The sequence below is a fragment of the Streptomyces sp. NPDC057565 genome, assembly GCF_042801455.1.
Taxonomy (GTDB): domain Bacteria; phylum Actinomycetota; class Actinomycetes; order Streptomycetales; family Streptomycetaceae; genus Streptomyces; species Streptomyces yanii.
On the sequence record NZ_JBHVFU010000015.1, the window covers coordinates 1 to 111,704 of the forward strand.

110 protein-coding genes, 3 tRNA genes and 4 pseudogenes (1 of these 117 running past the window's edge) are annotated in these 111,704 nt (G+C 70.1%); 47 read left to right on the forward strand and 70 right to left on the reverse strand.

Going from position 1 to position 111,704, the window contains the following annotated elements; translation table 11 throughout:
- Window positions 1-89 precede the first annotated feature (89 nt).
- The 6 genes from ACFU8W_RS25020 to ACFU8W_RS25045 all read right to left on the reverse strand — a co-directional run bounded on the left by ACFU8W_RS25020 (window position 90) and on the right by ACFU8W_RS25045 (window position 1,871).
- Complete coding sequence (locus ACFU8W_RS25020) at window positions 90-272, reverse strand: hypothetical protein (protein WP_384041191.1); 183 nt, start codon at window positions 270-272, stop codon at window positions 90-92.
- Window positions 273-426: 154 nt separating this feature from the next.
- Entirely contained in the window at window positions 427-855 is a 429-nt protein-coding gene (locus ACFU8W_RS25025; RefSeq protein WP_345514941.1) for a MaoC family dehydratase, read from the reverse strand.
- Entirely contained in the window at window positions 855-1,307 is a 453-nt protein-coding gene (locus ACFU8W_RS25030) for a MaoC family dehydratase N-terminal domain-containing protein (RefSeq protein WP_345514940.1), read from the reverse strand. The genes ACFU8W_RS25025 and ACFU8W_RS25030 overlap by 1 nt, the downstream gene beginning before the upstream one ends.
- Before the next feature lie 117 nt (window positions 1,308-1,424).
- On the reverse strand, window positions 1,425-1,589 hold the full coding sequence (gene rpmG / locus ACFU8W_RS25035; protein ID WP_003956487.1) for a 50S ribosomal protein L33: 165 nt from the start codon (window positions 1,587-1,589) through the stop codon (window positions 1,425-1,427).
- An 89-nt stretch (window positions 1,590-1,678) separates the two neighbouring features.
- Window positions 1,679-1,751 (reverse strand) — tRNA-Met (locus ACFU8W_RS25040).
- A 47-nt stretch (window positions 1,752-1,798) separates the two neighbouring features.
- Window positions 1,799-1,871: transfer RNA gene (locus ACFU8W_RS25045), tRNA-Thr, on the reverse strand.
- A gap of 371 nt (window positions 1,872-2,242) precedes the next feature.
- Here ACFU8W_RS25045 and ACFU8W_RS25050 point away from each other — a divergent pair.
- Together ACFU8W_RS25050 and ACFU8W_RS25055 are read left to right on the forward strand one after the other, a co-directional pair.
- Complete coding sequence (locus ACFU8W_RS25050) at window positions 2,243-3,511, forward strand: amidohydrolase family protein (protein ID WP_384041196.1); 1,269 nt, start codon at window positions 2,243-2,245, stop codon at window positions 3,509-3,511.
- A gap of 34 nt (window positions 3,512-3,545) precedes the next feature.
- On the forward strand, window positions 3,546-4,202 hold the full coding sequence (locus ACFU8W_RS25055; protein WP_384041199.1) for an SDR family oxidoreductase: 657 nt from the start codon (window positions 3,546-3,548) through the stop codon (window positions 4,200-4,202).
- Window positions 4,203-4,467: 265 nt separating this feature from the next.
- On the opposite strand, the gene ACFU8W_RS25060 is transcribed toward ACFU8W_RS25055, so the two are convergent.
- A complete protein-coding gene (locus tag ACFU8W_RS25060) occupies window positions 4,468-6,462 on the reverse strand; it encodes an NAD(P)-binding protein (protein WP_384041202.1) in 1,995 nt (664 codons plus the stop codon).
- Between the two features lie 523 nt (window positions 6,463-6,985).
- On the opposite strand from ACFU8W_RS25060, the gene ACFU8W_RS25065 reads away from it, so the two are divergent.
- Window positions 6,986-7,216 (forward strand): hypothetical protein, encoded by a 231-nt coding sequence (locus ACFU8W_RS25065; protein WP_384041205.1) that lies wholly within the window; start codon window positions 6,986-6,988, stop codon window positions 7,214-7,216.
- Window positions 7,217-7,640, forward strand: a pseudogene (locus ACFU8W_RS25070) (hypothetical protein); the annotation flags it as partial.
- A 75-nt stretch (window positions 7,641-7,715) separates the two neighbouring features.
- Here the strand turns inward: ACFU8W_RS25070 and ACFU8W_RS25075 are convergent.
- Window positions 7,716-7,797: transfer RNA gene (locus ACFU8W_RS25075), tRNA-Tyr, on the reverse strand.
- A gap of 169 nt (window positions 7,798-7,966) precedes the next feature.
- Between ACFU8W_RS25075 and ACFU8W_RS25080 the strand changes: the two genes are divergently transcribed.
- The 3 genes from ACFU8W_RS25080 to ACFU8W_RS25090 all read left to right on the forward strand — a co-directional run bounded on the left by ACFU8W_RS25080 (window position 7,967) and on the right by ACFU8W_RS25090 (window position 9,876).
- Entirely contained in the window at window positions 7,967-8,455 is a 489-nt protein-coding gene (locus ACFU8W_RS25080) for a YajQ family cyclic di-GMP-binding protein (RefSeq protein ID WP_030926258.1), read from the forward strand.
- Window positions 8,456-8,645: 190 nt separating this feature from the next.
- The gene (locus ACFU8W_RS25085) at window positions 8,646-9,155 is read left to right on the forward strand and encodes a methylated-DNA--[protein]-cysteine S-methyltransferase (protein ID WP_384041208.1); all 510 of its coding nucleotides are present in this window, start codon (window positions 8,646-8,648) and stop codon (window positions 9,153-9,155) included.
- 61 nt (window positions 9,156-9,216) lie between these two features.
- Window positions 9,217-9,876 (forward strand): alpha-ketoglutarate-dependent dioxygenase AlkB family protein, encoded by a 660-nt coding sequence (locus ACFU8W_RS25090; RefSeq protein ID WP_384041566.1) that lies wholly within the window; start codon window positions 9,217-9,219, stop codon window positions 9,874-9,876.
- Between the two features lie 16 nt (window positions 9,877-9,892).
- Here ACFU8W_RS25090 and ACFU8W_RS25095 read toward each other — a convergent pair whose 3' ends face one another.
- From ACFU8W_RS25095 to ACFU8W_RS25165, 15 genes are all read right to left on the reverse strand, one after another.
- On the reverse strand, window positions 9,893-10,165 hold the full coding sequence (locus ACFU8W_RS25095) for a GlsB/YeaQ/YmgE family stress response membrane protein (RefSeq protein WP_384041211.1): 273 nt from the start codon (window positions 10,163-10,165) through the stop codon (window positions 9,893-9,895).
- A 99-nt stretch (window positions 10,166-10,264) separates the two neighbouring features.
- Window positions 10,265-10,603 carry a hypothetical protein gene (locus ACFU8W_RS25100; protein ID WP_384041214.1) on the reverse strand — a complete coding sequence of 113 codons (339 nt, stop codon included), beginning with the start codon at window positions 10,601-10,603 and terminating at the stop codon, window positions 10,265-10,267.
- Window positions 10,604-10,726: 123 nt separating this feature from the next.
- Window positions 10,727-11,119: a YccF domain-containing protein gene (locus tag ACFU8W_RS25105; protein ID WP_266982651.1), complete on the reverse strand. Its 393-nt coding sequence runs from the start codon at window positions 11,117-11,119 to the stop codon at window positions 10,727-10,729.
- Window positions 11,116-11,979, reverse strand: a complete 864-nt coding sequence (htpX, locus tag ACFU8W_RS25110) for a zinc metalloprotease HtpX (RefSeq protein WP_345514931.1) — start codon at window positions 11,977-11,979, stop codon at window positions 11,116-11,118. Before htpX (ACFU8W_RS25110) ends, ACFU8W_RS25105 begins: the two co-directional genes overlap by 4 nt.
- 205 nt (window positions 11,980-12,184) lie before the next feature.
- The gene (gene mscL / locus ACFU8W_RS25115) at window positions 12,185-12,646 is read right to left on the reverse strand and encodes a large conductance mechanosensitive channel protein MscL (protein WP_345514930.1); all 462 of its coding nucleotides are present in this window, start codon (window positions 12,644-12,646) and stop codon (window positions 12,185-12,187) included.
- Between the two features lie 104 nt (window positions 12,647-12,750).
- The gene (locus ACFU8W_RS25120; protein WP_384041219.1) at window positions 12,751-14,301 is read right to left on the reverse strand and encodes an NADH-quinone oxidoreductase subunit N; all 1,551 of its coding nucleotides are present in this window, start codon (window positions 14,299-14,301) and stop codon (window positions 12,751-12,753) included.
- A complete protein-coding gene (locus tag ACFU8W_RS25125) occupies window positions 14,298-15,848 on the reverse strand; it encodes a NuoM family protein (RefSeq protein ID WP_384041569.1) in 1,551 nt (516 codons plus the stop codon). The genes ACFU8W_RS25120 and ACFU8W_RS25125 overlap by 4 nt, the downstream gene beginning before the upstream one ends.
- 27 nt (window positions 15,849-15,875) lie before the next feature.
- The gene (locus tag ACFU8W_RS25130) at window positions 15,876-17,876 is read right to left on the reverse strand and encodes an NADH-quinone oxidoreductase subunit L (RefSeq protein ID WP_345514928.1); all 2,001 of its coding nucleotides are present in this window, start codon (window positions 17,874-17,876) and stop codon (window positions 15,876-15,878) included.
- Entirely contained in the window at window positions 17,873-18,283 is a 411-nt protein-coding gene (gene nuoK, locus ACFU8W_RS25135) for an NADH-quinone oxidoreductase subunit NuoK (RefSeq protein ID WP_266982661.1), read from the reverse strand. Before nuoK (ACFU8W_RS25135) ends, ACFU8W_RS25130 begins: the two co-directional genes overlap by 4 nt.
- Entirely contained in the window at window positions 18,283-18,837 is a 555-nt protein-coding gene (locus ACFU8W_RS25140) for an NADH-quinone oxidoreductase subunit J (protein WP_384041223.1), read from the reverse strand. Before ACFU8W_RS25140 ends, nuoK (ACFU8W_RS25135) begins: the two co-directional genes overlap by 1 nt.
- Complete coding sequence (locus ACFU8W_RS25145; RefSeq protein WP_384041227.1) at window positions 18,834-19,412, reverse strand: NuoI/complex I 23 kDa subunit family protein; 579 nt, start codon at window positions 19,410-19,412, stop codon at window positions 18,834-18,836. The genes ACFU8W_RS25140 and ACFU8W_RS25145 overlap by 4 nt, the downstream gene beginning before the upstream one ends.
- On the reverse strand, window positions 19,412-20,380 hold the full coding sequence (locus ACFU8W_RS25150; RefSeq protein WP_376340296.1) for an NADH-quinone oxidoreductase subunit H: 969 nt from the start codon (window positions 20,378-20,380) through the stop codon (window positions 19,412-19,414). The genes ACFU8W_RS25145 and ACFU8W_RS25150 overlap by 1 nt, the downstream gene beginning before the upstream one ends.
- On the reverse strand, window positions 20,377-21,642 hold the full coding sequence (locus ACFU8W_RS25155; protein ID WP_384041231.1) for an NADH-quinone oxidoreductase subunit C: 1,266 nt from the start codon (window positions 21,640-21,642) through the stop codon (window positions 20,377-20,379). The genes ACFU8W_RS25150 and ACFU8W_RS25155 overlap by 4 nt, the downstream gene beginning before the upstream one ends.
- Window positions 21,639-22,268 (reverse strand): NADH-quinone oxidoreductase subunit B family protein, encoded by a 630-nt coding sequence (locus ACFU8W_RS25160; protein WP_323135876.1) that lies wholly within the window; start codon window positions 22,266-22,268, stop codon window positions 21,639-21,641. The genes ACFU8W_RS25155 and ACFU8W_RS25160 overlap by 4 nt, the downstream gene beginning before the upstream one ends.
- Entirely contained in the window at window positions 22,259-22,660 is a 402-nt protein-coding gene (locus ACFU8W_RS25165; protein WP_384041572.1) for an NADH-quinone oxidoreductase subunit A, read from the reverse strand. Before ACFU8W_RS25165 ends, ACFU8W_RS25160 begins: the two co-directional genes overlap by 10 nt.
- 178 nt (window positions 22,661-22,838) lie before the next feature.
- Here ACFU8W_RS25165 and ACFU8W_RS25170 point away from each other — a divergent pair, with 178 nt between their 5' ends.
- From ACFU8W_RS25170 to ACFU8W_RS25195, 6 genes are all read left to right on the forward strand, one after another.
- Window positions 22,839-24,038 (forward strand): sensor histidine kinase, encoded by a 1,200-nt coding sequence (locus ACFU8W_RS25170; protein WP_384041234.1) that lies wholly within the window; start codon window positions 22,839-22,841, stop codon window positions 24,036-24,038.
- A 247-nt stretch (window positions 24,039-24,285) separates the two neighbouring features.
- Window positions 24,286-25,641, forward strand: a complete 1,356-nt coding sequence (locus ACFU8W_RS25175) for a sensor histidine kinase (RefSeq protein WP_384041237.1) — start codon at window positions 24,286-24,288, stop codon at window positions 25,639-25,641.
- A gap of 205 nt (window positions 25,642-25,846) precedes the next feature.
- Window positions 25,847-26,506, forward strand: a complete 660-nt coding sequence (locus tag ACFU8W_RS25180) for a LuxR C-terminal-related transcriptional regulator (RefSeq protein WP_384041575.1) — start codon at window positions 25,847-25,849, stop codon at window positions 26,504-26,506.
- 262 nt (window positions 26,507-26,768) lie between these two features.
- Window positions 26,769-28,742, forward strand: a complete 1,974-nt coding sequence (locus tag ACFU8W_RS25185; protein WP_384041240.1) for a 2-oxoacid:acceptor oxidoreductase subunit alpha — start codon at window positions 26,769-26,771, stop codon at window positions 28,740-28,742.
- Window positions 28,735-29,814, forward strand: coding sequence for a 2-oxoacid:ferredoxin oxidoreductase subunit beta (locus ACFU8W_RS25190; protein ID WP_345514918.1), 1,080 nt, complete (start codon window positions 28,735-28,737; stop codon window positions 29,812-29,814). The genes ACFU8W_RS25185 and ACFU8W_RS25190 overlap by 8 nt, the downstream gene beginning before the upstream one ends.
- Window positions 29,815-29,968: 154 nt before the next feature.
- Window positions 29,969-31,924, forward strand: coding sequence for an APC family permease (locus ACFU8W_RS25195; RefSeq protein WP_384041243.1), 1,956 nt, complete (start codon window positions 29,969-29,971; stop codon window positions 31,922-31,924).
- Here ACFU8W_RS25195 and ACFU8W_RS25200 read toward each other — a convergent pair.
- Window positions 31,912-32,295, reverse strand: coding sequence for a winged helix-turn-helix transcriptional regulator (locus ACFU8W_RS25200; RefSeq protein WP_384041246.1), 384 nt, complete (start codon window positions 32,293-32,295; stop codon window positions 31,912-31,914). The two genes, ACFU8W_RS25195 and ACFU8W_RS25200, sit on opposite strands and share 13 nt — an antisense overlap.
- Window positions 32,296-32,405: 110 nt before the next feature.
- On the opposite strand from ACFU8W_RS25200, the gene ACFU8W_RS25205 reads away from it, so the two are divergent.
- On the forward strand, window positions 32,406-33,266 hold the full coding sequence (locus ACFU8W_RS25205; RefSeq protein WP_384041249.1) for an SDR family oxidoreductase: 861 nt from the start codon (window positions 32,406-32,408) through the stop codon (window positions 33,264-33,266).
- Window positions 33,267-33,395: 129 nt separating this feature from the next.
- The gene (gene rarD, locus ACFU8W_RS25210; protein WP_384041252.1) at window positions 33,396-34,379 is read left to right on the forward strand and encodes an EamA family transporter RarD; all 984 of its coding nucleotides are present in this window, start codon (window positions 33,396-33,398) and stop codon (window positions 34,377-34,379) included.
- On the opposite strand, the pseudogene ACFU8W_RS25215 reads toward rarD, so the two are convergent.
- Window positions 34,261-35,718, reverse strand: a pseudogene (locus ACFU8W_RS25215) (MFS transporter); the annotation flags it as partial. The gene rarD and the pseudogene ACFU8W_RS25215 sit on opposite strands and share 119 nt — an antisense overlap.
- A gap of 104 nt (window positions 35,719-35,822) precedes the next feature.
- Here ACFU8W_RS25215 and ACFU8W_RS25220 point away from each other — a divergent pair.
- The 6 genes from ACFU8W_RS25220 to ACFU8W_RS25245 all read left to right on the forward strand — a co-directional run bounded on the left by ACFU8W_RS25220 (window position 35,823) and on the right by ACFU8W_RS25245 (window position 41,099).
- Window positions 35,823-36,272 (forward strand): winged helix-turn-helix transcriptional regulator, encoded by a 450-nt coding sequence (locus ACFU8W_RS25220; protein WP_384041254.1) that lies wholly within the window; start codon window positions 35,823-35,825, stop codon window positions 36,270-36,272.
- Between the two features lie 72 nt (window positions 36,273-36,344).
- Entirely contained in the window at window positions 36,345-37,904 is a 1,560-nt protein-coding gene (locus tag ACFU8W_RS25225) for an FAD-dependent monooxygenase (RefSeq protein WP_384041257.1), read from the forward strand.
- A 674-nt stretch (window positions 37,905-38,578) separates the two neighbouring features.
- Window positions 38,579-39,028: a VOC family protein gene (locus tag ACFU8W_RS25230; RefSeq protein WP_384041260.1), complete on the forward strand. Its 450-nt coding sequence runs from the start codon at window positions 38,579-38,581 to the stop codon at window positions 39,026-39,028.
- 223 nt (window positions 39,029-39,251) lie between these two features.
- Entirely contained in the window at window positions 39,252-39,494 is a 243-nt protein-coding gene (locus tag ACFU8W_RS25235; protein ID WP_384041263.1) for a hypothetical protein, read from the forward strand.
- A 105-nt stretch (window positions 39,495-39,599) separates the two neighbouring features.
- Window positions 39,600-40,406, forward strand: coding sequence for an HAD family hydrolase (locus tag ACFU8W_RS25240; protein WP_384041266.1), 807 nt, complete (start codon window positions 39,600-39,602; stop codon window positions 40,404-40,406).
- A 138-nt stretch (window positions 40,407-40,544) separates the two neighbouring features.
- On the forward strand, window positions 40,545-41,099 hold the full coding sequence (locus ACFU8W_RS25245) for an NAD(P)H-dependent oxidoreductase (RefSeq protein ID WP_345514906.1): 555 nt from the start codon (window positions 40,545-40,547) through the stop codon (window positions 41,097-41,099).
- Between the two features lie 85 nt (window positions 41,100-41,184).
- On the opposite strand, the gene ACFU8W_RS25250 is transcribed toward ACFU8W_RS25245, so the two are convergent.
- The 8 genes and pseudogenes from ACFU8W_RS25250 to ACFU8W_RS25285 all read right to left on the reverse strand — a co-directional run bounded on the left by ACFU8W_RS25250 (window position 41,185) and on the right by ACFU8W_RS25285 (window position 48,212).
- The gene (locus tag ACFU8W_RS25250) at window positions 41,185-41,808 is read right to left on the reverse strand and encodes a TetR/AcrR family transcriptional regulator (RefSeq protein WP_384041270.1); all 624 of its coding nucleotides are present in this window, start codon (window positions 41,806-41,808) and stop codon (window positions 41,185-41,187) included.
- Between the two features lie 203 nt (window positions 41,809-42,011).
- Window positions 42,012-42,896 (reverse strand): ABC transporter permease, encoded by an 885-nt coding sequence (locus ACFU8W_RS25255; RefSeq protein WP_384041273.1) that lies wholly within the window; start codon window positions 42,894-42,896, stop codon window positions 42,012-42,014.
- On the reverse strand, window positions 42,883-43,869 hold the full coding sequence (locus tag ACFU8W_RS25260; RefSeq protein WP_384041276.1) for an ATP-binding cassette domain-containing protein: 987 nt from the start codon (window positions 43,867-43,869) through the stop codon (window positions 42,883-42,885). The genes ACFU8W_RS25255 and ACFU8W_RS25260 overlap by 14 nt, the downstream gene beginning before the upstream one ends.
- An 89-nt stretch (window positions 43,870-43,958) precedes the next feature.
- Window positions 43,959-45,197 (reverse strand): outer membrane lipoprotein carrier protein LolA, encoded by a 1,239-nt coding sequence (locus ACFU8W_RS25265; protein WP_384041278.1) that lies wholly within the window; start codon window positions 45,195-45,197, stop codon window positions 43,959-43,961.
- Between the two features lie 296 nt (window positions 45,198-45,493).
- Complete coding sequence (locus tag ACFU8W_RS25270; protein ID WP_384041281.1) at window positions 45,494-46,042, reverse strand: DUF1062 domain-containing protein; 549 nt, start codon at window positions 46,040-46,042, stop codon at window positions 45,494-45,496.
- A gap of 211 nt (window positions 46,043-46,253) precedes the next feature.
- Window positions 46,254-46,701 (reverse strand): annotated as a pseudogene (locus tag ACFU8W_RS25275) (hypothetical protein).
- Between the two features lie 92 nt (window positions 46,702-46,793).
- Window positions 46,794-47,804 carry a polyprenyl synthetase family protein gene (locus ACFU8W_RS25280; RefSeq protein ID WP_384041284.1) on the reverse strand — a complete coding sequence of 337 codons (1,011 nt, stop codon included), beginning with the start codon at window positions 47,802-47,804 and terminating at the stop codon, window positions 46,794-46,796.
- Window positions 47,805-48,032: 228 nt separating this feature from the next.
- A complete protein-coding gene (locus tag ACFU8W_RS25285; protein WP_384041287.1) occupies window positions 48,033-48,212 on the reverse strand; it encodes a hypothetical protein in 180 nt (59 codons plus the stop codon).
- Window positions 48,213-48,240: 28 nt separating this feature from the next.
- Between ACFU8W_RS25285 and ACFU8W_RS25290 the strand changes: the two genes are divergently transcribed.
- The 4 genes from ACFU8W_RS25290 to ACFU8W_RS25305 all read left to right on the forward strand — a co-directional run bounded on the left by ACFU8W_RS25290 (window position 48,241) and on the right by ACFU8W_RS25305 (window position 52,944).
- Window positions 48,241-50,127, forward strand: a complete 1,887-nt coding sequence (locus tag ACFU8W_RS25290; protein ID WP_384041290.1) for a CocE/NonD family hydrolase — start codon at window positions 48,241-48,243, stop codon at window positions 50,125-50,127.
- A gap of 137 nt (window positions 50,128-50,264) precedes the next feature.
- Entirely contained in the window at window positions 50,265-51,494 is a 1,230-nt protein-coding gene (gene fahA, locus ACFU8W_RS25295) for a fumarylacetoacetase (RefSeq protein WP_384041293.1), read from the forward strand.
- Entirely contained in the window at window positions 51,491-52,171 is a 681-nt protein-coding gene (locus tag ACFU8W_RS25300; protein ID WP_384041296.1) for a GPP34 family phosphoprotein, read from the forward strand. The genes fahA and ACFU8W_RS25300 overlap by 4 nt, the downstream gene beginning before the upstream one ends.
- Window positions 52,172-52,335: 164 nt before the next feature.
- Entirely contained in the window at window positions 52,336-52,944 is a 609-nt protein-coding gene (locus ACFU8W_RS25305; protein ID WP_384041299.1) for a Uma2 family endonuclease, read from the forward strand.
- A gap of 28 nt (window positions 52,945-52,972) precedes the next feature.
- Here ACFU8W_RS25305 and recQ read toward each other — a convergent pair whose 3' ends face one another.
- The 15 genes from recQ to ACFU8W_RS25380 form a co-directional block, all read right to left on the reverse strand.
- Entirely contained in the window at window positions 52,973-54,970 is a 1,998-nt protein-coding gene (recQ, locus tag ACFU8W_RS25310; protein WP_384041302.1) for a DNA helicase RecQ, read from the reverse strand.
- Between the two features lie 204 nt (window positions 54,971-55,174).
- Entirely contained in the window at window positions 55,175-56,839 is a 1,665-nt protein-coding gene (gene nuoN / locus ACFU8W_RS25315) for an NADH-quinone oxidoreductase subunit NuoN (RefSeq protein ID WP_384041305.1), read from the reverse strand.
- Window positions 56,836-58,407, reverse strand: coding sequence for an NADH-quinone oxidoreductase subunit M (locus ACFU8W_RS25320; RefSeq protein ID WP_384041308.1), 1,572 nt, complete (start codon window positions 58,405-58,407; stop codon window positions 56,836-56,838). The genes nuoN and ACFU8W_RS25320 overlap by 4 nt, the downstream gene beginning before the upstream one ends.
- Window positions 58,408-58,412: 5 nt before the next feature.
- Window positions 58,413-60,308 (reverse strand): NADH-quinone oxidoreductase subunit L, encoded by a 1,896-nt coding sequence (nuoL, locus tag ACFU8W_RS25325; protein ID WP_345514890.1) that lies wholly within the window; start codon window positions 60,306-60,308, stop codon window positions 58,413-58,415.
- A gap of 14 nt (window positions 60,309-60,322) precedes the next feature.
- Window positions 60,323-60,622, reverse strand: a complete 300-nt coding sequence (gene nuoK / locus ACFU8W_RS25330; protein ID WP_037693122.1) for an NADH-quinone oxidoreductase subunit NuoK — start codon at window positions 60,620-60,622, stop codon at window positions 60,323-60,325.
- Complete coding sequence (locus ACFU8W_RS25335; RefSeq protein ID WP_266982719.1) at window positions 60,619-61,446, reverse strand: NADH-quinone oxidoreductase subunit J; 828 nt, start codon at window positions 61,444-61,446, stop codon at window positions 60,619-60,621. Before ACFU8W_RS25335 ends, nuoK (ACFU8W_RS25330) begins: the two co-directional genes overlap by 4 nt.
- Window positions 61,443-62,042, reverse strand: a complete 600-nt coding sequence (nuoI, locus tag ACFU8W_RS25340) for an NADH-quinone oxidoreductase subunit NuoI (protein WP_384041313.1) — start codon at window positions 62,040-62,042, stop codon at window positions 61,443-61,445. Before nuoI ends, ACFU8W_RS25335 begins: the two co-directional genes overlap by 4 nt.
- Complete coding sequence (gene nuoH / locus ACFU8W_RS25345) at window positions 62,035-63,453, reverse strand: NADH-quinone oxidoreductase subunit NuoH (RefSeq protein WP_384041316.1); 1,419 nt, start codon at window positions 63,451-63,453, stop codon at window positions 62,035-62,037. Before nuoH ends, nuoI begins: the two co-directional genes overlap by 8 nt.
- Window positions 63,450-65,957, reverse strand: a complete 2,508-nt coding sequence (locus tag ACFU8W_RS25350; protein ID WP_384041320.1) for an NADH-quinone oxidoreductase subunit G — start codon at window positions 65,955-65,957, stop codon at window positions 63,450-63,452. Before ACFU8W_RS25350 ends, nuoH begins: the two co-directional genes overlap by 4 nt.
- On the reverse strand, window positions 65,954-67,336 hold the full coding sequence (gene nuoF, locus ACFU8W_RS25355) for an NADH-quinone oxidoreductase subunit NuoF (RefSeq protein ID WP_384041323.1): 1,383 nt from the start codon (window positions 67,334-67,336) through the stop codon (window positions 65,954-65,956). The genes ACFU8W_RS25350 and nuoF overlap by 4 nt, the downstream gene beginning before the upstream one ends.
- Complete coding sequence (gene nuoE, locus ACFU8W_RS25360; protein WP_345515346.1) at window positions 67,333-68,109, reverse strand: NADH-quinone oxidoreductase subunit NuoE; 777 nt, start codon at window positions 68,107-68,109, stop codon at window positions 67,333-67,335. Before nuoE ends, nuoF begins: the two co-directional genes overlap by 4 nt.
- 29 nt (window positions 68,110-68,138) lie before the next feature.
- Window positions 68,139-69,461 carry an NADH-quinone oxidoreductase subunit D gene (locus ACFU8W_RS25365; RefSeq protein ID WP_345514884.1) on the reverse strand — a complete coding sequence of 441 codons (1,323 nt, stop codon included), beginning with the start codon at window positions 69,459-69,461 and terminating at the stop codon, window positions 68,139-68,141.
- Window positions 69,461-70,171 (reverse strand): NADH-quinone oxidoreductase subunit C, encoded by a 711-nt coding sequence (locus ACFU8W_RS25370; RefSeq protein WP_384041327.1) that lies wholly within the window; start codon window positions 70,169-70,171, stop codon window positions 69,461-69,463. The genes ACFU8W_RS25365 and ACFU8W_RS25370 overlap by 1 nt, the downstream gene beginning before the upstream one ends.
- Window positions 70,168-70,722 carry an NADH-quinone oxidoreductase subunit B family protein gene (locus ACFU8W_RS25375; RefSeq protein ID WP_030926341.1) on the reverse strand — a complete coding sequence of 185 codons (555 nt, stop codon included), beginning with the start codon at window positions 70,720-70,722 and terminating at the stop codon, window positions 70,168-70,170. The genes ACFU8W_RS25370 and ACFU8W_RS25375 overlap by 4 nt, the downstream gene beginning before the upstream one ends.
- A gap of 18 nt (window positions 70,723-70,740) precedes the next feature.
- Window positions 70,741-71,100, reverse strand: coding sequence for an NADH-quinone oxidoreductase subunit A (locus tag ACFU8W_RS25380; RefSeq protein ID WP_003992243.1), 360 nt, complete (start codon window positions 71,098-71,100; stop codon window positions 70,741-70,743).
- Window positions 71,101-71,895: 795 nt separating this feature from the next.
- On the opposite strand from ACFU8W_RS25380, the gene ACFU8W_RS25385 reads away from it, so the two are divergent.
- Both ACFU8W_RS25385 and ACFU8W_RS25390 read left to right on the forward strand, forming a co-directional pair.
- Window positions 71,896-72,705, forward strand: a complete 810-nt coding sequence (locus ACFU8W_RS25385) for a C40 family peptidase (RefSeq protein ID WP_345514881.1) — start codon at window positions 71,896-71,898, stop codon at window positions 72,703-72,705.
- 165 nt (window positions 72,706-72,870) lie between these two features.
- A complete protein-coding gene (locus ACFU8W_RS25390; RefSeq protein ID WP_345514880.1) occupies window positions 72,871-73,383 on the forward strand; it encodes a DinB family protein in 513 nt (170 codons plus the stop codon).
- A gap of 128 nt (window positions 73,384-73,511) precedes the next feature.
- Here the strand turns inward: ACFU8W_RS25390 and ACFU8W_RS25395 are convergent, their stop codons facing one another.
- Complete coding sequence (locus ACFU8W_RS25395) at window positions 73,512-74,795, reverse strand: geranylgeranyl reductase family protein (protein WP_345514879.1); 1,284 nt, start codon at window positions 74,793-74,795, stop codon at window positions 73,512-73,514.
- A gap of 43 nt (window positions 74,796-74,838) precedes the next feature.
- On the opposite strand from ACFU8W_RS25395, the gene ACFU8W_RS25400 reads away from it, so the two are divergent.
- Complete coding sequence (locus tag ACFU8W_RS25400; RefSeq protein ID WP_384041332.1) at window positions 74,839-75,417, forward strand: GNAT family N-acetyltransferase; 579 nt, start codon at window positions 74,839-74,841, stop codon at window positions 75,415-75,417.
- A gap of 12 nt (window positions 75,418-75,429) precedes the next feature.
- On the opposite strand, the gene ACFU8W_RS25405 is transcribed toward ACFU8W_RS25400, so the two are convergent.
- The 7 genes and pseudogenes from ACFU8W_RS25405 to ACFU8W_RS25435 all read right to left on the reverse strand — a co-directional run bounded on the left by ACFU8W_RS25405 (window position 75,430) and on the right by ACFU8W_RS25435 (window position 83,747).
- Window positions 75,430-77,673, reverse strand: coding sequence for a hypothetical protein (locus ACFU8W_RS25405; protein WP_384041593.1), 2,244 nt, complete (start codon window positions 77,671-77,673; stop codon window positions 75,430-75,432).
- Window positions 77,674-77,760: 87 nt separating this feature from the next.
- Window positions 77,761-77,907 (reverse strand): annotated as a pseudogene (locus ACFU8W_RS25410) (zinc-ribbon domain-containing protein); the annotation flags it as partial.
- 87 nt (window positions 77,908-77,994) lie between these two features.
- Window positions 77,995-78,687, reverse strand: a complete 693-nt coding sequence (locus ACFU8W_RS25415; protein ID WP_384041335.1) for a demethylmenaquinone methyltransferase — start codon at window positions 78,685-78,687, stop codon at window positions 77,995-77,997.
- Between the two features lie 149 nt (window positions 78,688-78,836).
- Complete coding sequence (locus tag ACFU8W_RS25420; protein ID WP_384041338.1) at window positions 78,837-79,490, reverse strand: hypothetical protein; 654 nt, start codon at window positions 79,488-79,490, stop codon at window positions 78,837-78,839.
- A 7-nt stretch (window positions 79,491-79,497) separates the two neighbouring features.
- A complete protein-coding gene (gene mqnC, locus ACFU8W_RS25425; protein WP_384041341.1) occupies window positions 79,498-80,697 on the reverse strand; it encodes a cyclic dehypoxanthinyl futalosine synthase in 1,200 nt (399 codons plus the stop codon).
- A gap of 72 nt (window positions 80,698-80,769) precedes the next feature.
- Window positions 80,770-82,497 carry a serine/threonine-protein kinase gene (locus tag ACFU8W_RS25430; RefSeq protein ID WP_384041344.1) on the reverse strand — a complete coding sequence of 576 codons (1,728 nt, stop codon included), beginning with the start codon at window positions 82,495-82,497 and terminating at the stop codon, window positions 80,770-80,772.
- 371 nt (window positions 82,498-82,868) lie between these two features.
- On the reverse strand, window positions 82,869-83,747 hold the full coding sequence (locus ACFU8W_RS25435; protein ID WP_345514873.1) for a menaquinone biosynthesis protein: 879 nt from the start codon (window positions 83,745-83,747) through the stop codon (window positions 82,869-82,871).
- Between the two features lie 376 nt (window positions 83,748-84,123).
- On the opposite strand from ACFU8W_RS25435, the gene ACFU8W_RS25440 reads away from it, so the two are divergent.
- Entirely contained in the window at window positions 84,124-84,327 is a 204-nt protein-coding gene (locus tag ACFU8W_RS25440) for a cold-shock protein (RefSeq protein ID WP_037693088.1), read from the forward strand.
- Window positions 84,328-84,496: 169 nt separating this feature from the next.
- Window positions 84,497-85,324, forward strand: a complete 828-nt coding sequence (locus tag ACFU8W_RS25445; protein ID WP_266982745.1) for a MerR family transcriptional regulator — start codon at window positions 84,497-84,499, stop codon at window positions 85,322-85,324.
- 67 nt (window positions 85,325-85,391) lie between these two features.
- Here the strand turns inward: ACFU8W_RS25445 and ACFU8W_RS25450 are convergent, their stop codons facing one another.
- Complete coding sequence (locus tag ACFU8W_RS25450; protein ID WP_384041349.1) at window positions 85,392-86,612, reverse strand: amidohydrolase family protein; 1,221 nt, start codon at window positions 86,610-86,612, stop codon at window positions 85,392-85,394.
- 166 nt (window positions 86,613-86,778) lie between these two features.
- On the reverse strand, window positions 86,779-86,907 hold the full coding sequence (locus ACFU8W_RS25455) for a hypothetical protein (protein ID WP_345514870.1): 129 nt from the start codon (window positions 86,905-86,907) through the stop codon (window positions 86,779-86,781).
- 2 nt (window positions 86,908-86,909) lie between these two features.
- On the opposite strand from ACFU8W_RS25455, the gene ACFU8W_RS25460 reads away from it, so the two are divergent.
- The 3 genes from ACFU8W_RS25460 (at window position 86,910) to ACFU8W_RS25470 (ending at window position 90,572) form a co-directional block, all read left to right on the forward strand.
- Window positions 86,910-89,882, forward strand: a complete 2,973-nt coding sequence (locus ACFU8W_RS25460; RefSeq protein ID WP_384041352.1) for a BTAD domain-containing putative transcriptional regulator — start codon at window positions 86,910-86,912, stop codon at window positions 89,880-89,882.
- Between the two features lie 196 nt (window positions 89,883-90,078).
- Complete coding sequence (locus ACFU8W_RS25465) at window positions 90,079-90,252, forward strand: hypothetical protein (protein WP_384041355.1); 174 nt, start codon at window positions 90,079-90,081, stop codon at window positions 90,250-90,252.
- A gap of 191 nt (window positions 90,253-90,443) precedes the next feature.
- Entirely contained in the window at window positions 90,444-90,572 is a 129-nt protein-coding gene (locus tag ACFU8W_RS25470) for a hypothetical protein (RefSeq protein WP_384041358.1), read from the forward strand.
- Between the two features lie 56 nt (window positions 90,573-90,628).
- Here the strand turns inward: ACFU8W_RS25470 and ACFU8W_RS25475 are convergent, their stop codons facing one another.
- Together ACFU8W_RS25475 and ACFU8W_RS25480 are read right to left on the reverse strand one after the other, a co-directional pair.
- Window positions 90,629-90,844 (reverse strand): hypothetical protein, encoded by a 216-nt coding sequence (locus ACFU8W_RS25475; protein WP_384041361.1) that lies wholly within the window; start codon window positions 90,842-90,844, stop codon window positions 90,629-90,631.
- A 175-nt stretch (window positions 90,845-91,019) separates the two neighbouring features.
- Window positions 91,020-91,298, reverse strand: coding sequence for a hypothetical protein (locus tag ACFU8W_RS25480; protein ID WP_384041364.1), 279 nt, complete (start codon window positions 91,296-91,298; stop codon window positions 91,020-91,022).
- A gap of 121 nt (window positions 91,299-91,419) precedes the next feature.
- Here ACFU8W_RS25480 and ACFU8W_RS25485 point away from each other — a divergent pair, with 121 nt between their 5' ends.
- Both ACFU8W_RS25485 and ACFU8W_RS25490 read left to right on the forward strand, forming a co-directional pair.
- Window positions 91,420-91,779, forward strand: coding sequence for a hypothetical protein (locus ACFU8W_RS25485; RefSeq protein ID WP_384041367.1), 360 nt, complete (start codon window positions 91,420-91,422; stop codon window positions 91,777-91,779).
- Window positions 91,772-92,044 carry a hypothetical protein gene (locus ACFU8W_RS25490; RefSeq protein WP_384041370.1) on the forward strand — a complete coding sequence of 91 codons (273 nt, stop codon included), beginning with the start codon at window positions 91,772-91,774 and terminating at the stop codon, window positions 92,042-92,044. Before ACFU8W_RS25485 ends, ACFU8W_RS25490 begins: the two co-directional genes overlap by 8 nt.
- 12 nt (window positions 92,045-92,056) lie before the next feature.
- Here ACFU8W_RS25490 and ACFU8W_RS25495 read toward each other — a convergent pair whose 3' ends face one another.
- Window positions 92,057-93,613: a FadD3 family acyl-CoA ligase gene (locus tag ACFU8W_RS25495; RefSeq protein ID WP_384041373.1), complete on the reverse strand. Its 1,557-nt coding sequence runs from the start codon at window positions 93,611-93,613 to the stop codon at window positions 92,057-92,059.
- A 97-nt stretch (window positions 93,614-93,710) separates the two neighbouring features.
- Between ACFU8W_RS25495 and ACFU8W_RS25500 the strand changes: the two genes are divergently transcribed.
- The 3 genes from ACFU8W_RS25500 to ACFU8W_RS25510 are packed head-to-tail and all read left to right on the forward strand — an operon-like array spanning window position 93,711 to window position 96,097.
- Entirely contained in the window at window positions 93,711-94,859 is a 1,149-nt protein-coding gene (locus ACFU8W_RS25500; protein WP_384041376.1) for a lipid-transfer protein, read from the forward strand.
- Window positions 94,860-94,866: 7 nt separating this feature from the next.
- Window positions 94,867-95,307: a Zn-ribbon domain-containing OB-fold protein gene (locus ACFU8W_RS25505; protein WP_384041379.1), complete on the forward strand. Its 441-nt coding sequence runs from the start codon at window positions 94,867-94,869 to the stop codon at window positions 95,305-95,307.
- A 10-nt stretch (window positions 95,308-95,317) separates the two neighbouring features.
- Window positions 95,318-96,097 carry an enoyl-CoA hydratase/isomerase family protein gene (locus ACFU8W_RS25510; RefSeq protein WP_384041382.1) on the forward strand — a complete coding sequence of 260 codons (780 nt, stop codon included), beginning with the start codon at window positions 95,318-95,320 and terminating at the stop codon, window positions 96,095-96,097.
- Window positions 96,098-96,143: 46 nt separating this feature from the next.
- Here the strand turns inward: ACFU8W_RS25510 and ACFU8W_RS25515 are convergent, their stop codons facing one another.
- Window positions 96,144-96,698, reverse strand: coding sequence for a hypothetical protein (locus ACFU8W_RS25515; RefSeq protein WP_384041385.1), 555 nt, complete (start codon window positions 96,696-96,698; stop codon window positions 96,144-96,146).
- Window positions 96,699-96,890: 192 nt separating this feature from the next.
- On the opposite strand from ACFU8W_RS25515, the gene ACFU8W_RS25520 reads away from it, so the two are divergent.
- The gene (locus ACFU8W_RS25520) at window positions 96,891-97,511 is read left to right on the forward strand and encodes a hypothetical protein (protein WP_384041578.1); all 621 of its coding nucleotides are present in this window, start codon (window positions 96,891-96,893) and stop codon (window positions 97,509-97,511) included.
- Between the two features lie 35 nt (window positions 97,512-97,546).
- On the opposite strand, the gene ACFU8W_RS25525 is transcribed toward ACFU8W_RS25520, so the two are convergent.
- Both ACFU8W_RS25525 and ACFU8W_RS25530 read right to left on the reverse strand, forming a co-directional pair.
- On the reverse strand, window positions 97,547-99,946 hold the full coding sequence (locus tag ACFU8W_RS25525; RefSeq protein WP_384041388.1) for a PQQ-binding-like beta-propeller repeat protein: 2,400 nt from the start codon (window positions 99,944-99,946) through the stop codon (window positions 97,547-97,549).
- Between the two features lie 172 nt (window positions 99,947-100,118).
- Window positions 100,119-101,054 (reverse strand): VOC family protein, encoded by a 936-nt coding sequence (locus ACFU8W_RS25530; RefSeq protein WP_384041391.1) that lies wholly within the window; start codon window positions 101,052-101,054, stop codon window positions 100,119-100,121.
- Window positions 101,055-101,352: 298 nt separating this feature from the next.
- On the opposite strand from ACFU8W_RS25530, the gene ACFU8W_RS25535 reads away from it, so the two are divergent.
- A complete protein-coding gene (locus tag ACFU8W_RS25535) occupies window positions 101,353-102,000 on the forward strand; it encodes a TetR family transcriptional regulator (RefSeq protein ID WP_384041394.1) in 648 nt (215 codons plus the stop codon).
- A gap of 148 nt (window positions 102,001-102,148) precedes the next feature.
- On the opposite strand, the gene ACFU8W_RS25540 is transcribed toward ACFU8W_RS25535, so the two are convergent.
- Window positions 102,149-102,649 carry a nitroreductase family deazaflavin-dependent oxidoreductase gene (locus ACFU8W_RS25540; RefSeq protein ID WP_384041397.1) on the reverse strand — a complete coding sequence of 167 codons (501 nt, stop codon included), beginning with the start codon at window positions 102,647-102,649 and terminating at the stop codon, window positions 102,149-102,151.
- On the reverse strand, window positions 102,649-103,857 hold the full coding sequence (locus ACFU8W_RS25545) for an acyl-CoA dehydrogenase family protein (protein ID WP_384041400.1): 1,209 nt from the start codon (window positions 103,855-103,857) through the stop codon (window positions 102,649-102,651). The genes ACFU8W_RS25540 and ACFU8W_RS25545 overlap by 1 nt, the downstream gene beginning before the upstream one ends.
- A gap of 162 nt (window positions 103,858-104,019) precedes the next feature.
- Here ACFU8W_RS25545 and ACFU8W_RS25550 point away from each other — a divergent pair, with 162 nt between their 5' ends.
- The 4 genes from ACFU8W_RS25550 (at window position 104,020) to ACFU8W_RS25565 (ending at window position 107,509) form a co-directional block, all read left to right on the forward strand.
- On the forward strand, window positions 104,020-105,201 hold the full coding sequence (locus ACFU8W_RS25550; RefSeq protein WP_384041403.1) for an acetyl-CoA acetyltransferase: 1,182 nt from the start codon (window positions 104,020-104,022) through the stop codon (window positions 105,199-105,201).
- A 57-nt stretch (window positions 105,202-105,258) separates the two neighbouring features.
- Window positions 105,259-105,936: a pyridoxal 5'-phosphate synthase gene (locus ACFU8W_RS25555; RefSeq protein ID WP_384041406.1), complete on the forward strand. Its 678-nt coding sequence runs from the start codon at window positions 105,259-105,261 to the stop codon at window positions 105,934-105,936.
- Between the two features lie 66 nt (window positions 105,937-106,002).
- Complete coding sequence (gene htpX, locus ACFU8W_RS25560) at window positions 106,003-106,914, forward strand: zinc metalloprotease HtpX (protein ID WP_384041409.1); 912 nt, start codon at window positions 106,003-106,005, stop codon at window positions 106,912-106,914.
- A gap of 10 nt (window positions 106,915-106,924) precedes the next feature.
- Window positions 106,925-107,509 (forward strand): hypothetical protein, encoded by a 585-nt coding sequence (locus ACFU8W_RS25565; protein ID WP_384041412.1) that lies wholly within the window; start codon window positions 106,925-106,927, stop codon window positions 107,507-107,509.
- A gap of 3 nt (window positions 107,510-107,512) precedes the next feature.
- On the opposite strand, the gene ACFU8W_RS25570 is transcribed toward ACFU8W_RS25565, so the two are convergent.
- Together ACFU8W_RS25570 and ACFU8W_RS25575 are read right to left on the reverse strand one after the other, a co-directional pair.
- A complete protein-coding gene (locus ACFU8W_RS25570) occupies window positions 107,513-107,728 on the reverse strand; it encodes a DUF397 domain-containing protein (protein ID WP_384041415.1) in 216 nt (71 codons plus the stop codon).
- Window positions 107,725-108,501 carry a Scr1 family TA system antitoxin-like transcriptional regulator gene (locus ACFU8W_RS25575; protein ID WP_384041418.1) on the reverse strand — a complete coding sequence of 259 codons (777 nt, stop codon included), beginning with the start codon at window positions 108,499-108,501 and terminating at the stop codon, window positions 107,725-107,727. The genes ACFU8W_RS25570 and ACFU8W_RS25575 overlap by 4 nt, the downstream gene beginning before the upstream one ends.
- 122 nt (window positions 108,502-108,623) lie before the next feature.
- Between ACFU8W_RS25575 and ACFU8W_RS25580 the strand changes: the two genes are divergently transcribed.
- Both ACFU8W_RS25580 and ACFU8W_RS25585 read left to right on the forward strand, forming a co-directional pair.
- Window positions 108,624-109,031: a hypothetical protein gene (locus tag ACFU8W_RS25580; protein WP_384041421.1), complete on the forward strand. Its 408-nt coding sequence runs from the start codon at window positions 108,624-108,626 to the stop codon at window positions 109,029-109,031.
- A gap of 22 nt (window positions 109,032-109,053) precedes the next feature.
- The gene (locus tag ACFU8W_RS25585) at window positions 109,054-109,644 is read left to right on the forward strand and encodes a DUF1707 domain-containing protein (RefSeq protein WP_384041424.1); all 591 of its coding nucleotides are present in this window, start codon (window positions 109,054-109,056) and stop codon (window positions 109,642-109,644) included.
- Window positions 109,645-109,654: 10 nt separating this feature from the next.
- On the opposite strand, the gene ACFU8W_RS25590 is transcribed toward ACFU8W_RS25585, so the two are convergent.
- A complete protein-coding gene (locus ACFU8W_RS25590; protein ID WP_384041427.1) occupies window positions 109,655-110,077 on the reverse strand; it encodes a Zn-ribbon domain-containing OB-fold protein in 423 nt (140 codons plus the stop codon).
- Window positions 110,074-110,526, reverse strand: coding sequence for a DoxX family membrane protein (locus ACFU8W_RS25595; RefSeq protein ID WP_384041430.1), 453 nt, complete (start codon window positions 110,524-110,526; stop codon window positions 110,074-110,076). Before ACFU8W_RS25595 ends, ACFU8W_RS25590 begins: the two co-directional genes overlap by 4 nt.
- Window positions 110,527-110,727: 201 nt before the next feature.
- On the opposite strand from ACFU8W_RS25595, the gene ACFU8W_RS25600 reads away from it, so the two are divergent.
- A protein-coding gene (locus ACFU8W_RS25600; RefSeq protein ID WP_384041433.1) for a flavin-containing monooxygenase crosses the window boundary here: on the forward strand, window positions 110,728-111,704 show its 5' portion. The gene runs 217 nt beyond the window's last position; the window shows 977 of its 1,194 coding nt (coding positions 1-977); it begins with the start codon at window positions 110,728-110,730; its stop codon lies off the right edge, out of view.

A 111,704-nucleotide genomic window follows, 5' to 3' on the forward strand; every position in this document is an offset into this window, starting at 1 on the left:
TCTGATCCCAGAACTCGAAGTTCCGGCAACGAAAGTGCTCACCTGCTGGCGGCTACGGAACCGAGCATTCCCCGGTTCCGTAGCTCCCATTAGGCGGCGACGGCGGCCCGCTCCACGGCCGGCTCCGGCTCCGCCGCCGGCGCGAGGAGGCGGCCCGGGATCAGCAGTGCCACGAGCGCGGCGAAACCGGCCCCGATCCAGACCGCCGGGACGGTCCCGTCCGTGAAGGACTGCGCGGAGCCGCCCTGCGCGGAGAAGACCGAGGCGAGCACCGCGACCCATGGCGAAGAGGGCCGGCCCGTGGACGATGCCGAAGAGACCTCCGCCGACGAGGAGCGTGCCGTGACGCGAGGGCCGCGCGAGCACGGGTGAGGGGCACTCCCGGCAGGGAGTGCCCCTCACTCATGAACGTGGCTCGACAACGGCTCAGGCGAGCCGCACAACGGCGCGGGACATCCCCAGCACCTTCTTGCCCTCGCTCATCGCCGTCAGGTCCACCCGCACCTGGTTGTCGTCCAGCAGGGCCGCCACCTTGGCACTGACCTCGATCAGCGCACCCTTGTCGTCGTTCGGCACGACGACCGGCTTGGTGAACCGCACCCCGTACTCGACGACCGCACCCGGGTCACCGGTCCAGTCGGTGACCACCCGGACCGCCTCGGCCATGGTGAACATGCCGTGCGCGATCACATCCGGCAGCCCGACCTCGAGGGCGAACTTCTCGTTCCAGTGGATCGGGTTGAAGTCACCGGAGGCGCCCGCGTACTGCACGAGCGTCGCGCGGGTCACCCGGAAGGACTGCGCCGGCAACTCCGTACCGACCTCGACCGATGCGTAACTCACCTTCGCCGTCATCACGCCTCCTCGGCGGCGCGCGCCACCAGCTTCGTCCACGCGGTCACGACATGCTCGCCGGCCTCGTCATGGACCTCACCACGGATGTCGAGAATGTCGTTGCCCGCCATGGACTTGACGCTCTCGATCGTCGAAGTGACCGTCAGCCGGTCCCCCGCCCGCACCGGACGCACATATACGAACTTCTGGTCACCATGCACCACACGGCTGTAGTCCAGGCCCAGCTGCGGGTCCTGCACCACCTGCCCCGCAGCCTTGAAAGTGATCGAGAAGACGAAAGTGGGCGGCGCGATCACATCGGAATGTCCGAGCGCCCGGGCGGCCGCCGGATCGACGTACGCGGGATTGGTGTCCCCCACCGCCTCGGCGAACTCACGGATCTTCTCCCGGCCGACCTCGTACGGCGCGGTGGGCGGATAGGTCCGCCCGACGAAGGACTGGTCGAGCGCCATGGGCTCGCTACCTCCTGATGAAAGACGAAAAGGCCGATGAACAACCCTGTACGGGACAGTCCTATACAACGACACGAGGCCGCCCCCAGTGGGGACGGCCTCGTGTACGAGCCTGATTCAGCGCGTTTCGCGGTGCGCAGTGTGCGAGTTGCAGCGCGGGCAGTGCTTCTTCATCTCAAGACGGTCCGGGTTGTTACGCCGGTTCTTCTTGGTGATGTAGTTCCGCTCCTTGCACTCCACGCAGGCCAGCGTGATCTTCGGGCGGACGTCGGTGGCAGCCACGTGAGTGCTCCTTGGACGGACGGATGAACGGATGAACGCAAAAAAGAGTAGCCGATCGAAGGACCGACCCCACAATCGGCTACCGTAAGTAGCGGTGACCGGACTTGAACCGGTGACACAGCGATTATGAGCCGCTTGCTCTACCGACTGAGCTACACCGCTTTGATGACGGATCCCCCCGCCGTGAGGCGGGGTTCTCCGATCACCAGAGCCCCAATACGGAATCGAACCGTAGACCTTCTCCTTACCATGGAGACGCTCTACCGACTGAGCTATTGGGGCGAGCGATGAAGACATTACACGGTCCTCCGCCGATCGCCCAAATCCGTTTCGGAGCCCCCCGCCCCAGCCATGACCGGCCCCGCCCCGAACCCCCGACCGACCGCCGATCCACGACTGGCAGCCGACCCGGCCGGGAGCCCGACCGGCGGCCGGAACCGCCGCCTGATCAGCAAGGTGACCGGCAACCCGACCAGCAAGGTGAGCCACGGCCGGCCGGCCCAGGAACAGCCACCGCACCGGCTCCTCCCACCCGCCGCGCACAGCTCACGAGGCCACGCCGGTACGACTATTTCCCTCCTCCTCGAACCGGGACGAACACGCCCCTAGGCTCGACTCACTCTGCGTGATCTTGTACCCCTCCCAGGAGCGCGATGCCCGACAGCCGGCCGCGGCAGCCCGACGACCACGCCGCCGACGCCGCCGAAGCCAACGCCCTGATCCTGTGCGGCGCCCGGCTCACCGACGGCCGCATCGTCGACGTACGGCTCGGCCGCGGCCGCATCGAGGCCGTCGGCACCACGGGCAGCCTGACCGCCCCCGGCCCCCGCATCGACCTGCGCGGCTACCTCCTGCTCCCCGCCCCCGCAGAACCCCACGCCCACAGCGACACCGCACTCACCGCGGACAGCACCGGCCCCGACAGCTCCGGACCCGCCTCGCACCACCCCGAGGACATCCAGCGCCGCGCCACCGAAGCCGCCCTGCTGCAACTCGGCCACGGCGCCACCGCCCTGCGCTCACACGTACGGATCGGGGACGTCACCGGACTCGCCGGCCTCGAAGCAGTACTCCAGGCGCGCCGCTCCCTGCGCGGACTCACCGAACTGACCCCGGTCGCCGTACCCCGCCTGCTCACCGGAATCGCAGGCGCCGACAGCCTCGCCATGCTGCGCGACGCGGTGAAAACAGGGGCCGGCGTGATCGGCGGCTGCCCCGAGCTCGACCCCGACCCGGCCGGATACACCGAAGCCGTCCTGGAGATCGCCGCCGAACACCACTGCCCCGTCGACCTGCACATGGACGGCGACGATCCCGCCCGCCTCGCCCGGCTCGCCGCCATGGCCGCCGGACACCGGCCCGGCGTCTCCATAGGCCCGTGCGCCGGCCTCGACCGGCTCCCCCCGGAAACCGCGACCCGCACCGCCGACCGGCTCGCCGCCGCCGACGTGACCGTGATCTGCCTCCCCCAGGGCGGCTGCTGCGGCGCCGAACGCAGGGGCACCGCCCCCGTACGACTGCTGCGCGCCGCCGGCGTGTGCGTAGCGGCAGGCAGCGGGGCACTGCGCGACGTCGCGAACCCCGTGGGCCGCGGAGACCCGCTGGAGGCCGCCTACCTGCTCGCCTCACAGAGCGGCCTCCGCCCCGAGGACGCATACGACGCCGTCTCCACGGCCGCCAGAAAGGCCATGGGACTGCCCGAGATCCGCGTCGAGGCAGGCTTCCCCGCCGAACTCCTCGCCGTTCGGGGCGAACAGCTCTCCGGCGCGCTCTCACTCGCGTACAGCCGGATCGTCGTGCACCGCGGACGCGTGGTGGCCCGCACCAGCGCGGTCCGTGAGTACTGCGATTCCGAGACCGTCGTCGCACTCGATCTGCCCCGCCAGACCCGCCCCGACCCCGGGCCGGGCGGCGGGTCCTGAGCGGGGCGGCGCGCCGCGGCGTACGGTCGTGACTATGCGCATTGTCATCGCAGGTGGACATGGTCAGATCGCGCTGCGGCTGGAGCGGCTGCTCGCTGCGCGCGGAGATGAAGCGGTCGGCATCATCCGCAACCCGGAACAGGGCGAGGACCTCCGGTCGGCGGGCGCCGAACCGGTCGTCCTGGACCTCGAATCGGCCTCCGTGGAGGACGTGGCCGAGGTGCTGCGCGGCGCCGACGCGATGGTCTTCGCGGCCGGCGCGGGCCCGAACAGCGGTACGGCCCGCAAGGACACGGTGGACCGCGGCGCGGCAGTGCTGTTCGCGGACGCGGCGGAACGGGCGGGCGTAGGGCGCTACATCGTGGTCTCCTCCATGGGCGCCGATCCGGACCACCCGGGTGACGAGGTCTTCGACGTGTACCTGCGGGCCAAGGGCGCCGCCGACGCCTACGTGCGCTCCAGGACCGCACTCGACTGGACGATCCTGCGCCCCGGAATGCTGACCAACGACGCGGGCAACGGACAGGTTCTGCTGGCAGCCTCGACGGGGCGCGGAACGGTACCGCGCGACGACGTGGCGGCGACGCTGGTCGAACTGCTGGACACCCCGGCGACAGCGGGACTGACCCTGGAACTGATCTCGGGGCACGTGCCGCTGACGGTGGCGATCAAGGACGTCGCGGGCAACTGAGCGGGCGCCGACTCACGCAACGGGTGGGCCGGCTGAGCAGCCTCGTCGCCGACATCGGACGGGCGACGATCGACGCCCACCGGGACCGGACGTCACTGACGGCGCTCACCGCGGACGAGCCCCCGGCGGAAGACAACTTTCCGCCCAGGGCTGCACCGCCTGCCGTCAACTGCGGGGCCCGGCCGCGCTTCCCCCGCACACGTCGAGATGCTCAGGCTCGAATGGCCCACAGACGTGTGACGTCGGCGGGCCGGTTCGGGCTCCGTCAGAAAGCGATGCCGTCGACACCGCGGGAGACGATGTCGCTGGGCTTGCCCGCCAGGTCGCGGACCGCCCGCCAGGCCATGTCCATCGCCGAGTCGACGTAGGCACGAGGGGCCGAGTCGGTGTTCGCGATCGCAACCCGCCCCCATGTCTGGCGGGCGACGTGGCTCGGCAGCTCGCCGTAGGGCCAGAACGTGTCCCAGGGACGGCCGTACTCGTAGGCGTAGGCGTGGGCCCAGCGGTTGACCGTGATGCCCTTGATGTCGCGCGCCGGGTCGAAGCCACCCGGGCCGAGGGCGCGGGCCAGCTGGTCGCGAAGATTGCGCTCCATCTCCGCGAAGCTCGTCCTGATCAGCTCGCCCCGGCCCGCCGCGCCCTGCCGGCGGGGCGGGAGACCGGGCCGGCACGCCGCGCGAGAGACATGCAGGATTGCCGACTCGCTCGGCTTGTCGGGGAAGTGGTAGCCACCCATGCTGACCGGGAAGTCCAGTTCGGCGCCCGTCCAGTAGCCGGTCGGGAACCGAACGCCGGAAATCTTGAGGTTGTCCAAGGCCTTCCAGTTGCGGACCAGAACGCTGGTGTACACGAGGGCAAGACGCGGGCTGTCCTTGAGGGCGTCCCGCTGCCGCTGGGAGATCTCGCTGGTCAGGAACGGGATGATCTGGTTGTTGCAGGCGAGAACGACGTGCTCGGCGCGGACGGTCTCCAAGCGGTCCTTGCGCACGTAGGAGACCTGCACCTGGCGGGCGGAATCCGGGTCGCCCTCGTGTACGACGCGCACCGCCGGCGAGTTCAGCCGGATCCGCACGTTGTTGCGGCGCCGATCGAGCTCGCCGTACTGGATCCGGCTGGTCGGGATGGTCTCCATCCCCTGACCCGGCATGGCATGCGGGATCAACTTCCGCACGAGCGAGTAGACGACCCCTGCGTTGCCCTCGGGGAAGTGGTAGATGTAGTCGTCCTCCGAGGTCCACACCTTGTGGCCGGTGGGTGCGATCCGCGGATCAGGGCCACCGTCCCAGTCGAGGCCGAGCCCGTCGAATCCGGCGAACTCGATCGACGCGTCGAGCGCGCCGACGGCGTCGGCGCCATAGCCCCAGTTGCCGTTCGGCGTGGTCTGCAGGAACTTCTGGGCGTCGGGGTGTGCCTTGACGTAGTCGCGCAGGTAGTCGAGGTAGGTGATGTCGGCGAGCTTGTCCTTCTTCTGCTGGTCGGAGAGCCCGGGCATCCAGTCCCGGGGGGCGTCGTAGATGGCGGCGAGGTCGGCCTTGGCTTGGGCCGCCATCGGCGCGCCCTCGAGGATCGTCGAGTACGGCGTGCCGCCCTGCCAGGTGACCAGGTGGTCCTTGCCCCAGGACTCCTTGTCGAAGAACAGGCCACGCCCCAGGCCGTGGCGCGCGTCGAAGCCGGAGTCGAAGTACTTCTCGAACCGCTCGACGCGGATCCCGATGTCGGTGAGCAGTTGTCGGGCGGGCGGCGCGTACGTCGAGGGCGACTCCAGCGATTGCGACCCGCCGTAGCTCAGCAGTGTTCGAGCGGTGGTGCGGAACTCGTTGCGCCGCGCGTGCCCGCCGATGTCGTCCATCGCATCGAGCACGAGGATTTTGCAGTTCTTGCCGAACTCCATCTGGTAGTAGCGCGCAGCCGAGAGCCCGCTGATGCCGCCGCCCACGACGACGAGGTCGTACTTCTCATGGGTGTCGCGGGGCTCCGGCGCGTCGTCCCAGAAGGTTCCGTCTCGCAGGGCGTGCGGCACCTTCATGGCGGCGTCGGTGTACCCGCGCAGGCCTTGCCAAGTCGGCGGGTAGTAGCGTGCATCGGCCCTCGGGGCCTCGGCGGCCGAGGCCGGCCCCGCCGCCGCGCTGCCCGCGATGCCCCCCGCCACCAGCGCGCCCACGCCCAGGGCGACGCCGTCCAGGAAGTCGCGACGGCGGATCTTCCGGTTCATGCCCAGCTCGTCGTCGGTGAAGTCGCTCAACTGGCTCGCCCCCAACACCCTCGGAGAATGTGCGGATCCAAGCGTCATGCGGGTCGTTCGCAACTGAATCCGCACAGCAACGGGCCTGATGCTATGGATCTGCTCGTCGGCGGTCAATGGCGCGGTCAATAGTGCTCGGGTCGCCGGAAGGCCCCAACGGACCGTGTCCGGCGCCGTAGTTCGTCGCGCAAGACATCCAGGACCAGCCGCCCGGCGGGCGAGGAGGAGCGTGACGTGTGCGGGAAGGTCCATCGCCGGGCACCCGCAGGGGGCACCGACAGGGCCTGGCCATGACCCACTGCGTCCCCGACGAACAGCACGTCGTGACCCGCCCGCCGTTCACCCGACCGCCTGTCGCCCCCGCCACCACGATCACTCTCTGCCTGCGGTCCGTGTCCACGGCGCGTCCTGAGCGCTGCTTGGGATGCGGAAGCGTCCGCCGGGATGGCCTGGTCCGCCTGAATTCCTTGTAGCTGTACAGGTGTTGGGGTAGAACTCTCCCGTCTCGCGCTTCCTCTCAGGAGGGACCATCGCTGCGGCAGTGGACGAACACCCCGATCTCCAGGACGAACACGCACCCCGCGAACCGAACCGCCGCGCTGTACTGGGAGCGGGGGCCGCGGCCGCGATCGCCGCCGCGTACGGTGCTACGCAACTGCTGGGAGCGCAGGAAGCGGTCGCCGTGCGAGGGGGCCGGTACGGCGACTGGAGCGGCCAGGGGCGTTCCGAAGTCCTGGCCCGTAACGGCGCCGTGGCCACCAGCAGCCGCTGACACATCGTCGCCTACGGAGTGGCCCCCGACGGTCGGCTCTTTCCGCACCCAGCGCGGCGGGCTGATCCAGGACACCGGGTACGGCGAGGTATGGGCAGAAGCCCGCTTGCGGGCCCTGACGCCTGCCCAGCGGAGTTCCTCGCCGGCCAAGCGCCCCTATGACCTGCGTCACGCGGCAGTCTCGACCTGGCTCAGTTCCGGCGTGGAACCTCTGGTGGTAGCGCAGCGCGCCGGCCACAGCGTGGCCGTACTGTTCCGCGTCTGCGCCACGTGTCCGGATGATGCCGCGGCGACGGCGAACGACCGGATCGAAGCGACGCTGCGGGGCGGAAGGCAGCCCGCTGAACGCTGCCCCACGCCTGCCCCACACAAGCTGGTCACCACGCGAGATCTGACGCGACAAGGTGAGACAAAGGCCCCATAACGAGCTTTCGAGCCCACCCAAAGTGAAAGGGTCTGTGACCAGCGTTTCCGCTGGCCACAGACCCTTTCGTTCGTGTGGCGGCGCCAGGGTTCGAACCTGGGTAGGCTGAGCCGGCAGATTTACAGTCTGCTCCCTTTGGCCACTCGGGCACACCGCCTCGAACGACGCGTTGGAACTCCGTTGAGCGGGGCTCCTTGGCGACGACGTAAACGATACCTGATGACGTGGGGTGCTCCGCCACCTGATTGATCAGTGCTCGTGGCGGTGGGCGATGGCTAGGCTTTACGTCGTACCCCACAAGCATTCGACGCAAGGAGCCACACGTCATGGCCGACTCCAGTTTCGACATCGTCTCGAAGGTCGAGCGGCAGGAGGTCGACAACGCCCTCAACCAGGCCGCCAAGGAGATCTCGCAGCGCTACGACTTCAAGGGCACGGGCGCCTCGATCTCCTGGTCCGGCGAGAAGATCCTGATGGAGGCGAACGGCGAGGAGCGGGTCAAGGCGATCCTCGACATCTTCCAGTCCAAGCTGATCAAGCGGGGCATCTCGCTCAAGTCGCTGGACGCGGGCGAGCCGCAGCTGTCCGGCAAGGAGTACAAGATCTTCGCCACGATCGAGGAAGGCATCTCCCAGGAGAACGCCAAGAAGGTGGCGAAGATCATTCGCGATGAGGGTCCGAAGGGCGTCAAGGCGCAGGTCCAGGGCGACGAGCTGCGGGTCAGCTCGAAGAGCCGGGACGATCTGCAGGCCGTCCAGGCGCTGCTGAAGGGCCAGGACTTCGACTTCGCGGTGCAGTTCGTGAACTACCGGTAGGTCCGTCTTTCGGTCGTCCGTCCGGGCGCGGGTGGGGCAGGCCGGGAGGTATGCACCGGCCCGCCTCGCACCTACCGGACGTGATGTCCGAATACCGCCGGTCGCAAGTGGCGGGCGGTCGCAGACTTGTCCGTATGGAGCGGCGATTCGGGTGATTCGTCGCCCTGTACGGAGAAGAGAGGGACCGGCCATGACCATGTACGCGACCGTCGACAGCCCGCTGGGTGAGCTGCTGCTGGTCGGCGAGGAATCATCAGCCGCCGCCGGCGGTGTGGCGCTCGCCTCGCTCTCCCTGCCGGGCCAGAAGGGCGCCGAGGTCGTCCAGGACGGGTGGATCCACGCGCCGGGGGCCTTCGCCGGGATCGCCGCACAGCTGAGGGCGTATTTCGAGGGGCGGCTGACCCGCTTCGACATCGCGTACGCGGAGGGTCGGGGCACGGAGTTCCAGCGGCGGGTGTGGAACGCGCTGGACACCGTCCCGTACGGGGAGACGGTGTCCTACGGGCAGATCGCCGAACGGATCGGCGCACCCGGGGCGGGTGTGCGGGCCGTGGGGACCGCGATCGGCCGCAATCCGCTGCTGATCGTGCGCCCGTGCCACCGGGTGATCGGGGCGGACGGGGCCCTGCGGGGTTACGCGGGCGGGCTGGAGCGCAAGGAGCACCTTCTGGGGCTGGAAGGCGCTCTGGCGGCGCGCTGAGCGGCCTGCGTGCGGGGCGGTTGCACGCTGAGCGGCTGTGTACGGATGGGCGGTGGGCGAAATGGCGGGTCTCTTCCCGAGGCCGCGGGCTGTCGTGGCGCCGGGTGCCGTGCATGTGCCGGAGTGGCTGCCGGTGGAGCGCCAGCGGGCGCTGGTCGAAGCCTGCCGGGAGTGGGCGCGGGGGCCGGTGCCGCTGCGGCACACGGTGTTGCCGGGCGGCGGGGTGATGTCCGTCCGGACGGTCTGTGTGGGGTGGCACTGGCAGCCGTACCGGTATTCGCGGACCGCGGATGATGTGAACGGGGCGCGGGTCGCCGATTTCCCGGACTGGCTGGCGGAGTTGGGGCGGGCGGCGCTGGTCGAGGCGTACGGGGAGGAGAGTCCGGTCGGGACGTACGCGCCGGACACCGCGCTGATCAATTTTTATGACGGCGCGGCGAGGATGGGCATGCACCAGGACAAGGAGGAGCGGTCCGGTGCGCCGGTGGTCTCGCTCAGCATCGGCGATACGTGTGTCTTCCGCTTCGGCAACACGGAGAACCGTGGACGGCCTTATACGGATGTGGAGTTGGCTTCCGGTGACCTGTTCGTCTTCGGTGGGGAGTCACGTTTCGCGTTCCACGGTGTGCCGAAGGTCTGTCCGGGGACGGCCGATCCCGCGACGGGCATGAGCAGAGGCCGGCTCAATCTGACCCTGCGCGAGACCGGGTGGGGCGTCTGAGGCGCGGACGGGGATGTCAGTGGCGGTCCCGGGAGTTCCCGAAGAGCAGCCGGTAGACGATGAGCAGGACCAGTGAGCCGCCGATGGCCGCGATCCATGTCCCGGTGTCGTAGAAGTCCTTGGATATGGGGTGGTCGAGGAAGCGTGAGGAGATCCAGCCACCGATGAAGGCGCCGGCGACTCCGATGAGGGTGGTGCCGACCAGCCCGCCGGGGTCGCGGCCCGGGAGCAGCACCTTGGCAATGACTCCGGCAAGCAGTCCGAGAATGATCCAACCGATAATGGTCATGCTGCCGAACCTACCCTTCGCTTGGTTGTGGAACCCAAGACGTCGGGTGGGCCTGGACGGTTGCCGGTTGAGCGGGATGAGCGGCAGGTCACAGCCTGTTCATATGCGGATGTTGTAGTCCGGCCAGGGCTGCAGATGGTCCATTGCTTCGTCGTCGGCGTCCTCCCCGTACCAGCCCGCTCCGTCCAGCCATGTGCGCAGCCAGGTGGCGAGATCGGGCTGGTCGATGTACCAGGCGTGCTGCGGTTCGTCGGCGTTCGGTTCGAGGAGCAGGACGGTGGTGCGCTCGGTGCGGCAGTCCACTGCGAAGCCGAGGGTCGCTTCCGCCTGGGCGATGTCCTGGGTGGACAGAGCTGCCGGGAGGGGGTACTTCTCCCGGCGTGGGGTGGTGTGCGCTGTCTTCTCCACGGCTGCCGGCAACTGCTCGGTGTCGTTCATGGGTTCATGGTGGAGGACGGCACTGACAATCGGTGGTGGGCGGCCCGATGCCGTCTGCGTGACGTGGCCGTTTCGGCGGATGCGCTGCCCGGCTCCCCGTCGCCTCCCGGTCGTGCTGTCGTCCTACCGGGTGGCGAACGGCTGGTCCGTGCGGACGATTTCCTTGCCGAAGGGCATGAGGGAGACCGGGAGCATCTTGAAGTTCGCGATGCCGAGCGGGATGCCGATGATCGTGAGGCAGAGGGCGATTCCGGTGGTGATGTGGCCGAGGGCCAGCCACCAGCCGGCGAGGATCAGCCAGAGGACGTTGCCCACGCAGGAGGGTGCGCCGGCGTCGCGGCGGTCGACGACGGTGTAGCCGAAGGGCCACAGTGCGTAGATGCCGATGCGGAAGGCCGCGAGGCCGAAGGGGATGCCGATGATGGTGATGCACAGCAGGACGCCGGCGACCAGGTAGCCGAGGAACATCCAGAATCCGCACAGGACCAGCCATATGACGTTCAGGATTGTCTTCATGGGCGATGACCTGCCATCTGCTCAAGTCGGGCAATGCGCTCCGCCATCGGTGGGTGCGTGGAGAACATCTTGGACATGCCCTGGCCGGGGCGGAAGGGGTTCGCGATCATCATGTGACTCGCGGTCTCGATCTTCGGCTCGGGGGGCAGGGGCAGCTGTTTTGTTCCGGCGTCCAGTTTGCGCAGGGCGCTGGCGAGGGCCAGGGGGTCGCCGGTCAGTTGGGCGCCCGAGGCGTCCGCCTCGTATTCGCGGGAGCGGCTGACGGCGAGTTGGATGACGCTGGCGGCGAGCGGGCCGAGGATCATGATCAGCAGCATGCCGAGGATGCCGGGGCCTTCGTCGTCGTTGGACCGGCCGACCGGGATCAGCCATGCGAAGTTGACCAGGAACATGACGACGGAGGCGAGTGCTCCGGCGACTGACGAGATCAGGATGTCGCGGTTGTAGACATGGCTGAGTTCGTGGCCGAGGACGCCTCGCAGTTCGCGTTCGTCCAGGATCTGCAGGATGCCTTCGGTGCAGCACACTGCTGCGTTGCGCGGGTTGCGGCCGGTGGCGAAGGCGTTGGGTGCCTGGGTCGGGGAGATGTAGAGCCGTGGCATGGGCTGGCGGGCCGTGGTGGAGAGTTCGCGGACCATGCGGTAGAGCTGTGGCGCCTCGAATTCGCTGACCGGGCGGGCCCGCATGGCCCGTAGTGCGAGTTTGTCGCTGTTCCAGTAGGCGTAGGCGTTGGTGCCGACGGCTACGAGGAGCGCGACGATCAGGCCTGTACGTCCGAAGAAACTGCCGATGACGATGATGAGTGCGGACAGGCCCCCGAGGAGTACGGCGGTTCTCAGCCCGTTGTGCCGGCGGTGCACGGTACGCCCTCCAAGTGGTGCAGCAGGGGAACCCTTGCTGGGTGGTGCTCCACTCCCCAGTGGAGCCTCCCGTACTGGTCAACGCCAGGCGAGAAGAGCTAGTTCCCTTGTGCGTGCGGCCGGAGGGCAGGGCCTGTCCGGCTGTTCGTGCCGGAGCAGGCACTGGGCCGTACGGGTGTCGGTGAGGGCGGTCGCCAGGATTGGGTCAGCGCTGGGCGGGGAGTCCGGCGAGTGCGAGGGCCTCGGGGTCGGGCTTGATCTCGCTGGTGCAGTGGGCGCAGCGGGAGGCGATGGCCGGGATGGCCGTGTAACAGCGGGGGCAGTCGCGCAGGGCGGCCTTGATGTCGACCTTCTCCTCGACCTTGGCCGTGAAGCGGTTCTGGACCTTCGTCATGGGGACGACGACGCAGAAGTAGAGAACGGCGGCGGTGATCAGGAAGGCGATGGAGGCGCTGACGAACAGTCCGTAGGGGAACTTCACGCCCTCGACCTGGAAGGTGGCCCTGCTGAAGTCTCCGGTGCCTCGGGTGATGACTCCGATCAGCGGCACGATGAATGCGTTGCTGAATCCTGTGACGACTGCGGTGAACGCGGCTCCGACGGCGAGCCCGATCGCCATGGAGATCACGTTTCCGCGCAGGATGAAGTCCTTGAACCCGTTGAGCACTGCCCTGGCTCCTCTTTTGTGTGTACGTATGCGTGGTGTGCGGGCATGACCCTGCCCTGTGCGGCCCGGCCGGGGCAAGCCGATCTTGGGCGGTCGGTGCGTGGTCAGAAGAGATTGACCGCGGCGAACCTGAGCACCAGCTGCGGGGCTCCGGAGAGCACGATGCCGACGGCGGCGGTGAGGGCGATCGCGGCGGTGAGGGACGTCGGTGCGGTCACGCGCAGGGTGGGTGTCGTGCCCGCTTCGCCTGCCGGGGCCGCCGCGGCCTCGGGCTCTTCCGGTCCGCGGAAGAGCGCCGCCGTCCACTGGAGGTAGTAGTAGAGCGCGATCACGACGTTGACGGCCATGACGACCGCGAGCCAGCCGAGGCCTGCGTCGACGGCGGCGGAGAAGACCGTGACCTTGGCGAAGAGGCCGACGATGCCGGGCGGCAGTCCGGCGAGGCAGAGCAGGAAGAAGGCCATGGCGAGGGCGGCGAGGGGGCGGGTGGCGTACAGGCCGCGGTAGTCGGAGAGACGGTTGTCCGGGCTTGTGCGGGAGACGAGGGCGGCCACCGCGAAGGCGCCGAGGTTCACGACGGCGTACATGAGGGCGTACGCGACGGTGGAGCCGATCTGGTCGTCGCCGGAGTACGCGGCGGAGGCGATCGGCACCAGGAGGTAGCCGGCCTGGGCGACGGACGACCAGGCGAGCAGGCGTACGGCGCTGCGGGCGCGGGTGGCGGTCTGGCGGAGCGCGGCGACATTGCCGATGGTCATGGTGAGTGCGGCGACGACGGCGAGTGCGGGGCCCCAGACGTCGGCGTACGACGGGAATCCGATCACGGTGACGAGGATGAGCCCGGAGAAGCCGACTGCTTTGCCGACGACCGAGAGGTAGGCGGCGACGGGGAGCGGGGCGCCGACGTAGGTGTCGGGGACCCAGAAGTGGAAGGGTGCGGCGGCTGTCTTGAAGGCGAAGCCGACGAGGGTGAGGGCGACGCCCGCCTGGGCGAGGGTGTCGAGCCGGCCGGGGACGTCGTCGAGGCGGGTGGCGAGTTCCGTGAGGTGGAGGGTGCCGGTTGCGGCGTACACGAAGCTGACGCCGAGGAGCGTGACGGCGGTGGCGACGACTGAGGAGAGGAAGAACTTCAGGGCTGCCTCGGAGGAGCGCCGGTCGCCGCGCTTGATGCCGACGAGGGCGAAGGCGGGCAGCGAGGCGACTTCGAGGGCGACGACGAGGGTGGCGAGGTCGCGGGCGGCGGGCAGGAGTGCGGCGCCGGCCGCGGAGGACAGCAGCAGGAACCAGAACTCGCCCGCGGGCAGCTTGCGGGTGTCGCCGAGGGAGAGCAGCGCGGTGAGAAGGGCGCCGCCGAGGACGAGGAACTGGATGACCAGGGCGAAGTGGTCGGCTGTGTAGCTGCAGGCCGTGGTGGTGCCGGTGCTGGTGGTGAGGCAGAAGGTGGAGTGGTCGCCGTCGCGCAGCGGGACGAGGAAGGCGAGCGCGGCGACGAGTCCGGCGACGGTCGCCCAGCCGAGCAGCGGCTTGCGCTCCCGGGGGAGGAAGAGGTCGGCGACCAGGATGATCAGGGCGACCGTCGCGACGATGACGGGGGGCGCGATGGCGAGCCAGTCGACGGACTGGACGAGGCTGGTGGTCTCGGCCGCTGTGGTCACGACTTGCCTCCTGCGAGGAGCTTCTGCACGGCCGGGTCGGTGAGGCCGAGGAGGACGGCGGGCCACAGGCCGGCGAGGACGGTGAGGGCCGCGAGCGGGGTCCAGGCGGCGAATTCGTACGTCTGGATGTCGGCCATGCGGTGCGGTTCCTCGCGCTTCTCGCCCATGCAGACGCGGCGTACGACGATGAGCATGTACGCGGCGGTGAGCAGGGTGCCGAACGCGCCGATCGACATGAAGGTGAGGAAGGCGGGGCGGCTGAGGCCGTCGGCCGGGTCGAAGGCGCCGAACAGGGCGAGCATCTCGCCCCAGAATCCGGCGAGGCCGGGCAGGCCGAGCGAGGCGACGGCGGCGAAGGCGAGGAGACCGCCGAGGCGGGGGGCACGGCCGTAGAGGGCGGCCCCGGTGGCGCCGGAGAGGGTGTCGAGGTCGGCGGTGCCGTAGCGGTCCTTGACTGCGCCGACCAGGAAGAACAGCAGGCCGGTGATGAGGCCGTGGGCGATGTTGGCGAAGAGCGCGCCGTTGACACCGGTGGGGGTCATGCTCGCGATGCCGAGGAGTACGAAGCCCATGTGGCCGACGGAGGAGTACGCGATCAGGCGCTTGAGGTCGCCCTTGGAGCCGGGGCGGGCGAGCGCGAGGCAGGCGAGCGATCCGTAGATGATGCCGACGACGGCGAAAGCGGCGAGGTAGGGCGCGAAGGTCTGCATCCCGTCGGGGGTGATGGGGAGCAGGATGCGGACGAATCCGTACGTGCCCATCTTCAGCAGGACGCCCGCGAGGAGCACCGAGCCGACGGTCGGGGCGGCGGTGTGGGCGTCCGGGAGCCAACTGTGCAGCGGCCACATCGGGGTCTTGACGGCGAGTCCGACACCGATGGCGAGAACGGCGATGACCTGCACGGACGAGGTGAGCCCACGGCCGTTGTCAGTGGCGAGTGCCACCATGTCGAAGGTGCCGCTCCGCAGTCCGATGAGGAGCAGGCCCAACAGCATGATCACTGAGCCGAGCAGTGTGTAGAGGATGAACTTCCAGGCGGCGGCCTGCTTCTGTGCGCCACCCCAGCGGGCGATGAGGAAGTACATCGGGATGAGGACCATCTCGAATGCCAGGAAGAACAGCAGCAGGTCGAGGACGGCGAAGGTCGCGAGGGTGCCCGACTCGAGGACGAGGACGAGTGCGACGAAGGCCTTCGGGGAGGGGCCCTCGGGCATTTTGAAGTAGCTGTAGAGCGCGCAGAGGAAGGTCAGCAGCGCGGTCAGTACGAGGAGGGGGAGCGAGATGCCGTCGATGCCGAGGTGGATGCGGACGTCGAGCGCCGGAATCCAGCTGATGTCGGTGGTGGCCTGCATTTTCGACGGGTGGTCGTGGTCGAAGCCAAGGGCCAGGACGATCGCTGCGATGAGGATCGCGCCGGTGACGGTCACGCCGTGGCGGAGCACGGCCTGGTCGGGGCTCTTTCCCTTCAGCCCGGGCGGGGCGGGCAGGAGAGCGGCGACGGCGCCGATGAGCGGGCCGACGACGATGAACGCGAGAAGGAACTGCATCACGGATTCGCTGATATCGATCACGGCTCACGACCCGGCGTTGACGTTGGCAAAAACGACGGCGGCGATCGCCAGGACAAGGGAACCGGCGAGCAGGGCGCTGAGGTAGGTCTGCACGTTGCCGGTCTGGGCGCGGCGGACGGCGGTGCCGAGCCAGCGTGCGCCGGTGCCGGAGCCGCGTACGTACGTGTCGACGACCTCACGGTCCAGGAAGCGGACGAGGCTCGCTGCGGCCTGGACGGGGCGGACGAACAGCGTCGCGTAGAGGGCGTCCAGGTGGAAGCCGGTGGCGGCGTGGCGGTGGAGCGGGCCGAGCAGGAGCCGTCCGGGGTCGGCCGGGTCGGGGGTGCCCGGGGTGTCGCCGTATCCGGCGGTGTGGTGGGTCATGGCCTCGGCCTCGATGAGTGCGGGTTCGGCCTCGGGGTGGGCGACGACGGCACCGGCGGGGGTGCGGGCGGCGAGGGCCGTGGTGTGGCGCCAGGCGCCGTAGGTGACGAGGCCGCCGACGAGACCGACGCCGGTGGAGAGGACGGCGGTGGTCACGGACGGGGTGAGGCTGTGGCCGTCGAACCAGTCGGTGATCACGCCGACGGTGAGTCCGAAGCCGATGGTGGGGATGGCGAGGACCCAGAGGACGGTGGTCATCGCGGCGGGCTGCCTGCCGTGGTCGGGGGCCTCGGCGCCGCGGCCGCGGAAGGCGAGGAGCCAGAGGCGGGTGGCATACGCGGCGGTGAGGACGGCGGCGAGCAGTCCGGCGACGAGGACGGTCCAGCCGGCGGCGGCCGGAGCGACGTGGCGCTCGCCCAGGGCGGTGTGTTCGGCGGCGACGAGGATGGCTTCCTTGGAGAAGAAGCCGGCGAACGGCGGGATGGCGGCGAGCGCGAGGAGGGCGACGGTCATCGTCCAGTAGGCGTCCGGGATGCGCTTGGCCAGGCCGCCCATGCGCGACATGGCGGTGAGCGAGTTGGTCCCGGCGGCGTGGATGACCACGCCGGCCGCGAGGAAGAGGACCGCTTTGAACGCTCCGTGCGAGAGGAGGTGGAAGACGGCGGCCCCGCGGTCGCCGACGGCCAGGGCGCCGGACATGTAGCCGAGCTGGCCGATGGTCGAGTAGGCGAGGACGCGCTTGATGTCGTCCTGGGCGAGCGCGGCGAGTCCCGATCCGATCATCGTGACCGCCGCCATGACGGCGAGGACGACGAGGGCGGCGCCGGATTCGGCGAAGACGGGGAGGAGCCGGGCCACGAAGTAGATGCCGGCGGCGACCATCGTCGCGGCGTGGATCAGCGCGGAGACGGGGGTCGGGCCGGCCATCGCGTCGGGCAGCCAGGTGTGCAGGGGGAACTGCGCGGACTTGCCCGCGACGCCGGCGAGGAGCAGCAGGGCGATGAGAGTGGGGTGGTCGAGCCCGCCGTTCGCGACGGCGCCGAGGATGCCGGTGATCCGGAATGTGCCGGTGTCGGCGGCAAGCGCGAACAGGCCGATCAGGAAGGGGACGTCGCCGAGCTTGGTGACCAGGAATGCCTTGAGGGAGGCGGCGCGGGCTTCGGGTGTCTCCCAGTAGTGACCGACGAGGAAGTACGAGCAGATGCCCATGACTTCCCAGCCGACCAGCAGCACCATCACGTCGCCGGAGTAGACGACGAGCAGCATCGCGGAGGTGAAGAGGGAGACGAGCGCCGCGTACGAGGGGTAGCGGGGGTCGTGACGCAGGTAGGCGGTCGAGTAGATCTGCACGCAGGTCGCGACGAGGCCGACCAGGACGGCGACGAGGACCGCGAAGCCGTCGAGGTGGAGGGCGAGGTCGATCGGGACCGAGCCGGTGGGTGTGAGCCGGGTCGACGCGTCGATGGCCGGGCCGCCGCCCTGGCGTGCGGCGACGACGACGGCGATCACGGCCGCGGCGAAGGTGGGAAGGATCGCGAGGGGGCGCACGTAACCGGGGGCGGTGCGGCCGAGGAGCAGGCCGGCGGCGGCGCCCAGGAACGGAAGGAGGGGGACGAGGACGGCGAGGGTCGTGGTGGTCACGCGGTGGCCTCTGCCTTCTTTGCCTTCCCTGCCGGAGCAGTGGCCTGGTCTTCGGTGCCGGTGGTGTCGTCCTCGTCGCCGGGGAGGGATTCAGCGGCGTCGGTCTCTGCGGTGTCGCGGAGGCGGTCCACGTCCGAGCTGCCGCGGTTGCGGTGGACGGCGAGGACGATCGCGAGGCCGATGCCGATCTCGGCTGCCGCGATGGCGATGGTGAAGAGGGTGAGCGCCTGGCCGGAGTGCAGGGCGTCGCGGAGCCAGACGTCGAAGGCGACCAGGTTGAGGTTGACGGCGTTGAGCATCAGCTCGACGGACATCAGGACCAGGATCGCGTTGCGGCGTGCGAGTACTCCGTACAGCCCGGTGCAGAAGAGGAGGGCGGCGAGCACGGCGGGATAGGCGAGGTGCATCAGCTCTGCTCCTTACCGCGCTTGCGGGACAGGACGATCGCGCCGACGAGGGCGGCGAGCAGCAGGACGGAGAGTGCTTCGAAGGGCAGTACCCAGTGCCGGAAGAGAAAGGCGCCGGTGGCCTCGGTGGATCCGTGGGCCGGTCCGTCCAGGTCGATCCAGGTGGTGCGGAAGGCGTCCACGACGACCCAGACGAGGGCGGCCGCGGCGGCGACCGCGACGCCGAGGGCGGCCCAGCGGTTTTCGGAGTCGGCGTCCGGGGAGCGGCCGATGGGAGCCTTGGTGAGCATCAGCCCGAAAAGAAGGAGGACGACGACGGAACCGACGTAGATCAGTACCTGTACCCAGGCGATGAACTCCGCGGTCAGCAGGAGGTACTCGACGGCGAGGCCGCCGAGCGCCACGACCAGCCAGAGGGCGGCGTGCACCAACTGCTTGGTCGTGACGGTGATGAGGGCTGCGCCGATGGTGGCGACGCCGACCAGGACGAAGGCGATCTCGATGCCGGTCGGGGAGAGGAAACCGGGGTGGGCCGCGGCGGCTGCGAGGGTCACTCCTTTCCTTCCTCTTCTTCCTGCTGCTGGGCTTGCTGGGCTTCTTGGGCGCGCTGGGCTTCGAGCTTCTCCGCCGTCTTGCGGGCGGCGGCGATCTCCTTCGGTTCCTCCGCACCCGGGTCGAGTGCGGGCGGCTCGGGCACCGTCCACATCCATTCGCGGAGCTTGTCCCGCTCATGGGTGAGTTCGAGGATGTCGGTCTCGGCGTACTCGAACTCCGGCGACCAGAACAGCGCGTCGAAAGGACAGACCTCGATGCAGATGCCGCAGTACATGCAGAGGGAGAAGTCGATGGCGAAGCGGTCGAGGACGTTGCGGCTGCGTTCGCGGCCGCCCGGTGCGGCGGCGGGCACCGTCTCCTTGTGGGAGTCGATGTAGATGCACCAGTCCGGGCACTCACGGGCGCAGAGCATGCAGACCGTGCAGTTCTCCTCGAACAGCCCGATGACGCCGCGGGAGCGCGGCGGGAGTTCGGGCTGGACGTCGGGGTACTGGGCGGTGACCGACTTCTTCGTCATCGTCCGCAGGGTGACGGCCAGGCCCTTGGCAAGGCCGGAGCCGGGGATCGGAGGCATCAGCTGATCGCCACCTTCACGATGCCGGTGAGCGCGATCTGCGCGAGAGCGAGCGGGATGAGCGTGGTCCAGGCGAGCCTCTGCAGCTGGTCCTCGCGGAGGCGGGGGTAGCTCACCCGCAGCCAGATGACGACGAAGGCGAGGACCGCGATCTTGAGGAGCGTCCAGACCCAGCCGAGTCCGTCGGCGCCGAGCGGGCCGTGCCAGCCGCCGAGGAAGAGGACGGTGGTCAGTCCGCACAGGACGACGATGCCCGCGTACTCGGCGAGCAGGAACAGGGCGAAGCGGAGGCCGGTGTACTCGGTGTACGCGCCGAAGATGATCTCCGAGTCGGCGACCGGCATGTCGAACGGCGGGCGCTGCAGTTCAGCGAGTCCGGCCACGAAGAAGACCAGGCCGCCGACGATCTGCCAGGGCAGCCACCACCACTCGAAGGCGTTGACGATGCCGGGAAGGGAGACGGTGCCTGCGGCCATCGCGACTGAGGCGGCGGCGAGCAGCATCGGAAGTTCGTACGCGAGGAGCTGGGCGGCGGTGCGGAGGCCGCCGAGGAGGGAGAACTTGTTGGCCGATGCCCAGCCCGCCATCAGCGAGCCGAGGACTCCCACGCCCATGACGGCGAGGACGAAGAAGATGCCCGCGTCGACGACCTGACCGACCGCGCCCTCGCTCGGGCCGATCGGAATGGCGACGAGTACGAGGAGGTACGGAAGGAGGGCGACGGCGGGGGCGAGCTGGAAGATGCGGCGGTCGGCCTCGGCCGGGACGATGTCTTCCTTCTGCGCGAATTTCACGCCGTCGGCGACGAGCTGGGCCCAGCCGTGGAAACCGCCCGCGTACATGGGGCCCAGGCGGCCCTGCATGTGGGCCATCACCTTGTGTTCGGTCTGGCCCACGACGAGGGGGACGACCATGAACACCGCGAAGACGATGATGAGCCGGAGGGCGACGTCGAGTACGTCGTTCACGCGGTATCGCCTCCGGCGAGGTGGTCGGGGGTTTCGGGGTTCTCGGGGGTTTCGGGGTTCTCAGGGGTGGCCTCGGGTTCGGTGTCTTCGGGGGTGGGGCCGCTGCGCGGGGCCTCTCCCCCGTCCGCTCCTTCCCGAACCGGGGGCTCCGCCCCCGGGCCGTCGCTCCTCGGGCGCCGGGTGGGCTGGGAGGTGTCCTGATCGGGGGTCGGGTCGAAGGCGGGGCGGGCGTGGTGCCAGGGCGCGTCCGCGCCGCGGGGCTTGGCCTGCTCCGGGGCTGCCGCCTCGGGCGTCGGTCCGGGGGGCTCGGCCTCCGAGGACGCCGTCCCCGGCGCTGCCTCCTTCGGCGCTGCAGACGGGGAGGTCGTCGAGTGCGGCGCCGCAGTGCCCGGCACGTCGGACTTCGGCGTGGCCGCCGGTTCCGTCGCTGCCGACGTCTGCTCCACCGGCGCCGCCTGCTGGCTCACCGAGCCCTGGGACGCGCTGCGGGTGCGGCGCGGAGTCGCGGTCGGGGTGGCGGCCGGCGGTGTGGTCCCGGTACCTGCGGACGCCGGGGCTGCCGGCTCGGGCTGCTGGCTTGCCGAGCCCTCGCTCACGCTGCGGGCCCGGCGCACGGGGCGGTCGCCCGCGGGGCGGGCTGCTCGGGCCGGGCGGGCCGGGGCAGGTGGGAGCTGGCCCTTGAGGGGGCCCCATTCGTTCGGGTCGGGCACGCCCGGCGGCAGCATCGTGCGCCGCTTGGGACCGCCATGCTCGGATTCGCCCGGCTCCTTGGCTCCCGGCCATGCTTTGGCGACCCTCGCCGCCAGGACGAAGTCCTTGCGCAGCGGGTGGCCCTCGAAGCCTTCCGGGAGGAGGAGGGGGACCAGGTGCGGGTGGCCCTCGAAGCCGATGCCGAACATTTCGTGGGTCTCGCGCTCGTGCCAGGCGGCGCCCGCGTAGACGCCGATGGCGGTCGGCAGGACCGGGGCGTCGTGCGGAACGGTCGTACGGAGCAGGAGCCGGCGGACCTTGCCCGCCGCCGGGGCGGCGACATGGGCGCAGACTCGGAAGCCGGTGCCGGGTTCGTCGACTGCGCTCAGCCAGTCGAAATAGGTGCAGCCCAGCAGGGAGCGGGCCGTTTCGAGGGCGGTGGTCCAGGCGGCCGGCGGGACGTCGACGGTCAGCAGGCCGTAGGCGTGCTCCGCCGTGGCGTCCTCGCCGAAGAGTTCGGTGACGGCTTCCGGCAGGCGGTCGTAGGCCTGCGCCGTTTCCGGATCGGTCACTTCTGCTCCTCCCCCGGGGCCGGCGGGGCGGCGACCAGGCCGCTGCGGAGTGCGGCGGTGGAGGGGCGGCTGCCGCCGGTCGCGTACCGCTCGCCCAGCGACTCGCGGGCGATCTTCTCCTGGAGCTTGAGGATGCCCTGGAGCAGGGCTTCCGGGCGCGGCGGGCAGCCCGGTACGTACACGTCGACGGGGATGATCTGGTCGACGCCCTTGGTCACGGAGTACGAGTCCCAGTATGGGCCGCCGCAGTTGGAACAGGCGCCGAAGGAGATGACGTACTTGGGCTCGGGCATCTGCTCGTACAGCCGCTTGACGGCCGGGGCCATCTTGTCCGTCACCGTGCCGGAAACGATCATGAGATCGGCCTGGCGGGGTCCCGGTGCGAACGGGATCACGCCGAGGCGGATGAAGTCGTGCCGGGCCATGGAGGCGGCGATGAATTCGATGGCGCAGCAGGCGAGCCCGAAGTTGAAGACCCAGAGGCTGTACCGGCGGCCCCAGTTCAGGACCACCTTCATGGGCTCGGGTGCGAGCCGGGAGAGCACGCCGAGCCGTTTCGGTTCGGGCAGCAGCGTCGGTTCGGGCCGGTGCTGCGGCTCGGGGGTCTGCGGGCTCGTCACGTCCATTCGAGGACGCCCTTCTTCCATGCGTAGAGCAGTCCCACGGCGAGGAATCCGAGGAAGATGAACATTTCCACCAGGGTGGTCGCACCGTATCCGGGTGCTGCAAATACGGTCGCCCAGGGGAACAAGAAGATCGAGTCGACAGCGAAGATCACATAGAGGAATGCGTAGACGTAGTAGCGGACCTGGGTGTGTGCCCAGCCCTCGCCGACGGGGTCCACGCCGCATTCGTAGGTGAGGAGCTTCTCCGGTGTCGGCACCACGGGGCGCAGCAGCCGGCCTGCTCCGAAGGCGACGGCGACGAAGAGCACGCCGATCAGGGCGAGCAGTCCCACGACCGAGTAGCTCTGGAAGTAGTCCGACGCGAGAACGGTCGATTCCGGCAGGTCCGCCATGTAGGCCACGTCCGCCCCTCCGCTCCCTCATGCATGTTCGACGTCTGTACGCACGGGAGTCTAGGCCCTGTTAAAGAGGCGGTAAGCAGCCGCGTCGGGCAAAGGGTGGGGTTATCCCTACTTCGCCCCGCCCATGAACCCCATGGCGTGCGCAGGCCCGGCCCGGCAGGCTGGGCGCATGACCTCGAGCTCCCCGGCGCCCGACAACGACCGGCCGCCGCCCGCCCGCTTCGCACTGGATCCGTGGACGTGGAAGGAGATCTCTTATCTCCTGTCCAACCTGCCGGTGGCGGTTGCCGGGTTTGTTTACACAGTTTTCATGATCGCTGTCGGTGTGGGGCTTTCCCTCACGGTGGTGGGTCTGCCGCTTCTCGCCGGCGGGCTGCAGGGGGCGCGGCTGCTCGGCAGGGCGGAGCGGGGCCGGGCCCGTGCGCTGCTCGGGGTGCGGATCGACGAGCCGAGCGCGACCGCGCTGGGCCGCCGTGACCGCGGCGTCCTTCCGTGGCTGTGGTCGAGTCTCAAGGATCCGGTGGCCTGGCGGGCGGTGCTGTATTCCTTCATGCGGCTGCCCTGGGGCGTGCTCACGTTCACGGTGACGTTGCTGAGTCTGTTCGTCCTGTGGCCCGTGCTGCCCTTCACGGCGCGGCTGCTGACCAACGCGGACCGGGCCATGGCGCGGGGGCTGCTCTCGCCCTCGGACGAGCTGGAGCGCAGGATCGCCGAGCTGGAGTCGGACCGGGGTGTGGTCGTGGACACCGCCGCCGCCGACCTGCGGCGCATCGAACGCGATCTGCACGACGGCGCGCAGGCCCGGCTCGTCGCCCTCGCCATGGATCTGGGTCTGGCGAAGGAGAAGCTGGCGCAGGACCCCGAGGCCGCCGCCCGCATGGTCGACGAGGCGCACGGCGAGGTGAAGGTCGCCCTGCAGGAGCTCCGCGACCTCGCCCGGGGGATCCATCCCGCCGTCCTCACCGACCGCGGCCTGGACGCCGCGCTCTCCGCCATCGCCTCCCGCTGCACCGTCCCGGTCACGGTGGGCGTGGATCTGCAGTCGCGCCCCGCGGAGGCGATCGAGGGGATTGCGTACTTCACCGTGTCCGAGCTGCTGCAGAACGTCAGCAAGCACAGTGGTGCGGGTTCGGCGTCCGTCGAGGTGTGGCGGTCGGGGGAACGGCTGCTGATCCAGGTCAGTGACGACGGCCGGGGCGGGGCGCGGATGGACGGCGGTACGGGGATGTCCGGGCTGGCGGAGCGGCTGGGGGCGGTGGACGGGCTGTTCGTCCTGACGTCGCCGGTCGGCGGGCCGACGACGGTCGTGGCCGAGCTGCCCTGGCGGGACCGGGGCGGGGACGGCGCGGGCGTCGCGAAACGGCCGTAGCGCCTTTCCTCCGGATCGTGCCGGGCTCGCGGGGTGCGGGTACGCGTCGGACCCGGCTCCCTGCTCCGGTCCGAATTCCGCAGGAGGGGGCCCAGGCCGCAGTCGGGGGTGGGGAAAACCCCCGGTCGAAAAGGGATACCGGCCTCATGGTGAGGAGTCCCGCCGCACAGCACTCTTGAGGTGGCGGCCTGTACGGGCCGCCGAAGAGGAACCACTCCACCCGCCGAGCAGAGAAACGGACGGCACCATGGCCACGGCATACGGACCGGACACTCGCGACCCTCAGCGGTCCGGTTCCGGCCCCGAGGACCACCCCTCGGTGAAGCACGTCGTTCCCGCGGTGCTGCGCGCGCCGTTCGAGGCGAGGACCTGGCGCGAGTTCGGCTATCTGTTGCTGAGTCTGCCCATCAGTGTGGTGCTGTTCGGCCTCGCGGTCACTCTGACCTCCGCCAGTGCGGGTCTGCTGATCACGTTCGTCGGCATTCCGCTCCTTGCCGGCACCCTGGCCATGTGCCGCGGTTTCGGTGCCATGGAGCGGGTCCGGGCGCGGGGGCTGCTGCGGCTCCGGGTGGCGGATCCGGCGCCGGTGCGCGGCAGGACCGGCGGGCCGATGTCCTGGGTCGGTGCGGTGCTGAAGAGCGGGGCGTCCTGGCGGCATCTTCTCTACGCGCTGCTGCACTTCCCGTGGGCGGTCTTCGCGTTCACCGTCTCGTTGACGTTCTGGGCGTACGGATGGGCGGCCCTCACGTATCCGTTGTGGCAGTGGGTCTTCCCTGCGTACGCGGGGATCGACGGCATCCAGCTGTACGGCGACGCCACGCACGACGTCTATCTCGACTCTCCCTTCGAGCTGGCCGTGACCAGTGCGTTCGGTCTGATACTCGTGCTGGTCACCCCGTGGATCATCCGTGGTCTGACGTCCGTGGACCGGGTGATGGTGTACGGGCTGCTCGGGCCGTCCCGGCTGGCGTCGCGCGTTTCGGAGCTGGAGTCGGACCGGGGTGTGGTCGTGGACACCGCCGCCGCCGACCTGCGGCGCATCGAACGCGATCTGCACGACGGCGCGCAGGCCCGGCTCGTCGCCCTCGCCATGGATCTGGGTCTGGCGAAGGAGAAGCTGGCGCAGGACCCCGAGGCCGCCGCCCGCATGGTCGACGAGGCGCACGGCGAGGTGAAGGTCGCCCTGCAGGAGCTCCGCGACCTCGCCCGGGGGATCCATCCCGCCGTCCTCACCGACCGCGGCCTGGACGCCGCGCTCTCCGCCATCGCCTCCCGCTGCACCGTCCCGGTCACGGTCGAGGTGGACCTGGCGTCGCGCCCCGCGCAGGCGATCGAGGGAATTGCGTACTTCACCGTGTCCGAGCTGCTGCAGAACGTCAGCAAGCATGCGTACGCGACGCGTGCGACGGTTGATGTGTGGCGTACGGCCGACCGGCTGATGCTGCAGGTCACGGACAACGGGCGGGGTGGCGCGGACCTGTCGGCGGGCAGCGGTCTGGCCGGTCTGACCGAGCGGCTGGACGCGGTGGACGGCGTCCTCGTCGTCGACTCCCCGGTGGGCGGGCCGACGCGGGTCACGGCCGAGCTCCCGTGGCGCGGCTGAGGCGGACCCGCCCGGCCCGCTGCGGGTGTCCCCTCTCACCCCCCTCACGGGCGTTTCCTCGCCCCGTCCGTGCCCTCGAGCATGCGGCACAGTCCCCATCGGCGGGCCGATGCTGGGATGCTGGAGGGGCCAGGGGACGGATTTCCGTCGGCCGCGGGCCGGCGGACCAGTGCAGTGGGGAAAAAGCGTCGTGGTGGAGGACAGGGTGCGGGTGGTCATCGCCGAGGATTCGGTACTGCTTCGGGAGGGACTCACCCGGCTGCTGACCGATCTCGGGCATGACGTCGTTGCCGGGGTGGGGGACGCCGAGACGCTGATCAAGACCGTGAGCGATCTCGCCGCACAGGACGAGCTGCCGGATGTGGTCGTCGCCGATGTGCGGATGCCGCCGACCCACACCGATGAGGGCGTACGGGCGGCGGTGCGGCTGCGCAAGGAGTATCCCGGCATCGGGGTCCTGGTCCTTTCGCAGTACGTCGAGGAGCAGTACGCGACCGAGCTGCTGGCCGGCAGCAGCCGGGGGGTGGGGTATCTGCTGAAGGACCGGGTCGCCGAGGTCCGTGAGTTCGTCGACGCCGTGGTCCGAGTGGCACAGGGCGGTACGGCGCTGGACCCTGAGGTGGTGGCGCAGCTGCTGGGCCGGAGCCGTAAGCAGGACGTCCTGGCCGGGCTGACGCCGCGCGAGCGCGAGGTTCTCGGTCTGATGGCGGAGGGGCGGACGAACTCCGCGGTCGCCCGGCAGCTGGTGGTGAGCGACGGCGCGGTGGAGAAGCACGTCAGCAATATTTTTCTGAAGCTCGGGCTCTCGCCCAGTGACGGGGATCACCGTCGCGTGCTGGCCGTTCTGACCTATCTCAAATCCTGAGAATCTGACACCCTGCCAGGTCATCTGAGGCCTGTCGGGGGCCTGGGACCAAAGGATGAGCGCCGAGAAGCAGCGAGCGACGTCGACCGACAGCCCAGGGGGGTTCACGGAATATGGCAAACTGGTACAAGAATGCGTCTCATAGTGGCGTCCATCATGTGACCGTTCCAGGGAAGGCGACCCTTACCGACGTAGGGTGGGCTTGGGGACCACCGGCGGGCCGGACGGTCCCGAGCCGCCGCCCCGAGGGAGGTCCAGTTCAGTGACCAGCCAGGTCAGTAGCCCAGCCGGACAGGCCGACGAGACCAACGACGCCGATCAGGCCGGCGAGACTGTTCTCGGGGGGCAACGCGCCCCCCATTCCGAAAAAGCGGGCGTCGGCGAGAAGGAGATCCGCCGCCTGGACAGGGTGATCATCCGTTTCGCGGGTGACTCCGGAGACGGCATGCAGCTCACGGGTGACCGGTTCACCTCGGAGACGGCGTCGTTCGGGAACGACCTGTCGACGCTGCCGAACTTCCCGGCCGAGATCCGGGCCCCCGCAGGTACCCTGCCGGGCGTCTCGTCGTTCCAGTTGCACTTCGCCGACCATGACATCCTCACGCCGGGCGACGCCCCGAACGTGCTGGTCGCGATGAACCCCGCCGCGCTGAGGGCGAACATCGATGATGTGCCGCGCGGCGCCGAAATCATCGTCAACACCGACGAGTTCACCAAACGCCCGATGGCGAAGGTGGGCTACGAGACCAGCCCGCTGGAGGACGGCTCGCTGCAGGCGTACAACGTCCACCCGGTGCCCCTGACGACTCTGACGATCGAGGCGCTGAAGGAGTTCGGGCTCTCCCGCAAGGAGGCCGAGCGCTCGAAGAACATGTTCGCGCTCGGGCTGCTCTCCTGGATGTACCACCGGCCGACCGACGGCACCGAGGCATTCCTGCGGGCGAAGTTCGCCAAGAAACCGCAGATCGCCGAGGCGAACGTGGCGGCGTTCCGGGCGGGCTGGAATTTCGGTGAGACCACCGAGGACTTCGCCGTCAGCTACGAGGTGGCGCCCGCGACGCAGACGTTCCCCACCGGTACGTACCGGAACATCTCCGGGAACCTGGCCCTGTCGTACGGGCTGATCGCGGCGGCCCGGCAGGCGGACCTGCCGCTCTACCTGGGCTCGTACCCGATCACCCCGGCCTCCGACATCCTGCACGAGCTCAGCAAGCACAAGAACTTCGGCGTCCGCACCTTCCAGGCGGAGGACGAGATCGCGGGCATCGGCGCGGCGCTCGGTGCGGCGTTCGGCGGTTCGCTCGGGGTGACGACGACGTCCGGTCCGGGTGTGGCGCTGAAGTCGGAGACCATCGGCCTGGCCGTCTCGCTCGAACTGCCGCTGCTCATCATCGACATCCAGCGCGGCGGCCCGTCGACCGGTCTGCCGACCAAGACCGAGCAGGCGGACCTGCTGCAGGCGATGTTCGGGCGCAACGGCGAGGCCCCGGTGCCGATCGTGGCGCCGAAGACGCCGGCGGACTGCTTCGACGCCGCGCTCGACGCCGCCCGGATCGCACTGACGTACCGCACACCGGTGTTCCTGCTCTCGGACGGTTACCTCGCCAACGGCTCCGAGCCGTGGCGGATCCCCGAGGTCGACGAACTCCCCGACCTGCGCGTGCAGTTCGCCTCCGGACCCAACCATGAGCTGGCCGACGGCACCGAGGTCTTCTGGCCGTACAAACGCGATCCGCAGACCCTGGCCCGCCCGTGGGCCGTCCCCGGCACTCCCGGTCTCGAACACCGCATCGGCGGCATCGAGAAGCAGGACGGCACCGGCAACATCTCGTACGACCCCGCGAACCACGACTTCATGGTCCGCACCCGCCAGGCGAAGGTCGACGGCATCGAGGTCCCCGACCTGGAGGTCGACGACCCCTCCGACGCCCGGACCCTGGTGCTCGGCTGGGGCTCCACGTACGGCCCCATCACCGCCGCCGTCCGCCGGCTGCGGGCGGAGGGGCAGTCGATCGCGCAGGCCCATCTGCGCCACCTCAACCCCTTCCCACGGAATCTGGGCGAGGTGCTGGAGCGTTACGACAAGGTGGTGGTCCCGGAGATGAACCTCGGCCAGCTCGCCACGCTGATCCGGGCGAAGTACCTGGTCGACGCCCACAGTTACAACCAGGTCAACGGAATGCCGTTCAAGGCCGAGCAGCTCGCCACAGCTCTCAAGGAGGCCATCGATGCCTAACACCGACCAGGCACTCCCCACCGGGCTCCCGGCACTGCAGCTGGTGCCCAAGGCCGAGGCCAAGCAGTCCATGAAGGACTTCAAGTCCGATCAGGAAGTGCGCTGGTGCCCCGGTTGCGGTGACTATGCGGTCCTCGCCGCCGTGCAGGGGTTCATGCCCGAGCTCGGTCTGGCGAAGGAGAACATCGTCTTCGTCTCCGGCATCGGCTGCTCGTCCCGGTTCCCGTACTACATGAACACGTACGGGATGCACTCGATCCACGGCCGGGCCCCGGCCATCGCGACCGGGCTGGCGTCCTCGCGGCGCGACCTGTCCGTCTGGGTCGTCACGGGCGACGGCGACGCGCTGTCCATCGGCGGCAACCACCTCATCCACGCGCTGCGGCGCAATGTGAACCTGAAGATCCTGCTGTTCAACAACCGGATCTACGGGCTCACCAAGGGGCAGTACTCCCCCACGTCCGAGGTCGGCAAGATCACCAAGTCGACGCCGATGGGCTCGCTCGACGCCCCGTTCAACCCGGTGTCGCTGGCCCTCGGCGCGGAGGCGTCGTTCGTCGCCCGCACCGTGGACTCCGACCGCAAGCACCTCACCGGCGTGCTGCGCGAGGCGGCCGCCCACCCGGGCACGGCGCTGGTGGAGATCTACCAGAACTGCAACATCTTCAACGACGGCGCTTTCGAGGTCCTCAAGGACAAGGACAAGGCCGAGAACGCGGTGATCCGGCTGGAGCACGGGCAGCCGATCCGCTTCGGCACGGGACAGTCCAAGGGCGTGGTGCGCGACCCGGCCACCGGCGAGCTCAAGGTCGTCGAGGTCACCGCGGAGAACGAGTCGCAGGTCCTGGTCCACGACGCGCACGCCGACAGCCCCACCACGGCGTTCGCGCTGTCCCGGCTCGCCGACCCCGACACGCTGCACCAGACCCCGATCGGGGTCCTGCGCAGCGTCGAGCGGCCGGTGTACGACACGCAGATGGCCGAGCAGCTGGACACCGCGGTCGAGCAGAACGGCAAGGGCGATCTGGCCGCGCTGCTCGCGGGCAACGACAACTGGACGGTCGTCGGCTGAGGGGTGTCCCGGCGGATCGGGGTCGGACCGTTCCACTCGTCGCGGCCCCGGCTGATCCGCCGGACACCCTCTGGGACGTCGTGAGGCGCACCGTACGGGTGCCCGGCCGGGGAGTCTTCACCGCTCCCGGCCCGGCACCCGTTCTCATGTGCCCATGGCCCTGGACCGTCCCGCGTACCGCATCAAACGACACCTGCTCGGCAAACCCCTCACCACCGAGCGCATCAGTGACGAGAAACTGAACAACCGGACGGCGCTCGGGGTGCTCGCCTCGGACTGCATCAGTTCGTCCGCGTACGGCTCCGAGGAGATGCTCCGGGTCCTCGTGCCCGTCGTCGGGGCGGCTGCCTTCACCCTCCTCATGCCGGTGACCGGCGCGATCCTGCTGGTCCTGCTGCTTCTGACGCTCTGCTACAGCGATGTCGTCATGATCTACACGCGGGCGGGCGGCTCGTATGTGGTCGCCCGGGAGAACTTCGGGCCGAACGTCGCGCAGATCGCCGCCGTGGCGCTGCTCGTCGACTACATCGTGACCGTCGCCGTCCAGGTGTCGGCCGGCACGAACGCCCTCATCTCCCTCGCCCATCTGGCCGGGGGCGGCTGGACCGGCCTGGACCATCTCCAGCTGCCGGTCTCCGTCGCGGTGATCGTGCTGCTCGCGTACGGGAATCTGCGCGGCATCCGCGAGGCGGGCCGGACCTTCGCGCTGCCCGCCTATCTGTTCATGGCCGCGGTCGGTCTGGTGCTGCTCGTCGCCGCGGTACGCGGGCTGACGGGCGAGCTGCCGAAGGCCGATCTGCATGCCGCCGGGGTGGTTCCGCAGGGCACGCCGGGCAGCGGCTGGGCATACGGCGCATCGCTCTTCATCGTGCTGCGCTCCTTCGCCAACGGCGGCTCGTCGCTCACCGGACTCGAAGCGATCTCCAACGGCATCTCCGCGTTCCGCGAACCGCAGGGCCGCAATGCCCGCCGCACCCTCATCGCGATGAGCTGTGTACTCGGCATCCTCGTCCTCGGCGTCTCCACGCTGGCGCACTTCACGCATGCCGTCCCGTACATCGACGGCACGCCGACCGTCATCGCGCAGGAGGCTCACCTCGCCTTCGGTGCTGGCCCGCTCGGGACGGCCGGGCTGGTCTTCGTCCAGCTGGCGACGGCACTGGTCCTCTACACGGGTGCCAACACGCCCTTCACCGGCTTCCCGTTCCTCGCCAGTTTTGTCGCCGAGGACCGTTTCCTGCCGCGGGTGCTGACCCGCCGCGGGCACCGGCTGGCCTTCTCCAACGGGATCATCGCGCTCACCGTCGTCTCGCTGGCGCTGCTGCTCGTCACGGGCGCCAGTGTGGACAAGCTGGTGGCGCTCTACGCGATCGGCGTGTTCACCGCGTTCACCATGGCCGGGTCCGGGCTCACCGCGTACCACCTGCGCCGCCGCGAGCGGTACCGCCGGCTGAAGATCGCGGTCAATGGGCTGGCCGCGGTCAGCTCGGCGGCCGTGGTGCTGATCTTCGCGGTCACCAAGTTCACCGAGGGCGCCTGGCTGGTCGTGATCGTCTTCCCGCTCGGCGTGTGGGCGTTGATGCGGATCAACCGCGAGTACCGGCGCGAGGCCGCCGCACTGCACAGCCTCCAGGCACCGGGCGCGGACCGGCCGCGGGTCCGGCGTCATCTGGTGTTCGTCCTCGTGGAGACGCTGGACCTGGCGACGCTGAAGGCACTGCGGTACGCCCATGAGCTGCGCCCGGACGAGATCCGGGCGGTGCACTTCGCGATCGACGAGGCGCACGGCAGGCGGCTGGCCGCCCGCTGGGAGGCGACGGCCGCGACCTCCGTGCCGCTGGAGCTGGTGGCCTGCCCCGACCGGCGGCTGCGCCATGCGATGCGGGAGCTCGCGACCCGCACCACGGCGGACGGGGAGACGTCGCTGACGGTCCTGGTGCCACGGCGGCTGTACCGGAACGCGCTCGGCAAGATGCTGCACCGGGGCACCGGCGAGGCGATGTCGAAGGCGCTGGCGCAGCTGCCGCACGTGGCGGTGACGATCCTGCCGTTCGATGTCTCGCGGGCGCTGCGGGAGCTGGAGGAGGGGCGGGCGCCTCAGCCGGACTGATCCTGCTTCCGGGCGTCGTACGCCTCGTGGGCGGCGTGCACGGCGTCGACACGCCGCTCCGTCCAGCGCGCCAGCCCCCACACCTGCTCGGCGGCCTCCTTGCCCAGCTCGGTGAGCGTGTAGTCCACCCGCGGCGGGATCACCGGCTTGGCATCCCGGTGCACGAAGCCGTCGCGCTCCAGCGTCTGCAGGGTCTGGGCCAGCATCTTCTCGCTGACGCCGCCGACCTCGCGGCGCAGTTCGCTGAAGCGGTAGGAGCGCTCCAGCAGGGCGGCCAGGACGAGGACGCCCCAGCGGCTGGTGACGTGTTCGAGCACCAGGCGGGAGGGGCACATCTGCCGGTTCACATCGGGCACCTTGCTTACGCTCATACCAGTACCTTACTTCAAAGTGGGTACTTTCTCATGGTTAGTGCATCCCGTAGGGTGAGCGACAGAGAGCACGAACAAGGACCAGAGCAGCCAAAGAGGAGAAACCCCCCATGAGCATCGTCGTCACCGGAGCCACCGGAGAGCTCGGCAGTCTCGTCGTCGACCGACTGCTGGAGACCGTGCCCGCGAGCGGGATCGCCGCCGTCGTCCGCAACAAGGAGAAGGCCGCCGGCCTCGCCGCCCGCGGTGTCGAGCTCCGGGTCGCCGACTACGACCGCCCGGAGACCCTCACCGGCGCCTTCAAGGCCGGGGACCGCGTCCTGCTCATCTCCGGCAGCGAGGTGGGCAAGCGCGTGCCGCAGCACACGGCGGTCATCGACGCGGCGAAGGCGGCGGGCGTCGCGCAGCTCGCGTACACCGGAGTGCTGGGCGGCCCGGACGCCGACTTCCAGCTGGCCGCCGAGCACAAGGTCACCGAGCAGCTGATCCTCGACTCCGGCCTGCCGTACACCTTCCTGCGCAACGGCTGGTACACGGAGAACTACACGGCGAACCTCGCCCCGGTCCTGGAACACGGCGCCGTCGTCTCCAACGCGGGCGACGGCCGGGTCGCCTCCGCCACTCGCGCCGACTACGCGGCCGCTGCGGCCGCCGTACTGACCGGCGAGGACCACCTCGGCAAGGCCTACGAGCTGAGCGGCGACGTCGCCTGGTCGTTCGCCGAGTACGCGGCCGAGGTCTCGAAGGCCACCGGCAAGGAGATCGCGTACAACAACGTCCCGGCCGCCGTGCACCAGGAGATCCTCGTCGGCGCCGGTCTGCCCGAGGGCTTCGCCGCGATCCTCGTCGACGTCGACGAGGCGATCGCGCGCGGCCTGCTCGCCGGTACGAGCGGTGACCTGGCCCGCCTGATCGGCCGCCCGACGACGCCGATGGCCGAGACGGTGGCCGCCGCGGTCGCCGCCGCCTGAGCCCTCGCCCCGGACCGGAAGGGCCCGGTGTCATGACCGTATTGCGATACGGCTATGACACCGGGCCCTCCCGGCGATACCGTCGTGCAGTCGACGGAGCAGTCGACGCGAGGGACGCCGGGAGGGCCCGTGAAGGGGACAAATGAACAGCGGGCGGGCTTGTTGTCCGGCATCGGCGCCTATGGCCTGTGGGGGATCGTCCCGCTCTTCTGGCCGCTGCTGAAGCCGTCCGGCGCCATCGAGATCCTGGCCCACCGCATGGTCTGGTCGCTCGCCGTCGTCGGCATCGCGCTGCTCGCGCTGCGCCGCTGGGCGTGGATCGGCGAGCTGATACGCCAGCCGAAGAAGCTGGGGCTGATCACGGTCGCCGCAGCGGTGATCACCGTCAACTGGGGTCTGTACATCTGGGCCGTGAACAACGGCCAAGTCGTCGAGGCGTCGCTCGGCTACTTCATCAACCCCCTGGTCACCATCGCCATGGGCGTCCTGCTCCTCGGTGAGCGGCTGCGCCCCGCGCAGTGGGTGGCGGTCGGCACGGGCGTCGCGGCCGTGCTCGTGCTGGCGATCGGTTACGGGCGTCCGCCGTGGATCTCGTTGACGCTGGCGTTCTCCTTCGCGACGTACGGCCTGGTGAAGAAGAAGGTCAACATGGGCGGCCTGGAGTCGCTCACCGCCGAGACCGCGGTGCTGTTCGTCCCCGCGCTCGGCTATCTGCTGTGGCTCGGTGCGCAGGGCGACGCGACGTTCGTCTCCGGTGGCGCCGGCCATGCGGCGCTGCTCGCCGCGACGGGTGTCGTGACGGCCACGCCGCTGGTCCTCTTCGGCGCGGCGGCGATCCGCGTCCCCCTCTCGACGCTGGGCCTGCTGCAGTACCTGGCACCGGTCTTCCAGTTCATCCTCGGCATCCTCTACTTCCACGAGGCGATGCCGCCGGAGCGGTGGGCCGGCTTCGCGCTGGTGTGGCTGGCGCTCACGCTTCTGACGTGGGACGCGTTCCGGACGGCGCGGCGGACGAGGGCGCAGGCCGCGCGGCTTGCGGCGACACCGACGACGCCGGAGCGGACGTCTCCGGCAACCGGCGCGGACTCCTCGTACGCAGCCCGAGAGCACTGACCAGCGCGCCCAGCGTCACCATCGCCACCGGCACGACGAGCGCCGCACGGAAGGCGTCCAGGGTGGCCCCGGGCGTGCCGTCCGTGCCCGCCGAGGCGAGCCCGTACACCGCCGTCACCGCGGAGATGCCGACCGCTGAACCGAACTGGGTCGAGGTGTGCAGCAGCCCGCCCGCCAGCCCCTGCTCGCTGTCGGGTACGCCGTCGGTCGCCGCGATCGTCAGCGGACCGTAGGCCAGGGCGAAGGCGGTGCCGGTGAGGAGCAGCGTCGGGAACATCGCCGCATACGACCAGTTGGGCCCGACCTGCAGGAAGAGTCCGTACGAGACGATGGCGACGACGAATCCGCCGAGGATGACCCGCGCATTGCCGTAACGGTTCACCAGCCGAGGGGTGAGCGTCGGCGCGATGACCGCGTCGGCGCCCATCACCACCAGGGCGAGGGCGGTCTGCAGTGCGGACCAGCCACGCAGCTCCTGGAGATACAGCGTCACCACGAACTGGAACCCGAAGAAGGACCCCACGAAGAGCAGGGCGCCGAGGTCGGCCCGGACCATCGAGGCCCTCCGCAGCAGGGAGAGCCGGACCAGCGGGGCGGGCGAGCGGCGTTCGATCAGGACGAAGACGGCTGTCAGAAGAAGCCCCGCCGCGAAGGCTCCGGCGGTCCACGCCCAGTCCGTCGTACCGTGTTCCAGGCGCACGATCCCGTACGCGAGCAGCAGCATCGCCCCGGCGGCAGCGGCGGCACCCGGCAGGTCGAAGCCGACGGAGCGGGCCGGGCGCGCCTCCGCGGGGACGGTGCGGAGCGCGGCGATCAGGATCCCGCCGGCCAGCAGGACGGGCGCGAAGAACACCCAGCGCCAGCCGAGCTGGGTGAGCAGCCCGCCGATGACGAGCCCGAGCGAGAAGCCGCCCGCCGCGGTGCCCGCGAAGACCAGCAGCGCCTTGTTGCGCTGCGGCCCCTCCTCGTACGAGGTGGTGATGAGCGCCATGGCGGCGGGCGTCATGAACGCGGCGGCCACCCCGGTGACGAAGCGGGCGACGATCAGTATCCAGCCCCGGTCGGCGAAGCCTCCGAGCCCGGAGAAGACCAGGAAGACGGAGAGCCAGACGAGGAACATCCGGCGCCTGCCGAACAGGTCGGCGGCGCGCCCGCCGAGCAGGGTGAACCCGGCATAGCCGAGGACGTAGGCACTCATCACCCAGGCGGTGGCACTGGTCGGCAGGGAGAGATCGGATCTGATCGAGGGGACCGCGACGGCGAGCATGGCGACGTCGATACCCTCCAGAAAGATCGTGCCGCACAGGACGAGGAGCAGGGCCCGGGCGCGCGAGGGCATGGTGGACACAGGTGTCTCCTTGATGGGGCGGGCATGGGGAGTTACTCGGAAGCGGGTCGGTTCCCTCTTGTAACCACTGGCATCGTGCGCCAGCATCAACGGTCATGGAAGAAGGCACTTCGAAGTCACCGAGTCACCTCGGAGGCACCGTTGACGACGCGACCCTCGTCGGCGACCCCGACCCGTTCCAGTGGGACACCCGCGAGGGCTGCGAGGTACGGCAGATCCTGGACCGGGTCGCCGACAAGTGGTCGCTCCTCGTCATCGCCCTGCTCGACCGCCGCAAGCTCCGCTTCACCCAGTTGCGCCGCGAGATCGACGGCATCAGCCAGCGGATGCTGACCGTCACACTGCGCCAGCTGGAACGCGACGGCCTCGTCGAACGGACGGTCCATGCCGTGGTGCCACCCCGCGTGGAGTACGAGCTGACGCCGCTCGGCGGCACACTGCACACCACGATCCGGGCACTCGTCACCTGGACCGAGGAGCACCAGGGTGAGATCGCGGCGGCGCGCGCCGACTACGACGCCCGCGAGGCCGCGGACACATATTGATCTTTACTCGGTTGCTTTCTTAACTCAGTTACGCTTTCCTGGGGGCAGTGGAACCGCACCCGAGGAGCAGGCATGACCGACGTACTGATCGTGGGAGCAGGGCCGACCGGACTGACCCTGGCGTGCGATCTCGCCCGACGTGACATCGCCGTACGGATCGTCGACAAGTCCCTTGATTTCCCGCGCAGTTCGCGGGCGAAGGGCCCCAATCCCCGCTCCCTCGAGGTGCTTGAGGACCTCGGCGTGGTCGACGAGGTCCTGGCGGCGGGCTCGACGCCGCCGCCGATGCGCAAGTACCGGGGCGGAGTGGCGATCGCCGACGCCGACCCGTTCGAGGGGTCGGGGCCGACGCCGGACGCCCCGTACGACCGCTCGTGGCTCATCGCGCAGTGGCGGCTGGAGGAGATCCTGCGGGCCCGGCTCGCGGAGTACGGGGTACGCGTCGAACTGGGCGCCGAGGTGACGGGGCTGGTGGAGGCGGACGCCTCGGTGACCGTCGCCTTCGCCGACGGCAGCGAGACCGGCACGGCCTACGTGGTGGGCTGCGACGGCGCCCACAGTGCGGTGCGCAAGCTGCTCGGGGTGCCGTTCGAGGGGCGGACGACGCAGGAGCAGATGATGGTCTGCGGCGATGTCGAGGTGGAGGGTCTCGACCGCGGGATCTGGCACCAGTGGTTCGACGAGGACGGCGCCGTGATGCTGTGCCCGATCCCGGGCACCCGGTCGGGCTGGTGGTTCCAGGCCGGGCCCGAGACGGACGCCGCAGGGGCCCCCGTACCGCCCTCGCAGGAAAGCTTCCGGCGGCTCTTCGCCAAGCATTCCGGCCTCCCGGGCACCCGTCTGTCGAACGCCACCCTGCTGTCGACGTACCGGGTCAACGAGCGCATGACCGGCCGCTACCGGGTGGGCCGCGTCCTCCTCGCGGGCGACGCCGCGCATGTGCACGCGATCGCGGGCGGGCTGGGCATGAACACCGGCATCCAGGACGCGTTCAACCTGGGCTGGAAGCTCGCCCTCGTGGTGACCGGACGGGCGGGTACGGGCCTGCTCGACACCTACGAGGAGGAGCGACTGCCCGTCGCCGCCCGGACCCTCGACCTCGCCTCCGACCGGCTGCGGGAGACCCTGGAGGCGATCAAGAAGCCGGGCGGCGGACTCGATGCGGCGAACGCCGCGGAGACCATGGGACTGGACGGGAACTACCGCTGGAGCTCGCTCGCCCGGGACGGGGCGGCCGACGGTCCCCGCGCCCGGCTGCGGGCGGGCGACCGCGCCCCGGACGCCCCGTGTCGCGACGCGGGGACAGGGACGCGGGTCCGCCTGTTCGAGACGTTCGCCGGGCCGCACTTCACGCTGCTGGGCTTCGGTGCGGGCGCGGCGCAGGCGCTGCGGGAGGTGGCGGCGGAGTACGGCGGCCTGGTGCGCGTGCATGCGGTGGACGGCGGCGGCCACGGGGGCCTCACCGACGACGAGGGGCACGCCCGCTCGGCGTACGGGATCACCGAGGACGCCCTCGTCCTGGTCCGCCCCGACAACTACGTGGCGCTGATCGCGCGCGCCACGGACCACGGAGCCGTCGCGGATCACCTGGACCGTACGGCATTGGGGCGATCGCGGCGCGTGTCCCGGTGAGTAAGCGCAGTCATGCCGTCTGCTTATATTTCTCTAACACTTATGACCCGAACCCGGCATTTCGAGAGACACTCCCGCACGCTCTGGGGCGTGGCGACCGCCACCGTGGCCGTCTCCGCCGTCATCTGCGCAGCCACACCCACCGCACGCGCCGACACCGCGCAGATGGTGCACACTTCCGGACTCGGCCCGGCCGACCCCCGGTACCACCTCCGGAGCCATCCCGGCAGCGCTGACCTGACTCCGGGGGGTCAGGAAATCGCCCGGCCGACGTCCACCCGGGCAACATCCCGATGAGCCACGCCGGTGACGGCTCCCCGCGGCCGGGCTCAGCCCGTCGCGGCGGCCACCCGGTCCTTCACGCGCCGCCGCTGCGCGCGCCGCCGCGCTCGCCATGCGTTCCCGGTGGAACTCGCCATGCGTTCCCGGTGGAAGCGGAGCACGTCCTCTCCCCTGCCCCGCCCGCCCCGGCTCCGGAGACCCGAACCGTCGTACGCCCACGGGCGTGCCGGATCCGGTCGCCGGGCCGGTAGCCGCGGATCTCCCGGTGGGCAGCAGCGTCGGGCACAGCGCGCCGGGGGTCGAATCGGCACGGCCGCCCCTGCGCGGCGTGCAGGACCGGCCCAGGCGCGCCCCTTGCCGACTCACGGATGTCACCGCTAGGAACGGTTTCCATGACCCTGCACTGGAAGCTCGTCATCGACGCCACCGACCCGCACGCCCAGGCCGACTTCTGGGCCGAGACCCTCGGCTATCTCGTGGAGGACAACAGTCCGCTGATCGAGCGGCTGCTGGCACTCGGAGCCGTACCGGAATCGATGACGGTCGAGTCGCACGGCCGCCGGGCCTGGCGGGATCTCGCGGCGGCGCGTCACCCGGACGATCCGCACGAGGACGAGAGCGGCACGGGACTCGGGCGACGGCTGCTGTTCCAGCGCGTACCGGAGCCGAAGACGGGGAAGAACCGGCTCCACCTGGACGTGCACGCCGGCCCGGAGCGCCGCGACGCCGAAGTGGCGCGGCTGGAGGGCCTGGGCGCGATCCGGCTGCGCAAGGTGGAGGAGCCGGGTGGCACATGGTGGGTGCTCGCCGATCCGGAAGGCAACGAGTTCTGCGTGCAGTGAGCGTGAGGGAGGCTCAGGAAATCTCCCTTGCGGTCGCCCGGGCCACGGCGGGAATCTGTCCCGAAGGTTGATCGCTTGTTCGCGGATGCCGGTCTCGCCGCACTGTACGACCCCATGAACCCGTCCGACCGGAGGGCGGACTACGGCTTCTACTTCCCTCTGGTGATGGCGGCGCCGTCCGTGCTGGACGTCGGCTGCGGTACGGGGTCGCCGCCCGGTGCGGATGGTGCGCGAGGTCGAGATGCCGGTGACCGGGGACACGGTGTCGTTCAGCCATATGTTCACCGGGCCGGGCCGGACCGGGCCGCGGATCAGCCGCAGCACCCTGCGCTTCCTCGGCGCGGACGCACTGTCCTCGTTCCTGTCCGACGCCGGGCTGGTCATCGAGGAGCAGTACGGGGACCGGGACCGCAGCCCGCTCACCGGCGCGAGCCCGGAGATCATCACGATCGCTCGCTCTGCGTAATTCCTGCGCATATGCCCCTGACGGGCTGTCCACCGCACCCGAATCCCGACCGTCCGCGCAGGTCAGGGCCGTACGCCCGGAAGCGGATCTCCCTAGGGTTGTGGCATGCCCACCCCACCCAAATATGCCCTCGTCGCCACGGACCTGGACGGCACCCTGCTACGCCGCGACGACACCGTGAGCCCCCGCTCCCGTGCCGCGCTCGCCCGGGCCGCCGCGTCGGGGGCCCGGCACATCGTGGTCACCGGACGGCCGGTTCCCGGCATACGGGACCTGCTCGCGCGGCTGGAGTACCGGGGTCCGGTGGTCTGTGGGCAGGGCACGCAACTGTACGACGCCGGGGCCGGGCAGATCATTCGCGCGGCCACCCTGGACCGGGACCTGGCCGACACCGCGCTCGGCAAGATCGAGGCCCAGGTCGGGCCGGTGTTCGCGGCCGTGGACCAGGGCGGAACCGACGGGCGGACGCTGATCGAGCCGGGGTACCTGATGCCCCACCCCGCATTGCCCGCCGTGCGGGTCGGCCACCGCGAGGAACTGTGGGAGGCGCCGATCGTCAAGGTCCTCGTCCGCCACCCCGACCTGACGGACGACGCACTCGCGGACGCGGCCCGCGCGGTCGTCGGTGACCTGGCGACCGTCACCCTCTCCGGCCCCGGCACCGTCGAACTCCAGCCCTACGGCGTCGACAAGGGCACCGGGCTGGCCCTGGCGGCCGAGACTCTGGGGGTGGATCCGGCGGCCACGATCGCCTTCGGCGACATGCCCAACGACCTGCCGATGTTCCGCCGGTCCGGGCACGGCGTCGCGATGGCCAACGCCCACCCCGAGCTGAAGGCGGCAGCCGACGAGGTGACGCTGACGAACGAGGCGGACGGGGTCGCGGTGGTGCTGGAGCGGCTGTTCGGCTGATCCCGGCTGTGCGCATGGTCCCGGCGACCGTGCTCCCGGGCAGCGCCCCGTTCCCAATTTTCATGCACATACATATAGTGCAGACACGCACAGTCGTTGCGCGCAATGCATTCGATGCGTCCACGGGGAGAAGTCGCCATGACCACCACTCGTTCGTTCCTGTTCCTGCTCGGCAGCAGCCGTACCGACGGCAACACCGAGGAACTCGCCCGGCTCGCCGCCGAGCAGCTGCCACCCGAGACCGAGCAGCGCTGGCTGAGCCTGAACGAGCTGACGCTCCCCGACTTCGAGGACCTGCGGCACGAGGGCGACGGCAGCTACCGCGCACCCACCGGGAACGCCGCCACCCTGCTGGACGCGACGCTCGGCGCGACCGATCTGGTACTGGCGTCACCGCTGTACTGGTACGCCATGTCCACCTCCACCAAGCGGTACCTGGACCACTGGTCGGGGTGGATGCGGGTGCCCGGCGTCGACTTCAAGGAGCGAATGGCCGGACGGACGCTGTGGGGCGTCACCGCGCTCGCGACGGCCGATCCGAGCGTGGCCGAGCCGGCTACCGGGACGCTGCGCACCATCGCTTCGTACATGCGGATGGAGTGGGGCGGGATGCTGCTGGGGCTCGGCAACCGGCCCGGTGACGTGCTGAACGACACGGCCGCCGCCATCCGCGCCAAGACCTTCTTCGGCTGACCCCGGGGCGCCGGCCGTCAGGTGCCGGGCCCGCGCCGGTACCGCCGCACCAGGAACACGACCACCGGCGCGGAGACACCGGTGATCATCCCGTGATCGGTTCCCGCATCCGACCGGCGCCCGTCGCGGAAGCCCGCAGCGAGCACAGCACATGCGCGACCAGTGCGGCGATCGTCGCCTCGTCCTGGACCGGCTTGCGCAGCACATGGCGGTAGTAGACCGGCCCGTAGAGCATCTCCACGGCCAGCGGCAGATTCGCGTCCGGCGGGATCTGGCCCTGTTCCTGGGCTCGGCGCAGCCGGTCGACCGCCTGGGCGAAGCGGGGTTCGATCAGTTGTGTCCGGACCGTTTCGGCGAGTTCGTCGTCGTGGTGGACCTCGGAGAGGATCCCGGCGTACGCGGGGCCGAACGGCGCGGTGGCGAGCAGATTCACCGCGCCCGACACATGGGTGCGCAGGTCGGCGGCGATGTCGCCGGTGTCGACGAACGGGGTGGCGTCCACCAGCGCCTCCGTGAACGCCTCCAGGATCACCGCACTCTTCGACGGCCACCAGCGGTAGATCGTCTTCTTGCTGACGCCGGCCCTGGCCGCGATCGCCTCGATGGTGACGCGGCCGTACCCCTTCTCCGTGCACAGGGCGAGCGCGGCCTCCAGGGTCGCCCGTCGCGATCGCTCGCTGCGGCGCAGGGAACTCGACGATGTGATCATTCCGTGAGCATAGGCGTGTTTGACCTGATCCTTGTTGACAGTTCGTCGCCAAAAGTCGAACAATGTTCAAGCGGAAACGGAACGTGCCGTGTCGGTCCGTTCCAGCTGTTCGCACCGTTCGTGCCGTACGTGCCGCGACGAGCCGATCGGGGGACGGCTCGCCCGGCCGACGGCGCGGGCGGACCCGACGAAGGCCCGCCCGCTCAGGCCGTGATGTCCTTCGCCGTGAAGCGCGCCCAGGCCGCCGAGCCGAACACCGCCGCGTACATCCCCTGCAGCCCCAGGTTCTTGACGATCTCGTCCCAGTAGACGGGATCGCGCAGCAGGTCCGCGAAGGACAACCAGTAGTGCGGGAAGAGATACGGGTGGATGCCGCTCAACTGCGGGATCGTGTCCAGGATCTGTACGGTGATCAGCACCCCGACCGTCGCGGCCATCGCCGCGATCCCGCTGCCGGCGAGCGTCGAGATGAACAGCCCGAGCGCCGCGAACCCGATGAGTGACGCCGCCACCGTCACCGCGATCAGGCCGGCCCGCAGCAGCCCCTCGCCGACGCCGATCCGGGTCCCGGAGATCGTCGTGACCTCGCCGACCGGGAAGAGCAGCGCCCCGACGACGAGCGCCGACACCGCCACGACGAGGGTCGCGGTCAGGCAGAACGCGAGGGTGGCGGTGTACTTGGTCAGCAGCAGCCGGGTCCGGCCCGCGGGTGCGACCAGCAAATAGCGCAGGGTGCCCGCACTGGCCTCGCCCGCGATCGCGTCGCCCGCGACCACGCCGACGGTCAGCGGCAGGAAGACCGGAAGCGTCACCGCGAGGGCGGCGAAGACCAGGAACAGGCCGTTGTTGGTCACCTGGGAGAGGAACGCCGGGCCCCCGCCGTTGGGCGGCCCGGCGGGCGAGCCGTCGCTCGTCTGGATCCTCACCGCGATCCCGATCAGCACGGGGACGGCGGCCAGCACCCCGAGCAGCGCGAGCGTGCGCCCGCGACGCAGGGTCGTGGCCAGTTCGGAGCGGAGGATGCCGAACGTCCACAGCGGGCTGCGGGAGCGGCCCGCCCGCACGGGTGCGACTTCAGCCTGCGACATCGAAACCCTCTCCGGTGAGTGCGACGAAGGCGTCCTCCAGCGAGGCCCGCTCGACGCCGAAGGAACGTACGCGTACACCGCCGTGGACCAGCGCCCCGCTCAGGTCGGCTAGCTCGACCTCGCGCGGTGGGGGTTCGGCGGTGACCCGGTCGCCGTCGACGGTGACGCCGGTGAGGCCGTGTTCCTTGAGGATGCGGGCGGCGTCGGCGGGATCGGGAGTGGTGACGGCGAGCCTGCCGCGGGTGCCGGCCGCGAGGTCGGCGACCGGCCCCTGGGTGATCAGCCGCCCCCGGGCCATGACCGCTGCGTGCGTGCAGACCTGTTCGATCTCGTCGAGGAGGTGGGAGGAGAGGAAGACGGTGGTGCCGTCCGCCGCCAGTTCCCGGACCAGGGTGCGGATCTCACGCATGCCCTGCGGGTCGAGTCCGTTGGTCGGCTCGTCCAGGACGAGGAGGCGGCGCGGCTGCAGCAGGGCGGCGGCGAGCCCGAGGCGCTGCTTCATGCCCAGCGAGTACGCCTTCGCCTTCTTGCCCGCCGCGGCGGCGAGCCCCACCCGGTCCAGGGCGGCGGCGACCCGGGCGTGGCGGGTGCGCGGATCGGCGGTCGGGTCGGCGGAGTCGTACCGTACGAGGTTGTCCCGGCCGGTCAGGAACGCGTACAGCGCGGGTCCTTCGATCAGCGTTCCGACCTGCGGGAGCACGGTGCGGGCGGCGCCCGGCATGGGGTCGCCGAGGACCCGGGCGGTACCGGACGTCGGAGCGATCAGCCCCATCAGCATCCGGATCGTGGTGGTCTTCCCGGAGCCGTTGGGCCCGAGGAAGCCGAAGACGCTGCCGTCGGGGACGCTGAGGTCGAGTCCGTCGACGGCGAGTTGGCCGCCGCGGTACCGCTTGGTGAGACCCCGGGTCTCGATCACGGCCGTTCCGGTCCGGGGCACCACCAAGGACTCGGTCACGGCACCGGGCTCTGTCATGCGCAACTCCCCACGGTTCGGGTAACGGAACGCCCCGCCGTACGGAGGGTACGGCGGGGCGGTGGTGCGGTGCGGGAAGGACGGGAACGTCAGTTGGCGGCGCTGTCGGCCGCGTTGACGAGCGCGTCCTTGGTGACCGCACCGACGTAGACCTTGCCGTCGTCCGTCATCAGGGCGTTGACCAGGCGGGTCTTGAAGACCGTGCCGGAGCCGAACTTTCCGGTGACCTTGTCGCCGAACGAGTCCAGGAACTGCTGGGCCGCGGGCGGAACATCCGCATTCTTCTCCGACGAGGGGAGTCCCTCGCCGGCCGGTGCCTCGATCGCGTAGATCGCGCCCCAGCCCTCGCCGATGACCTTCGCGCCTCCGCCGCCGGCGATCTTGTCCAGACCGGTCAGGCCCTCCGGCCCCTTCTCGACGTCCTTCTCCGCCTTCGCCTCGTCCGCCTCGGTCACTTTGGTGCCCTTGGGCGGGGTGAACGTGAACGAGGACGCGGCGGGCCTGGCGAAGTCGACGCTGGTGAACCCGGCGTCGATCACCGCCTTGCCACCGCTGCTCGGGGAGAGGGTGAACTTCAGCGGTACGCCGTTCTTCGCGTCGACTGCGACGGTGATCGCGCCGATCGTCGAACCGCTCTGCTTGGGCTTGATGACCAGCTTGTACGCATCACGCCCGGCGACCTGCGCCGTGCCGTCGACCGTGACGGAGGTGGTGGAGTCCGCCGCCTTCAGCGCCTGCTCGGCCAGCGCCTTCGGTGTGGTCGGCACGCCCTCCGGGGCCGTGCGCCCCTCGTGCTTCCCGGCGTCCGGGGCCTTGTCGGTGGTCGCGTGGTACGCCTCGTCGGACTTGCTGTCGTATGCCCAGAGCTGGTCCCCGTTGCGGATCACGCTGTACTCGGCGGCGCTGTCCAGAATGGAGACGCGCTGCTTGTCGGGGCCGTCGGCGGCCACCCGCAGCGTGTGCGTGCCGGAGGCGAGCTCCGTCAGCCTGTCCTTCGGGGCGGCGCTCGAACCACCCTGCTCGCCGCCGGCGCTTTGGGCGAACGACTCGGCCAGACCACCCAGCGACGGGATGCCGAGGTCGCTGCTGACCCGTACCGTGCCGGAGAGCTGCTGGGTGTCCGACGCCGCGATCTTCTCGATGAGCTTCTGTGCGCTGATCTTCGGCAGCTCGGGGTCACCGGAGTCCGCGAGCGCCGGGACCAGACCGATCGTCGCGGCCGCCACTCCCGCCACCGCGACCGGGACAACGTAGCGGGCCGCCTTTCTGCGGGCGACCGTGGTGCTCGTGGCGCTGCCGGTGGTCTCTGCGCTGTCGTTCGGTGCCATGTGTGCCCTACCTCCGTGGTCGGCGGCTTCCGTCCGGATGCACTCGTCCACTCCGTGCCGCCGTTCTCACCCGATGTGGTCAGGAGTGGTTGTTCTCCATCTGACCAAAATCACCGGGCGGAATCATCAACCCGCGGAAGCAACTGCGCATACCTCTTCGGTATGACACCACGCGGTCGTCCCTCCCCCGACCCGTAGGGGTAGGGGCCGACGAACGCCCCTGAAGCTTCCGCACGAGAGGCCCCCGGGCCTGTCCGGCGGATCACGCCGGACAGGCCCGAGGTCCCGAGGAGGGCTCAGCTCTTGAGCGTGAAGGTGAAGTTGCCGGAGAACCTGCCGCTCAGCCGGACCGCCGAAACGAGTTTCCCCTCCGTGATCAGTCGCTCGACCTCGGCCCGCGAAAGACCGCAACCGTCAGCGATCAGTCGCACCGGCCGGACAGGGATCCGCGCCGCAAAGCGGACCGAGACGTCGATCACCTCGCGGTCCAGGTGATCCGATCCGCCGGTGTCGAGGCGCCAGGCGTTGTCCCAGTCGAGGGCGATGCGATTACGGCGCCGCACGACCGGATCCTGGAGCAGCTCAGCTGCCAGGCCGGGGTCGTTGTCATGCAGCCGGTCCAGCAGCTCAGGTCGTACGGAGCGCACGTGTATCCGCTCCAGGACCGTGAGCTTTGCCGTGTCCCCGCAAGCGGTGCAGAGCACGAGGAGCCAGGCGTCGAGGAGCTTGTGGTTTGCGTTGACGCGAAATTTGCCGTTTGCCCGGAAGCGCTCGGACGCGCACGCGTGGCAACGGCGGAGAACGGTCGGCAGACAGGTGGGCGTGACCACCCAGGTTTTGAGCACAGAAGTACACCGGTTCCAGTGAGAAGTCCGCAGCAAAAAGGAGCGCGGCGCACATGCGCGACGCGCGACACATCAGCTCTCGGGAGGTCTCACAGGGTGTACAACGGCACGTCCTTGCCTGGACAACTTGGTTCGGCAGCACGGTAAGGCAGCGCAGCGGCGCTGCTCCACCGGTTTTCGAGCGCCTCACCGCCAGGTTCCGTCCGGCGGGTCATGGACGAAGCCGGAGCCGGTTCGCGGCGACGGTGACGGTGCCGTGGAAGACGTAGACCCGCTTGTCGTACCTCGTGGCCACGGCCCGGAAGTTCGGATGTGGCGTCTGCGCAGGTAGCGGATTGCGGCGGGAGCTGTACGCCTTGTCGCCGCCAAGGCGATCGGGGCGGGTGCGAGGATGCCCGCCGCCCGGACGGGCGACGCGGAGGCCTTCCATGACCGGAACGAGCTGCGGTGCGTCGCCCCACTGCCCTGGTGTGATCACGAATGCCAGCGGACGGCACCACCTTCACCGGCCGGATGGATCTTGCAGGTCGGTCCGCCCCGGGAGCGTCCGCGTCCCTCGTCGGGACGGTGCTGCCGGGGCGTGCTTCATGTCCCGGCACCCTGCGGTGGCTACTCCAACGCCCGCCCCACCGGCCTGCCTTGGGCACATGTGGCTTCAGCCGGGCCCACTCGTCGTTCGCCGGATCTCCCCGTCCCGCGACGGGCGCGACGACCCCGGCCCGACCCCGTCACGTGATCCGCCGGAGGGGCACTAGCCCGCGCGGTGCACCACGGCGTCGCACAGCTCTTCCAGTGCGGCCTTCGCGTAGCACTCGGGAAGCGGCTTCAGGGTCGCCCGCGCCTCCTCCGCGTACCGGACGGTGTCGCGCCGGGCCTGCTCCAGCGCCGGGTGCGCCCGCAGTCGGCCGAGCGCCTCGGCCAGCCGGTCGTCGTCGCTCAGGTCGCCGTCCAGCAGCTCAAGGAGCTCCAGGTCGTCCGGCTTGCCGGCGGCCGCCGCCTGCGCCCGCAGGTGCAGGACGGGAAGCGTCGGGATTCCTTCGCGCAGATCGGTGCCGGGGGTCTTGCCGGACTCGTGACTGTCGGAGGTGATGTCGAGCACGTCGTCGGCGAGCTGGAAGGCGACGCCGAGCCGTTCACCGTACTGGGTGAGGATGTCGACGGCGGACTCGTCGGCGCCGGCCATCATCGCCCCGAACCGGCACGCCACGGCGATCAGCGAGCCGGTCTTGCCGCGCATCACGTCGAGGTAGTGGTCGACCGGGTCGCGGCCGTCGCGCGGGCCGGCGGTCTCCAGGATCTGTCCGGTGACCAGGCGTTCGAACGCCTCGGCCTGGATGCGTACGGCCTCCGGGCCGAGGTCGGCCAGGATGTGCGAGGCGCGCGCGAAGAGGAAGTCGCCGGTCAGCACGGCCACCGAGTTGCCCCAGCGGGTGTTGGCGCTGTCGACGCCGCGGCGTACGTCCGCCTCGTCCATCACGTCGTCGTGGTAGAGCGTCGCGAGATGCGTCAGCTCGACGACCACGGCGGACGGCACGACGCCCGGCGCGTCCGCGTCGCCGAACTGGGACGCCAGCATCGCCAGCAGTGGCCGGAAACGCTTGCCCCCGGCCCGTACGAGATGCTGCGCGGCTTCCGTGATGAACGGGACGTCGCTCTTGGTGGCATCCAGCAGCCCCGCCTCGACAGCGGCCAAACCGGTCTGGACATCGGCCTCAAGAGCCTGGTCCCGCACGCTCAGTCCGAACGGCCCGACGACGGTCACGAGGGGATCTCCTGTCTGCTGACGATCACACGGAATGTCGATGTGTCGCTGTCATCACTCAACTCAGCGTATCCGGTCCCGTTTGGATCACCGTGGGCGCCTTCCCGCCACCGCCGGTATGTTCGTGATCAGCTCATACGATCAGGAGTAGGCCCTTTGTCCCACAGCGCTGCCGCCCTCGACGAGACAGAGCCGCCAACCGCCGACGACCTCGCCCGTTCCGGCCGGTCACGGGGGCTGATCGCCCTGTCCTGCCCGGAGGTCCGGAAGCGGCTCTCGTTCCTCGGCACGCAGGCCGTCCCGGTCCTCCATTTCGCCGACACGGTGGCGACCCGACACGGTGGCGAACGGCACCGCGGTGCGGGCCGGTCCGGCCGTCGTCGCGGCCGGCCCCTGGCTCAGGCGCATCGTGCGCCCCGTCCACCGAGGTACCGCCATGCACATCCGGACCAGGTTCCCGTACGACACCACCCATGAGGACGTCCGCATCCCGCTGCCGGACGGCACCCGGTTGTACGCGCGGATCTGGCGGCCGGTCACCGACGAACCCGTACCGGCGCTCCTGGAGTACCTGCCGTACCGGCTGAGCGACTGGACGGCGCCGCGCGACTGGCAGCGCCACCCCTGGTACGCGGGCCACGGCTACGCCTCCGTCCGCGTGGACGTCCGCGGGCACGGCAACAGCGAGGGGATGCCGGGCGACGAGTACGACGCGACCGAGCTCGCCGACGGGGTCGCCGTCATCCACTGGCTGGCCGAGCAGGAGTGGTGCTCCGGCCGGGTCGGCATGTTCGGCATCTCCTGGGGCGGCTCGGTCCTCGCCGTCGACATGCACGCCCGGGCGGCCACCATGCTCGCCTTCGTGTGCCGACCCCCGGACCCGGCGCACGTCGGCGAGGGCTGGAAGGACATGTGGTGCGACCGGCTCGAAGCGGTCGAACCGTTCATCCACGCCTGGCTGGCGCACCGGACCCGCGACGACTACTGGAAGCACGGAAGCGTCTGCGAGGACTACTCCGCCGTCCGGGCGAACGTGCTCGCGGTCGGCGGCTGGCACGACCCGTACCGAGACACCGTGCTGCGGCTCGTCGAGCACCTCGACCCGGCGAAGGTGCGCGGGCTGATCGGCCCGTGGTCGCACCAGTACCCGGACCGCGGCCTGCCGCCGGGACCCTCGATCGGCTTCCTCCAGGAGACGCTGCGCTGGTGGGACCAGCACCTCAAGGACAGGGACACCGGCGTCATGTCCGAGCCGCTGCTGCGGTCCTGGATCAGCGAGTCGCACCGGCCAGCGACGGTGTACGAGACGCTGCCCGGACGGTGGGTCGGTGACACCGGCCGGCCTTCGGAGAACATCACGCCGGTCACGTACGCCCTCCGGGGCGGACCGCAGACCGTCGATTCGCCGCAGCACACCGGGCTGGACGCCGGGCGGTTCCTCCCGTTCGGCAACGACGCCGATCTGCCACCCGACCAGCGCGACGAGGACGCCAAGTCGGTCTTCTTCGAATTCCCGGTCGAGGACTCCCCCATCGAGATCCTGGGCCGCCCGAGGGTGAGGCTCCGGATCCGCATGGACGTGCCGCGCGGCCAGGCGATCGCCCGGCTCTGCGACGTCGCCCCGGACGGCGCGTCCACACTCGTCACCCGCGGCGTCCTCAACCTGTCGGCCCGGCACGGCCGCGACCGGTCCGACGACTGGCCGGCCGGTGCGACCGAGGACGTCGTCTTCGAGCTGAACGGCATCGGGCACACTTTCCCGCCCGGCCACCGGATCAGGCTCGCCGTCTCCTCCTCCTACTGGCCGTGGATCTGGCCGCAGGCCGGTTCGGCCGGCTTCACGCTGGACGCGGACGGCAGTTTCGTCGAACTGCCGGTGCGCCGCCGCACCGAGGACCCCTCGATCAGGTTCGAGCAGGCGGAGCAGTCGGAGCCGCTCGGCGTCGTCCACCCGGTGACGCTCGACGAGCCCCGCCCGGAGCGGCTGGTGGTCCGCGACGTCGCCAAGGGCGAATGGCGGCTGGAGGTCGACCCGCGCTACGGCGGCACCCGCGTCCACCCGGACGGCCTCGAATTCACCGAGGACGCGGTGGAGACGTACACGATCCAGGAGAACGACCCGCTGTCGGCGCGCACCCGCTCCGACTGGACGATCCGGCTGCACCGGCCGGAGACGGCCTGGGACGCGCGGATCGAGACGCGGTCCGAGATCAGTGCGGACGCGACCGACTTCATCACGTCGGACGAGGTGGTGTGCAAGGACGGCGACGAGATCGTCTTCCACCGGACCTGGGAGAGGCGGATCCCGCGCACAGCGGGCTGAAAAGACCGCCGTACCCCTGCTCACCTGGGGGTATGCCGGAACTTTCCGGTCATTGCGCGTAGTTGCGACACTGCCGCGGGGTAGCAACACCGACGTAACGTGTCCCCCAATCGACCTGGAAAGCGAGGCAGCAACAGATGCCCGAGCAGAACAGCCCGCTCGATCTGGCCGTGGGCGACCCCTTCGGTCCGCACAACCTTCCGTACGGGGTGTTCTCCACCCACGACCACCCCGAGGACCGCCGGGTCGGCGTCCGCATCGGCGGCCACGTACTGGACGCCGGAGCCGCGGCGCACACGCTCGGCTCGCCCTACGCCCAGCTTCTCGCCCAGCCGGACCTGACCGCGCTGCTGTCGGCGGGCCGCACGGCATGGCGGGACGTCCGGCGGGCGTTGACCGCGTGGGTGACGGTTCCGGCGCACCGCCCGGACATCGAGCCACTGCTGCATCCGATCGAGTCGGTGACGCTCCATATGCCGTACGCGGTCGCGGACTACGTCGACTTCTACGCCAGCGAGAACCACGCCACCAATGTCGGAAAGATCTTCCGGCCGGACGGCGCCGCACTGACGCCGAACTGGAAGCACCTCCCGATCGGTTACCACGGCCGGTCCGGCACCGTCGTCGTCTCCGGCACGGATGTGGTGCGCCCCTCCGGCCAGCGCAAGGCCCCCTCCGACGCCGCCCCGGTCTTCGGCCCCTCGGTCAAGCTGGACATCGAGGCCGAGGTCGGCTTCGTGGTGGGTGTCCCCTCGGAGCAGGGACGGCCGGTCCCGCTCGGCGCGTTCCGCGACCATGTCTTCGGACTCTCGCTGCTCAACGACTGGTCGGCGCGGGACCTCCAGGCATGGGAGTACGTCCCGCTGGGCCCGTTCCTCGGCAAGTCCTTCGCCACGTCCGTATCGCCGTGGGTGACGCCGCTCGAAGCCCTGGAAGCGGCCCGGATCGCCCCGCCCGCCCGGGACTTCCCGCTGCTCCCCTACCTCGACGACACGGGCGAGGAGGAACCCGGCGGCCTCGACCTGCGGATCGCGGTCGCGATCAACGGGCAGGTGGTCGCCGAGCCGCCGTTCGCCACCATGTACTGGACGGCGGCCCAGATGCTGGCCCACATGACGGTGAACGGCGCCTCGCTGCGCACCGGCGACCTGTACGGCTCCGGCACGGTCAGCGGCGCCGAGCCCGGACAGCGCGGCTCGCTCCTGGAGCTCACCTGGAACGGCAGGGAACCGCTGGAACTCCCCGAGGGCAAGCGGACCTTCCTGGAGGACGGCGACATCGTGACGATGACGGCCTGGGCACCGGGACCGGACGGCACACGGGTCGGCCTCGGCGAGGTCACGGGACGGATCGTGCCCACGTCGTGAACCCCACTCCCCCGGAGCTCACGCTCCCCGAGGAACTGCTCCTGCTCGCCCTGGACCCGCGGCGCGGCACGCCGTACTGCCGAAACCGTTTCCTGGAGTACGCGGTGGCGGGCGCGGTCCTCGCGGAGCTGGAGCTCCACGGCCGGATCGCCGAACGGCTCGGCCGGATACGGGTGATCAGTCCGCTCGCTCCCCAGGACCCGCTCCTCGCACAGGTCCTGGGGAGCCTGCCGGCCCCGGACGAGGCCGGGCTCGCGGGCGGCGTCAGCGCGAAGCGGTGGATCCGGCGGACCGGCCGGTACGTCGAGGAGCTGTGCCTGGAGCATCTGGTGGGCCGCTCGATCCTGCGCAGGGAGACCCACCGGCTCCTCGGTCTGCTCCCCTACCACCGCCACCCGGCGGCGGACCCGGCCGGACCGGCCGCGGTCCGGGAACGCTTCGCGGCCGCCGAGGCAGCCGGCTTCCCGGACCGGCGGAGCCGCACCCTGGCCGCGCTGGTCTCGGCGACCGGCCTGTCGGGCGCCGTGGCACAGGGCGGCTGGAGAAGCCGTTCGACGATGCGCGACCTGGTGCACGACGAGTGGACCGCGTACGCGGTGCGCCAGAACGTACGCCAGGACACGGCCGACCGGAGCGGCACGAGTTCGGGGGGCGGCGGAGGCGGCGGGGACGACTGACCCGGGCAAGGTGGCCGGGGACAGGCGCCTGACCGGGACAGAGGCCGGCCGGGACTCCCGACGGTCAACGGTGCGCGGGGCGATCACACGTTCGGGGGAGCCCTATCCCATTCCCGGCGGATACGCTGGAAAGTCCCGCGAGACTCCGACGCATGGGAGCACTGATGAGCGTCGAACCCGAGGCCCCCGAGCCGCGGTGGGCGGTTCCGCCCGTGGGCGGCTGGACCGCCGATGACCTGGACACACTCCCGAATCTGCCTCCGCACACGGAGCTGATCGACGGGAGCCTTGTTTTCGTGAGTCCGCAGACCCTCTTCCATTCGCGGGCGGTCAGCTTCTTCGAGTGGCAGCTGCAGTCGCTGGTGCCTCCCGAGCTGGAGGTCGTGCGCGAGTTCACCATCGACATCGACCGCTACAACCGGCCCGAACCCGACGTGATCGTCGTCGACGGCGAGGTCATTCAGGACCCGGACCAGACCCGCTTCCCCGCGGAGTCGGTGCAGCTGGCCATCGAGGTCGTGTCTCCTGAGTCGCGGTCGCGGGACCGGGAGACCAAGCCGGTGAAGTACGCCCGGGTCAGGATCCCGCACTTCTGGCGGGTGGAGAACCAGGACGGCCGAGCCGTGGTCTACGTCTTCGAGCTGGAACCCGCCACCGGCGCCTACATCTCCACCGGCATCTTCCACGACCGGATGAAGGTCTCCGTGCCCTTCCCGATCGATCTCGATCTCACCGCGATCACCCCGCGCCGCCGGGTGGCGGACCCGGAGTAGTCCGGCCCCCGCCGCACCGCCCCGGCGCTCACTCGTACTCGGGTGGTTCCTCGTCCCAGCCGAACTCCGGGTCCGCGTCCGGGGCCACCGGCGGTCCCGGAACGTGGTGCGGGACCGGTGCGGGTCCCGGGTCCGGCGCCTCGGGCCCTGCGTCCCCGAACGACCCCAGCACCTCCAGCACACCTTCGCCGTACGTCGCCAGCTTCTTCTCCCCCAGGCCGCCGATGCCGCCCAGCTCGCCCAGGGAAGCCGGCCGCACCGTCGCGATCTCGCGCAGCGTCGCGTCGTGGAAGATGACGTACGCCGGGACGCCCTGCTCCTTCGCCCGGACGCCACGCCAGGCCCGCAGCGCCTCGAAGACCGGTACGGCCTCCGGGGCCAGTTCGGCGACGGCCGCCGAGGTCTTCGCCTTGCGTTCGCCCTTCGAGGAGCGCGACGCGGGCTTCGCCGCCTCCTTGCGCAGCCGTACCTCGCGCTCGCGGCCGAGCACCGAGCCGCTGTCCTCCGTCAGCACCAGCGTGCCGTACTCGCCCTCGACCTCCAGCAGGCCCTGGGCCAGCAACTGCCGGACCACGCCCCGCCATTCCGCCTCGGACAGCTCCTCGCCGATACCGAAGACCGACAGCTGGTCGTGGTCGAACTGGATGACCTTCGCGGTCTTGCGGCCCAGCAGGATGTCGACTATCTGGCCGGCGCCGAACTTCTGGCCGCGCTCCCGCTTCAGCCGGACCACGGTGGACAGCAGCTTCTGCGCGGCCACCGTGCCGTCCCAGGTCTCGGGCGGGGTGAGGCAGGTGTCGCAGTTGCCGCAGGCCGCGGTCTGCGGCTCCTGGCCGAAGTATGTGAGCAGCCGGGCGCGCCGGCAGTCGGCGGTCTCGCACAGGGCGAGCATCGCGTCGAGGTGGGCGGCCGCGCGGCGGCGGAACGCCTCGTCGCCCTCGCCGCCCTGGATCAGCTTGCGCTGCTGGACGACGTCCTGGAGGCCGTACGCCATCCAGGCCGTGGACGGCAGCCCGTCACGGCCCGCGCGGCCGGTCTCCTGGTAGTAGCCCTCGACCGACTTCGGCAGGTCGAGGTGGGCGACGAACCGTACGTCCGGCTTGTCGATTCCCATGCCGAACGCGATCGTCGCCACGACGACCAGACCGTCCTCGCGCAGGAACCGTGCCTGATGGCGCGCACGCGTCCCGGCGTCCAGACCCGCGTGGTACGGAACCGCCTCGATGCCGTTGCGGCAGAGATACTCGGCGGTCTTCTCCGTCGAATTGCGCGACAGGCAGTAGACGATGCCGACGTCCCCGGCGTGCTCCTCCTTCAGGAAGGAGAGCAGCTGCTTCTTCGGGTCGGCCTTCGGCACGATCCGGTACTGGATGTTGGGCCGGTCGAAGCTGGCGACGAAGTGCTTCGCGTCGGGCATGCCCAGACGCTGGGTGATCTCCTGGTGTGTGGCGTTCGTCGCCGTGGCCGTCAGGGCGATCCGGGGCACGTCGGGCCAGCGCTCGCCGAGCACGGACAGGGCCAGATAGTCCGGCCGGAAGTCGTGGCCCCACTGGGCGACGCAGTGCGCCTCGTCGATGGCGAAGACGGAGATCTTTCCGCGGGCGAGCAGCTGGAGGGTGGAGTCCAGACGGAGCCGCTCCGGCGCCAGGTACAGCAGGTCGAGCTCGCCGGCGAGGAATTCCGCCTCCGTGACCCGACGCTCGTCGAAGTCCTGCGTGGAGTTGATGAACCCGGCGCGCACACCGAGCGCCCGCAGCGCGTCGACCTGGTCCTGCATGAGCGCGATCAGCGGTGAGACGACGACGCCCGTACCTGGTCTGACCAGGGCCGGGATCTGGTAGCAGAGGGACTTTCCGCCACCTGTGGGCATGAGGACGACGGCGTCACCGCCCGCCACCACATGGTCGACGACCGCTTCCTGTTCGCCGCGGAACGTCTCGTACCCGAACACCCGGTGCAGCGTCTGCTGCGCTTCGCTCTCGGCGCTCTCGGTCACATCCACCATGGTCCCGCCCGTCCCGCTCATCGCTCTGTCCCCCGGGGTCCGTCCCGTTCTGTTCTGCGCCGTCCCCTGCCACGATAAGCGCCGCCGGTGACAATGCCCGCCACGCTTGACAAGCCCGCGCTGTCTGCCGCTCCCGGAAAGCCGATCGCCGGGCAGGCTCGGAATGGAGCCCGCCCGGCGATCGGGAGCGGAACGGCAACCGGGACACCGGTCGGCCGCTCCGCGTCACCTCACGAACACTCCCGCCTGGCTCGCCAGGTCGAGGAAGTACTGCGGGGCCAGGCCCAGCACCAGCGTGACGGCGACACCGACCGCGATCGTCGTCATCGTCAGCGGGGACGGGACGGCGACCGTCGGGCCGTCCGCCTTCGGCTCACTGAAGAACATGAGCACGATGACCCGGATGTAGAAGAACGCGGCAATGGCGGACGCGATCACACCGATCACGACCAGGCCGCCCGCGCCGCCCTCCGCCGCCGCCTTGAAGACCGCGAACTTTCCGGCGAAGCCGGAGGTCAGCGGGATACCGGCGAAGGCCAGCAGATACACCGCGAAGACTGCGGCGACCAGGGGCGAGCGCCGTCCGAGCCCCGCCCACTTCGACAGGTGGGTCGCCTCGCCGCCCGCGTCGCGCACCAGCGTGACGACGGCGAACGCGCCGACCGTCACGAAGGAGTACGCACCCAGGTAGAAGAGCACCGAGGAGATGCCGCTGGGGGTCGTCGCGATGACACCGGCGAGGATGAATCCGGCGTGCGCGATGGACGAGTAGGCCAGCAGCCGCTTGATGTCGGTCTGGGTGATGGCGACGACCGCACCGCCCAGCATCGTGACGATCGCGACGGCCCACAGGACCGGCCGCCAGTCCCAGCTGAGGCCCGGCAGCACCACGTACAGCAGGCGCAGCAGCGCACCGAACGCGGCGACCTTCGTGGCCGCGGCCATGAAGCCGGTGACCGGGGTCGGGGCGCCTTGGTAGACGTCCGGGGTCCACATGTGGAACGGGACGGCGCCGACCTTGAAGAGCAGCCCGGTCAGGATCATCGCGCCGCCGATCAGCAGCAGCACGTCGTTGCCCATGGTGGCGGCGAGCGCCGGGTCGATCTGGGTGACGGAGCCGTCGACCACGTTGGCGATGGCCGCGTACGAGACGGAGCCCGCGTACCCGTACAGCAGGGCGATCCCGAAGAGCAGGAACGCCGACGAGAAGGCGCCGAGCAGGAAGTACTTCACCGCCGCCTCCTGCGACATCAGCCGCTTGCGGCGGGCGACGGCGCACAGCAGGTAGAGCGGGAGGGAGAAGACTTCCAGGGCCACGAAGAGCGTCAGCAGATCGTTGGCCGCCGGGAAGACCAGCATGCCCGCCACCGAGAAGAGGAGCAGCGGGAAGACCTCGGTGGTGGTGAAGCCCGCCTTGACCGCGGCCTGCTCGCTCTCGCTGCCGGGCACCGAGGCGGCCTGTGCGGCGAACGAGTCGACGCGGTTGCCGTGCGCCACGGGGTCGAGCCGCCGCTCGGCGAAGGTGAAGACGGCGACCAGCGACGTCAGCAGGATGGTGCCCTGCAGGAACAGGGCGGGTCCGTCGACGGCGATGGCACCCATCGCGGCGATGTGCGCCTTCGTCGTGCCGTACCCCCCGGCCGCGAGGCCGATGACCGCGGCGAACGCGGCGGCGAGGGCGACGACGGTCAGGAAGACCTGGGTGTAGTAGCGCGCCCGGCGCGGCACGAAGGCCTCGACGAGTACGCCGACGACGGCGACACCGATCACGATGAGGACCGGGGTCAGCTGGGCGTACTCGATGACCGGCGCCTTGAACTTCTCGTCCGGGGCGGCCGCTGTCACCCCGCCCGCCATTGTCCACAGGCTGTGGACAGCTGTTGCGCTCACTTGGCGGCCTCCACCTCAGGCTGGGGGTCCTTCTTGTGTACGTCCGACATGGTGTGCTGCACCGCCGGGTTGACGATCTCCGTGAGCGGCTTCGGATAGACGCCCAGGAAGATCAGGAGCGCGACGAGCGGGAGAACCACCACCAGCTCCCGGACCTTCAGGTCGGCCATGCCCTGCACCTCGGCCTTCACCGGGCCCGTCATCGTCCGCTGGTAGAGGACGAGGACATAGAGCGCGGCGAGCACGATACCGGTGGTGGCGATGATGCCGGCCGCCGGATATGCGCTGAACGTGCCGACCAGGACGAGGAATTCGCTGACGAACGGGGAGAGGCCGGGGAGCGACAGAGTAGCGAGCCCGCCGATCAGGAACGTGCCGGCCAGGACCGGCGCCACCTTCTGCACCCCGCCGTAGTCGGCGATGAGCCTCGAACCGCGCCGGGTGATCAGGAAGCCCGCCACCAGCATCAGCGCGGCCGTCGAGATCCCGTGGTTGACCATGTAGAGCGTGGCGCCCGACTGGCCCTGGCTGGTCATCGCGAAGATGCCCAGGATGATGAAGCCGAAGTGCGAGATCGACGCGTAGGCGATCAGGCGCTTGATGTCGCGCTGGCCGACGGCGAGCAGCGCACCGTACACGATGCTGATCAGCGCGAGGACCAGGATCACCGGCGTCGCCCACTTGCTGGCATCGGGGAACAGCTGGAGGCAGAAGCGGAGCATCGCGAAGGTGCCGACCTTGTCGACGACCGCGGTGATCAGGACGGCGACCGGGGAGGTCGCCTCGCCCATGGCGTTGGGCAGCCAGGTGTGCAGCGGCCAGAGCGGGGCCTTCACCGCGAAGGCGAAGAAGAACCCGAGGAACAGCCAGCGTTCGGTGCCGGTCGCCATGGAGAGCGAGCCGTTGGCACGGGCCTCGGCGATCTCGGAGAGCGAGAAGGTGCCCGCGACGACGTACAGGCCGATGACGGCGGCCAGCATGATGAGCCCGCCGGCCAGGTTGTAGAGGAGGAACTTGACCGCGGCGTACGAACGTTGCGCCGCGGCGTTCTCGTCGCTGCCGGAGTGCGCCCGGTCCCCGAAGCCGCCGATGAGGAAGTACATCGGGATGAGCATGGCTTCGAAGAGGATGTAGAAGAGGAAGACGTCGGTGGCCTCGAAGGAGAGGATCACCATCGCTTCGACCATCAGGATCAGGGCGAAGAAGCCCTGGGTGGGACGCCAGCGCGAGGACTTCGTCTCCAGGGGATCGGCGTCGTGCCAGCCGGCCAGGATGACGAACGGGATCAGCAGGGCGGTGAGCGCCAGGAGCGCCACCCCGATGCCGTCCACACCCAGTTCGTACCGGACGCCGAAGTCCTTGATCCAGGCGTGCGATTCGGTGAGCTGGTAGCGGGCGCCGCCGGGCTCGAAGCGGGCGAGCACGATGCCCGCCAGCACGAGGGTGGCCAGCGAGAAGAGCAGCGCCAGCCATTTGGCCGCGGTGCGCCGGGCGGCCGGGACGGCGGCGGTGGCGATCGCGCCGATCGCCGGGAGCACCGCCGTCGCTGTCAGGAGGGGAAAGGACATGGTGATCAGACCGCCCTCATCAGCAGGGTCGCGGCGATGACGACCGCCGTACCGCCGAACATCGAGACCGCGTAGGAGCGGGCGTAGCCGTTCTGCAGCTTGCGCAGCCGGCCGGAGAGCCCGCCCATCGTTGCAGCCGTGCCGTTGACCACACCGTCGACCAGCGTGTGGTCGACGTACACCAGGGAGCGGGTGAGGTGCTCGCCGCCGCGGACCAGGACCACGTGGTTGAAGTCGTCCTGGAGGAGATCGCGGCGGGCGGCCCGGGTGAGCAGCGAGCCGCGCGGGGCGACGACCGGGACGGGTCCGCGGCCGTACATCGCCCAGGCGATGGCGACGCCGATGACGAGCACCACCATGGTGGCGGCGGTGACCGTCATGGCGCTGACGGGAGAGTCTCCGTGGCTGTGTCCGGTGACCGGCTCCAGCCAGTTCAGGAAGCGGTCACCGATGGAGAAGAACCCTCCGGCGAAGACCGAACCGAACGCGAGGACGATCATGGGGATGGTCATCGACTTCGGGGACTCGTGCGGGTGCGGATCGTGCCCCTCGGCGTCGGGTTGCCAGCGCTTCTCGCCGAAGAACGTCAGCAGCATCACGCGCGTCATGTAGAACGCGGTGATCGCGGCGCCCAGCAGCGTCACGGCGCCGAGGATCCAGCCCTCGGTGCCGCCCTTGGCGAACGCCGCCTCGATGATCTTGTCCTTGGAGAAGAACCCGGACAGGCCGGGGAAACCGATGATCGCCAGGTAGCCGAGGCCGAAGGTGATGAAGGTGACCGGCATGTACCTGCGCAGGCCGCCGAACTTCCGCATGTCGACCTCGTCGTTCATGCCGTGCATGACCGAACCTGCGCCGAGGAAGAGCCCGGCCTTGAAGAAGCCGTGCGTCACCAGGTGCATGATCGCGAAGACATAGCCGATCGGGCCGAGCCCGGCGGCCAGGATCATGTAGCCGATCTGCGACATCGTCGACCCGGCGAGGGCCTTCTTGATGTCGTCCTTCGCGCAACCGACGATCGCACCGAAGAGCAGCGTGACCCCACCGACGACCACGACGACCAGCTGCGCGTCCGGGGCGGCGTTGAAGATCGCGCCCGAGCGGACGATCAGGTAGACGCCCGCGGTCACCATGGTGGCGGCGTGGATGAGGGCCGAGACCGGGGTCGGGCCCTCCATCGCGTCACCGAGCCAGGACTGCAGCGGCACCTGGGCCGACTTGCCGCAGGCGGCGAGCAGCAGCATCAGGCCGATCGCCGTCAGCTTGCCCTCGCTCGTCTCCCCGGTCGAGGCCAGGACGGGGCCGAAGGCGAAGGTGCCGAATGTGGTGAACATCAGCATGATCGCGATCGACAGGCCCATGTCGCCGACCCGGTTGACCAGGAACGCCTTCTTGGCGGCGGTGGCCGCGCTGGGCTTGTGCTGCCAGAAGCCGATCAGCAGGTACGACGCCAGACCGACGCCCTCCCACCCGACGTACAGCAGCAGGTAGTTGTCCGCGATGACCAGCAGGAGCATCGCGGCGAGGAACAGGTTCAGATAGCCGAAGAATCGGCGCCGGCGCTCGTCGTGCTCCATGTAGCCGATCGAGTAGATGTGGATCAGGGTGCCCACACCGGTGATCAGCAGCACGAACGTCATCGACAGCTGGTCGAGCTGGAAGGCCACATCGGCCCGGAAACCCTCGACCGGGATCCAGCTGAACAGGTACTGGTGCAGAGCCCGTTGGTCGGCGCCCTTCCCCAGCATGTCCACGAAGAGCACCGCACCGACGACGAACGACGCGGCGGCGAGCAGCGTGCCGATCCAGTGTCCGAAGCGGTCCAGCCGTCGACCGCCGCAGAGCAGCACGGCCGCTCCGAGCAGGGGCGCCGCGACGAGCAGCGCAATGAGGTTGTCCACGATTCAGCGTCCCCTTACAGCTTCATCAGGCTGGCGTCGTCGACCGAGGCCGAGTGGCGGGAACGGAACAGCGACACGATGATCGCGAGCCCGACCACGACCTCGGCGGCGGCGACGACCATCGTGAAGAAGGCGATGATCTGGCCGTCGAGGTTGCCGTGCATCCGGGAGAAGGTGACGAACGCGAGGTTGCAGGCGTTGAGCATCAGCTCCACGCACATGAACACCACGATCGCGTTCCGCCTGATCAGCACCCCGGACGCGCCGATGGTGAACAACAGGGCGGAGAGATAGAGGTAGTTGACCGGATTCACTTGGTGACCTCCTCTTCGTCCTGGTCACGGCCGAGCCGCTCCTCGGAGCGCTGCTCCAGCGCCTTGAGGTCGGCCAGCGACTCGTTCGACACGTCGCGGATCTGGCCGCGCTGCCGCAGTGTCTGCATGACGGTGAGCTCGGACGCGGTGCCGTCGGGGAGCAGACCGGCGATGTCCACGGCGTTGTGCCGGGCGTAGACACCCGGGGCGGGCAGCGGCGGCAGGTGCTTGCCGCGTACGCGCTCCTGCGACATCTCCCGCTGGGTCTTGGCCCGTTCGGTGCGCTCCCGGTGGGTGAGCACCATCGCGCCGACCGTCGCCGTGATCAGCAGGGCGCCGGTGATCTCGAAGGCGAAGACGTACTTGGTGAAGATGAGGCTGGCCAGCCCCTCGACGTTTCCGCCGTGCGCGGCGTTCGCGGTGCCGAGTCCGTTGAAGCTGTTCAGCGAGGCGTTGCCGATGCCCGCGATCAGCAGGACGCCGAAGCCGAGCCCGCATCCCGCGGCCAGCCAGCGCTGGCCCTTGAGGGTCTCCTTCAGCGAGTCCGCCGCCGTGACGCCGACGAGCATGACCACGAAGAGGAACAGCATCATGATCGCGCCGGTGTAGACGACGATCTGGACGACGCCGAGGAAGTAGGCGCCGTTGGCCAGGTAGAACACCGCCAGGACGATCATGGTCCCGGCGAGGCTCAGCGCGCTGTGCACGGCTTTCTTCATCAGCACGGTGGACAGCGCGCCGATCACGGCGACCGTGCCGAGCACCCAGAACTGGAAGGCCTCGCCGGTCGATGTGGTGGAGGCCGCTGCGGCCAGGCCGGTCATGCGTCCACCTCCTCGTCCTTGGACTCCCCCTTGGAGACCGCGACCTGACGCTCCGTGCCGGGCGCCGCCTCGGTGACCAGCCCCCGGTAGTAGTCCTGCTCGTCCATGCCCGGGAAGATCGCGTGCGGAGTGTCGACCATGCCCTCCTCCAGGCCCGCGAGCAGCTCGTCCTTGGTGTAGATGAGGCTCTCGCGGGTGGTGTTGGCGAGCTCGAACTCATTGGTCATCGTGAGCGCCCGGGTCGGGCACGCCTCGATGCACAGTCCGCAGAGAATGCAGCGCGCGTAGTTGATCTGGTAGACGCGGCCGTAGCGCTCACCCGGGGAGTAGCGCTCCTCGTCGGTGTTGTCCGCGCCCTCCACATAGATGGCATCAGCGGGACAGGCCCAGGCGCACAGCTCGCAGCCGACGCACTTCTCCAGGCCGTCCGGGTGACGGTTGAGCTGGTGCCTGCCGTGGAAGCGCGGCGCCGTCACCTTCTGCTGTTCGGGGTACTGCTCGGTCAGCCGCTTCTTGAACATGGCCTTGAAGGTCACGCCGAAGCCGGCCACAGGATTCTGGAACTTGTCCCCAGTGGACTCCGATGGCTCAGACACCGTCAGCCTCCTTTCCGTCACTCGGACTCCCACCAATCTGACTGCCGTCACTCTGAGTATCCAGCCCGCCACTGACAACGAGCTCCCGCTCGTGCCGTGGCCTGCGGCGCGGTACCGGCGGCAGGGTCTGTCCGGGCAGCGGCGGCACCGGGAATCCGCCCGCCATCGGGTCGAACTCCGGCCGGGGTCCGGCTTCCGTCCCGGCCGCCTTGGCCGAGCGGTCCCGGAAGATGTCGACGACGAAGGAGATCAGCAGGATCGCGATCACGGCCCCGGCCACGTACAGCACGATCTTCGAGAAGTCGTAGCCCTCGTTGCGCAGCGCCCGCACGGTCGCGACCAGCATCAGCCAGACCACGGAGACCGGGATCAGAACCTTCCAGCCGAGCTTCATCAGCTGGTCGTAGCGGACGCGGGGCAGCGTGCCGCGCAGCCAGATGAAGAAGAACAGCAGCAGCTGGACCTTGAGGACGAACCAGAGCATCGGCCACCAGCCGTGGTTCGCGCCCTCCCAGAAGGTGCTGATCGGCCACGGGGCCCGCCAGCCGCCCAGGAACAGCGTCGTGGAGACGGCGGAGACGGTGACCATGTTGACGTACTCGGCGAGCATGAACATCGCGAACTTGATCGACGAGTACTCGGTGTTGAAGCCGCCGACGAGGTCGCCCTCGGACTCCGGCATGTCGAACGGGGCGCGGTTGGTCTCACCGACCATGGTGACGATGTAGATGATGAACGAGACCGGCAGCAGGATGATGAACCAGCGGTCCTGCTGCGCCTCCACGATCTTCGAGGTCGACATCGACCCGGAGTAGAGGAAGACGGAGGCGAACGCGGCGCCCATCGCGATCTCGTACGAGATCATCTGCGCGCAGGAGCGCAATCCGCCGAGCAGCGGGTACGTCGATCCGGAGGACCAGCCGGCCAGCACGATGCCGTAGATCCCGACCGACGCGACCGCGAGGACGTAGAGCATCGCGATCGGCAGGTCGGTGAGCTGCATCGCCGTACGGTGGCCGAAGATCGAGACCTCGTTGCCGGACGGCCCGAACGGGATCACGGCGATCGCCATGAACGCCGGTACGGCGGCGACGATCGGCGCGAGGACATAGACGACCTTGTCCGCCCGCTTGACGATGACGTCTTCCTTCAGCATCAGCTTGATGCCGTCGGCGAGCGACTGGAGCATGCCCCAGGGGCCGTGCCGGTTGGGGCCGATGCGCAGCTGCATCCAGGCGACGACCTTGCGCTCCCACACGATGGAGAAGAGCACGGTCACCATCAGGAACGCGAAGCAGAACACCGCCTTGATGACGACGAGCCACCAGGGGTCGGTGCCGAACATCGACAGATCCTCGGCGGCGAGTACGGCACGGTCGGGCGCCGAGGCCAGTTGAGCGAGGGCAGTCACGCTCGCACCTCCGGTGTGACGTCGGGAGTACCCGGTGCGGCGGGGCCGATCCGGACCAGACCGCCGGGGTGGGCGCCGGTGTCGGCCGGTACGCCCCGCCCGACGGAGTTCAGCGGCACCCAGACCACCCGGTCCGGCATGTCGGTGACCTGCAGCGGGAGTTCGACGCTGCCGGACGGTCCGGTGACGGCCAGCAGATCGCCGTCCTTCACACCCGTCTCGGCGGCGGTGACGGCGGAGAGCCGGGCGACCGCCGCGTGGCGGGTGCCGGCCAGCGCCGCGTCGCCCTCCTGGAGCCGCCCCTGGTCGAGCAGCAGCCGGTGGCCCGCGAGGACCGCCTCGCCGTCGCCGGGCCGGGGCAGCGGCTGCGCCGACTCGTGCGGGTCGGCGGCGCGCGTACCGGTCCAGCCGCCGAGCCGGTCCAGCTCACGGCGTACGGACCTCAGATCCGGCAGCGCGAAGTGGACGTCGAGCGCGTCGGCGAGCATGTGCAGCACCCGGGCATCGGTCGGCGCGAGTCTCCGCGTCATCTGCTCGGGCTTCAGCGCCGCCTCGAACATCCGGGCCCTGCCTTCCCAGTTGAGGAAGGTGCCGGGCTTCTCGGCCACCGCGGCGACCGGGAAGACGACGTCGGCCCGCTCGGTGATCTCGCTGGGCCTCAGCTCCAGCGAGACGAGGAAGCCGATCCGGTCCAGCGCCTCCAGGGCGCGGGCCGGGTCCGGCAGGTCGGCGGTCTCCACCCCGGCGACGAGCAGCGCGCCCAGTTCGCCGGTGGCGGCGGCCTCGACGATCTGGCCGGTGTCGCGGCCGAACCGGGAGGGGAGTTCGGCGACGCCCCATACGGCCGCCACCTCGTCCCTGGCACGCGGGTCGGTGGCCGGGCGGCCGCCGGGCAGCAGCGACGGGAGCGCGCCCGCCTCCACCGCACCGCGCTCGCCGGCCCGGCGCGGGATCCACACCAGGCGGGATCCGGTCGCGGTGGCCGCCCGTACCGCGGCGGTCAGCCCGCCCGGTACGCCGGCCAGACGTTCGCCCACCACGATCACGGCGCCCTCGCCGCGCAGCGCCTCGGCCGCCGCGGCTCCGTCGCCCTCGAGTCCGACGGCGCCCGCGATCGCGTCCAGCCACTCGGTCTCGGTGCCGGGCGCGGCGGGCAGCAGCGTGCCGCCCGCCTTCTCCAGACCGCGGGTGGCGTGCGAGGCGATGGCGAAGGTGCGCTGGCCGTGCTTGCGGTGGGCCTTGCGCAGCCGCAGGAAGACGCCGGGCGCCTCCTCCTCGGACTCGAAGCCGACCAGCAGGACGGTCGGAGCCTTCTCCAGCGAGGTGTAGGTGATCCCGCTGCCGTCCAGGTCGCGTCCGCGCCCGGCGACGCGGGCGGCCAGGAAGTCGGCCTCCTCGCTGCTGTGCACCCGGGCCCGGAAGTCGATGTCGTTCGTATCGAGGGCGATCCGGGCGAACTTGCTGTACGCGTAGGCGTCCTCGACGGTCAGCCGGCCGCCGGTGAGGACGCCGGTCCTGCCGCGTGCGGCGGCGAGCCCGGCGGCCGCGGCAGCCAGTGCCTCGGGCCAGCTCGCCGGTTCGAGGACACCGTCCGCGTTCCGTACCAGCGGCGTGGTGAGCCGGTCCCGCTGCTGCGCGTAGCGGAAGCCGAAGCGGCCCTTGTCGCAGACCCACTCCTCGTTGACCTCGGGGTCGTTGGCGGCGAGCCGCCGCATGACCTTGCCGCGCCGGTGATCGGTGCGGGTCGCGCAGCCGCCCGCGCAGTGTTCGCACACCGACGGCGACGACACCAGGTCGAAGGGGCGGGAGCGGAACCGGTACGCCGCCGAGGTGAGCGCGCCGACCGGGCAGATCTGGATGGTGTTGCCGGAGAAGTACGACTCGAACGGGTCGCCCTCGCCCGTGCCGACCTGCTGGAGCGCGCCGCGCTCGATCAGCTCGATCATCGGGTCGCCCGCCACCTGGTTGGAGAACCGGGTGCAGCGCGCGCAGAGCACACACCGCTCACGGTCCAGCAGCACCTGGGTGGAGATCGGAACGGGCTTCTCGTACGTCCGCTTCTTTCCGTCGAACCGGGAGTCCGGGTCGCCGTGCGACATCGCCTGGTTCTGCAGCGGGCACTCGCCGCCCTTGTCGCAGACCGGGCAGTCCAGCGGGTGGTTGATGAGCAGCAGCTCCATCACACCGCGCTGCGCCTTGTCGGCGACCGGCGAGGTGAGCTGCGACTTGACCACCATGCCGTCGGTGCACGTGATGGTGCAGGACGCCATCGGCTTGCGCTGGCCCTCGACCTCGACGATGCACTGGCGGCAGGCGCCGGCCGGGTCGAGGAGCGGGTGGTCGCAGAAGCGCGGGATCTCGATGCCGAGGAGTTCGGCGGCGCGGATGACCAGGGTGCCCTTGGGCACGCTGATCTCGATGCCGTCGATCGTCAGCGTGACAAGGTCCTCGGGCGGGACCGCCGCCTCGCCGCCCCCGGAGGGCGCACTTGTGGTGACTGTCATGCGTTCACCCCCTGGTGAGCGTTCTTGTCGTCGGCCCAGGCGGTCGACTTGGCGGGATCGAAGGGGCAGCCCCGGCCGGTGATGTGCCGCTCGTACTCCTCGCGGAAGTACTTCAGCGAGGAGAAGATCGGCGAGGCGGCGCCGTCGCCGAGGGCGCAGAAGGACTTGCCGTTGATGTTGTCGGCGATGTCGTTCAGCTTGTCGAGGTCGGCCATCTGTCCCTTGCCGGCCTCGATGTCGCGGAGCAACTGGACGAGCCAGTAGGTGCCTTCGCGGCATGGCGTGCACTTGCCGCAGGACTCATGGGCGTAGAACTCGGTCCAGCGGGTGACGGCCCGCACGACGCAGGTCGTCTCGTCGAAGCACTGGAGCGCCTTGGTGCCGAGCATGGAACCGGCGGCGCCGACGCCCTCGTAGTCGAGGGGCACATCGAGGTGCTCGTCGGTGAACATCGGGGTGGAGGAGCCGCCCGGGGTCCAGAACTTCAGCCGGTGGCCGGCGCGCATGCCGCCGCTCATGTCGAGCAGCTGGCGCAGCGTGATGCCGAGCGGGGCCTCGTACTGTCCGGGGCTGGCGACGTGGCCGCTGAGCGAGTACAGCGTGAAGCCCGGGGACTTCTCGCTGCCCATCGACTTGAACCACTCCTTGCCCTTGTTCAGGATCGCGGGAACCGAGGCGATGGACTCGACGTTGTTCACCACGGTGGGGCAGGCGTACAGACCGGCGACCGCGGGGAAGGGGGGCCGCAGCCGGGGCTGGCCGCGTCGCCCTTCGAGCGAGTCGAGCAGTGCGGTCTCCTCACCACAGATGTACGCGCCCGCGCCCGCGTGCACGGTGAGTTCCAGGTCGAGCCCCGAGCCCAGGATGCTCGTCCCGAGGTAGCCCGCTTCGTACGCCTCGCGCACGGCTTCGTGCAGGCGCCGCAGTACGGGGACGACTTCACCGCGCAGATAGATGAAGGCATGCGAGGAGCGGATCGCGTAGCAGGCGATCACGATGCCTTCGATGAGGCTGTGCGGGTTGGCGAAGAGGAGCGGGATGTCCTTGCAGGTCCCGGGCTCCGACTCGTCGGCGTTGACCACCAGGTAGTGCGGCTTGCCGTCGCCCTGCGGGATGAACTGCCACTTCATGCCGGTGGGGAAGCCCGCGCCGCCGCGGCCGCGCAGTCCGGAGTCCTTGACGTACGCGATGAGGTCGTCCGGGGACATGGCGAGGGCCTTGCGCAGCCCCTCGTAGCCGCCGTGCCGCTTGTAGGTGTCCAGGGTCCAGGACTCGGGCTCGTCCCAGAAGGCGGAGAGCACGGGTGAGAGCAGCTTCTCGAGGCTGGCCCCGCTGTTGTTGCCGCCCCCGTCGTTGATTTCGGCTGCCAACGTCATCACTCTCCCTCCTCTGCTGCGGGACCGGCCGGGTGGTCCGGGTCGGATGCGGAGGTCTGCTGCGGAGCGTCGTCGCGGGCCTGCTCGCCGCGCGGGGCGACGACCTTCGGGTGCGGTTCCTCGCCCTTCGCCAGCCGGAGGCCGACCAGCGAGGCGGGGCCCGCCCCGCCGGTCGCCTCGACGGCGCCGGGGCGCTGGTCGGGGAAGCCGGCCAGGATCCGCGCGGTCTCCTTGTACGAGCAGAGCGGGGCACCGCGGGTGGGCTCGACGGTGCGCCCGGCGATCAGGTCGTCGACGAGCTGCGTCGCGCTCTCGGGCGTCTGGTTGTCGAAGAACTCCCAGTTGACCATCACCACGGGTGCGAAGTCGCAGGCCGCGTTGCACTCGATGTGTTCGAGGGTGACCTTGCCGTCCTCGGTCGTCTCGTTGTTGCCGACGCCGAGATGCTGCTTCAGCCGGTCGAAGATGGCGTCGCCGCCCATCACCGCACACAGCGTGTTGGTGCAGACCCCCACCTGGTAGTCGCCGCTGGGCTTGCGCCGGTACATCGTGTAGAAGGTGGCGACCGCGGTGACCTCGGCGGTGGTGAGGCCGAGCAGCTCGGCGCAGAGCGCCATGCCCGTGCGGGAGACGTATCCCTCCTCTGACTGCACCAGGTGCAGCAGCGGCAGCAGCGCGGAGCGGCTGTCGGGGTAGCGGTCGATCACCTCCTTCGCGTCCGCTTCGAGCCTGGCACGCACCTCGGCCGGGTAGGCGGGGGCGGGGAGCTGCGGCATCCCCAGACTGACTTCCTGACGTGCTTCGGTCACCGGTCGACGCCTCCCATCACGGGGTCGATGGACGCGACGGCGACGATGACGTCGGCGACCTGGCCGCCCTCGCACATCGCCGCCATGGCCTGCAGATTGGTGAAGGACGGGTCGCGGAAGTGGACCCGGTAGGGGCGGGTTCCGCCGTCCGAGACGACATGCACGCCGAGCTCGCCCTTGGGCGATTCGACGGCGGTGTACGCCTGTCCGGCCGGGACTCTGAAGCCCTCGGTCACCAGCTTGAAGTGGTGGATCAGGGCCTCCATGGAGGTCCCCATGATCTTCTTGATGTGGTCGAGCGAGTTGCCGAGCCCGTCGGGTCCCAGCGCGAGCTGGGCGGGCCAGGCGATCTTCTTGTCGGCGACCATGACCGGTCCGGGGGCGAGCCGGTCGATGCACTGCTCGATGATCCGCAGCGACTGCCGCATCTCTTCCAGACGGATGAGGAAGCGGCCGTAGGCGTCGCAGCTGTCGGCGGTGGGGACATCGAATTCGTAGGTCTCGTAGCCGCAGTAGGGATCGGTCTTGCGCAGATCGTGCGGGAGTCCGGCGGAGCGCAGGATCGGGCCGGTGGCGCCGAGCGCCATGCAGCCGGTCAGGTCGAGATAGCCGACGTCCTGCATGCGGGCCTTGAAGATGGGGTTGCCGGTGGCGAGCTTGTCGTACTCCGGCAGGTTCTTCTTCATGGTCTTCACGAACTCGCGCAGCTGGTCGAGCGCGCCCGGCGGCAGGTCCTGGGCGAGTCCGCCGGGCCGGACGAACGCGTGATTCATCCTGAGCCCGGTGATCAGCTCGAACAGATCGAGAACGAGTTCACGATCACGGAACCCGTAGATCATGATCGTGGTGGCGCCGAGCTCCATGCCACCGGTGGCGATGCACACCAGGTGCGAGGAGATCCGGTTGAGCTCCATCAGGAGCACGCGCAGGACCGTCGCCCGGTCGGGGATCTGGTCCTCGATACCGAGGAGCTTCTCGACGCCCAGGCAGTACGCCGTCTCGTTGAAGAACGGCGTCAGGTAATCCATGCGCGTGACGAACGTGGTGCCCTGCGTCCAGTTCCGGAATTCGAGGTTCTTCTCGATGCCGGTGTGGAGGTAGCCGATGCCGCAGCGGGCCTCCGTGACGGTCTCGCCGTCGATCTCCAGGATCAGCCGCAGCACGCCGTGCGTGGACGGGTGCTGGGGACCCATGTTGACGATGATGCGCTCGTCGTCGGACTTGACCGCCGACTCGACGACCTCGTCCCAGTCGCCGCCGGTGACTGTATATACAGTCCCCTCGGTCGTGGCGCGAGGCGTTGCATGGGGAGTAGTCATCAGGAGTACGACCTCCGCTGGTCCGGAGCCGGGATCTGGGCGCCCTTGTACTCGACGGCGATGCCACCGAGCGGGTAGTCCTTGCGCTGCGGGAAGCCCTGCCAGTCGTCCGGCATCATGATCCGGGTGAGGGCCGGGTGCCCGTCGAAGATGAGCCCGAAGAAGTCGTAGGTCTCGCGCTCGTGCCAGTCGTTGGTCGGATAGACCGCGACGAGCGACGGGATGTGCGGGTCGCTGTCCGGGGCCGAGACCTCCAGCCGGATCAGCCGGCCGTGGGTGATCGACCGCAGATGGTAGACGGCGTGCAGTTCGCGGCCCTTGTCGCCGAGGAAGTGGACACCGCTCACCCCGGTACAGAGCTCGAAGCGCAGGGCCGGGTCGTCGCGCAGGGTTCGAGCCACGGTGAGCAGGTGCTCGCGGGCGATGTGGAAGGTGAGTTCACCGCGGTCGACGACGGTCTTCTCGATGGCGTTGTCGGGAAGCAGATCCTGCTCCTCCAGGGCCCCTTCGAGCTCGTCGGCCACCTCGTCGAACCAGCCGCCGTACGGCCGGGACGTGGCGCCCGGCAGCGTCACCGTGCGGACGAGACCGCCGTAGCCGGTGGTGTCGCCGCCGTTGTTGGCGCCGAACATGCCCTTGCGTACGCCGATGACCTCGCCGGTCTCGTCGCGCGGCGCGGGTACACCGTTGTTGTTCTGCTCGTCGCTCACCGCAGCAGCCCCTTCATCTCGATCAGGGGAAGCGCCTTGAGTGCCGCGTCCTCCGCCTCGCGGGCGGCCTCCTCCGCGTTGACCCCGAGCTTGGACCCCTGGATCTTCTGGTGGAGCTTGAGAATGGCGTCCATCAGCATCTCGGGGCGCGGCGGACAACCCGGCAAATAGATATCGACCGGGACAATGTGATCAACACCTTGCACAATGGCGTAATTGTTGAACATCCCACCCGATGATGCACAAACCCCCATGGAGATAACCCACTTGGGGTTCGGCATCTGGTCGTAGACCTGCCGCAGGACGGGCGCCATCTTCTGGCTGACCCGCCCCGCCACGATCATCAGATCCGCCTGCCGCGGCGATCCGCGGAAGACCTCCATCCCGAACCGGGCCAGGTCGTAGCGCCCGGCTCCGGTCGTCATCATCTCGATGGCGCAGCAGGCGAGACCGAACGTCGCGGGGAAGACGGAGGATTTCCGCACCCAGCCGGCGGCCTGCTCGACAGTGGTCAGCACGAAGCCGCTGGGCAGCTTCTCTTCGAGTCCCATGGTGTGCCCCTCAGCCCCTCAGTCCCATTCCAGGCCGCCGCGACGCCATACATACGCATAGGCGACGAAGACGGTGAGCACGAAGAGCAGCATCTCGACGAGCCCGAAGATCCCCAGGGCGTCGAACGTGACCGCCCAGGGATAGAGGAAGACGATCTCGATGTCGAAGACGATGAAGAGCATCGCCGTCAGGTAGTACTTGATGGGGAAGCGGCCGCCTCCGGCTGGAGTGGGGGTGGGTTCAATACCGCACTCGTACGCTTCGAGCTTTGCTCGGTTGTACCGCTTTGGGCCGATAAGCGTGGCCATGACCACGGAGAAGATCGCAAACCCTGCCCCGAGGGCGCCGAGCACGAGGATGGGCGCGTAGGCATTCACGCTCCTCGCTCCTTCCAGTCGTCCTTGACCGTTGGACCGCATCGGGCGACCGGCTCGCCACCTCACCAAGATCGTGCACATGTGAGGCAGTTCACAAGCCCGACTGCCCCGCATCCTATGCCTGCCGTCCTGTGATCTGCGACACGGGGTACTACACCGACTTTGTGATCTCCACCACCCGGCGAAGGATCATGAAGCCGGATGAGGAGTGATCTTCGTACGCAAAGCGGCCGCGCGATCACGAGACGTGACATCTGGTGTTGTTATTGCTGGTCAAGGCGATGCTCCTCTAACAATCAGACGCCTCGACTAGCAAATTGGCAATGGACGGCTGGGTGGTGATAAGAGGATCCGTCCCACTCCGGGTCACCCGCGCGAGGGGCTCGCGGGGAGCGATGTGGACGCGTGCACACATTCGCGATCTTCCGGATGAAACGCCGACCGCCGCGCCCGCCGCCGCGCCGCCCACCGCGCCGGCCACCCCGCCGTCGACGCCATCGCGCGCGCCGACCGCCCGTATGCCCACCACGCGACAGTCACGCTGTGACCTGCGTCACTCCGCAAGGCCTTCAATAAAAGCGGGCTTGGCCATCGGCGTGAACGGATGGTAAGCGACGGGCAATTCGGGCGAATTACTGAAAGCCCATGATCACAGCGGTGATCATGCATGCCCGGTTTGCCCGTTACGGCGTCAATAAAGGCTGCCAGAAAGCGGATTCACAGATTCCGAACGTAACTGTGTCGCAACACACGTTTCTTGAAGGGAACCCAGGGGCCCTGATAGCGCTAGTACTCATGTCCCACACCGCTCACATACCCAGCCACCGGAAGCCCCGTCGAAGCGCCCCGAGAACGGCGCTGAGGGCCGGAGTTGCCGGTGGCGTCCTCAGCACCATCGCGGTCGCAGCCGCTGCCGGTCCGGCCCAGGCCGAGCCGGTGACCCAGACCATCGAGATGCCCACCCTCACCTCCGGGCTCTCCACCTCCGTCGCCGCGTCCGCCGAGGCCACGCAGCAGGTCGCCCTGGACCTGGAGACGCAGGCCCACGAGGACGCCGCAGCCACCAGCGCGGCCAAGGCCGCCACGAAGGCCAAGGCCGAGGCGGTCCGCAAGGCGGAGGCCAAGAAGAAGGCAGAGGCGGCCGCCAAGGCCAAGGCGGAGGCCGCCCTGCGCGCCTCCCGCTCCGAGGCCCGCACGACGCTCAGCGCGTCCGGCTCCACCGCCGTGGCCCCCTCCTCGTCGAGCGCCACCGGCTCCGCCGCGTCCGTCATCGCGTTCGTCAAGGCGCAGGTCGGCGACGCATACGTGTCCGGCGGCACCGGCCCCAACTCCTGGGACTGCTCCGGCCTGGTCCAGGCCGCGTTCCGCACGGTGGGTGTCGACCTCCCGCGCGTCTCGCAGGCCCAGTCGACCGCCGGCACCCAGGTCTCGCTGAGCAACCTCCAGCCCGGCGACATCCTCTACTGGGGCGGCGCGGGCTCCGCGTACCACGTCGGCGTCTACGTGGGCGGCGGCCAGTTCGTCGGTGCGCAGAACTCCAGCACCGGTGTGGTGCAGCGCCCGCTGAGCTACGACCCGCCGTCGGGCGCGGTCCGCGTTCTCTGATTCACAAGCGCGCGAACACGGCGAAGGGCCGTCACTCCCCCGCTCGGGAGCGACGGCCCTTCGTCGTGGAGCGGTGATTCCGGTGCTGTCGCTGCCGCCCCGGTGCCTTGTCCGTTCCCGGATCCGCCTGCGCACACGGTCCCGGTCGGGGTAGCTTCAACTCCCATGACCCGCCCGCGTATACGCCCTCCGTACGAAGCCGACGAGCGGACCCAGTTGCTCGGCTGGTTCGACATGCAGCGGGCGGTCGTCCACTGGAAGTGCGAGGGGCTGTCCGAGACCGATGCGCACCGGGCCGTGCTCCCCGCCTCGCCGCATCTGTCGGCCGCGGGGATCGTCTCGCATCTGCGCTGGGTCGAGAATTGCTGGTTCGAGGTGATGTTCCTCGGCCGGCCCGCCGTGGGGCCGCGGTTCGACCCGGACACCGAGGATGCCGACATGCGGGTCGACGGCATTCCGCTCGCACAGCTCCTCAAGGAGTACGAGCAGCAGTGCGCCGTCACCGACGAGATCGTCGCGGCCCACGCCCTGGAGGACGTGGGCCGCCATCCCGACTTCGAGATCGCCTCCGCGAATCTGCGGTGGATGCTGTTCCACATGATCGAGGAGACGGCCCGGCACGCCGGTCATCTCGATGCCGTACGGGAGATCATCGACGGCGAGAAGGGCTACTACTGACCCGGCCGGGGGCGCCGCCCACCCCCGAATCCGTGCAGCGGGACAGCGGGCTCACTGCCCGACACGCATCACGGAGATCGCCGGCGCCTCGCTCGTGGACCGAGCGAGGACGCGGACGGGAATGACGGTCAGGCCTTCGGGGCCACCTTGGAAAGGCCGTTGATGATGCGGTCCATCGCATCGCCGCCCGTCGGGTCGGTGAGGTTGGCGAGCATCTTCAGCGTGAACTTCATCAGCAGCGGGTGCGTCAGACCGCGCTGGGTGGCGATCTTCATGACCTTCGGGTTGCCGATCAGCTTCACGAAGGCGCGGCCCATCGTGTAGTAGCCGCCGTAGGTCTCCTTGAGGATCTTCGGGTAGTTGTGCAGCGCCAGCTCGCGCTGGGCGGGGGTCGCGCGGGCATGCGCCTGGACGATGACGTCCGCGGCGATCTGTCCCGACTCCATGGCGTACGCGATGCCTTCGCCGTTGAACGGGTTGACCATGCCCCCCGCGTCACCGACGAGCAGCAGCCCCTTGGTGTAGTGCGGCTGGCGGTTGAACGCCATGGGGAGCGCGGCGCCGCGGATCGGCATCGTCATGTTCTCCGGGGTGAAGCCCCAGTCCTCCGGCATGGACGCGCACCACGCCTTGAGGATCTCGCGCCAGTCCAGCTCCTTGAAGGCGGACGACGAGTTGAGGATGCCGAGGCCGACGTTGGACGTACCGTCGCCCATGCCGAAGATCCAGCCGTAGCCGGGCAGCAGTCGGTCCTGGGGGCCGCGCCGGTCCCACAGCTCCAGCCAGGACTCCAGGTAGTCGTCGTCGTGGCGCGGGGAGGTGAAGTACGTACGGACCGCGACACCCATCGGGCGGTCCTCGCGGCGGTGCAGGCCCATGGCGAGCGACAGCCGGGTGGAGTTGCCGTCGGCGGCGACGACGAGCGGGGCGTGGAAGGTGACCGGGGTCTTCTCCTCGCCGAGCTTCGCGTTCACACCGGTGATGCGGCCGGTGCGCTCGTCGGTGATCGGAGCGCCGACATTGCACCGCTCGTACAGCCGGGCGCCCGCCTTCTGCGCCTGACGGGCCAGCTGCTCGTCGAAGTCGTCGCGCTTGCGGACCAGTCCGTAGTCCGGGTACGAGGCGAGGTCCGGCCAGTCCAGCTGCAGCCGGACGCCGCCGCCGATGATGCGCAGACCCTTGTTGCGCAGCCAGCCGGCCTCTTCGGAGATGTCGATGCCCATGGCGACGAGCTGCTTGGTGGCGCGCGGGGTGAGACCGTCGCCGCAGACCTTCTCGCGCGGGAAGGCGGTCTTCTCCAGCAGGAGAACGTCGAGTCCGGCCTTGGCAAGGTAGTACGCGGTCGTGGAGCCGGCTGGGCCTGCCCCCACGACGATCACATCCGCGCTGTGTTCGGACAGGGGCTCGGTCACGGTCGGATCTCCCGAAGACTCGAAATCGCGTGCCGCGCGGCACATGTCCCGTGCAGTCTATGGGTGCCTGCTCACCAACCTTCCGAAGGGCTCCCCGTTGTCGACCGTGCACTCCCCCGGCCCCTCCGTGCAGCTGCGTGTCCCGACCGACGAGGACGCCGTTGCCTGGCACCGGGCGTTCGACGACCCGGAGGTGATGGAGTTCTTCGGCGGCACATCGGCGGAACTCTCGCTGTACGAGGAGTGGACCGCGCGCCGGTGCAGATACGACGCGGAGCTCGGCTTCTGCCTGTGGACCGTGCTCGACGAGGACGGCGAGGTCCTCGGCTTCACCGGTGCGCAGCCGTGGCCGCAGACCGCGTACGGCCCGGTCGGCGAGATCGAGATCGGCTGGCGGCTCGGTCGGGCCGCCTGGGGCCGGGGTTATGCCACCGCCGCCGCGCGCCTCACCCTGGAGCGGGTGCGCGCGGCGGGGGTGGACCGGGTGGTGGCGACGATCGACGCGCGCAACGAACGGTCGATCGCCGTCGCCCGGCGGCTGGGGATGCAGCGCGCGGAGAGCTTCACGACCCCGCACCCCGGGCAGGAGGTCTGCTGTTTCCGGCTGGGGCTGGAGGCGTGAGGCGGCGGTCGGTCAGTCGACGTCGTTGAGGGTCCAGGTGGACAGGGCGGTGTCGAAGATCTGCCGGGCTTCCGGCCAGTAGCTGTCGCGTTCGGTGGTGTAGATCGCGTACTCGGTGCCGTCGTCGGCGATGTAGCTCTGGTCGATCGCGTGGATCGTCTCGCCGCTCTGCTTGTCCTCGTACGTGTACTCCCAGATCGCGCCCGGGAGCCCCTGGAAGGTGTTGGCACCGAGTCGCAGCCGCCGGTAGTTCTTCTGGTTGGCGTCGGCGGTCTCCTCCAGATTCTGGAAGTTCTCGTACGAGCTGTACGGGGCGTTGCGGATGACGCCGACCTTGAGCTCGGCCCGGCCGGTGGAGCCCGCGTACGTGATCTGGTGGTTCTTCTCGCTCTCGCGGTCCCATGGGATCGGGACGGCGAAGGAGAAGCCGGCGCTGTCGGAGACCATGCGGTAGCCGTCGGGGACGGTGGGGGCGGCCGGTGCGGAGGGGGATGTGACGGGGTCTGCGGGCGGGGCGGCGGGTTCGGTGGTCGATGGGGTCCCGGACGGCTTGCTGTCCGAGCTCCGGGAGGCGGCGGGCTTGTCGTCCGTGGCGGCCGCGGGCGGGTGCTGGTTGCCGTTCTTCAGGAACAGGGCTCCGGCGGTGATGCCGCCGCCGAGCACGACGGCCGCGACGAGGGTGGCGCCCCAGACGAGGACCGTGCGCTTGCCTGCGGCGGCAGCGGAGGGGTCGCCGGGCACCGGAGGCTGAAGGGTGGGCGCGGGGCCGAGATGGACGGTCTGCGGGTCGTACGGGGTCGGCGTGGGCGGGACCGCGGGTGCCACCGGCGCCTGCTGCTGGGGCTGGTTCCGGGGCTGAGGCAGGCTCGGGAGCTGGTTCCGGGACTGCGGGTTCCAGGCGGGAGGTGGTCCCGGCTGGAAGGGCTGCTGCATCGCCCGGCCCGGCTGAACTGCGTGTCCCTGTTGCCCCGCCAGACGCAGCAGATGCGGCGCGACCAGCACCGCGCCCGCCACCCACAGCAGTCCGAACAGCAGCGCGTCGGCCACGGCCGGTGCGAGCTCCGCCGTGCCCCGGCCTCCCGCGTCGGCGACCCCGCCCGCAATCTCCGTGGACACCCCGCTGAACGCGGTGAGCAGCACATACAGGGTGAGGAACAGACCGCCTGCGATGACCTGTTCGCGCCGGTCCGCCGAGCGGCGGGCGGCCGACACCCCGACGTACAGCGCACAGACGACACCGGTCAGCACGGCGCCGGCCACCGCCCAGCCGTTCACCGCGTCGCCCAGTTCGAAGAGCCCGAAGCCGCCGTGTTCCGTCCCCGAGCCGAACCAGTTGACATGCCCCTGCACGTCGTACTCGACCGGGGCGCCCCAGCTCACTCCCAGCACCGTCAGGCCGATGTTGGGCAGCACCGGCAGGGTGAGCAGCATCGCCGTGCCGTCCACCTCGTCGATGTTGGCGTAGGCGATGAACCCGATCAGCGCGCAGAGCAGGGTGACGGCTCCGAGCGCCCGTACCGCCGTGCCCGTCGCGCGGACCACGGACTGCGCGACGGGCCGTTGCGCCAGCCAGTGGGCCAGATCGTCGCGCTGCAGGACGCCACCGGTGACGAGCAGCGAGATGACGAGTGCGCCGAGCGCCGCGAGGAACGGCGAGGACGAGACCGAGACACCCGCGACGTCCGGCTGGGCGAACAGCCCGAAAACCAGGATCGCGCCGGTGACCAGCGCGCTGATCCGTACCGCGGCCTCCATGCCGCCGCCCTGCTTGCGGACCGCGCGGGCGGCGAGCAGCAGCGCACCGACCCAGAGCACGGTGACGGTGAGCGGTACGAGGGAGAGCGTGGCGCCGCCCTGGCCGGACGTCCCGAAGGAATCTCCGAACCCGCCCGAGCCGCCGGCTCCGACACAACAAGATCCGTAGTCGCCGAACCCGCTGCCGGTGAGGCCGCTGCCCGGCCCGCCCGATGCGTCCGCCCGGACCTCGAAGCCGCCGCCGAACGCCTGGAGCAGCATGGCGAGCGCGATCCGCAGCCGGTCGCTCCAGCCGACGACGACCTCGTCGTCCTGTCCGTACGAGGGGATGGCCAGCGCCACCGCGAGCGCCAGGATCAGCCCGGTCGGCCACGCGGCCGCCTTCGCCGAGCCCAGCCAGTCGCCGCGCACGGCCCGGCCGAAGAACTCCCCGACGGGCGACGGCTGCACGGGCGGCGGCGCCACCGGGGCGTAACCGGGCGGCGGGGGCTGCGGCGTCACGGACGGTATCGCGGGTTGGTGCAGCGGCGGCGCCGGCTCCACTGGCGGCGCCGGCTCCGGCGCGCCCACTGCAAGCGGCTGTTCCCGCCCGCACTTCATACAGAAGCGCGCCTCTTCGGGCACGGCGGTTCCACAGTGCGGGCAGTAGGACGACGGCATGGGAGACTCCGGCGCGGCAACGGGGACGGTGACACACGGGAACGGAGAAAATGCGTGCCGTATCAACGGACACATCTTCCCGCCCACCGGTTCCCGCGTTCACCGGAATCCCGACAACTGCCGTCCGGTGCGGGGCTCATCGCTGCCGGGCGGCGGTCTGCGTCAGGGACGTACGCCCCGGTGCAGCGCCACCACACCACCGGTCAGATTGCGCCAGGCCACCTTCGACCAGCCCGCCTTCTGCAGCAGCTGCGCGAGCCCTGCCTGATCGGGCCAGGCGCGGATGGACTCGGCGAGATAGACGTACGCGTCGGGGTTGGACGACACCGCGCGCGCGACCGGCGGCAGTGCCCGCATCAGGTACTCGGTGTAGACCGTGCGGAACGGCGCCCAGGTCGGCTGCGAGAACTCGCAGATGACCACGCGGCCGCCCGGCTTGGTCACCCGGTACAGCTCGCGCAGTGCCTCATCCGTGTCCTGGACGTTGCGCAGCCCGAAGGAGATCGTCACCGCGTCGAACGTCTCGTCGCGGAACGGCAGCTTCGTGGCGTCCCCCGCGGTGAACGGCAGCCAGGGATGACGCTTCTTGCCGACCTGCAGCATGCCGACGGAGAAGTCGCACGGCACGACGTACGCGCCGGTCGCGGCGAACGGCAGCGAGGACGTCGCCGTGCCCGCGGCCAGGTCGAGGACCTTCTCCGCGGGGCGGGCGTGCACCGCCTTCGCGACCTCCTTGCGCCACAGCCGCGCCTGGCCGAGCGACAGCACATCGTTGGTGAGGTCGTAGTTCGCCGCCACGTCGTCGAACATCGAGGCGACTTCGTGCGGCTGCTTGTCCAGGGATGCTCGGGTCACCCACCCATTCAAGCAGCCCGGCCTCGAAGGTCTCGCGCCGGTCGTGCGTCGGCGCCCGGAGCCGCTCGGAAGCCGGCTTCGACCCTCTGGGCGCGACGGCGCTCGGTACAGGGGTGGGAGACCACCGAGAATGACGGGCTCCGGAGCGCCTACCGCCGCCGGTACACCAGCCGCCCGCCGAGCACCGTGGCGATGCACGCCCCGGCGCCGGCCGCGCAGAGCGCGTCCTCGTCCGGTACGTCGAAGACGGCGAGGTCGGCTCGGCCGCCGACGGCGAGCGGGCCGTGCACGGAGCCGGGCAGGTCGTGGCCCTCCGCGAACGGGTCCAGGCTCGGTTCACCGACCAGGATGCCGGGGGCGGCGACAGCCGAGACCTCGGTCAGCCCCGCTCGGTGCACGGCGGTGCGGACGACCGGGTCGTGGAACCGGCCCGCGAGGTGCGTGGTGCCGTGCCGCAGCATCTGCTGCAGCCCGCGCCGCACGCTGCCCGCCCGCCGCGCCGCGTCCATCTCCCCGGCCAGCCGTTCGAACGCCTCGCCCCACAGCGGCCGGTCGCCGAGCCGGTCCGCCTCGCGCGGGTCGGGGTGGTAGCAGCGGGTCAGCAGCCAGACGGCATGCCACTGCCGCAGACCGGGCGTCAGGACGCCCGGCCACTGGCGGACCCGGGCCGCCGGGTGGGCGGCGACGACCTCGTCGTACGGTCCGACGGCGACGATCCGGTCGCCGTCCACGGCGACCGCGCCCTGCGCGACGGCCGCCGCGCCGACCGGAAGAACCAGCGGCGCGGCGTGAACGGTCAGCAAAGCAGCCTCAGTTGGCGCTGAGGAGCTTGAGCTCCGGGTGTGCGGTGCCGCCCTCGATCGCGGTGGACGAGATGTGCGAGACGACGCGCTCGTCGACCGGGTCGTTCGCCGGGTCGTCGTGGACGACGAGGTGCTCGTACGTCGTGGCGCGCTGCGCCGGGACACGGCCCGCCTTGCGGATCAGGTCGATGATCTCCAGGCGGTTGGAGCGGTGCTTGGCACCGGCGGAGGAGACGACGTTCTCCTCCAGCATGATCGAGCCGAGGTCGTCGGCGCCGTAGTGCAGCGACAGCTGGCCGACCTCCTTGCCGGTGGTCAGCCAGGAGCCCTGGATGTGGGCGACGTTGTCGAGGAAGAGCCGGGCGATGGCGATCATCCGCAGGTACTCGAAGAGCGTGGCCTGCGTCCGGCCCTTCAGGTGGTTGTTCTCCGGCTGGTACGTGTACGGGATGAAGGCGCGGAAGCCACCGGTCCGGTCCTGTACGTCGCGGATCATCCGCAGGTGCTCGATGCGCTCGGCGTTGGTCTCGCCGGTGCCCATCAGCATCGTGGAGGTGGACTCGACGCCGAGTCGGTGCGCCGCCTCCATGATCTCCAGCCAGCGCTCGCCGGACTCCTTGAGCGGGGCGATCGCCTTGCGCGGCCGGGCCGGCAGCAGCTCGGCGCCGGCTCCCGCGAAGGAGTCGAGACCGGCGGCGTGGATCCGCTGGATGGCCTCCCCCACGGAGACCTTGGAGATCCGGGCCATGTGCTCGATCTCGGAGGCGCCCAGCGAGTGGATGACCAGCTGGGGGAACGCCTTCTTGATCGCGGAGAAGTGCTCCTCGTAGTACTCGACGCCGTAGTCCGGGTGGTGTCCGCCCTGGAACATGATCTGCGTGCCGCCGAGTTCGACGGTCTCCGCGCAGCGGCGCAGGATGTCGTCGAGGTCGCGGGACCAGCCCTTGGCGGTGTCCTTCGGTGCGGCGTAGAAGGCGCAGAACTTGCAGGCCGTGACGCACACGTTGGTGTAGTTGATGTTGCGCTCGATGATGTACGTCGCGATGTGCTCCGTACCGGCGTAGCGGCGTCGGCGCACGGCGTCGGCGGCCGCGCCCAGCGCGTGCAGGGGCGCCGACCGGTAGAGGTCGAGGGCCTCCTCCGGAGTGATCCGGCCGCCTTCGGCGGCTCGGTCGAGGATGGGCTGGAGGTCGGCCTTCTCGGTCACCGGGCTGTCACCTTTCGGCGGTTTTTCAATGGATCTACGGACCGGTTCAGCCTACGCCAGCCCCTCCCCGGGTCAGCTGCCGGACCGGGCGAGTGTGCCGTACGGAAGTCCCGCGCCGCGCTCCTCGGACCGGAAGCGGAGTGTGCCGTCCTCGGCGAGGGTGAAGGCGACGTCGGTCGTGGTGTCCGTGCAGAGCCCGGCGGTGCCGGGCCGGTCCGGGTCGGCGCGCTCCCGGAGCGTCAGTTCCTCGGCGGTGCCTGAGGAGAGCTTCGCGATGCTGTTGCAGCTGACGGTCACTCCGAGGGTGGAGAAGGTGGTGTTCATACGGACGACGTCCGTGCCCTTCTTCCCCTCGGTGAACACCGCGGTGAGGGTGCCGTGCGGCTGTCCGGTCGTCTTCTCGGTCAGCGGCCCCTTCCACGTACCGACGAACGTCTTGGGCAGCGCGGTGACCTGGCCCGCACCGGGGTAGCCGTCCGCCGGGTTCGGCGACGCGCTGGAGGACGCGGCAGGGGGTCGGGCGACCCCGCCGTGCTCGGTGTCGCCGCCACCGCTGCCCGGCAGCAGGTCGAACAGGAGGGCGCTGCCGACGGTCACGGCGGCGAGCGCGCCCGCCACGGCGAGGGCGACGGTGCAGCTGAGCCTGCGGCCGCGGTTCCGGTCGGGGAGGCCGGGTTCGGAGTCGGCGCCGACGGTGACGGAGAACCGGGAGTCGGGGGTACGGGGGCCGGGGAGCCCGCCCGAGTTGTGGTCCCCGGCCTCGGCCGACGGGAACGTCCGGGGCGGGCGGGCCGGCTCGACCGGCGGTCCGAACACTCCGAGCGCGCCGTTGTTGTCGGCCGAGCCGTGGGCGGTGAGGGAGGCGTTGCTGAACGGCACCGGTCCCGACTGCACGGGCCCGTCCTGCGGCTCCAGGTCCAGCAGTGCCACTGCCGAGCGACTGACCTCGCGCACCAGCGGTCCGGGCAGCCAGCCCGCCGCCACCGCCGCCGCCGCCCCGCCGGGTGCCAGCTGCCGGGCGAGCTCCGTCGGGGTGGGCCGACGCGCCGGGTCCTTCGCCAGGCACGTGGCGATCACGTCCCGCAGCTCGCCCTCGATCTCACCCAGCTCCGGCTCCTCGTGCACCACCTTGTAGAGGAGCACCGCCGAGGAGTCGCCGAGGAAGGGGGCGTCGCCCGTCGCCGCGTACGCGAGCACCGCGCCGAGCGAGAAGACATCGGCGGCGCCCGAGATCTCCAGACCCCGGATCTGCTCCGGTGCCATGTAGCCGGGCGAGCCGACCGAGACCCCGGTGGAGGTGAGCGAGGCAGTGGCGTCGATCGCGCGGGCGATGCCGAAGTCGATGAGACGGGGGCCGTCGAGGGCGAGCAGGACGTTGGACGGCTTCACGTCGCGGTGGATGAGCCCCTGCCCGTGCACGGCGGCCAGTGCCTCCGCGAGTCCGGCGCCCAGGGTTCGTACCGCCTGCTCGGGCAGTGGCCCGTGCTCGGTGACCGCGGCCGACAGCGGGGGTCCGGCGACATAGCCGGTGGCGACCCACGGCACGGGTGCGTCCGGGTCGGCGTCCAGGACGGGCGCCGTCCACTGGGCGCCGATCCGCCGCGCCGCGTCGACCTCGCGCCGGAACCGGGCACGGAACTGTTCGTCGAGCGCGAAGTGCGGATGAACGACCTTGACCGCGACGGTGCGTCCGCCCGCGCTGCGTCCCAGATACACCCGGCCCATGCCGCCCGCACCGAGTCTGCCGAGCAACCGGTAGGCACCGATGGTGAGCGGTTCGCCGGCTTCCAGCGGCTGCATATGGACTCCCCCTGTGGACCGGCCGGACCTCCGACCGAAGCCTAGGGGTCGGAGGTCGTGCGATCACAGAGAAACCATCGGCCGATTTCGCCCCTATGGGAACGAACCACGGTTTTCGACACGGTAAAAGGCGCGAATGAGTCGTTCACCCGATCGAATCCGGGACGCGACCCGGACTCACCCCGTACGCAGTCCTCTATTCGGGATAGGACGCACGCGCTGTCCGGCCGGCCGCATTCGCGGCATTCGCCGGAAAGGAATCCGCGGGGCAGTGCGATAAACAGCCCGGGAGGGAACGGGGAAGCCAGAAGAAGGTGCAGCATTCACCTATTGCCCGGGCCCATTCCCCCCGCGCAACGGCCGGCGCCGGATCAGTGGTCGAGCAGCTCGACGTTCACGTCCACCGGGAAACCGGTCGTCGCCCCGGTCCGGCGGGCGAACTCACGTACACCCGAGAGCTGGTCCGGACCGAAGCGGAAGTCCAGCGTCGTGAAGTACCGCTCCAGCAGCTCCGCGTCGAAGACCTCCCACCGCGCCGCCGTCTCGGCGACCTTGGTGACCTCTTCCAGCGACAGGTCCCGCGAGGCGAGGAACGCCCGGTGCACCTCCTCCACCACGGCCGGGTGCGCCGCCAGATAGTCCTTGCGGGCCGCCCAGACCGCGAAGACGAACGGCAGCCCCGTCCACTCCTTCCACATCTGCCCCAGGTCATGGACCTGCAGACCGAGACGCGGCGCATCGTGCAGCGAGGCGCGCAGCGCGGCGTCGCCGATCAGCACGGCGGCGTCCGCCTCCTGCATCATCAGGCCGAGGTCGGGCGGGCAGGTGTAGTAGTCGGGCGACACCTCGTACCGCTCGGCGAGCAGCAGCTGAGCGAGGCGTACGGAGGTGCGCGAGGTCGAACCGAGTGCCACCCGGGCCCCGTCGAGCTGCTCCAGGGGCAGCTGCGACACGATCACGCACGACATGACGGGCCCGTCGCAGCCGACCGCGATGTCGGGGAAGGCGACGAGCTGATCGGCGTTGCGCAGGTACTCGACGAGGGTGATGGGGCCGATGTCGAGGTCACCGTGCACCAGCTGCTCGCTGAGCTTCTCCGGGGTGTCCTTCGACAGCTCCAGGTCGAGCAGGGTTCCGGTCCGTGCCAGACCCCAGTAGAGAGGAAGGCAGTTCAGGAACTGGATGTGGCCGACGCGCGGCCTGCTGCGACGGTCGTCGCCTGCTGCGGGGGAGACGGTTGAATTGTCCACATCGCGAGGCTAGACCCGTGCGGGCATCCCGCCGCCACCGGGGCTCGGGGGCGCGCCCGGCCCCACCCCTGCGTGCCTGCCGGTCCCGCGCGCCGGCGTTCCTGCGCGGCCGCCTCCGCGCCACCCGAACGACACCCCCGAGCCGCCTTCCGACCGCTATCCCCGTCAGCCTCTCGGCAGGGCAATCAAACATCCGGGTGAAGTGATCTTTCCCTCTACCGTTCCGCACACGCTGCGTGCTAGGCTCGACGCAAGTTGCAGTTTGGTTTCCCTTGCAGTACAGAGCCTGCGGAGCATGTAACCCGCAGGCTTTTGTAGTTTTCAGACTTCTTTGCAGGTTCTGGAGCAGGGCAACCCTTTGGCCCAAGGAGGGCTTATGGCTACCGGAACCGTCAAGTGGTTCAACGCTGAAAAGGGCTTCGGCTTCATCGCCCAGGACGGCGGCGGCCCGGATGTCTTCGTTCACTACTCCGCGATCAACGCGTCCGGGTTCCGCTCCCTCGAGGAGAACCAGGTCGTGAACTTCGACGTCACTCAGGGGCCGAAGGGCCCGCAGGCTGAGAACGTCAGCCCGGCCTAGTTGCCCGGGTCGGCCGATCGCGGCCGGCATGCAGTACCCAAGGAGCCCCGCTCCCCCGCCTCGGCGGAGGAGCGGGGCTCCTGCCTTGTGGTGGCCCGCCCGGCCCCGGCGCTGCCACGGACGGGAGCTTGACCTTGACACCGTGTGAGGGCGTGCACTGGGAGACATCATGTTCACCATCGGAGATTTCGCCAGGTACGGACGGGTGTCGGCCCGGATGCTGCGTCACTACGACGCCATCGGACTGCTGCCTCCCGACCGCACCGACCCCGCGACCGGCTACCGCTTCTACGGTGCCGCTCAGCTCGCCCGCCTCAACCGCATCATCGCTCTCAAGGATCTCGGCTTCACGCTCCAGCAGGTGCAGGCCGTCCTCGACGAACAGGTCGGACCCGAGGAGCTCCGCGGAATGCTCCGCCTGCGGCAGGCGGAGCTGGAGGCGGCCATGGCCGCAGCGGCGGCGCGGCTGGCGCAGGTCGAGGCGAGGCTCCGGTCGATCGAGAGCGAGGGGCACATGCCCACGGACGACGTTGTGATCAAGAATGTTCCCGCGGTACGGGTGGCGGAGCTGACGGGGACCGCGGCCGGGTACGAGCCGCAGGCCATCACTCCGGTGATCGGACCGCTGTACGACCGGCTGTTCCCGCTGCTGGAGGCGGCCGGAATCAGTCCCACCGGCCCGGGCATCGCGCGTTACGAGGACGCCCCGGCGGGCGACGGCGCGATCACCGTGCACGCGGGGGTGACGGTCTCCGCCCCGGTCGGCCCGGTCGGTGACACCGGCGTCACGGTGGTCGACCTGCCCGCGTTCGAGGCGGCGACCATCGTCCACCGCGGTTCGATGGACGGGGTCCTCACCACCGAGCAGACGCTGGCCCGCTGGCTGGACACCAACGGGTACCGGTCACTGGGTTACACCCGGGAGATCAACCTGGAGTGCCCGGAGGACAAGGACAAGTGGGTCACGGAGCTCCAGGAGCCGGTGACCAGGGCCTGACCACGTCCAGCGGGGCCCGCCGGCGGCGGGCCCCGCGCCGCACCACCCGCCGGCGACGCCCATGCGCTCACGCCCCCGCCCACAGCCCCTCGTCCGTGAGCCCCAGCAGATCGATGGCGTTGCGGCGCACGATCCGGTCCACCACGTCCGGGTCCAGGTGCCCCATCTGCGCCTCGCCGACCTCGCGCGACTTGGGCCAGGTCGAGTCCGAATGCGGGTAGTCGGTCTCGTACAGGACGTTTCCGACGCCGATCGCGTCCAGGTTCTTCAGCCCGAACGCGTCATCGAAGAAGCACCCGTACACATGCTCGGCGAAGAGCTCCGACGGCGGCCGGTGCACCTTGTCGGCGACACCGCCCCAGGCCCGGTTCTCCTCCCAGACCACGTCGGCCCGTTCCAGAATGTAGGGGATCCAGCCGATCTGGCCCTCCGCGTACATGATCCGGAGGTTCGGGAACCGTTCGAACTTGCCGCTCATCAGCCAGTCGACCATCGAGAAGCAGCAGTTGGCGAAGGTGATGGTGGAGCCGACCGCGGGCGGGGCGTCGGCCGAGGTGGACGGCATCTTCGAGGACGAGCCGATGTGCATCGCGATCACGGTGCCCGTCTCGTCACAGGCCCGCAGGAACGGATCCCACTCGTCCGTATGTATCGACGGGAGTCCGAGATGTGGGGGTATCTCGGAGAACGCGACGGCACGCACCCCGCGCGCGGCGTTCCGCCGGACCTCGTCGGCGGCGAGCTGTGCGTCCCAGAGCGGGACGAGAGTCAGCGGGATCAGCCGGCCCTGCGCGTCGGGGCCGCACCACTCCTCCACCATCCAGTCGTTGTACGCGCGCACGCCGAGCAGCCCGAGTTCACGATCCTTCGCCTCCGTGAACGTCTGGCCGCAGAACCGGGGGAAGGTCGGGAAACAGAGCGCGGACTGGACGTGGTTGATGTCCATGTCGGCCAGCCGGTCCGGGACCGCGTACGAACCGGGGCGCATCTGCTCGTAGGTGATGACTTCGAGCTTGATCTCGTCCCGGTCGTAGCCGACGGAGGTGTCGAGCCGGGTGAGCGGCCGGTGCAGATCCTCGTACACCCACCAGTCGCCGATCGGCCCCTCGTCACCCTTTGCGCCCATCACCGGTGCGAACCTGCCGCCCATGAAGGTCATTTCCTTCAGGGGGGCGCGGACGATGCGCGGGCCCCGGTCGAGGTACTTGGACGGGAGCCGGTCCCGCCAGACATGAGCGGGCTCCACCGTGTGGTCGTCCACCGAGATGATCTTCGGGAAGGTCTCCATGTGCACCACGGTAGCGCTGATCTGACGCACCGTCAGCTATCTTGACCGGGCCCCGGTTCCAAATCGTTGTCGAGGGCTTGTGCAGAGCGTCACCCACTGCTGACGTGTCCACCCATAACAAGGCAGACTGTTGACCGCGATACCAGCGGTAGGTCGTAATCCGGATTCACCCGGACCACATCGGTGCAGCGGCGGTCATTCCGGGCAGAGACACCAGCAGGACCATCAGGATCAGCAGCGCCAGCGGGATCAGCGCGACCGGCAGGACTGGCGGGGCGAGCAGGACAGGGGGCATCAATGGACCGTGACCACGGGCCACGCGTGCGCGTTCCGGAGCAGCGCGCTGCTCAGCAGCAGACGACCGGCACCGGCCTGCGGTTTGCCGTGCTCGGCCCCGTACGCGCCTGGCGCGACGACGAACCGCTGGCGTCCGGCTCGCCGCAGCAACGGGCTCTGCTGGTCGCGCTGCTGCTGCGCGACGGACGCACGGCCACCGCCGCCGAACTCATCGACGCCATCTGGGGCGACGAGCCCCCGTCACAGGCGCTCGCCGCCGTACGGACGTACGCGTCCCGGCTGCGCAAGATCCTCGACCCGTCCACGCTGATCAGCAACGCCGGCGGATACGCCATACGGACCCGGCCCGACGCGCTCGACCTCACGACGGCCCAGGAGTTGGCCGCCGACGCGGAGAAGGCGCGGGCGGGCGGGGACCGGTGCCGGGCCCGCACCCTGCTCAACGAGGCGCTGGCGCTGTGGGACGGCGAAACGCTGGCCTCCGTCCCGGGCCCCTACGCCGAGAACCAGCGCACCAGGCTCGCCGAGTGGCGGCTCCAGCTCACCGAGACCCGGCTCGACCTGGATCTGGAGGTCGGCAGCCACGCGGAGGCGGTCTCCGAACTCACCGCGCTCACCGCGGCGCACCCGCTGCGGGAGCGGCTGCGCGAACTGCTGATGATCGCCCTGTACCGCAGTGGCCGTCAGGCGGAAGCGCTCGCGGTGTACGCCGACACGCGCCGGCTGCTCGCCGACGAGCTGGGCGTCGACCCGCGTCCCGAGCTCTCGCAGCTCCAGCAGCGGATCCTGCAGGCCGACGAGGAACTGGCCCATCCGGCCGACGAGGCCGCACCCGCGCCTGCAGCCGTCCGCCCGGCCCAGCTCCCGGCGACCGTACCGGACTTCACCGGCCGCGCCTCCTTCGTACGTGAACTGGGCAACCGGCTGGCGACGGCGGAGGGTTCGGTCATGGCCGTGTCGGCGCTCGCGGGCATCGGCGGCGTCGGCAAGACGACGCTCGCCGTGCACGTCGCCCACCAGGCGCGCCCGCACTTCCCGGACGGCCAGCTCTACGTCGACCTGCAGGGCGCCGGCGCACGGGCCGCGGAGCCGGAGACGGTGCTCGGCGCGTTCCTGCGCGCCCTCGGCACCGCCGACTCGGCGATCCCCGACTCGTTGGACGAACGGGCGGCGCTGTACCGCTCCACGCTCGACGGCCGCCGCATCCTGGTCCTCCTGGACAACGCGCACGACGCGGCGCAGATCCGCCCCCTGCTGCCCGGCACGGCCGGCTGCGCGGCCCTGGTGACCAGCCGCGTCCGCATGGTCGACCTGGCGGGCGCGCACCTGGTGGACCTGGACGTGATGTCCCCCGAGGAGGCACTCCAGCTCTTCACCCGGATCGTCGGCGAGGAACGGGTCGGCTCGGAGCGCGAGGCGGCCCTGGACGTGGTGGCCGCGTGCGGCTTCCTCCCCCTGGCGATCCGCATCGCCGCCTCCCGCCTGGCCGCGCGCCGCACCTGGACGGTTTCGGTCCTGGCGGCCAAACTCGCCGACGAGCGACGCCGCCTGGACGAGCTCCAGGCGGGCGACCTGGCGGTGAAGGCCACCTTCGAACTCGGCTACGGCCAGCTGGAACCGGCCCAGGCCCGCGCGTTCCGCCTGCTGGGCCTGGCGGACGGCCCGGACATCTCCCTGGCGGCAGCGGCGGCGCTGCTGAACCTGGAGGCGCATGCGGCGGAGGACGTGCTGGAGTCCCTGGTCGACACGTCCCTGCTGGAGTCGGCGGCGCCGGGCAGGTACCGCTACCACGACCTGGTGAGGCTCTACGCGCGAGCGTGCGCGGAACGGGACGAGCAGCCGCCGGAGGAGCGGGAGTTGGCGCTGTCGCGGCTGCTGGACTTCTATCTGGCCACGGCGGCGGGGGTGTATGCGCTGGAGCGGCCGGGGGAGCGGGTGCTCGACCACTTCTCGCGCACCGAGTATCCGGGGCTGACTGTGCAGGTGCGAGAGACCGCCCTCGACTGGCTGTTCACCGAATCCAGCGGCCTGCTCGCCTGCGCCCGGCAATCGGCCACCATCGGAATGTCGAGGCGCGCCTCCGACCTACTCATGGCCGTTGTGGATCTAGGCGAGTCGGGTGCGAATTCGCACCAGTTCGCAGCCGCCGCCATGGCCGTCAGTGAGGCGGCCAAGACCGCGGGGGACGCCCAGGCAGAGGGCCGTGCGCGCACCATGCTCACCCATGCTCTCAGCGTCTCCGGACGCTTCGCCGAAGCCGAGATCCAGGCACAGCGGGCACTGGCTCTGGGGCGGTCGGCCCGGGATCCGGTCTCCTTGGGGCAGGCCCCCAACCAGCGCGGCATCATCGCGCTCTACGAAAACCGTCACGTCGACGCGGAAAGCCATCTCACCGAAGCACTGGCAGCCTTCCAGGCCGATGGCAACAAGCCGGGTGAAGCAGCCGCCCTGTGCAATCTGTCCCGCGTCCACCTTGCCACGGGCAGAACGATGAGCGCCGTGGACCTCGCCCAGCAAGGCGTCACCATCTACGAGCAGGACACCACCGGCCTGGCTCTTCGCCTCGCCAACGGAAAGTACGCACTCGGCCTTGCCCTCATGGGTACCGGACTGGCCGCACGAGCCGAGGCCACTCTGAACGAGGCGCTGCACGTCTTCCGGGACAGCCGTCAGCAGTTGTGGCACGGAATGACGCTGTTCCGCCTGGCCGAGGTGCACTTGGGAAATCGGCAGCCGGCTCAAGCCGCGTCCCACGCGGAGCAAGCTCTGGCCGTGCTTCGGGGTATCGGCGGTGAATGGCGGCGCGCCAACGTCCTGACCGTGCTGGGACGAAGTCTGGCCGCCATCGGACAGACCGACCGGGCCCGAGTCTGCTGGCGCGAGGCTCTCTCAGCCTTTGAGGAACTCGGCTCCCCCGAAGCCGAAGAGGTGCACGCACTGCTGCACCCGGCGCATGTGGCCGGGGCGGCCTGACGGCCGTTCATCAATCGTTTATCGCCGCACGGCAGTCTGTGACCTATCGATCCGCCGCGTCGGGGGGCAGACGGATCGGCGAGTGGCCTCACCGCTAGGGTGAACGGCCCTGGAATGCCCGCCCGGCGATCCACGGGGGAATCGCCGGGTGGGCTTGCCCATCCATTACACCCACTCTTTGCAGGAGTTGACCTTCATGGCCGACAAGACCGGGAACCTCAAGCCGACGGACGCGCACGCCACCGGTGAGGAGATCACCACCCTGGACGCGCACGCGACGAGTGAACCGCTCAAGCCGCTTGACGCCCACGCGACGAGCGAGCCTCTCAAGCCCACGGACGCGCACGCGACGAGCGAGCCGGCCAACTAAGACCTCACCCGCACGGGGAGCGGCCGCGGCGGCGCGGAGGGGGAGCCGTCGCGGCCGCGGCATGTCCGGCCGCTGGTCAGCGCAATCGCGTCGTTGTTCGACTGCTTCACGCCAAGGGGATACCGGCATCGCCCCCCCTGCCACTAGCGTCACTTCACGTCCGGAATCTCTCTTCTCCCACAGGAGTTGGAATGACCCGCACGAAGAAGACGCTCGTCGCCGCCGCGTTCGCCGTGGCCCTGGGCCTCGGCTCGGCCACTCCGGCGCTGGCCGACATGCACGCCACCGTGGTGACCCCGCAGGACTCGCACGCCAGCTGAGCCGCACCCGCATGCAAGAGGGCCCGAGCCAACCGCTCGGGCCCTCTCCATTTCCCCTACAACCCCCGCACCAGGACCCCCGTCCCGCACAGCTTCCCCATGTCGTCCTCGTCCGATGTGAAGACCGCCACCCGGCCCGGCTGACGCCCCGCGATCACCGCGAGCGCCGCGTCGATGGCGTACTTGTGGCCGTGCAGACCAGTCTCACGCAGCTGCCTGATCGCCTCGTCGGCGATGTCCTTGGTCACGGGCTCGACGACGATGCCGGACATCGCCCAGTTCCAGACGGGCCGCCGGGTCTTCGTGGTACGCCTCGATCAAGGTCATCGAGCTGGTCACCACGCGGATACCGGGCGGTGAGCATCCTTGGGGCGAGCCTTCGTCGTCTGGTTCAGAGCGCCGCCCGGGAAAGGGCCTCGTAGTCCAGCAGGTAGGTGGTCTCCGGCATCAGTCAGCAGCACTCCGGTGCCGCGTCGCGTCCGCTTCCTGCCCGTCGAACCACTGCTCGGTCTCGCGCCGCTCCGCCTCGGCAGCCGCCAGGTCCGCATCCGCCACCGGGGCACACTCCCTCTCCATCCGCTCCATCAGCTCCCCCAGCCGGTCACGCTCCCGCTGGCGCTCTACGGCACGCGTGACATACGCACTGAAGGCGCCCGAACCGACCTCGCTGCGGATCTCCTCCGCAAGCTCCTCCGGCAGGGTGACCGTGCACTTCTTCGTTGCCATACCAATCACCATGCCTGGGCGATCGGTGCCCCACCGCCCGATTCACCCCATCCGGTGAAGCACATGCGCCGCCGTGCGCCTCTCCCGTACCGTTGCCGTGAAGCCGCGCGAAGGGACCGGAATGACCGCACAGCACATCGACCCCGCGGGGCCCCTCATTCCCCGCCCACAGCGGACCCCGGCGGCACTCCGAATCGCCCTCGCGCAGGTGGCTCCGCACCGGCTGGGCGAGATGGAGCAGCAGAAGGACGCAGCCATCGCCCTGGCCGCGGAGACCGGCAGCCTAGGGCCGATCACGCAGTTCCTGGAGTCGTGGGCCGTCGCTGTGGAGATCGCCCGGCTCCCTGTTGCCGCCGCCCGCCTGCACTCCGCCGAGTACGCGGTGCAGAACCTTGACAGGGATGACCCTGCCTGGCGGGCAGCCATGGACGAGATCCGTAACCTCCACACGTCCGCACGGGAATCTCTCGCCGGTGAGTGAGTGGCGTTGGGAGTACGACCCGGACGAGACCCACGTCATCGGAGGCGCCACTCCGCCCCCGCCCGGCTTTGTCGCCGAGGTCGAGAAGCACGCCGATGAGCTCGTAAGGGCCGCATCCGCCCTGCATCTCGACGGGACATCGTTCCAGGGGGCTGGTGACGGTGTGCAGACCGCTTTCGTGCCGGGCGGGATGTTCCTTTACCTCACCATCGTCCGGCACCAGTGCGTCTACATTCTCCAGGTGACAGCCTGGCCCTCGAACTGAGCCCGCCTACTCCTACCCCCGCCCCCGCAGCTCCCCCTTCACCACCTTCCCGCTCGCGTTCCGCGGCAGCTCCCCCACGAATTCCACCGCCCTCGGCACCTTGTAGTTCGCCATCTCGCGCCGGGACCAGGCGATCAGGTCGTCGGCCGTCAGCGTCGCGCCCGCCCGGCGGACCGCGTACGCCTTGCCGACCTCGCCGAGTCTCGGGTCCGGGATGCCGATCACCGCCACGTCCGCCACGTCCGGGTGCAGGCCCAGAAGCTGTTCGATCTCGGCCGGGTACGCGTTGAAGCCGCCGACGATGAACATGTCCTTGATCCGGTCCGTGATGCGCAGGTTGCCCGCCTCGTCGAGGACGCCGATGTCGCCGGTGCGGAGCCAGCCGTCCTCGGTGATCGTGGCGGCCGTGGTGTCCGGGTCCTCGAAGTAGCCCTGCATCACGTGGAAGCCGCGGACCAGGACCTCGCCGGGGGTGCCGGGGTCCGCCAGGACGCGGAGCTCCGTACCGGGGATCGCGCGGCCCGAGGTGGAGGAGATCGTCTCGGGCGGGTCGCCCCTTCGGCACATCGTGACGATGCCGCTCGCCTCGGAGAGGCCGTATGCCGTGAGGACCGTCGCGATGCCCAGCTCCGTGCGCAGGCGTTCCACCAGCCGCAGGGGGACCACCGCCGCGCCCGTGACGACCAGGCGCAGAGCGGAGAGGTCGTGCGTCGCCCGCGCCGGGTGGTCCAGCAGCGACTGGTGGAGGGTGGGCGGGCCGGGGAGGACCGAGATGCGTTCGGCGGCGATGTTCGCGAGGACCGTGTCCACGTTGAACACCGGCTGCGGGATCATCGTCGCGCCCCGCATCAGGCACGCGATGATGCCCGCCTTGTAGCCGAAGGTGTGGAAGAACGGGTTCACGATCAGATAGCGGTCGCCCTCGCGCAGGCCGGCCAGTTCGCTCCAGATCGCGTAGCAGCGCAGGGTCTGGGCGTGGGTGATGACGGCGCCCTTGGGACGGCCCGTGGTGCCGGAGGTGTAGATGATGTCGGACGGGGATGAGGAGGCGACCGCGTCGGCCCGTTCCCGTACTGCGGCAGGTGATATCCGCTCCCCCGCCGCCAGGAAGTCCTTCCAGGTGACGTAGGACTCGGGTGCCGTGTCCGCAAGCACCACCACTCGCTCCAGGTGCGGGAGTTCAGCCGCCGCGCGGCGCAGTGACGCCACGTACGACGTGCCCAGGAACGTGCCGGTGATGAAGAGCATTTTCGCCCGGCTGCGTTCCAGGATGTACGCCGCCTCCACGCCCTTGAAGCGCGTGTTGAGGGGGACCAGGACCGCGCCCGCCGTGACCGCCCCGAGGGCGGAGACGATCCAGTCCAGGGTGTTCGGCGCCCAGACCGCGACCCGGTCCCCCGGCTCCACCCCCGCGGCCATGCACGCCGCGGCGGCGCGTTCGACGCGGTCGCCGAGTTCGGTGTACGAGATGCGGGTGCGGCCCTCGACGACCGCCTCCCGCTCCCCGTACCGCTGCGCTGCCGCCCGCACCAGTCTCGGGATGCTGCCCCATTCCTCGTCGTCGCGCATCGCATGCCCTCCCACCGAACCGCAATAGCTGACTATCCGTCAGATTAGCTGTAGCCTCTGCCGCTGTCAGCAGTCATGACGATCGCGGAGGTGGCGGGTGGCGACGCTCAAAGACGTGACGGCGATAGCAGGGATCGGACAGACGGCCTTCGCGAAACAACTCCCGGAATCCGAGAAGACCTTGGCCTGCCGGGCCGTCGTGGCGGCGCTCGACGACGCGGGCATCGCCGCGTCGGAGGTCGACGCGTTCGCCTCGTACACGATGGAGGAGACCGACGAGGTCGAGGTCGCCAAGGCGATCGGGGCCGGCGACGTCACCTTCTTCTCCAAGGTCGGCTACGGAGGCGGTGGTTCGTGCGCGACGATCGCGCATCTGGCCGCCGCCGTCGCCACCGGACAGGCGAGCGTCGGTGTCGCCTGGCGGTCGCGGAAGCGCGGTTCGGGGCCCCGGCCCTGGAAGAACACCACCGTTCAACTGCCCACCCCCGCCCAGTGGACCCGCCCGTACGGGCTGCTGCGGCCCGCCGACGAGATCGGGATGCTCGCGCGGCGGTACATGCACGAGTACGGGGCCACCCGCGACCATCTCTTCAATGTCGCGCTCGCCTGCCGCAACCGCGCCAACCAGAACCCGGACGCGGTGATGTACGAACGGCCGCTGACCCGCGACATGTATATGACCTCGCGCTGGATCAGCGAGCCGCTCTGCCTCTTCGACAACTGTCTGGAGACGGACGGCGCGCTGGCCTGCGTCATCGTCTCCGCCGAGCGGGCCCGGGACTGCCGGCAGAAACCGGTCTACATCCACTCCGTCGCCCAGGGGCTCCCCGCCCAGCACCACGGCATGGTCAACTACTGGAACGACGACCCGCTCACCGGACCCGCCTGGACGGCCGCCCGTCAGCTGTGGAAACAGGCCGACTTCGGTCCGGACGATGTCGACGTCGCACAGATCTATGACGCGTTCACCCCCCTCATCCCGCTCTCCCTGGAGGGGTACGGCTTCTGCGGGCGGGGCGAAGGCGCCGCGTTCACGGAGGGCGGGGCGCTGGAGAGCGGCGGTCGGCTCCCGATCAACACCGGGGGCGGCGGGCTGAGCGAGGCGTATGTGCACGGCTTCAACCTCATCAATGAAGGAGTGAAGCAGCTGCGCGGGATCTCCACCGCGCAGGTTCCGGACGCCGCCACCTGCCTGGTCACCGCCGGTGAGGGCGTGCCCACCTCCGCCGTACTGCTGAGGAGCTGAGAGCACCATGGATTCGCTGCTGCTGCCCGTCGCCGACGAGGACGGTGCCCCCTTCTGGGAGTACGCCGCCCGGGGCGAACTCCGCGTCCAGGCGTGCGCCGCCCCCGCGTGCGGCGCCCTCCGTTTCCCTCCGCGGCCCTGCTGCCCGCACTGCCAGTCCTTCGAGAGCGAGTGGCGGGCGATGAGCGGGCGCGGCCGGATCTGGTCGTACGTGCTGCCGCATCCGCCGCTGCTGCCCGCGTACGCCGCACAGGCCCCGTACAACGCGGTCGTCGTCGAACTCGCCGAAGCTCCGCACATCCGGCTGGTCGGCAATGTGGTCAGCGGCCCCGATGCTCCCCTCGACTCGGTCGATCCGGCGCGGCTGCGGATCGGGGCACCGGTGAGGACGGTCTTCGCGCCGGTGAGCCCGGAGCTGACCGTGGTCCGCTGGCTGCTGGAACGGTGAGCGGACGACGATGACGCTGCGGACGGAGACCGACAAGGAGACCGGGGTCGCGGTCGTCACCCTCGACCGGCCGGAGAAGCTGAACGCGATCGACCTGGCAACGGCGGACGAACTCGCCGCCGCATGGCGGGCGTTCCGTTTCGACGACGGGGTGCGGGCCGTCGTCGTCACGGGCGCGGGCGGGCGCGCCTTCTGTACGGGGATCGACCGCGGCGTGGAGGTGCCGCAGCCCTCGTCCCCGTACACGATCGACGATCCGCTGCTCGCGATCGGACCGAAGGCGAACGACCTGTGGAAGCCGGTGATCGCAGCCGTGGAGGGGATGGCGTGCGGCGGGGCGTTCTATCTGTTGGGCGAGGCGGAGTTCGTCATCGCGTCGGAGGAGGCGACGTTCTTCGACCCGCATACGACGTACGGCATGGTCAGCGCGTACGAGGCGATTCACATGGCGCAGCGGATGCCGTTCGGGGAGGTCGCCCGGATGTCCCTGATGGGTACGGCCGAGCGGGTGACGGCCCGTCGTGCGCACGAGACCGGGCTGGTCAGCGAGGTGACGGCGCCCGGCGGCGCGGTGGAGGCGGCGGTGCGGGCGGCAGCCGTCATCGCGTCGTACCCGACCGGGGCGGTGCAGGGAACGGTGCGGGCGGTGTGGTCCGCCAAGGAAGCGGCGCGCACCCAGGCGCTGGCCCACGCCCCGCACCTGATCTCGCTCGGAAACCTGCCGGTGGAGCGGCAGGGGGAGCTGTTCCAGGGGCGGGGGCGGGGTAGCGGGGAGTTCCGGCTGCGGTGAGCCGGAACTCCCCGCCGCGGTGAGCCGGAGCCCCCGTCAGCAGCGGTCAGTGGCTGAGTTCGGCCTCGACCCGGCACTTCTTGACCCGGGACACCTTGCTCGGGCTGTCCATCCGCACGGAGACGGTCGCGCTGTCGACGTCCGTCAGCTCCACGTTCGCCTCGCCGGTGTCGACCGTCTTGCCGAGCGCGTCGAGAAAGGTGACATCGACCTTGTACACATGCGTGCCGAGCTCGCTCGAGCTGATCCGGACGGTGGAGGACGTCACGGCCCGCCGCTTGCCCTTGCGGGGCTGGGCGCAGCGGATCACGGTCACCTGGGGCTCGTCGGTCGCCGTGGCGGCGGGGGTCGCGGTCTCGTAGGTGGAGCCGCCGGACGAGCTGCTCGACGAGTCGTCGTAGTCGTTGTCGTCGTAGTCGTTGTGGTGGTAGCTGCCGTTGCTCTTCTTGGAGTTGGAGCAGCCGCCGCCGCTGCTGCTGCTGCTTGAACCGCGGCTCTTGCTGCCTCGGCTCTTGCCGCCGTGGCTCGAGGTCGAGAAGCCGGTGAGTGCGAGCACCACCACCACCAGGACCGCCGAGAGTTTCAGATGCTGCCGCATCATCGATGCAGCCCCCCTTGTGTTGTTGTCATGTTGCTGTCGAACGACCGCGCGACACCGTAACGCATGACGCGCGGGGAAGGGCCGTCCGGCCGGTGCGCCCCTGGTGGCGGGGGTCAGGGGCCCGGCGTAGCGTCGACGCCGGGAGCGGTGCTGATGCGTGATACCGGTCCGCACGACCGCAGGAGGCCGATGATGATCCGCAACGTCCTCGGCTCGATCGTCGCTCTCGCAGGAGCGGCGGCCGCCGTGCTGAGCCCCTTCCGTGACTGGTACGACGGCCGCCTCGGGCGGCAGTACCGGATCGCGGACCTCTTCAACGGCATCAGCGGTGCGCGGCCGGGACTGTGGGGGTCGGTCTGGCTGCCGCTCCTCTTCGCTGCGGCCGTGACGGTGGTGGGCGTGGTGCTCCGGTCCCGGCTGCTGGTCGCGTGTGCGGGGGTTGTCGTCCTCGGCTTCACCGTGCTGTGGATGGTGCGGCAGGGGCAGGCGACGGGGGGCCTGACGGTGGCGGCGGACGGGTCCGGGCTGCAGGTGGGGGTGGCGACCGCCGCGGTGGGTGGGGCACTGATGCTGGTGGGGGCCGCGGTGATGTCGGGGCGGCGGGGTCGGCACGGGCATCCGGGGCGCGTGGACCGGCCCCAGCCCTACCCGGCGCCGGGGTCGGACGATCCGGACACGTGGCCGCCGACGCAGGAGCCGGGGCCATCGGTGCAGACGAGTCCCCTGCCGGAGCCTGAGGCGGACCCGTACACGGGCCCCGAGGCCCAGGACCCGCGCCGCCCGCCGGGCCGGTCGGGCCCGTCCGGCGGTTGAGGACAAAGCGGCTGCCGGGCGAGCCCGGTGAACGCCTACGCCCGTGCCCGGTTCCCCGTGCCCGTCCCCTTCAGCGCGTCCAGCGCGTACACGCAGCGGTCCTTGCTGCACGCGTACACCACGCCCCCCTTCGCCACCGGCGACCCCGTGATCTCGCCGCCCGTAGCAAGCTTCCAGCGCAGCTGACCACCCGCCGCGTCCAGCGTGTACAGCACGTGGTCCGCGGAACCGAAGTGGACGCGGCCGTCCGCGACGACCGGCGCGCCGACGACCTCGCCGCCCGCGGCGAACCGCCATTTCGGGGTACCCGTCACCGCGTCCAGCGTGTACAGCGCGCTGCCGCTGCCGACGTGCACATTGCCCGCTGTGACCAGGACCGGTTCGATCGACTGGCGCGCCTCCGTCGCGATGCGCCACCGGTCCTTGCCGGTCGTCGCGTCGAGTGCGTACACCGTGCCGAGGTAGTCGGCCAGGTACACCCCGCCGCCGGTGACCGCGGGCCCCGGCGCGAACGCGGGCGGGGAGAGGAAGACCGCGGGCGACTCGAAGTGCCACCGCACCAGCCCCGACGCGATGTCCACCGCGAGGACCCGGGTGCCCGCGGCGACGTACACGTAGCCGTCCGCGGCGGCCGTCACCCGTACCGGCACTCCCCCGCAGGACGCCGCGTCACCGATCGGGTACGACCAGCGCTCGATGCCCGTACGGGCGTCCACCGCGCGCAGCCGGGCGTCCTGCCACAGGTACACCGTGCCGTCGTGGATCGCGGGCCCGGCCTCGGCCGTCTCGAAGTCGGTCTGTACGCCTCCGGTCTCCCACAGCTTCTCGCCGGTGGACGCTTCCCACGCCTGCACGCCGCCACCGCGCGTGCCGGTGACCAAAGTGCCCCGGTCGGCCTTGAGCGAGTACACCCAGGCGTCGGTCTGCAGCCGCCACCGTTCGGCGCCGGTCAGCGCGTCCAGGGCGTACAGCGACGGGCCGTCGGAGCCGTGGATGCGGCCGCCGTCGAGCGTCATCGACCAGGCGACGTCACGGGTCTTGAACTGGCGCCGCCCGTTGCCGACGTCCAGCGCGTGCACCTCGAACGACGTCACGTACAGCAGGTCCCCGGCGACGACCGGCGTGCCCCACACGTCGTTCGACATCCGGAACCGCCAGGGCCGCCAGCGGTCCGGCTCCGCGGGCGGCGCATCGGGGGCGTGCGTCGGAGCGGGCAGCGGGGCGGCGGCCTGGGCCGCGCCGTTCAGCCCGGCGGGCGGGCGCACCCACCCTGTCGCGGGACCCGCCTCCGCGCCGGCCATCGCGCGCACGTCCACGGCACGCGGCCCGGGTCCGATCGGCACCTTCGCCCCGGGCAGCCGCAGCGGACCGCCCCCGTCCGGCTCCACCGCCCGAACAGGTGCAGGGGCGGGGGACGGCCCTCTCAGGTCCGCCCCGCTGCGCCACGCCGACTCCCAGTCCGCGCCCCGCGGCGGCTGCTGGGGCGGCGGCGCCGGAGCCGGAGCGGGAGCCGGAGCGGCGGCGGGTGCCGCCGTGCGCCCGCCGCCTCGGCGCTGCTCGATCATCGCCGTGGCGGACGTCGGCAGCCAGGCCGACGCCGTACCGCTGTCGTCGCTGCCGGAGGCGAAGAGATGCGGGGCGAGCTGGGCCTGCAGATCGGCCGGGCTGGGCCGCAGCCCGGCGTCCATCTGCATGCAGGACTCGATCAGCGGCCGCAGGTCGTCGGGCAGCCCCTCCACGTCGGGGCCCTCCCGCAGCAGCATGAAAACCGTCTCGACCGGGTTCGCCCCGTGGAACGGCGCATGCCCGGTGGCGGCGAAGACGAGCGTCGAGCCGAGCGAGAACACATCGCTCGCGCCCGTGACACTGCGCGAGTCCCTGGCCTGCTCCGGCGACATGTACGCGGGGGTGCCGACCGCCACGTTGGTCATGGTCAGCCGGGTGTTGGAGACTCCGGACGCGATCCCGAAGTCGATCACCCGCGGACCGTCCTCGACCACCAGCACGTTCGACGGCTTGAGGTCGCGGTGGACCAGCCCCGCGCCATGGATGGACTGGAGCGCCTCGGCGATCCCGGCGGCCAGCCAGCGCACCGCCTGGGTCGGCATCGGGCCGCACTCATTCACTATTTCCTCGAGCGAGGGAGCGGGCACGTACGCGGTGGCGAGCCACGGCACGGCCGCGCGCGGATCGGCGTCCACCACGGCGGCCGTGTAGAAGCCGCTGATCGCGCGGGCGGCCTCCACCTCACGTGTGAAGCGGACCCGGAAGAGCTGATCCTCGGCGAGCTCCGTACGTACGGTCTTGATCGCCACCCGTCGGCCGGACGCCGAGCGGGCGAGATAGACCAGCCCCATGCCGCCGGCCCCGAGCCGTCCCAGCACCTCGAACGGGCCGATCCGCCTCGGGTCGTGCTGCGTCAGCTGCTCCACCACTTGCCTGCCACCTCCCCGTACGGACCTCAGGAACAGAAGTCCGCGAAAAACCCGCCCTGTGCAGCGTCTCACCACTGGGCACCACCCGGCGGTGCGCTCCCTGATTGTTCCTGGCCGATGCGATGGTTGCGAACCCGGGGGCGGATCGGGGTGTCACATGTCACTCTGCCCTCTATCGGGACACCGGGGGCTGAAGTACGGCGAACTCGGCACCCTGATCGTCGTGCAGGACCGCCATCCGCCCGTACGGGATGTCGAAGGGCGGCGCGGAGACCCGGCCGCCGAGCACGACCGCCGTCTCGGCGGTGGCGTCGCAGTCCGCGACGGCGAAATAGCTGAGGAAATAGCTGGGCATCTCGGCCGGGAACGCGTCGGTGATCACGCTGCGTCCGCCGATCGCTGTGTCGGGGCCGGGTTCGGTGCCCTCGGGGGACCACATGCGGAAGTCGACGCCGGACTCGGAGGCGCCCGCACCGCCGGAGCCGGACCCGGCAGAACCGGAATCGGCCGATCCGGAGTCCGAGGCGTCTCCGTCGCCGGTGCCCGGCTCGTCGTGATCGGTGCCCGGCTCGTCGTGATCGGTGCCCGGCTCACCGTGATCGGTGCCGGACTCGCCGAGGTCGGTCCCGAGGAAGCCGAAGACCTTCTCGTAGAAGGCGTCGACGCGGTCCTTCTGCCGGGTGTAGACCTCGGTCCAGCAGAAGGATCCGGGCTCCTTCTGCTTCTCGAACCCGCTGCGGTCACCGGCCTGCCAGAGCCCGAAGACCGCACCGCCCGGGTCGGCGGCCTGCGCGAGCACGCCCGCGCGCCCGACCCGGACGGGCTCGGTGATGACCTGGCCGCCCTCCTTCCGGATCAGGGCGACGGTCGCGGCGATGTCGTCGGTGGAGAAGTAGACGCCCCAGGCGGTCGGCATCCGGCCGTCCTGCTTGGCGGCGAGTGCGGCAACGAGCTTGCCGTCGCTGAGGGCGTCGGCGCATGCGCCCCCGGCGGCGTCACCGGCCCGGAAGGTCCACCCGAAGAGCCCACCGTAGAAACGCTTGCCCGCTTCGAGATCGGGGAGCTGTGCGTCCACCCAGCACGGCGCGGAGCGCGGGAATGCGGCCATGGGCCCGGATCCTTCCATAGCAGTGACGCTCGTCACACTCAAAGTAGCCGCGCACCGCATGTGCCGCGCAACGAATGACTCCTGTCGAACGAAGATTCGACATCGGAGTTCGTTAGCCATCGCGTCACGGAAAGTTATCCACCGAAGTTGTCCACAGGCTGTTGATAACACTATTCAGGCTGTGGGTCGCATCCGCCGAAATCCGGCCACTTCCCCACACCACCCCACCGCACCTGCGGAACTCCCCATTTGCAGTCGGCCGAATCGCGCTCCGATCACCCCTCGGTAAGCTGACGGCATGACAGGACAAGTGCGCACCGTCGACGGCCGCGTGGCCGGTCGACGCGGACAGGCGACGCGGCAGAAGCTGCTCGACTGCCTCAGCGAAATGCTCAGCTCCTCGCCCTACCGGGACGTCAAAGTCATCGACGTCGCCCGCAAGGCGGGGACTTCACCCGCAACCTTCTATCAGTACTTCCCCGACGTCGAGGGAGCCGTCCTCGAGATCGCCGAAGAAATGGCCAAGGAGGGCGCCGCGTTGACCGAATTGGTCGCCGGCCGTTCCTGGGTCGGCAAGGCGGGCTGGCAGGCCTCCGAAGAGCTCGTCGAGGGGTTCCTCGACTTCTGGCGACACCATGACGCGATCCTGCGCGTGGTCGACCTGGGGGCGGCCGAGGGCGACAAGCGGTTCTACAAGATCCGCATGAAGATCCTGAACTCGGTCACCAACTCCCTCACCGATTCGGTGAAGGAGCTCCAGGCCAAGGGCAAGGTCGACAAGGACGTCAGCCCGGCGGCGATGGCGGGCTCGCTCGTCGCGATGCTGGCGGCGGTCGCCTCGCACCAGAAAGGCTTCCAGACCTGGGGCGTCAAGCAGGCCGAACTCAAGCCGAACCTCGCGCTGTTGGTGCATCTGGGCATCACCGGCAAGAAACCGACGAAATAGCGCCGGGCGCAACCGTCTTTCCGGCTTCTTGCCTCGCTTCTTCCTGCGCTGGGCTCCGCACGGCAATCCCGGGCTGCCCACGTCCTGTCTCACCGCTGGCGGACCACCCGATGTGGTCCGCCATCGGCGTATCCGGGCAGCTTCCGCGTCACGGGGTGTCGCGCCGCTCCAGCCGGAAGAGCCGGATCTCCCGCTCCACCCGCGCCTGGTAGGTGGCGTACGGCGGCCAGAACGTCAGTGCCGCCTGCCACACCTCCGCCCGCTCCGCGCCCTCCAGCAGCCGGGCACGCACGGCGATGTCGTGCCCCTTCCAGTTGATGACGGCGTCGTCCGCATGGGCCAACAGATTGGCGGTCCAGGCAGGATGACCCGGACGGCCGAAGTTGCTGCCGATCAGAATCCAGCTGGTGCTGCCACCGCCCGTGGAGCCGTGCTCCGGCATGCAGGCCAGTGGAGTGGTGCGTGGCTGTCCGCTCCTCGCCCCGCGCACCGTCAGGATCACCCCCGGCAGCATCCGGGCGCTGAGCAGCACCTTGCCGCGGGTGAGCCGGTGGACGGCGCGGTCCATGGCGGGCACGACGTGCGGGGCGATCCTGGCGAAGGTGCGGGTCGAGGACATCTTCTGGATCAGCCGGACTCCGGCCGCCATCAGACCGTCACCTCCACGCGCGGTTCCCGGAAGCCGGGCGTGAACAGACCGGCCTGCTCGGCGGCGTGGTCGCGCAGCCGGTGGACCGGTCCGAAGAGCAGCTCGTCGGCGGCGGCCCGTTTGACGTAGAGATGGGCCTCGTGTTCCCAGGTGAAGCCGATGCCGCCGTGCAGCTGCACGGCCTCGGCGGTGGTGATCCGCAGCGCTTCCAGCGCCTGCGCGAGCGCGAGCCCTCCGGCCGTCGGGTCCCACGCCGCGTAGTGGGCCGCGGACCTGGCCGCCTGCACTCGTACATACAGGTCGGCGAGCCGGTGCTTCACCGCCTGGAAGGAGCCGATGGCGCGGCCGAACTGCTCGCGCGCCTTGACGTGTTCGACGGTCCGGTCGAGCGCGCTCGCGGCGGCTCCGACCGCCTCCGCCGCCAGTACGGCGGCGGTCGTGCGCCCGACGGCGGCGAGCGCTCCGGCCGGTCCCGACACGTCCACCGTGTCGTCCGCGCCGAGCAGTTCGGCGGTGGTCTCACGGAGTTCGACACGGGCCACCGGCCGGGTCTCGTCGAGCGAGGTCTGCCGGGTGCGGGCGAGCCCGGTCGCCGTGTCGGAGCGGACGAGGAAGAGGAGAGTCCGGCTGCGCGGGAAGCCACCCGCGTGGGCGGCGACCAGCAGAAGGCCCGCGCTGTGCCCGTCGAGGACCTGGGCGGCTTCCCCGTACAGCCGCCACCCGTCCGGGCCGGGCCTGGCCTGTACGCCGCCGGACCGGCCGCCGCCCGCCCAGGCGCCGCCACTGGTGTCGCCGATGAGGCCGAGGGCGGTGGCCGGTGAGCCGCCGGGGAGGGCGAGGGTCGCGGTCAGTTCGCCCGCGGCGATGCGGGGCAGCAGGGCGGTGCGCTGGGCGTCGGTGCCGACAGCGGCGATCAGCGGTGCGGCGAGCGCAGCGGTGGCGAGCAGCGGGGACGGCAGCAGGGCGCGGCCGGCCTCCTCGCAGGCGACGGCGAGTTCGGCGGGGCCGCAGCCGGCTCCTCCGTACTCCTCCGCGAGCGCGAGGCCCGGCAGTCCGAGGTCCTGGGCGAGCTGCCGCCACAGGGTCTCGTCGTATCCGTGCGCGGTCCGTACGGCGCTCCTGATCTCGTCGGGTCCGCAGCGTTCGGCCAGCAGTTCGCGCAGGGTGCGGCGGATCTCGTCCTGTTCCGCGGTGAAGGCGGCGTCCATCGTCGGGCTCCTTCCCCTCAGGGGCCGTCGACCCCTGATCTGACGGGCCGTCATGCTAGGGGTGATGGCGCCAGAAACCCAGACTCGCGCACGCCCCCGCCCCGGACCCGATCCCGCCCGCACACCGGTCCGCGGCGCCATATCTGATGTACCGTCAGATTCATGCCTTCCTCACCCTCCTCTCCCCCGCGCAAGGTCGCTGTCGTCGGCATATCCCTCGCGGACTGCGGACGCGTCGACGGCCCGACTCCGTACGCCCTCCACGCCCAGGCCGCCCGTCGGGCACTCGCCGACTCGGGCCTGGACCGCTCGGTCGTCGACGGTTTCGCTTCCGCCGGACTCGGCACGCTCGCCCCCGTCGAGGTCGCCGAGTATCTGGGGCTGAAGCCCACCTGGGTCGACTCCACGGCGGTCGGTGGTGCGACCTGGGAGGTGATGGCCGCCCACGCCGCCGACGCGATCGCGGCAGGCCGAGCGAACGCCGTACTCCTGGTGTACGGATCGACCGCCCGCGCGGACATCAGGGCGGGGCGCCGCACGTCGAACCTGTCGTTCGGTTCGCGCGGCCCGCTCCAGTTCGAGGTGGCGTACGGGCACTCACTGATCGCCAAGTACGCCATGGCCGCCCGCCGCCATATGCACGCGTACGGGACAACGCTGGAGCAGCTCGCCGAGGTGGCGGTCCAGGCGCGGGCTAACGCGGCGGCCAACCCGGACGCGATGTTCCGGGACCCGATCACGGTGGACGACGTGCTGTCGGGGCCGATGATCGCGGACCCGTTCACCAAGCTGCACTGCTGCATCCGCAGCGACGGCGGGTGCGCGGTGCTGCTGGCCGCGGAGGAGTACGTGCCGGACACGGCGAAGGCTCCGGTGTGGATCCTCGGCACGGGTGAGCACGTCTCCCACTCCACGATGTCGGAGTGGGACGACTTCACGGTCTCCCCGGCGGCCGTCTCGGGCCGCCTGGCGTTCGAGCGGGCCGGGGTACGACCGGCGGACATCGACCTGGCCGAGATATATGACGCGTTCACCTATATGACGCTGGTGACGCTGGAGGACCTCGGCTTCTGCGCGAAGGGCGAGGGCGGCGCCTTCGTCGAGAAGGGCCGCACGGGCCTGACCGGCGAACTCCCGGTCAACACCGACGGCGGCGGCCTCTCCGCCTGCCACCCCGGCATGCGCGGGCTGTTCCTGCTGGTGGAAGCGGTACGGCAGCTGCGCGGGGAGGCGGGAGACCGTCAGGTCCGGAAGACGGACGGACGGCTGCCGGAACTGGCGATGGCCTCGGGGACGGGCGGCTGGTTCTGCTCGTCGGGGACGGTGGTGCTGGGGCGGGCGTGAACGGGCCCGAGGGGGTGAGGCAACGGAGCACTCCGTTGCCTGATGTCCAATGGCCGCATGACGGATGCAACGACCTCTGCGCAGCACACCTTCCGGGACCTCCTCCACGCCCAGCGCGTCTGGGACGTGGACCTCCCCGCCTTCGACCCGGCCGCCGCGCCCCGCACCCCGCTCCCCCTCTTCCACACCTGGTTCGCCGAGGCGGTGGCCGCCGGGCAGACCGAGCCGCACACCATGACGCTGGCCACGGTCGACGCCGAGGGCCACCCCGACGTACGGACGCTGATGCTGCACGACGCGGACGACCGCGGCTGGCACTTCGCCACGCACGCCACCAGCGCAAAGGGCCGCCAGCTCGCCGCGCATCCGCATGCGGCGCTCGGTTTCTACTGGCCCGCACAGGGCCGGCAGGTACGGGTACGAGGCCCGGTCACCGCCTGCACCCCGGCCGAGAGCCGGGCCGATCTGCACGTCCGCTCGACCGGAGCGCTGGCCTCGGCACTGGTGGGGCGACAGAGCGAGGTGCTCGGCTCGTACGAGGAGCTGAACCGCGCCTCGGACGCCGCATGGGAGCGGGCGCAGGCGGAACCGGAGGCGGACGTGACGAGCTGGACGCGGTACGTGGTCGAGCCGCACGAGGTCGAGTTCTTCCAGGGCGATGTGCGGCGACGGCATGTCCGGCTCCGCTACCGCCGGGACGGCGGCAACTGGACCCGGGAACTGCTCTGGCCGTGAGCCGACAAACCGATTTCCACCGGAAAGGAGCACTATGGGAAGCAGGTGAGTTGCTGGAGGCATTCCATGACACGAGCCCGTTCCCGATACGCCCCCGACCACGGTCTGACCACGCGCATGGTCACCACCATGTTCCTGATCGGACTGTTGTACGTGGTCCTCGTGGGCGTGCTCCTCGCGGTACTGCGGGGCGCCTGGCCGATCATCCTGATCGTCGTGGGTGGTCTGTTCATCGCGCAGTTCTGGTTCAGCGACCGCATCACCGCCTTCAGCATGGGCGCCCGCGAGGTCACCCCCGAGGAAGCACCCGAGCTGCACGGCACCATCGACCGGATCTGCGCCCTGGCCGACATGCCGAAACCCCGGGTGGCCATCGCCCGGAGCGACGTACCGAACGCCTTCGCCACCGGCCGCGGCGAGAGGACCGCCCTCGTCTGCGCCACCACCGGACTCCTGCGCAGACTGGGACCCGAGGAGCTGGAGGGCGTCCTCGCGCACGAGATGTCGCACGTCGCCCACCGGGACGTCGCCGTCATGACGATCGCCTCGTTCCTCGGCGTCATGGCCGGCGTGGTCACCCGCGTCGCCCTCTGGGGCGGTTTCTCCCGCAGCAGCCGCAGCAGCGACCCCGTCGGCATCGCGATCCTGCTGGTCCCGCTGATCAGCGCCGTCGTGTACTGCCTGAGCTTCCTGCTCACCCGGCTGCTCTCGCGCTACCGCGAACTCTCCGCCGACCGCGCCGCCGCCCTCCTCACCGGCCGCCCCTCCGCGCTCGCCTCGGCGCTCACCAAGGTCACCGGGCAGATGGCCCGGATCCCGACGGAGGACCTGCGGAAGGCGGAGCCGTACAACGCCTTCTACTTCGTCCCGGCGTTCTCCTCGAAGGAGAGCCTCAGCCGGCTGCTCTCCTCCCACCCGACCCTCGAACAGCGCCTCGACCAGCTGGCGCGCATCTCCGCCGAACTCGCCCGCCCGTAAGGAGTCCGCAGTGGGTCTGCTCGACACGATCCTGGGACGCAGCAAACCGGTACGCCCCGACCTCGACCAGCTCTTCGCCGTACCGTCCGCCGCGCTCACCCTCCAGGCGGGCGCGGGCTTCATCCCCACCGGTCTGGGCTCGGTCTGCTTCGCGGGGGTGGAGGGCGGCACCTTCGCCCGTATCCAGCAGGACGTACAGGAACTGCTCGACGCGGACACGGACCGGGGCGGGATCCCGGTGGAGTTCAGCCGCGATTCGTACGGCTACACCTGGCTGCTCGCCCGCCACTCCCCCGACGACGTGGCCTCCCTGGTCAACGACCTGCACGCGGTCAACACCCTGCTCCAGGACGGTGGCTTCGGCCCGCAACTGCTCTGCTCGCTGATCGGCTTCCGGAATGCCGAAGGGCGCTCGCTGGCGCTGGTCTACCTCTACAAACGCGGCACGTTCTATCCGTTCGCCCCAATGCCGGGCAGCGTCGAGAGACGCGACAGCCCCCTGGAGCTGCAGGTCAGGGCGACACTGGGCGACGACCTGCGGGTCGAGCAGGATCTCTCCCGGTGGTTCCCGGTCTGGGGCGCGCCCGGCCTGTGACGATCAGGCGGTGCGCGCACCTGCCACGAAGGCGGACCAAGCGGCCGCGGTGACGGCGAAGGTGGGGCCGTCGATGACCTTGGAATCGCGGACGTGGACGGTGTGGGGGCAGGTGGCGACCTCTACACAGGCGCCGCCTTCGTAGGCGACTTCGATGCACTCGCCGCCTTCGTTGGTGCTGTAACTGGACTTGAACCAGTCCAGTTCTGTCGACTTCATAGCTGCGCCGCCTTCTCCTCGATGAGTTCCGCAGACTCCCAGGGTGTGAGCGCCTGCGCCCGCAGGATGCCGAAGAGGTCGAACAGGTCATTGACCCGGTCCGGCTTGGAGATCAACGTACCGCCGCCGTGCCCCTCTTCGAAGATCAAGTTGCGCCCCTTCTCCGTGCTCATCAGCTGCATCGGCCCGTGGAGTCCCGCATGCATGTGCCGACGGGTAGGCATCACCTGAAACGTCAAGTGACTCATCGTCCGCATGCACTCCAGCAGATGCTGGAGCTGATCCTTGAGTACCTCAGGGCCGCCGAGAATGCGTTCCAGGGCCGACTCCTCCATGACAAACCCGATACGTGGTGGAGGTGTGCGGGTCAACACCGCCTGCCGCTCCAGACGAGCTGCGACATGCCGGGCGACTTCCTCTTCCGTGTACGCCGGTACACGGGACGCGTACAGCGCACGTGCGTACGCCTCCGTCTGAAGCAGGCCGGGGATCACCATCATTTCGTACGCGCTGATGACCCGCGCCAACCGCTGGAGCCGAACCCAGTCCACATACTTCGGCGGGTACTTCTCCTCGTCCATCAGCTCCACGCACGCCTTCAACGCCCCGCACGCCTCGAAGACTTGGTCCGCAGCCCCCAGGAAGTCCAACGAGGGGATCCGCTCAGCCCGCTCGTACGCCCCCATCAGGGACTCCGAGACCAACAGCTTCTCCGAGGCGTCTCTCTGCGTGAGCCCCGCCCGCACCCGGTGGATCCGGATCAGATCCCCCACAAGCCTCCGCACCTGCGACGGGTCACCACTCGTGCCCACAGCCACCACCGTTCTCACCACATTGCCAAATGTGGACCGTGTCTCTCTGGTCACGCTACGCAGTCAGCGGGATCCTCGTATCCATGACGAGCAAGAAGCTCCCCGAATGGGTACCGCCCGCGGGGCTCCAACTTCACCTGACCGGGGTCCACTTCGACGCCATCCGGGTACGCGGCGTACGCGGCGAGGCCGTCCTGCACCATCTCGCCACGCTCACGGACGGTGACCCGGGTCCGGTGGTCCGGGAGGTCGCGGGCGGGCGGTGGACGTACTTCCTGATCCCGCCCGGGGTGAGCAAGAGGTACGACTGGCCGCCGGGGGCGACCTGTCTCGGACCGTCGGCGCGGGATCTGTACGTGGGGATCCCCGCGGCGCACGGCAACACGTATCCGCTGAGCTGGCGGTGCGGGGCCCCGGAGGAGGGGGAGTTCGTGGACGCGGAGCTGCTGCACGGGGTGGTGGTCGCGCAATTGGTACGGGAGGACTGGTGACCCGTTCCGTATCATCAGGTTCATGACTCCTGAGCGCCCGAATTCCGTCAGCCGGCTTCGCGCCTCCGACGCCGATCGTGAAGCGGTGGTGGAGCAGCTCCAGGAGGCGGCGGCCGAAGGCCGCATCGATCTCGACGAGCTGGATGTGCGCCTGGGTCAGGCGCTCGGAGCCAAGACCTTCGCCGAGCTGGAACCCCTCACTGCCGATCTGGCACCCGCACCGCAGAACGCGACGGAGCCGCTGGTCCTCGAGGGCGGCATACACGGCCTGGCACGGACCGGACGATGGAAGGTGCCCGCACGCATCGACGTGGACGGCGGCATGGGCGGCGCCAAGCTCGACTTCACGCAGACCGAGACCCGACTGCGCGAGATCGAGCTGGAGGTCAACGGCCAGATGGGCGGGGTTGTCGTGGTCGTACCCAGGGGGTGGGCGGCGGAGACCGACGACGTCCGTCCCGGCCTGGGCGGCTTCAAGGACCGGACCCGGGGCGAGAGACTCCCGGGCGCACCGCTGCTCCGCCTCACCGGTTCGGGCGGCATGGGCGGAGTGGTCGTCCGCCACCCCAACATCTGGGAGCGGTGGAAGCTGCGCCGCGGCAAGCGGCGCTGACTCCGCCGCGTCAGGCACCGGCTTTTGGTCGGAAGACCGGGACCGCCTCGCACCCCTCCTCCTGCCGGAAGGCGACGCGCAGCTCCATGCCGATCGCGAGGGCCGACTCCTCGCAGTCGACGATCTCCGTCATCATGCGCGGCCCCTCGGCGAGGTCGACGACGGCCGCCGTGTACGGGACGCGGGAACCGAACGGCGGCAGGTCGTTGCGGTGGACGACGGACCAGGTGTAGAGCGTGGCGCGGCCGCTCGCCCGCTCCCAGTCGACGTCCTCGCTCCAGCACGTGGGACAGAACTCGCGCGGGTAGTGGTGGGCGGCGCCGCAGGCACGGCACCGTCGCACCAACAAGTGGCCCTCGGCGGCGGCGTCCCAGTAGGGGCGGGTGAAGTCGTCCGGCTCGGGCAGGTCGAAGCGGGGGATGGCGGCGGTCATCCGAAGAGTCCGATCGCGTGGTCGAGGGACCAGACCTGCCAGGACATGGCGAAGAGGGCGACCAGCGAGATCAGCGCCATCATCGCGTTCTGCCCCTGCTCGGCCCAGTCGTGGATCATCAGCACCAGATAGAGGAGATTGAGGAGCAGCCCGCCGACGAGCGCGACCGGGGTCAGGAATCCGACGATCAGCCCGAGACCGAGGGCGAGTTCCGCGTACACGACCAGGTAGGCCATTGCCTTGGGGCGGGGCGCGACGACCTTCTCGAATCCGCTCCTGACCGCCGGCCACTTGTGCTTGCCCGCGACGTCCGCCGCCCAGGCGATGCCCGTACCGCGCTCGAACCAGCCCTTCTTGTCCTTGTGTCGCCAGCTCTCCAGCCACCACAGGCCGAGCCCTGTTCGAAGGACGGCGAGCCACTCGGCTCCGCCGAGCCAGATCGTCCGCATCGGGACCCCTTCCCGTTCCGCCGCGGGGTTGAGGAATTCAAGAAATCTGACGGTACGTCAGATGCGTTGATCCCGATAGCCCCGGAACGCCACCGTGAAGCCCCGGCCCCTCGACGACTCCACGTCACCCGTGACCAATTCGCAATGGAACCCGATCTTGACCGAGACCCATCAAGTAATCGGGCGATTACGCTCCGAGCCATGCCCGACAGCACCTCCACCGCCGACAGCGGACCCACGCCCGCGCCCACCGACATCACGGAACAGCGGCCCGTCTATGTCATCGGCGGCGGCCCGGGCGGTCTCGCCGCCGCGGCCGCCCTGGGCGCGCAGGGGGTGCGGGCCGTCGTACTGGAGAAGTCCGAGAACGTCGGCGCCTCGTGGCGCCGTCACTACGACCGGCTGCACCTCCACACCACCCGGCGCTGGTCCGCACTGCCGGGGCTCGCGATGCCGCGCCGGTTCGGACGCTGGGTGGCCCGTGACGACGTGGTGCGCTACCTGGAGAAGTACGTCGAACACCATGAGCTGGAAGTGGTGACGGGTGTCGAGGTGACCCGTGTCGACCGGGCGTCGGACGGCACCGGCTGGCAGCTGACCGCAAGCGGCGGACGGGTCCTGACCGGGCGGGCCGTCGTCGTGGCCACCGGCTACAACCACACCCCACGGATCCCCGACTGGGCGGGCCGTGACACGTTCACCGGCGAGCTGCTGCACGCCTCGGACTACCGCAATCCCGCCCCGTACGCGGGCAAGGACGTCCTCGTCGTCGGTATCGGCAACACGGGGGCGGAGATCGCTGTGGACCTGGTGGAGGGGGGCGCTTCCCGGGTACGGATCGCGGTACGCACCGTTCCGCACATCGTGCGCCGCTCCACGGCGGGCTGGCCCGCGCAGGCGACCGGCATCCTGGTCCGCAGACTGCCCGTGCGCCTGGTCGACCGGGCCGGCCGGCTGATGGCCGGGGCCGCCGTGCCCGACCTCTCCGAACAGGGCCTGCCGCGCCCGGACACGGGCCTCTACTCACGGGTCAAGGACGGCGCCATTCCGGTCCAGGACGTGGGGCTGATCGACGCGGTGCGGGGCGGCCGGGTGCTGCCCGTGCCAACCGTCGATTCGTTCGACAAGGACACCGTGGTCCTGGCGGACGGGACCCGGATCACGCCGGACGCCGTGAT

Coding starts and splice junctions, on each gene's coding strand:
- ACFU8W_RS25170 (WP_384041234.1), top strand. CDS start 22,839: ATGACCTCGAGCTCCCCGGCGCCCGACAACGACCGGCCGCCGCCCGCC.
- ACFU8W_RS25545 (WP_384041400.1), bottom strand. CDS start 103,857: ATGGACGCCGCCTTCACCGCGGAACAGGACGAGATCCGCCGCACCCTG.
- ACFU8W_RS25520 (WP_384041578.1), top strand. CDS start 96,891: ATGATCCGCAACGTCCTCGGCTCGATCGTCGCTCTCGCAGGAGCGGCG.
- ACFU8W_RS25440 (WP_037693088.1), top strand. CDS start 84,124: ATGGCTACCGGAACCGTCAAGTGGTTCAACGCTGAAAAGGGCTTCGGC.
- ACFU8W_RS25225 (WP_384041257.1), top strand. CDS start 36,345: ATGACCGACGTACTGATCGTGGGAGCAGGGCCGACCGGACTGACCCTG.
- ACFU8W_RS25385 (WP_345514881.1), top strand. CDS start 71,896: ATGTCCCACACCGCTCACATACCCAGCCACCGGAAGCCCCGTCGAAGC.
- ACFU8W_RS25465 (WP_384041355.1), top strand. CDS start 90,079: ATGGCCGACAAGACCGGGAACCTCAAGCCGACGGACGCGCACGCCACC.
- ACFU8W_RS25335 (WP_266982719.1), bottom strand. CDS start 61,446: ATGACCGGCCTGGCCGCAGCGGCCTCCACCACATCGACCGGCGAGGCC.
- ACFU8W_RS25550 (WP_384041403.1), top strand. CDS start 104,020: ATGCCTTCCTCACCCTCCTCTCCCCCGCGCAAGGTCGCTGTCGTCGGC.
- recQ (WP_384041302.1), bottom strand. CDS start 54,970: ATGAGCGGGACGGGCGGGACCATGGTGGATGTGACCGAGAGCGCCGAG.
- ACFU8W_RS25160 (WP_323135876.1), bottom strand. CDS start 22,268: ATGGACGTGACGAGCCCGCAGACCCCCGAGCCGCAGCACCGGCCCGAA.
- ACFU8W_RS25255 (WP_384041273.1), bottom strand. CDS start 42,896: ATGTCGCAGGCTGAAGTCGCACCCGTGCGGGCGGGCCGCTCCCGCAGC.
- ACFU8W_RS25175 (WP_384041237.1), top strand. CDS start 24,286: ATGGCCACGGCATACGGACCGGACACTCGCGACCCTCAGCGGTCCGGT.
- fahA (WP_384041293.1), top strand. CDS start 50,265: ATGCCCGAGCAGAACAGCCCGCTCGATCTGGCCGTGGGCGACCCCTTC.
- ACFU8W_RS25485 (WP_384041367.1), top strand. CDS start 91,420: ATGACCGCACAGCACATCGACCCCGCGGGGCCCCTCATTCCCCGCCCA.
- ACFU8W_RS25590 (WP_384041427.1), bottom strand. CDS start 110,077: ATGACCGCCGCCATCCCCCGCTTCGACCTGCCCGAGCCGGACGACTTC.
- ACFU8W_RS25195 (WP_384041243.1), top strand. CDS start 29,969: ATGGCCCTGGACCGTCCCGCGTACCGCATCAAACGACACCTGCTCGGC.
- ACFU8W_RS25350 (WP_384041320.1), bottom strand. CDS start 65,957: ATGACAGTCACCACAAGTGCGCCCTCCGGGGGCGGCGAGGCGGCGGTC.
- ACFU8W_RS25580 (WP_384041421.1), top strand. CDS start 108,624: ATGACGAGCAAGAAGCTCCCCGAATGGGTACCGCCCGCGGGGCTCCAA.
- ACFU8W_RS25050 (WP_384041196.1), top strand. CDS start 2,243: ATGCCCGACAGCCGGCCGCGGCAGCCCGACGACCACGCCGCCGACGCC.
- ACFU8W_RS25585 (WP_384041424.1), top strand. CDS start 109,054: ATGACTCCTGAGCGCCCGAATTCCGTCAGCCGGCTTCGCGCCTCCGAC.
- ACFU8W_RS25085 (WP_384041208.1), top strand. CDS start 8,646: ATGACCATGTACGCGACCGTCGACAGCCCGCTGGGTGAGCTGCTGCTG.
- ACFU8W_RS25365 (WP_345514884.1), bottom strand. CDS start 69,461: ATGACTACTCCCCATGCAACGCCTCGCGCCACGACCGAGGGGACTGTA.
- ACFU8W_RS25090 (WP_384041566.1), top strand. CDS start 9,217: ATGGCGGGTCTCTTCCCGAGGCCGCGGGCTGTCGTGGCGCCGGGTGCC.
- ACFU8W_RS25205 (WP_384041249.1), top strand. CDS start 32,406: ATGAGCATCGTCGTCACCGGAGCCACCGGAGAGCTCGGCAGTCTCGTC.
- ACFU8W_RS25475 (WP_384041361.1), bottom strand. CDS start 90,844: ATGTCCGGCATCGTCGTCGAGCCCGTGACCAAGGACATCGCCGACGAG.
- nuoE (WP_345515346.1), bottom strand. CDS start 68,109: ATGCCGCAGCTCCCCGCCCCCGCCTACCCGGCCGAGGTGCGTGCCAGG.
- ACFU8W_RS25165 (WP_384041572.1), bottom strand. CDS start 22,660: ATGGCGGACCTGCCGGAATCGACCGTTCTCGCGTCGGACTACTTCCAG.
- ACFU8W_RS25125 (WP_384041569.1), bottom strand. CDS start 15,848: ATGCAGTTCCTTCTCGCGTTCATCGTCGTCGGCCCGCTCATCGGCGCC.
- ACFU8W_RS25375 (WP_030926341.1), bottom strand. CDS start 70,722: ATGGGACTCGAAGAGAAGCTGCCCAGCGGCTTCGTGCTGACCACTGTC.
- ACFU8W_RS25260 (WP_384041276.1), bottom strand. CDS start 43,869: ATGACAGAGCCCGGTGCCGTGACCGAGTCCTTGGTGGTGCCCCGGACC.
- ACFU8W_RS25055 (WP_384041199.1), top strand. CDS start 3,546: ATGCGCATTGTCATCGCAGGTGGACATGGTCAGATCGCGCTGCGGCTG.
- ACFU8W_RS25285 (WP_384041287.1), bottom strand. CDS start 48,212: ATGCGCCTGAGCCAGGGGCCGGCCGCGACGACGGCCGGACCGGCCCGC.
- ACFU8W_RS25570 (WP_384041415.1), bottom strand. CDS start 107,728: ATGAAGTCGACAGAACTGGACTGGTTCAAGTCCAGTTACAGCACCAAC.
- ACFU8W_RS25510 (WP_384041382.1), top strand. CDS start 95,318: ATGACGCTGCGGACGGAGACCGACAAGGAGACCGGGGTCGCGGTCGTC.
- ACFU8W_RS25025 (WP_345514941.1), bottom strand. CDS start 855: ATGACGGCGAAGGTGAGTTACGCATCGGTCGAGGTCGGTACGGAGTTG.
- ACFU8W_RS25470 (WP_384041358.1), top strand. CDS start 90,444: ATGACCCGCACGAAGAAGACGCTCGTCGCCGCCGCGTTCGCCGTGGCC.
- ACFU8W_RS25450 (WP_384041349.1), bottom strand. CDS start 86,612: ATGGAGACCTTCCCGAAGATCATCTCGGTGGACGACCACACGGTGGAG.
- ACFU8W_RS25400 (WP_384041332.1), top strand. CDS start 74,839: ATGTCCCGTGCAGTCTATGGGTGCCTGCTCACCAACCTTCCGAAGGGC.
- ACFU8W_RS25235 (WP_384041263.1), top strand. CDS start 39,252: ATGGTGCGCGAGGTCGAGATGCCGGTGACCGGGGACACGGTGTCGTTC.
- ACFU8W_RS25080 (WP_030926258.1), top strand. CDS start 7,967: ATGGCCGACTCCAGTTTCGACATCGTCTCGAAGGTCGAGCGGCAGGAG.
- ACFU8W_RS25305 (WP_384041299.1), top strand. CDS start 52,336: ATGAGCGTCGAACCCGAGGCCCCCGAGCCGCGGTGGGCGGTTCCGCCC.
- ACFU8W_RS25030 (WP_345514940.1), bottom strand. CDS start 1,307: ATGGCGCTCGACCAGTCCTTCGTCGGGCGGACCTATCCGCCCACCGCG.
- ACFU8W_RS25540 (WP_384041397.1), bottom strand. CDS start 102,649: ATGGCGGCCGGAGTCCGGCTGATCCAGAAGATGTCCTCGACCCGCACC.
- ACFU8W_RS25145 (WP_384041227.1), bottom strand. CDS start 19,412: ATGCCTCCGATCCCCGGCTCCGGCCTTGCCAAGGGCCTGGCCGTCACC.
- ACFU8W_RS25320 (WP_384041308.1), bottom strand. CDS start 58,407: ATGTCCTTTCCCCTCCTGACAGCGACGGCGGTGCTCCCGGCGATCGGC.
- ACFU8W_RS25230 (WP_384041260.1), top strand. CDS start 38,579: ATGACCCTGCACTGGAAGCTCGTCATCGACGCCACCGACCCGCACGCC.
- ACFU8W_RS25105 (WP_266982651.1), bottom strand. CDS start 11,119: ATGAAGACAATCCTGAACGTCATATGGCTGGTCCTGTGCGGATTCTGG.
- ACFU8W_RS25430 (WP_384041344.1), bottom strand. CDS start 82,497: ATGCAGCCGCTGGAAGCCGGCGAACCGCTCACCATCGGTGCCTACCGG.
- ACFU8W_RS25220 (WP_384041254.1), top strand. CDS start 35,823: ATGGAAGAAGGCACTTCGAAGTCACCGAGTCACCTCGGAGGCACCGTT.
- ACFU8W_RS25290 (WP_384041290.1), top strand. CDS start 48,241: ATGCACATCCGGACCAGGTTCCCGTACGACACCACCCATGAGGACGTC.
- ACFU8W_RS25455 (WP_345514870.1), bottom strand. CDS start 86,907: ATGCCCCCTGTCCTGCTCGCCCCGCCAGTCCTGCCGGTCGCGCTGATC.
- ACFU8W_RS25095 (WP_384041211.1), bottom strand. CDS start 10,165: ATGACCATTATCGGTTGGATCATTCTCGGACTGCTTGCCGGAGTCATT.
- ACFU8W_RS25100 (WP_384041214.1), bottom strand. CDS start 10,603: ATGAACGACACCGAGCAGTTGCCGGCAGCCGTGGAGAAGACAGCGCAC.
- ACFU8W_RS25390 (WP_345514880.1), top strand. CDS start 72,871: ATGACCCGCCCGCGTATACGCCCTCCGTACGAAGCCGACGAGCGGACC.
- ACFU8W_RS25515 (WP_384041385.1), bottom strand. CDS start 96,698: ATGATGCGGCAGCATCTGAAACTCTCGGCGGTCCTGGTGGTGGTGGTG.
- ACFU8W_RS25245 (WP_345514906.1), top strand. CDS start 40,545: ATGACCACCACTCGTTCGTTCCTGTTCCTGCTCGGCAGCAGCCGTACC.
- ACFU8W_RS25530 (WP_384041391.1), bottom strand. CDS start 101,054: ATGGCCGCATTCCCGCGCTCCGCGCCGTGCTGGGTGGACGCACAGCTC.
- ACFU8W_RS25505 (WP_384041379.1), top strand. CDS start 94,867: ATGGATTCGCTGCTGCTGCCCGTCGCCGACGAGGACGGTGCCCCCTTC.
- ACFU8W_RS25535 (WP_384041394.1), top strand. CDS start 101,353: ATGACAGGACAAGTGCGCACCGTCGACGGCCGCGTGGCCGGTCGACGC.
- ACFU8W_RS25595 (WP_384041430.1), bottom strand. CDS start 110,526: ATGCGGACGATCTGGCTCGGCGGAGCCGAGTGGCTCGCCGTCCTTCGA.
- ACFU8W_RS25495 (WP_384041373.1), bottom strand. CDS start 93,613: ATGCGCGACGACGAGGAATGGGGCAGCATCCCGAGACTGGTGCGGGCG.
- ACFU8W_RS25265 (WP_384041278.1), bottom strand. CDS start 45,197: ATGGCACCGAACGACAGCGCAGAGACCACCGGCAGCGCCACGAGCACC.
- ACFU8W_RS25460 (WP_384041352.1), top strand. CDS start 86,910: ATGGACCGTGACCACGGGCCACGCGTGCGCGTTCCGGAGCAGCGCGCT.
- ACFU8W_RS25250 (WP_384041270.1), bottom strand. CDS start 41,808: ATGATCACATCGTCGAGTTCCCTGCGCCGCAGCGAGCGATCGCGACGG.
- ACFU8W_RS25445 (WP_266982745.1), top strand. CDS start 84,497: ATGTTCACCATCGGAGATTTCGCCAGGTACGGACGGGTGTCGGCCCGG.
- nuoK (WP_266982661.1), bottom strand. CDS start 18,283: ATGCACCTCGCCTATCCCGCCGTGCTCGCCGCCCTCCTCTTCTGCACC.
- ACFU8W_RS25480 (WP_384041364.1), bottom strand. CDS start 91,298: ATGGCAACGAAGAAGTGCACGGTCACCCTGCCGGAGGAGCTTGCGGAG.
- ACFU8W_RS25190 (WP_345514918.1), top strand. CDS start 28,735: ATGCCTAACACCGACCAGGCACTCCCCACCGGGCTCCCGGCACTGCAG.
- ACFU8W_RS25240 (WP_384041266.1), top strand. CDS start 39,600: ATGCCCACCCCACCCAAATATGCCCTCGTCGCCACGGACCTGGACGGC.
- ACFU8W_RS25555 (WP_384041406.1), top strand. CDS start 105,259: ATGACGGATGCAACGACCTCTGCGCAGCACACCTTCCGGGACCTCCTC.
- htpX (WP_384041409.1), top strand. CDS start 106,003: ATGACACGAGCCCGTTCCCGATACGCCCCCGACCACGGTCTGACCACG.
- ACFU8W_RS25200 (WP_384041246.1), bottom strand. CDS start 32,295: ATGAGCGTAAGCAAGGTGCCCGATGTGAACCGGCAGATGTGCCCCTCC.